The organism is Tunturibacter gelidoferens (assembly GCF_040358255.1).
Classification (GTDB): domain Bacteria; phylum Acidobacteriota; class Terriglobia; order Terriglobales; family Acidobacteriaceae; genus Edaphobacter; species Edaphobacter gelidiferens.
The window spans coordinates 1-115343 of record NZ_CP132938.1 but is presented as its reverse complement, the minus strand read 5'-3'; the positions used below and the strand labels follow the sequence as shown (position 1 = coordinate 115343).

General features: G+C 56.7%; 80 protein-coding genes and 1 riboswitch (1 of these 81 running past the window's edge). Of the genes, 44 read left to right on the top strand and 36 right to left on the bottom strand.

From position 1 onward, the window contains the following. From RBB81_RS00960 to RBB81_RS00900, 13 genes are all read left to right on the top strand, one after another. A protein-coding gene (locus RBB81_RS00960) for an HlyD family secretion protein (RefSeq protein WP_179585825.1) crosses the window boundary here: on the top strand, positions 1–613 show its 3' portion. 542 nt of this gene lie to the left of the window's left edge; only the last 613 of its 1155 coding nucleotides appear in the window; its start codon lies beyond the left edge, outside the window; it ends in the stop codon at positions 611–613. Between the two features lie 8 nt (positions 614–621). Further along, positions 622–2235, top strand: a complete 1614-nt coding sequence (locus RBB81_RS00955) for an MFS transporter (RefSeq protein WP_353072386.1) — start codon at positions 622–624, stop codon at positions 2233–2235. Between the two features lie 83 nt (positions 2236–2318). Then, positions 2319–3686 (top strand): TolC family protein, encoded by a 1368-nt coding sequence (locus RBB81_RS00950; protein WP_353072385.1) that lies wholly within the window; start codon positions 2319–2321, stop codon positions 3684–3686. 420 nt (positions 3687–4106) lie between these two features. Next, positions 4107–4781 (top strand): RNA polymerase sigma factor, encoded by a 675-nt coding sequence (locus RBB81_RS00945; protein WP_353072384.1) that lies wholly within the window; start codon positions 4107–4109, stop codon positions 4779–4781. 676 nt (positions 4782–5457) lie between these two features. Next, positions 5458–6711, top strand: a complete 1254-nt coding sequence (locus RBB81_RS00940; RefSeq protein ID WP_353072383.1) for an RNA polymerase sigma factor — start codon at positions 5458–5460, stop codon at positions 6709–6711. Between the two features lie 124 nt (positions 6712–6835). Next, the gene (locus RBB81_RS00935; protein WP_179585817.1) at positions 6836–7222 is read left to right on the top strand and encodes a YciI family protein; all 387 of its coding nucleotides are present in this window, start codon (positions 6836–6838) and stop codon (positions 7220–7222) included. Positions 7223–7413: 191 nt separating this feature from the next. Continuing rightward, entirely contained in the window at positions 7414–7854 is a 441-nt protein-coding gene (locus RBB81_RS00930) for a YciI family protein (protein ID WP_179585815.1), read from the top strand. A 175-nt stretch (positions 7855–8029) separates the two neighbouring features. Next, complete coding sequence (locus tag RBB81_RS00925) at positions 8030–8530, top strand: hypothetical protein (RefSeq protein ID WP_353072382.1); 501 nt, start codon at positions 8030–8032, stop codon at positions 8528–8530. Beyond that, positions 8527–8757: a hypothetical protein gene (locus tag RBB81_RS00920; protein ID WP_353072381.1), complete on the top strand. Its 231-nt coding sequence runs from the start codon at positions 8527–8529 to the stop codon at positions 8755–8757. Before RBB81_RS00925 ends, RBB81_RS00920 begins: the two co-directional genes overlap by 4 nt. Before the next feature lie 206 nt (positions 8758–8963). After that, entirely contained in the window at positions 8964–9128 is a 165-nt protein-coding gene (locus RBB81_RS00915; RefSeq protein WP_353072380.1) for a YciI family protein, read from the top strand. Next, positions 9125–9367 (top strand): YciI family protein, encoded by a 243-nt coding sequence (locus RBB81_RS00910; protein WP_353072379.1) that lies wholly within the window; start codon positions 9125–9127, stop codon positions 9365–9367. Before RBB81_RS00915 ends, RBB81_RS00910 begins: the two co-directional genes overlap by 4 nt. 1161 nt (positions 9368–10528) lie before the next feature. Then, a complete protein-coding gene (locus tag RBB81_RS00905) occupies positions 10529–12076 on the top strand; it encodes an arylsulfatase (protein WP_353072378.1) in 1548 nt (515 codons plus the stop codon). Positions 12077–12183: 107 nt separating this feature from the next. Then, positions 12184–14775, top strand: a complete 2592-nt coding sequence (locus tag RBB81_RS00900) for a fused MFS/spermidine synthase (protein ID WP_423248045.1) — start codon at positions 12184–12186, stop codon at positions 14773–14775. Between the two features lie 197 nt (positions 14776–14972). Here the strand turns inward: RBB81_RS00900 and RBB81_RS00895 are convergent, their stop codons facing one another. Both RBB81_RS00895 and RBB81_RS00890 read right to left on the bottom strand, forming a co-directional pair. Then, the gene (locus tag RBB81_RS00895) at positions 14973–16808 is read right to left on the bottom strand and encodes a chitobiase/beta-hexosaminidase C-terminal domain-containing protein (protein WP_353072376.1); all 1836 of its coding nucleotides are present in this window, start codon (positions 16806–16808) and stop codon (positions 14973–14975) included. Between the two features lie 20 nt (positions 16809–16828). Next, positions 16829–18106, bottom strand: a complete 1278-nt coding sequence (locus tag RBB81_RS00890; protein ID WP_353072375.1) for an NHL repeat-containing protein — start codon at positions 18104–18106, stop codon at positions 16829–16831. Positions 18107–18450: 344 nt separating this feature from the next. Between RBB81_RS00890 and RBB81_RS00885 the strand changes: the two genes are divergently transcribed. Further along, on the top strand, positions 18451–18642 hold the full coding sequence (locus tag RBB81_RS00885; RefSeq protein ID WP_353072374.1) for a hypothetical protein: 192 nt from the start codon (positions 18451–18453) through the stop codon (positions 18640–18642). 31 nt (positions 18643–18673) lie between these two features. Here RBB81_RS00885 and RBB81_RS00880 read toward each other — a convergent pair whose 3' ends face one another. Continuing rightward, a complete protein-coding gene (locus RBB81_RS00880) occupies positions 18674–20821 on the bottom strand; it encodes an SBBP repeat-containing protein (RefSeq protein WP_353072373.1) in 2148 nt (715 codons plus the stop codon). A 176-nt stretch (positions 20822–20997) separates the two neighbouring features. After that, positions 20998–21990 (bottom strand): TolB family protein, encoded by a 993-nt coding sequence (locus RBB81_RS00875; RefSeq protein ID WP_353072372.1) that lies wholly within the window; start codon positions 21988–21990, stop codon positions 20998–21000. A 280-nt stretch (positions 21991–22270) separates the two neighbouring features. Here RBB81_RS00875 and RBB81_RS00870 point away from each other — a divergent pair, with 280 nt between their 5' ends. Both RBB81_RS00870 and RBB81_RS00865 read left to right on the top strand, forming a co-directional pair. Beyond that, positions 22271–22906 carry a DUF305 domain-containing protein gene (locus RBB81_RS00870; RefSeq protein WP_348641667.1) on the top strand — a complete coding sequence of 212 codons (636 nt, stop codon included), beginning with the start codon at positions 22271–22273 and terminating at the stop codon, positions 22904–22906. After that, positions 22903–24912 (top strand): LVIVD repeat-containing protein, encoded by a 2010-nt coding sequence (locus tag RBB81_RS00865; RefSeq protein WP_353072371.1) that lies wholly within the window; start codon positions 22903–22905, stop codon positions 24910–24912. The genes RBB81_RS00870 and RBB81_RS00865 overlap by 4 nt, the downstream gene beginning before the upstream one ends. Before the next feature lie 297 nt (positions 24913–25209). On the opposite strand, the gene RBB81_RS00860 is transcribed toward RBB81_RS00865, so the two are convergent. From RBB81_RS00860 to RBB81_RS00820, 9 genes are all read right to left on the bottom strand, one after another. Continuing rightward, on the bottom strand, positions 25210–26088 hold the full coding sequence (locus RBB81_RS00860) for a cupin domain-containing protein (protein ID WP_353072370.1): 879 nt from the start codon (positions 26086–26088) through the stop codon (positions 25210–25212). Between the two features lie 27 nt (positions 26089–26115). Continuing rightward, positions 26116–27414 carry a C4-dicarboxylate transporter DctA gene (gene dctA, locus RBB81_RS00855; protein WP_353072369.1) on the bottom strand — a complete coding sequence of 433 codons (1299 nt, stop codon included), beginning with the start codon at positions 27412–27414 and terminating at the stop codon, positions 26116–26118. Between the two features lie 72 nt (positions 27415–27486). Continuing rightward, positions 27487–28677: a dihydrolipoamide acetyltransferase family protein gene (locus tag RBB81_RS00850; protein ID WP_353072368.1), complete on the bottom strand. Its 1191-nt coding sequence runs from the start codon at positions 28675–28677 to the stop codon at positions 27487–27489. A gap of 37 nt (positions 28678–28714) precedes the next feature. Further along, complete coding sequence (locus RBB81_RS00845) at positions 28715–30055, bottom strand: M24 family metallopeptidase (RefSeq protein WP_353072367.1); 1341 nt, start codon at positions 30053–30055, stop codon at positions 28715–28717. Positions 30056–30078: 23 nt separating this feature from the next. Further along, the gene (locus RBB81_RS00840) at positions 30079–31077 is read right to left on the bottom strand and encodes an alpha-ketoacid dehydrogenase subunit beta (RefSeq protein ID WP_353072366.1); all 999 of its coding nucleotides are present in this window, start codon (positions 31075–31077) and stop codon (positions 30079–30081) included. Beyond that, the gene (locus RBB81_RS00835; protein ID WP_353072365.1) at positions 31070–32062 is read right to left on the bottom strand and encodes a thiamine pyrophosphate-dependent dehydrogenase E1 component subunit alpha; all 993 of its coding nucleotides are present in this window, start codon (positions 32060–32062) and stop codon (positions 31070–31072) included. The genes RBB81_RS00840 and RBB81_RS00835 overlap by 8 nt, the downstream gene beginning before the upstream one ends. Then, on the bottom strand, positions 32059–32952 hold the full coding sequence (locus tag RBB81_RS00830) for an NAD(P)-dependent oxidoreductase (RefSeq protein WP_353072364.1): 894 nt from the start codon (positions 32950–32952) through the stop codon (positions 32059–32061). The genes RBB81_RS00835 and RBB81_RS00830 overlap by 4 nt, the downstream gene beginning before the upstream one ends. Positions 32953–32970: 18 nt before the next feature. Continuing rightward, positions 32971–33657: a FadR/GntR family transcriptional regulator gene (locus tag RBB81_RS00825; RefSeq protein WP_423248044.1), complete on the bottom strand. Its 687-nt coding sequence runs from the start codon at positions 33655–33657 to the stop codon at positions 32971–32973. Positions 33658–33913: 256 nt separating this feature from the next. After that, positions 33914–35281, bottom strand: a complete 1368-nt coding sequence (locus tag RBB81_RS00820) for an NAD-dependent succinate-semialdehyde dehydrogenase (RefSeq protein ID WP_353072362.1) — start codon at positions 35279–35281, stop codon at positions 33914–33916. A 179-nt stretch (positions 35282–35460) separates the two neighbouring features. Here RBB81_RS00820 and RBB81_RS00815 point away from each other — a divergent pair, with 179 nt between their 5' ends. The 3 genes from RBB81_RS00815 (at position 35461) to RBB81_RS00805 (ending at position 43604) form a co-directional block, all read left to right on the top strand. Next, complete coding sequence (locus RBB81_RS00815; RefSeq protein WP_353072361.1) at positions 35461–38934, top strand: TonB-dependent receptor; 3474 nt, start codon at positions 35461–35463, stop codon at positions 38932–38934. A 73-nt stretch (positions 38935–39007) separates the two neighbouring features. Further along, a complete protein-coding gene (locus RBB81_RS00810; RefSeq protein WP_353072360.1) occupies positions 39008–40273 on the top strand; it encodes an alpha/beta hydrolase family protein in 1266 nt (421 codons plus the stop codon). Positions 40274–40790: 517 nt separating this feature from the next. Next, positions 40791–43604, top strand: a complete 2814-nt coding sequence (locus tag RBB81_RS00805; protein ID WP_183791819.1) for a TonB-dependent receptor — start codon at positions 40791–40793, stop codon at positions 43602–43604. Between the two features lie 260 nt (positions 43605–43864). On the opposite strand, the gene RBB81_RS00800 is transcribed toward RBB81_RS00805, so the two are convergent. The 8 genes from RBB81_RS00800 to RBB81_RS00765 form a co-directional block, all read right to left on the bottom strand. Beyond that, positions 43865–47020 carry an efflux RND transporter permease subunit gene (locus RBB81_RS00800; RefSeq protein ID WP_246374115.1) on the bottom strand — a complete coding sequence of 1052 codons (3156 nt, stop codon included), beginning with the start codon at positions 47018–47020 and terminating at the stop codon, positions 43865–43867. Positions 47021–47022: 2 nt separating this feature from the next. Then, positions 47023–48285, bottom strand: a complete 1263-nt coding sequence (locus RBB81_RS00795) for an efflux RND transporter periplasmic adaptor subunit (RefSeq protein WP_246373830.1) — start codon at positions 48283–48285, stop codon at positions 47023–47025. 68 nt (positions 48286–48353) lie between these two features. After that, positions 48354–49823, bottom strand: a complete 1470-nt coding sequence (locus RBB81_RS00790; RefSeq protein WP_183791821.1) for a TolC family protein — start codon at positions 49821–49823, stop codon at positions 48354–48356. Between the two features lie 37 nt (positions 49824–49860). After that, positions 49861–50907: a YncE family protein gene (locus RBB81_RS00785; RefSeq protein ID WP_221272946.1), complete on the bottom strand. Its 1047-nt coding sequence runs from the start codon at positions 50905–50907 to the stop codon at positions 49861–49863. Between the two features lie 67 nt (positions 50908–50974). After that, positions 50975–52438, bottom strand: coding sequence for a sensor histidine kinase (locus RBB81_RS00780; RefSeq protein ID WP_183791823.1), 1464 nt, complete (start codon positions 52436–52438; stop codon positions 50975–50977). Then, positions 52435–53145: a response regulator transcription factor gene (locus RBB81_RS00775; RefSeq protein WP_353072359.1), complete on the bottom strand. Its 711-nt coding sequence runs from the start codon at positions 53143–53145 to the stop codon at positions 52435–52437. Before RBB81_RS00775 ends, RBB81_RS00780 begins: the two co-directional genes overlap by 4 nt. Before the next feature lie 123 nt (positions 53146–53268). Further along, positions 53269–54519 (bottom strand): MFS transporter, encoded by a 1251-nt coding sequence (locus RBB81_RS00770; RefSeq protein WP_179585765.1) that lies wholly within the window; start codon positions 54517–54519, stop codon positions 53269–53271. A 157-nt stretch (positions 54520–54676) separates the two neighbouring features. Beyond that, the gene (locus RBB81_RS00765; protein WP_179585763.1) at positions 54677–58081 is read right to left on the bottom strand and encodes a TonB-dependent receptor; all 3405 of its coding nucleotides are present in this window, start codon (positions 58079–58081) and stop codon (positions 54677–54679) included. Positions 58082–58363: 282 nt separating this feature from the next. Between RBB81_RS00765 and RBB81_RS00760 the strand changes: the two genes are divergently transcribed. Beyond that, on the top strand, positions 58364–60358 hold the full coding sequence (locus RBB81_RS00760; protein WP_353072358.1) for a winged helix-turn-helix domain-containing protein: 1995 nt from the start codon (positions 58364–58366) through the stop codon (positions 60356–60358). Positions 60359–60496: 138 nt separating this feature from the next. Here the strand turns inward: RBB81_RS00760 and RBB81_RS00755 are convergent, their stop codons facing one another. Continuing rightward, positions 60497–61795 (bottom strand): hypothetical protein, encoded by a 1299-nt coding sequence (locus RBB81_RS00755; protein WP_183791832.1) that lies wholly within the window; start codon positions 61793–61795, stop codon positions 60497–60499. A gap of 193 nt (positions 61796–61988) precedes the next feature. On the opposite strand from RBB81_RS00755, the gene RBB81_RS00750 reads away from it, so the two are divergent. Continuing rightward, positions 61989–62456, top strand: coding sequence for a hypothetical protein (locus tag RBB81_RS00750; RefSeq protein WP_179585757.1), 468 nt, complete (start codon positions 61989–61991; stop codon positions 62454–62456). A gap of 39 nt (positions 62457–62495) precedes the next feature. Here the strand turns inward: RBB81_RS00750 and RBB81_RS00745 are convergent, their stop codons facing one another. Further along, positions 62496–62930, bottom strand: a complete 435-nt coding sequence (locus tag RBB81_RS00745; RefSeq protein WP_179585755.1) for a hypothetical protein — start codon at positions 62928–62930, stop codon at positions 62496–62498. A gap of 633 nt (positions 62931–63563) precedes the next feature. Between RBB81_RS00745 and RBB81_RS00740 the strand changes: the two genes are divergently transcribed. Next, positions 63564–66128 (top strand): TonB-dependent receptor, encoded by a 2565-nt coding sequence (locus RBB81_RS00740; protein ID WP_353072357.1) that lies wholly within the window; start codon positions 63564–63566, stop codon positions 66126–66128. 63 nt (positions 66129–66191) lie between these two features. Here the strand turns inward: RBB81_RS00740 and RBB81_RS00735 are convergent, their stop codons facing one another. Next, complete coding sequence (locus RBB81_RS00735) at positions 66192–68831, bottom strand: ABC transporter permease (protein WP_353072356.1); 2640 nt, start codon at positions 68829–68831, stop codon at positions 66192–66194. Between the two features lie 9 nt (positions 68832–68840). After that, positions 68841–69167 carry a PadR family transcriptional regulator gene (locus RBB81_RS00730; RefSeq protein ID WP_353072355.1) on the bottom strand — a complete coding sequence of 109 codons (327 nt, stop codon included), beginning with the start codon at positions 69165–69167 and terminating at the stop codon, positions 68841–68843. A gap of 500 nt (positions 69168–69667) precedes the next feature. On the opposite strand from RBB81_RS00730, the gene RBB81_RS00725 reads away from it, so the two are divergent. From RBB81_RS00725 to RBB81_RS00695, 7 genes are all read left to right on the top strand, one after another. After that, positions 69668–70114: a hypothetical protein gene (locus tag RBB81_RS00725; RefSeq protein WP_353072354.1), complete on the top strand. Its 447-nt coding sequence runs from the start codon at positions 69668–69670 to the stop codon at positions 70112–70114. 104 nt (positions 70115–70218) lie between these two features. Continuing rightward, positions 70219–71697, top strand: coding sequence for a PLP-dependent aminotransferase family protein (locus RBB81_RS00720; RefSeq protein ID WP_353072353.1), 1479 nt, complete (start codon positions 70219–70221; stop codon positions 71695–71697). A 568-nt stretch (positions 71698–72265) separates the two neighbouring features. Beyond that, entirely contained in the window at positions 72266–73180 is a 915-nt protein-coding gene (locus tag RBB81_RS00715; RefSeq protein WP_183791845.1) for a sugar phosphate isomerase/epimerase family protein, read from the top strand. A gap of 308 nt (positions 73181–73488) precedes the next feature. Next, positions 73489–74160, top strand: coding sequence for a TetR/AcrR family transcriptional regulator (locus RBB81_RS00710; protein WP_179585741.1), 672 nt, complete (start codon positions 73489–73491; stop codon positions 74158–74160). Between the two features lie 132 nt (positions 74161–74292). After that, positions 74293–77463, top strand: coding sequence for an efflux RND transporter permease subunit (locus tag RBB81_RS00705; RefSeq protein ID WP_353072352.1), 3171 nt, complete (start codon positions 74293–74295; stop codon positions 77461–77463). A gap of 187 nt (positions 77464–77650) precedes the next feature. Next, on the top strand, positions 77651–78826 hold the full coding sequence (locus RBB81_RS00700) for an efflux RND transporter periplasmic adaptor subunit (RefSeq protein ID WP_257025726.1): 1176 nt from the start codon (positions 77651–77653) through the stop codon (positions 78824–78826). Continuing rightward, the gene (locus tag RBB81_RS00695; RefSeq protein ID WP_353072351.1) at positions 78823–80262 is read left to right on the top strand and encodes an efflux transporter outer membrane subunit; all 1440 of its coding nucleotides are present in this window, start codon (positions 78823–78825) and stop codon (positions 80260–80262) included. Before RBB81_RS00700 ends, RBB81_RS00695 begins: the two co-directional genes overlap by 4 nt. 137 nt (positions 80263–80399) lie before the next feature. Here the strand turns inward: RBB81_RS00695 and RBB81_RS00690 are convergent, their stop codons facing one another. Together RBB81_RS00690 and RBB81_RS00685 are read right to left on the bottom strand one after the other, a co-directional pair. Continuing rightward, on the bottom strand, positions 80400–81434 hold the full coding sequence (locus tag RBB81_RS00690) for a glycosyl hydrolase family 18 protein (RefSeq protein ID WP_179585733.1): 1035 nt from the start codon (positions 81432–81434) through the stop codon (positions 80400–80402). Positions 81435–81479: 45 nt separating this feature from the next. Continuing rightward, positions 81480–83828: a GH92 family glycosyl hydrolase gene (locus RBB81_RS00685; RefSeq protein WP_353072350.1), complete on the bottom strand. Its 2349-nt coding sequence runs from the start codon at positions 83826–83828 to the stop codon at positions 81480–81482. A gap of 291 nt (positions 83829–84119) precedes the next feature. Between RBB81_RS00685 and RBB81_RS00680 the strand changes: the two genes are divergently transcribed. After that, entirely contained in the window at positions 84120–85529 is a 1410-nt protein-coding gene (locus tag RBB81_RS00680) for a glycoside hydrolase family 125 protein (protein WP_353072349.1), read from the top strand. 71 nt (positions 85530–85600) lie between these two features. Here the strand turns inward: RBB81_RS00680 and argE are convergent, their stop codons facing one another. The 5 genes from argE to hutH are packed head-to-tail and all read right to left on the bottom strand — an operon-like array spanning position 85601 to position 92523. Next, complete coding sequence (gene argE / locus RBB81_RS00675; protein ID WP_353072348.1) at positions 85601–86740, bottom strand: acetylornithine deacetylase; 1140 nt, start codon at positions 86738–86740, stop codon at positions 85601–85603. Then, entirely contained in the window at positions 86737–88143 is a 1407-nt protein-coding gene (locus RBB81_RS00670; RefSeq protein WP_353072347.1) for a formimidoylglutamate deiminase, read from the bottom strand. Before RBB81_RS00670 ends, argE begins: the two co-directional genes overlap by 4 nt. Further along, entirely contained in the window at positions 88140–89363 is a 1224-nt protein-coding gene (gene hutI / locus RBB81_RS00665) for an imidazolonepropionase (RefSeq protein ID WP_353072346.1), read from the bottom strand. The genes RBB81_RS00670 and hutI overlap by 4 nt, the downstream gene beginning before the upstream one ends. Next, complete coding sequence (gene hutU / locus RBB81_RS00660; protein WP_353072345.1) at positions 89360–91039, bottom strand: urocanate hydratase; 1680 nt, start codon at positions 91037–91039, stop codon at positions 89360–89362. The genes hutI and hutU overlap by 4 nt, the downstream gene beginning before the upstream one ends. Further along, positions 91036–92523 carry a histidine ammonia-lyase gene (gene hutH / locus RBB81_RS00655; protein ID WP_423248043.1) on the bottom strand — a complete coding sequence of 496 codons (1488 nt, stop codon included), beginning with the start codon at positions 92521–92523 and terminating at the stop codon, positions 91036–91038. The genes hutU and hutH overlap by 4 nt, the downstream gene beginning before the upstream one ends. A 231-nt stretch (positions 92524–92754) precedes the next feature. Between hutH and RBB81_RS00650 the strand changes: the two genes are divergently transcribed. Continuing rightward, positions 92755–93240 (top strand): Lrp/AsnC family transcriptional regulator, encoded by a 486-nt coding sequence (locus RBB81_RS00650; protein WP_353072343.1) that lies wholly within the window; start codon positions 92755–92757, stop codon positions 93238–93240. A gap of 37 nt (positions 93241–93277) precedes the next feature. Here the strand turns inward: RBB81_RS00650 and RBB81_RS00645 are convergent, their stop codons facing one another. Continuing rightward, a complete protein-coding gene (locus RBB81_RS00645) occupies positions 93278–94708 on the bottom strand; it encodes a M20/M25/M40 family metallo-hydrolase (protein ID WP_353072342.1) in 1431 nt (476 codons plus the stop codon). 260 nt (positions 94709–94968) lie between these two features. On the opposite strand from RBB81_RS00645, the gene RBB81_RS00640 reads away from it, so the two are divergent. The 3 genes from RBB81_RS00640 to RBB81_RS00630 all read left to right on the top strand — a co-directional run bounded on the left by RBB81_RS00640 (position 94969) and on the right by RBB81_RS00630 (position 100155). Next, on the top strand, positions 94969–96357 hold the full coding sequence (locus RBB81_RS00640; RefSeq protein ID WP_353072341.1) for a multicopper oxidase family protein: 1389 nt from the start codon (positions 94969–94971) through the stop codon (positions 96355–96357). A gap of 27 nt (positions 96358–96384) precedes the next feature. Continuing rightward, entirely contained in the window at positions 96385–98841 is a 2457-nt protein-coding gene (locus tag RBB81_RS00635; RefSeq protein WP_353072340.1) for a c-type cytochrome, read from the top strand. A 66-nt stretch (positions 98842–98907) separates the two neighbouring features. Further along, complete coding sequence (locus RBB81_RS00630; RefSeq protein ID WP_353073879.1) at positions 98908–100155, top strand: MFS transporter; 1248 nt, start codon at positions 98908–98910, stop codon at positions 100153–100155. Between the two features lie 200 nt (positions 100156–100355). Here the strand turns inward: RBB81_RS00630 and RBB81_RS00625 are convergent, their stop codons facing one another. Beyond that, positions 100356–101321: a sugar phosphate isomerase/epimerase family protein gene (locus RBB81_RS00625; RefSeq protein WP_353072339.1), complete on the bottom strand. Its 966-nt coding sequence runs from the start codon at positions 101319–101321 to the stop codon at positions 100356–100358. A 241-nt stretch (positions 101322–101562) separates the two neighbouring features. Continuing rightward, positions 101563–102921, bottom strand: a complete 1359-nt coding sequence (locus RBB81_RS00620) for a sugar porter family MFS transporter (protein WP_353072338.1) — start codon at positions 102919–102921, stop codon at positions 101563–101565. A 675-nt stretch (positions 102922–103596) separates the two neighbouring features. Between RBB81_RS00620 and RBB81_RS00615 the strand changes: the two genes are divergently transcribed. The 4 genes from RBB81_RS00615 (at position 103597) to RBB81_RS00600 (ending at position 109974) form a co-directional block, all read left to right on the top strand. After that, entirely contained in the window at positions 103597–103800 is a 204-nt protein-coding gene (locus tag RBB81_RS00615) for a cold-shock protein (protein WP_020712649.1), read from the top strand. A 227-nt stretch (positions 103801–104027) separates the two neighbouring features. Next, complete coding sequence (locus tag RBB81_RS00610) at positions 104028–104696, top strand: hypothetical protein (protein ID WP_353072337.1); 669 nt, start codon at positions 104028–104030, stop codon at positions 104694–104696. A 90-nt stretch (positions 104697–104786) separates the two neighbouring features. Beyond that, positions 104787–105368 carry a KdsC family phosphatase gene (locus RBB81_RS00605; RefSeq protein ID WP_353072336.1) on the top strand — a complete coding sequence of 194 codons (582 nt, stop codon included), beginning with the start codon at positions 104787–104789 and terminating at the stop codon, positions 105366–105368. A gap of 49 nt (positions 105369–105417) precedes the next feature. Next, positions 105418–109974, top strand: a complete 4557-nt coding sequence (locus tag RBB81_RS00600) for a DEAD/DEAH box helicase (RefSeq protein WP_353072335.1) — start codon at positions 105418–105420, stop codon at positions 109972–109974. A 404-nt stretch (positions 109975–110378) separates the two neighbouring features. Here the strand turns inward: RBB81_RS00600 and RBB81_RS00595 are convergent, their stop codons facing one another. Beyond that, complete coding sequence (locus tag RBB81_RS00595) at positions 110379–110546, bottom strand: hypothetical protein (RefSeq protein ID WP_179585700.1); 168 nt, start codon at positions 110544–110546, stop codon at positions 110379–110381. A gap of 101 nt (positions 110547–110647) precedes the next feature. Between RBB81_RS00595 and ndk the strand changes: the two genes are divergently transcribed. The 6 genes from ndk to RBB81_RS00565 form a co-directional block, all read left to right on the top strand. Then, positions 110648–111064 (top strand): nucleoside-diphosphate kinase, encoded by a 417-nt coding sequence (gene ndk / locus RBB81_RS00590; RefSeq protein ID WP_179585698.1) that lies wholly within the window; start codon positions 110648–110650, stop codon positions 111062–111064. A 96-nt stretch (positions 111065–111160) separates the two neighbouring features. After that, entirely contained in the window at positions 111161–111766 is a 606-nt protein-coding gene (locus RBB81_RS00585; RefSeq protein WP_353072334.1) for an HAD family hydrolase, read from the top strand. 291 nt (positions 111767–112057) lie between these two features. Then, entirely contained in the window at positions 112058–113161 is a 1104-nt protein-coding gene (locus RBB81_RS00580) for an aldose epimerase family protein (protein ID WP_353072333.1), read from the top strand. Between the two features lie 54 nt (positions 113162–113215). Then, entirely contained in the window at positions 113216–113920 is a 705-nt protein-coding gene (locus RBB81_RS00575) for a CoA transferase subunit A (protein WP_353072332.1), read from the top strand. Beyond that, positions 113917–114576: a 3-oxoacid CoA-transferase subunit B gene (locus tag RBB81_RS00570; RefSeq protein ID WP_353072331.1), complete on the top strand. Its 660-nt coding sequence runs from the start codon at positions 113917–113919 to the stop codon at positions 114574–114576. Before RBB81_RS00575 ends, RBB81_RS00570 begins: the two co-directional genes overlap by 4 nt. 79 nt (positions 114577–114655) lie before the next feature. Beyond that, a riboswitch (cobalamin riboswitch) is annotated at positions 114656–114849 on the top strand. Between the two features lie 280 nt (positions 114850–115129). Next, a partial coding sequence (locus RBB81_RS00565) for a hypothetical protein (protein ID WP_353072330.1) occupies positions 115130–115343 on the top strand: 214 nt, incomplete at its 3' end.

Sequence of the window (115343 nt, the reverse complement as noted above, 5' to 3'; positions counted from 1 at the left end):
CTTGCAAAGCCGCCGCGCCGATCTTGCGCGTGCTAGGGCCGCAGTAGCAAGCAGCCGAGCTGCGGTCGCTGGGGCTCTCCAGCAGAGAGCCGCTCTTAACGCAAAAGATGCATCCCTGCAGGCTCAGATCGCAGCCAAGACCGCGGGCGTAACGATTGCGCAAGTTAGTCTTGCTTACACAAAGATCGTTGCGCCCGCCGACGGTCGAGTTGGTCGACTACGGGTTCATCCGGGGCAGCTTGTGGGAGCGGGCGTTCAGGTCGTTGATTTCGTTCAAGACGGCGCATGGGTCGAGGCCAACTTCCTCGAGACGCAGCTTGCGCACGTTCGTGTTGGCGATACCGCGGACATCAAGATAGACGCCTATCCTTCCCAAATTCTTTACGGCCATGTGAGCGAGATAGCACCCGCGAGTGGGTCCGCTGCAGCACTCTTGCCGCCCGATAACGCTACCGGAAATTTCACCAAGGTCGTTCAGCGTGTGCCAGTCAAGATCCTTTTCGACGGCAACCCCTCCGGTGACATCCTCCGTCCAGGACTGTCTGCGGAGATCACTGTGCATACCGATCGGCAGGAAACAACAGATGCAACTCGTCCGGCAATGGTCCGCTAATGGGAAACATGAAGACAGGTCCACAAATCGAATCTGTCCAACGCATCAGACCTGTTCTTGGGATTGTGGGCGTGCTGTTGGGTGCCTCGCTGGCTACGTTCTTCGGGAGACTTTTGAGCGTCGGGGCGCCCGATCTGCGCGGAGCGCTGGGGATCGACGTGGACTCAGCTTCATGGATCGGCACCACTTACAACATGGGCATGATGTTCATCGGCCCCTTCTCTGTCTACCTCGGCGGCCTACTTGGACCGAGGCGCGTTCTGCTGGTCTCCGCGACGATATTTACCTTGCTGTGTATCGCGATGCCGTTTGCCGGACATCTTCCCGTTCTCTTGTTTTTGCTGGCGGCGGCGGGGATGACAGCCGGGACGTTCTATCCCCTCACATTGTCGTTCATTCTGCGTAATCTTCCCCAGAGTTACCTGCTCTTTGGAATTGCTGCCTATGCGGCGGACATCGTTGTTACGACTCATATGGCGCATTCCTACGAGGGATGGCTGATGGACGCTCTCTCGTGGCAATGGATCTTCTGGACGACTGCGCTGCTCGCACCCATCATGATCTCCTTGGTTGTCTTAGGCATTCCACCGCAACCGATCCCTAAGCCCAAGCCAGGACAGCCTTCGCCAAGCTGGCGAGGCTTCCTCTACTTCAGCCTAGGGGCGGCGTTGCTTTACGGGGCGATGGACCAGGGACAGCGGCTCGACTGGTGGCGTTCCGGCACCTTCGTCGCGATGGTCGTGTCTGGTTCCTTTCTTATTTTGGCAACGGCAGTCCGACACTTCAGCAAGCCGAATCCCCTGATCAACTTCCCCTTCCTGCGGCGGAGAAACACCATTCTGCTCGGCATGGTCATCATGATCTTCCGCTTTGTTCTCTTGTCCGCGGTTGTGCTAGTCCCCAGTTATCTCACGGCAATCCGCGGATATAGGCCGGAACAGGTCGGCCCTGTGCTTCTCTGGCTGGCAATTCCTCAATGCCTCGCCGGCCTTCTCGCGATCTACCTGCTTGGGCGCATTGACTCGCGTCTTATTCTGGCTGCGGGATTTGCCACGGTGGCCGTTGCTGCCCTGATGGATTCGCATATTACTTCCGTCTGGTCAGGGAACAGCTTCGAACTGAGCCAGATCGTGCTGGCAATGGGAGAAGGCTTCGCCTTCAACGGGATGGTCGGCACCATCGTACTCGACCTCATGAACTCTGGGTCCATGGATAAGGGTCCTGACGTGCTCAGCTTCAGCGGCTTCTTTCAGACGATACGACTCTTCGGCGGAGAACTCGGCGCCTCATACATCCAGTTTTTCCTGCACAGCAGACAGGTGTTTCATACGGATCTGCTGTCAGCGGACATTCAGGGAGGTTCGACCCCCGTTGTCGAACGCACCCATATGTTGACTGCTGGAATGCACGCGCAGTCGGTGACCCAGGATATCGCTACGGGTCGGGCCGCCGTACTGTTTATGGGAAGTATTCGCCAGCAGGCCTTCACCTTGTCGATCATGGACGCTTTCACCCTCATTGCGTATGTCGCAACGACCTGCCTCTTGATCATCGCGTGTCTACGAGGCCTGAAGGTCGGCTTCCGCCAAATCATCGCCACTTCGGCCCAATCTGCTTCATAGGAAGTCTGCTTCAAAGGAAAAGTTGAATGGTGAGAGAAAATACTTCTTTGCGTAGAGCAGCATATCGCATAGGTAGACTACTGGTGGCGTCCGTGGTGCCGGTTGCGCTCGTCTCGCCGATATTGCTCCTCGCTCAGCAGTCTAACGCTGCTGCCGCTTCGGAGCATTTGTCCAATGCTGCCAGCGTGGACCTTACGCTCTCTAGTGCGGTTGAGATGGCGCTCGCGCACAACCGCCACATTATGTTGGCCCATCTGGCCGTGACCGATAGCATGTCCCAGAAGAGACTTGCCGAGTCGCGTTTCTATCCGATCATCAAGAACCAGTCTGCGGTATTACACATTACCGAACTTGAGGGAGTAAGAATTCCTGCGGGAGCCCTCGGGGAAACCTCTTCGGGCTTCTCGCCGGCAGAGACTCTCAATATCGGTCAGGGAGCCCTCACCAGCTATACGAGTGGGACGGAACTGGCCCAACCCATAACGCAGATCTTCAAGATCCGGGCGGGCGTGAAGGCTGCCGATGCCGAGCTGAACTCGGCGCATATTCAATCGGATGACGCGGAGAACGGCGTCGCTTTTCTTGTCCACAAACTCTACTACGGCATCCTTGTTGAGGAGTTACGTGGTGCGGCCGCAAAGGACGCCGTCGACGCCGCAACAATGGTTGAGCAGGAGGCAAAGCACGGTGTCAATGAAGGGAAGCTCCTTGCGGACGCCGAGCTGGTGAGCCGCACAGATTTGCTCGATAAGCAGCAAGCTGCCCTGGCCTCGCACCTTAACCTCGATGACCTGACCTTGCAACTCGACGACGCGCTCGGTTTGCCGCTTGGAACTCATCTTATCCTCGACCCAAACTCATTCGGAGCTTCCTCAATTCTTCCCACGCGTGCTGATGCAATTGCACTTCTGCTCAACAAGAGTCCTGCGGTATTGTCGGCCAGACAGACGGTAGAAAAGGCGAAGGCTGATGTCGCCGCGGCGCGAGACGAATACATCCCCGAACTAACCGGAGTAGCCCGTTACAGCTATCAGAGTGGCCTGCCTTTTTTGGCTCATAACTTTGGAACCTTCGGAGCTATCTTCACTTACACCTTGTTCGACGGCGGGGGACGCGAAGCCAAACTCCAGGACGCACGTATCAAGCTGACGATGGCACAGACGCAATTGAAGCAGACCGAGGCAGACGTCAGCATTGAGTTGTCGTCTGCTTACGACAAAACAGAACAGCTTGATCAACTGGTACGAGTGACAACTCAAGCTCTCGAGGCTCGCGAGGAAAGCTTCCGTATTCAGAGCGAGCGAGCGAAGGTTGACGCTCAACTCGCCTCTGGAGTGGCTGCAGCCAATGCAGCGTTGACCTCCGCGCATATGAATTTGCTGAACTCTCAGTTGAACTTGTCTCTCGCCCGGAACAACATTCGACGTCTCCTCGGAGAGCGGCCAGAATGAGAGATACCTCATTCCGGAGCCAGCCCGAACCGTACAAGAGCGGAAGATATTCAAGACTTCGTGCTCGGCGCGTCTTCGGCTCTTCGTTCGAAGTGAATCAAAGAGAGAGTGCGTCTCTGGATGCTTCAATCAAAATTCTGATGCTTCAGGCCGATGTTCGGAATCTACTCACGTCTGGCTCACCGTTACTCACTTCCGTCAAAGGGACTGCTTGAATAACTTGAAACCTGGCAGGGCTGAGAAATAAGTTACTGAACACTACGCCTGATCGATTCTCTTTGATAAGGCAGAACGAACAATCTTATGCTGAGAGCTGAACACTCTTCAGCTCTCAGCACGAAGCATTCTTCGTATCCGCTTTAGGCCGCAAAATACCCGTAAAGCAAAGCTAATTTCGCGACTTGCCTGATTGATAACTAAATGGAAGTGCCGGAGAGTAAATTGTTTTTCGATAGCAATCGAATGAGCGCTGGTGCCTCCCCTGAGCGGGGTCAAAATCAAAGATGCTTATTTCATTATGAAAGCGATGAAAGTCTTGTCGCTGCTGCAAAGCAAGGGTTCCACATCGCGTTCGAGGTAATTTCTAACCGTCACTCGAGACGCGTCTTTAACACAGTTTATCGAATCACGAAGAATCGAGAAGACGCAGAAGATGCGTGTCAAGATGCTGCTCTCAAGGCGTTCCTTCATCTCAAAACGTTTGACGAGAGGTCGCTATTCTCTACATGGTTGACGCGAATAGCAATAAATTCTGCGCTCATGATCCTGCGGCAGAAACGTCGACGCAACGAAACCTCAATAGATGCACATCTCGACGGAAATGCGTGGGGATCTCTCGATATACCGGATCCAGGAAAAGACGTTGAGCTGTGCTACCTCGAGCGCGATCGGGAAGTACGTTTGAGAACGGCGGTCAATCGTCTCAGTCCGGTACTCCGCGATGTGCTCGAGATCCGCTTGTCCTCCGACGGGTCAATCAAGGAAATTGCACAGGAAGCGGGAATTTCTGTAGCCGCGGCAAAATCGCGCCTAATTCGCGGAAGACAAGCACTTGGAAGATATATCAACGAACGAGATGCTAAACCAGTCTTTTGAGATGACCTTGCTGCCACCCGCAATCGCTCGCTCGTCCTCATTGGGAGCGCCGGTGACCGTTTGCGCCATCTTTGCCTTCATTCTCGCAGGACCCATTTACGACCTCACGCCCCGGCACCGCATTCATCCTGCGTATACCCTGAACGTTTTATTGTTCATCATCGCGGGGCCTCCGGCCCGCATCGCTTTCGCCTCGACACCTGCCCGGCACCACTCTGTGCAATGGATGATCAGCCGGTACTAACGTATCTTGTGCGTCAGAATCATTGAGGAATATATGCGTGATAAGAGGAAGACCCCACCGCAAGACTTGCATCTCTGGCATGTCCATAAAGTGAAATTGTTGAACAGGCCTGAACCCTTCCTCTACATGGTGTGGTTCACTGAACCGAAATTCTCCGTTCAGCTGCTAATTCGTATGGAAGTCTCAATTGACGCAAAAATCGCCGGATCACTTGTCGAGAACGCCACACCGTAGGGTTGGCTATGAACAACTTGATAAACACAAGCGGAGATACCAGTACTAATCGGTCCTGGATGAGCGGCTTGGCGATTTTGCGTCAACCGGGGAGCGGGTGCTGTTGCTCCGGATCTCAGAGTCACGAGTTGGGCACCTTACATCGATCCGCCGTTTGCCAAATTGATTCGGAGTAGCTGGTTTGCTAAGGTCGTCATCATGTCCGAGCATTCCACCGAGCAGATACGCGAATTGCTCGACTCCCTTTATCGTGCGGATTCGAGACGAATCCTGGCAACTCTGATCCGCTTGCTCGGTGATTTTGATCTTGCCGAGGAGGCGATGCACGAGGCCTTTGCGGCTGCGCTGAGCCTGTGGCCAAGCAGTGGAGTACCCGAGAACCCGCGACCATGGTTGATTTCGACGGCCCGATTCAAAGCCATTGATACTCTGCGTCGACGGGCAAGATTTGATGCGTCTCAAGACGAGCTCGTGCGATATCTCGAAGCGCAATGGAGTTCGGCCGAAAGGTCCAAGGAAGAGGACAGCCTTGAGGATGATCGGCTGCGCCTGATTTTTACCTGCTGTCATCCCTCTCTACCGCCGGAAGCGCACGTCGCGCTCACCTTGCGTGAGGTGTGCGGGCTGACAACCGAAGAGATCGCAAAGGCCTTCCTCATCACTCCGCGTACGCTGGCGCAGCGCATTGTGCGCGCAAAGGCAAAGATTCGAGACATCCCGATTCGGTATGAAGTGCCAACTCCGCAGGAATTGCCGGAGCGACTGGGCGCGGTGCTTCAGGTCATCTATCTCGTCTTTAATGAGGGCTACTCCGCTGCGGCGGGAGCAGAGGTAACGCGCGCCGAGCTAACCGGCGAGGCGATTCGACTGGGCCGGTTGCTGACCGAACTCCGGCCAGAGCCGGAAGTCATGGGGTTGCTTTCCCTGATGTTGTTGCAGGAATCCCGTCGCGCCGCGAGAACCTCTCCTGCTGGAGATCTGATTTTGCTGGAGAATCAAGATCGTTCACTCTGGAATCGGGAGCAGATCGCGGAGGGAGTGGCATTGCTGGAGAAGGCCCTGAAGTCCCGTGGCTTCGGCTCCTACACACTGCAGGCCGCGATTGCGGCCGTTCATGCGGAGGCGGAATCGGTCGCTCTGACCGACTGGCGGCAGATTGTTGCGCTTTACGACCGATTGGTACGGATTCAGCCTTCGCCAGTTGTCCATCTCAATCGTGCCGTGGCAATTGCCATGCGCGATGGTCCGGAGGCCGGTCTGACGCATATCGACGCGGTGTTGGAACATGGCGAATTGGCAAATTACTATCTGGCGCATTCAGCCCGCGCGGATATGTACCGCAGGCTGGGCAGGACTGCTGAGGCCCGGTCCTCTTATGAGAAAGCTCTGGCGCTGACCCAACAGGAACCGGAGCGGCAATTCCTGCAAGAGCGGATTCGGCAGCTGAAATAAAAAAACGCAGAAGAAGCAAAATTTCTTGGACGCTTTGTCGAATTCCAGTCTGGCCGTTCGACTATGTAGTGAAGACGGGGCAACCAGTCCGCCCGAAGATTAAACCAGTATAAAAGGAGAAATCATGCCGCAATATTTGCTTGCGAATTACCTTCCCGACAACTTCGACCCGTCCACCATGACCGAAGCGACGGTACGCGCTATCAATGATCTCAACGACGAGTTGGAAGCTGCTGGTGCCAGGCTCATGGCTTGCGGGCTCAGCCCAGCCAGCCATGCGAAGTCGCTACGGGGGCAGCCCAACGGCGAGGTGCTCATCACCGACGGCCCGTATCTGGAAGCCAAGGAGCACATCGGTGGTTTTTGGATACTGGAAGCCGCTGACATGGACGAGGCGCTGGCGTGGGCCCGCAAGGCTACCATCGACCCTCGGTCGCGGGGCGAGGTGCGCGAGATACCATACAGCAGCCTGCCGGGTGGCACACCTCACCCATCGCGGGTCAAGCCGTAAGCACCCCCACCGGCGAAACCGGCTGCTACGGAGCATGATCATGAGCACCGATCACAACCCCGACAACTATGACCCGTCCACAGAGGGCGAAGCGATCCAGCTGCGCTCTCTGAGTTCACCGGTTAGCCACAAATAGCTAAACCCGAAATCAAGCCACCCCAACCATCGCTCAACCCAAAGGAGATTCAGCAATGCGATTCATGGTCATCGCCAAAGCAACCCCAGAGACAGAAAAAGAAGGCGCCCTCCCCGATCCACAGCTCTTGCTCGAGATGGGCAAGTACAACGAAGAGCTCATGAAGGCTGGCGTCCTGCTCGCCCTCGATGGCCTTCATCCCAGCTCCAAGGGCGCACGTGTCAAATTCTCCGGCAAGTCTCGTACCGTCATCGACGGCCCCTTCACCGAGGCCAAGGAGCTCATCGCCGGCTTCTCGATTCTGCAGGTCAAGTCCCTCGAAGAGGCCATCGAGTTGGTCAAGCGTGCCCCCAACTGCAACCCGGGCAGCGACTCCGAAGTCGAAATCCGCCAGATCTTTGAGATGGAAGATTTTGCACCCATCTTGACCGAAGAGCAGATCCAGCACAAAGTAGAGCGCCGAGCTGAGCTGCCAAATCAGACCGCCAACAAATAGCCGCTCTTGCATCCACGGATTGAAGCTGGTGTGGTCGGTAGCAGTGTCCGCTACCGATCCACATCAGGTCTTCCATCGCGCCATTGAAGCCGTATGGCACATCGAGGCTGCGCCGATATCGTTGCTCGCAATAAGCCGGCGGTCACGGATAGCCCATTCTCAAGAGGGAAAACAAATGCGGAAAAAGAAGGTTCACGCAATCGCAATCAAAAGCTTCGCACTGCTTGTTGTGCTCGGTACGGCCTACCAGGCGACGGCACAGGATGCCACGACGCCGTATCCGAAGATGGCCCCGATCGACCAATACCTCATGACGGATCGGGGTGCGGAAATAGCCTTGGCGCGAAGTGCAGCACCGGAGTCCATTTCACGCGATGCAGAGGTGCTAATTCTTGGACCTCATGGGTTCGAAACAGCGGTCAAAGGCAAAAACGGCTTCGTGTGTATCGTGGGGCGTTCGTGGACGTCCGCCGCTGATCCTGACTTTTGGAATCCGAAGGTACGGGTCCCCATGTGTCTGAATGCACCAGCCGCACGTTCTTACCTTCTGCACCTCACCAAAGAGACCGAGTGGGGACTGGCGGGGCGTACGCAAGCTCAGATGAATGAGTCCATCACCGCCGCCATCGCCAAAAAAGAACTGCGCCGATGGAATCCGGAGCTATGTGCTACATGATGTCGAAGCCGGGATACGCCGGCGACAGCAACCCCCACTGGCCGCCCCACATCATGTTTTTCTATTCGGACACCGACTCCGCACTCTGGGGATCGAATCTGCCGGGTTCTCCCGTCGTTGGTGTGAGCGACCCCGTGGAGCACCTGACTTCGTTCGTAATTCCTGTGCAACGGTGGTCAGACGGAGCGGAATATCGCGAAGGCTCCGTCGCCGAGCATCATCATTAGCACATGCACGCCCACCAGAGCTTTTGCTGACCAAGTCCTTCAACGGCGTGGCGCCCTGCTGCGTCCCAGGCGCGTTCCATGGATTGGTCGTCCTCTGACGAGGCTAAAAAAATGGAGTAGCTGTCGATTTTCGGTCTCCGAACGACTATCTGATAACAGAACGACGAGCTACGGCTCCATGAGTCACAGCAAACAGGGAGGAATTAATGAAATACATCTGTTTCGGATACCTCGAACCCGGCAAGTTCGAAAACATGTCTGAGAGCGAGCGCAACACCGTGTTTGACGAGTGTTTTAGCTACAACGACGAACTACGGAAGAACGGACATTTGGTCGCTGAGGAACCTCTTCAGCCCCCAACACGGCGGTGACCGTGTCTTGGAAGAACGGAAAGGTTGCAGTGACAGACGGTCCGTACGCGGAAACGAAGGAGCAATTAGGCGGAATTCAGGTGCTTGAAGCACGAGATCTTAATCGCGCCATTCAGCTCATCTCCCAATGTCCGGGAGTGAAGTTGAATTGTGGAACAATCGAGATACGTCCAGTGGCGGATATTAACGACATAGTTAGGGAGAGCGAGCGGCGACGGCGAAAGGAAACCTCGCGATGAGGGGGGCCACGAGGGAAAGAATGATCAGGATCATGGCCGAGGCTGGATTGGCGGCAATCATGTTTTCCGCTTGCTTGGACAAGCTGACGCTAGTGCTGCTTCAGACCAGAGCAAGAAGGATGACGAAATGGAAGTCAAAAAAGGCTACGCGCCGGTTGACGGTCTCAGAATTTATTACGAGACTCGTGGAACCGCGAGTCCGACACATCCACCTCTTGTGCTGCTTCACGTCGGCGGAGACACGATAGAGACCTCGTTCGCCATGTGTTGCCGGAATTCGCGCGTGACCCGCAAGTGATCGCGTTTGAGCAGCAAGGATACTGGCACCACACCGCGGACATTGGCACACCGGTCGTTCAACTTCGAAGCGCACGAATTCGGTGTACATCTGCACGCCGGCGTGATTTTCAGGGGTTACTGTAGAACATCTGGTCGGTCCGCGGGATATCACACGGACCGTAGACCAAAGAGCAATCCGCGTCTTCGCTGCGATCGGTGGGAAACAGATCGTTGCTGATGCGTTTCTACGTTGTAAGCCTCGCCGGCAAACATATTGCTCGACGCGTTTTGTGTCTTCCGAAGCGGCTGATCGCGGATTTTTGGCTGCACTATCCACGAACAGCGCCGTTCGCCGTGACGTAAACTGTCAAAGCCGGTTGAGTTAGGGAGGGTACGGTGGCCGACCGAAGGCTCCCGATGGCTCACTAGCATCCTGATCCAACGCGACACGCTTGGCGACACGTCGAACTTGCTGCTTGCCCCTCCGGGAAACTGACCCACGCCGCGAATATTTTCAAGCTAACCATCGAGCAAGGGAAGGGCATTCTTGACTTGACGGCCACTATGATGGAAAATTAGCCGCGTTCATTGCTTTTCCGTCCAGATCTTTTTCTTGGTCATTTTGAGTCTTTCTCTTTCCCGGCCCCGCTGGTTAGCAATTCACGGCTTCTCCCGATCGGCGAGATCTAGTAGATCCGGTTCGAGGGTAGCTGCTGCTCTAGACAGGATCCAGTCTTGACAACCAGACTGCATCCTCGGTGTTTCTCGCACGACCCTGTTGTGGATGTTAGGACGAGAAAAGGAGCCGCCATGCTTTCGATACTGCTGAGGTCTTTGCCCCGAAGGGTAAACCGATCCATTTGTCACGTAGCCTTGGGCTACTTGGCACTTGCCGGTCTTGCCCAATTATTCGTGTGCCCAGCTAGCGCCCAAGCCGCCAAGCCGAATATTTTGGTAATCTTTGGCGACGACATCGGACAGGCAAACATCAGCCGTTACACACACGGCGTAGTCGGCTACATGACGCCAAACATCGATCGTGTCGGCGAAGAAGGGATGACTTTCACCGACTACTATGCAGAGAATAGCTGCACCGCAGGTCGTTCATCTTTTATTACCGGACAGTCGCCGATGCGAGTCGGCCTCACCAAGGTGGGTGCTCCAGGGGCTCCGGTGGGACTGCAGAAGCGGGACATCACCATTGCAGAGGCTCTCAAGCCGCTGGGCTACGAAACTGGACAGTTCGGCAAGAATCATCTTGGCGATAGGGATGAGTATTTGCCCACCAATCATGGATTTGACGAGTTCTTCGGTAATCTCTATCACTTGAACGCCGAGCAAGAGCCGGAGATGCCTTATTGGCCGAAAGACGATCCCATCTTTCTGAAGGCGTACAACCCCCGTGGCGTAATTCACTCCTATGCCGACGGAAAGATTGAAGACACGGGTCCGCTGAACATCAAACGAATGGAGACGATCGACGACGAGACGTCCAATGCAGCGATGGGATTCATCGACAAGCAGGTAAAAGCGAGCAAACCCTTCTTTGTCTGGATGAACTTTACGAGGATGCACGTCTTTACGCACATCCGTCCTGAGTTCCATGGAAAGAGCGGTATGCCCGGCAATGACTACGCCGATGGCATGTGGGAGCACGATCAAGATGTTGGAAAGCTGCTCAAGCAACTGGACGATTTGAAGATTGCCGATAACACGATCGTGATCTACACCACCGATAACGGTCCTAACATGTTCAGTTGGCCGGATGCAGCGATGACTCCCTTCCGCAGCGAGAAAGACTCGAACTGGGAAGGTGCATTCCGTGTACCAGCGATGATTCGCTGGCCAGGCCATATCAAGGCGAATACATGGTCGAATGAAATTGTCTCGGGTCTGGACTGGTTCCCGACATTGCTGGCAGCAGCCGGCGATCCGAACATCAAGGAGCAATTGTTAAAGGGGACAGGGCCCGGCGGTATGGCGCACAAGGTCCATCTGGACGGCTACAACATTCTTCCTTATCTCGAGGGCAAAGAGGCGCACTCACCCCGTCAAGACTTTTTCTATTTTGATGACGATGGACAACTGGTAGCCATGCGCCATGAAAACTGGAAGTTTGTCTTCTGCGAGCAGCGTGCGCCCGGCAACCTCGTGATCTGGGCAAATCCGTTCACGTGCCTGCGACTTCCGAAGATTTACAACCTTCGCATGGATCCCTATGAGAGAGCAGACATCACATCTGACCAGTACTACGACTGGACGGTACACAACGTTTATCTGGCCGTCCAGGGCCAGATTCGTGGCATAGAGTTTATGGAGACTTTCAAAGAGTATCCGCCAAGTCAGGCACCCGCGAGCTTCAGCGTCGATCCCGACCAGGTTTTGAAGATGCTGGAACACCAAAAGGCAGCAATGGCCGGAGGGAAATGAGGTTCACAAAACCCGCGGATACAGCGTACTGAAGGTTTGCATAACTGCTGTTGGAGACCGGGTTTATGCTCATAACGAGTTCGGCCTCTCAAGCTAAGAGGACTGACATGCCACGTGCAGAATCGGCTTTTCCTTCAGTTCTCAATAGAAGAGACAAAGGTGGCAAGCGGAGACGAAAGGAGCCAGTGAAGGAAGAGGCAAGCGCCGGATTCTTGGACCGCCTTCGTACTCTATTATTTGGATTCGTTCTCTTCTTGTCGGGCTCTGCGGCGATCATCTTTCAGGTTCTCTGGATCAGGCAGCTTTCTTTAGTGGTTGGGATTGAAGTCTATTCCATCACGATCGCCATTAGCGCGTTCTTCGCGGGACTTGCTGCCGGAGGCGCGATCTTTGGCCATCTCGTCGACCGATGGAGTAGGCCGCTCCTCCTTTATGCTCTGCTGGAGATTGGCATTGCTCTCGCAAGCGTAGTCGCGACTATAGCGCTCGCCCACTCGGCAGAACCGTTCATCACAATTCAAACTCACGCTGGCCTTCTCGCCTGGGTACTTCCCTTTCTGCTTGTGGGAGCGCCCGCCTTCCTGATGGGCGGAACGCTGCCTGTGGCTATTCGATCGCAGACCCTGGGGCGCCGACAAATCGCGCAAGCCGGAGGTTGGGTCTATGCCGCCAATACGGCCGGAGGCATCGCCGGCGCTTTGTCGAGTTCTTTCGTTTTCCTGCCGTGGCTCGGAGTTCGCGGTACGGCATTAGCCGCAGGCGCTTTGAATCTCGGTGCGGCAAGTCTAGTGTTGATACTGGTCCGGCGCGCCTCGATGAGTTCTCCAGAGGCAGCCAAAGAAAAGGTAAGAACCGCAAGTCCCCCATCCAAATCGCGCGTGGCGCTTGCTCTCTATGCAATCGCCGGAGGTATCGCGCTTGGCTATGAAGTCGTGTGGTCGCAGACCATGCCTCAGTTTATGAGCACCAGAGTGTTTGCATTTTCGTTGGTGCTGGCGACCTATCTCGCGGGCCTCGTGGTTGGTAGCGCCCTTTACGCCCGTTTTAGCCACAAAATCCGCGACACGTGGGGAGTATTTGGTTTCCTCATCTCTGCAGCCGGACTGGTGGCGCAGTTTGAAATAACTCTTTTGAACCTGTGGCAGTTGCGAGTGCAGATTGAAGCGGGCGATCTGGTCTACGCAGTAGCCGGAAGTGAATTTGCACGCATGTGCACACATTTTCTGGTTGCCTCAATTGGCATCGTCTTCGTCCCGACGGTATTGCTGGGAGCTGCGTTTCCAGCTGTTTTGCGATTGACAGCTGGCGTCGAGCACGCGGGTCGTGATGCTGGCACGGTTCTTGCGGTCAATACCGCTGGAGGTATCGCAGGCACCCTGTTGACGGGCTTTTTGCTTGTGCCCACGCTTGGGCTGGTGCGTACGCTCAGTGTGCTCGCGATTTTGGCTGCGACAGTAGGTGCGTTGGCGGTGCTGCTCGGCTTAAGCGTGAGCGGGAAGCTGCGATTGGCCGTCTACGTCGTCGCATTGATTGCCGTCGCGGGAGCGATCTTCACGCCGCCCGATCGTCTTGCTAGGCTGCTCCTCACGACGCGTGGCGGAGGGAACCTGATCTTCTATCAGGAAAGCGGAGGTGGTACGGTTGCTGTCGCAGATCAGCGCTCGGGCGACAATGTGTTTCGTCGGCTTTATATTCAGGGTGTTTCCAACTCCGGCGATGCCATGCCATCTCTGCGCTACATGCGCCTGCAGGCGATGCTGCCGTTGATAATTCACCACGGCGAAACACAATCCGCATTAGTGATCGGTTTCGGCACAGGCATCACCGCTGGAGCAGTCCTGCATTATCCCGGGCTGCAGCGAAGAGTATGTGTCGAGTTGCTTCCTGCGGTGGTGCGAGCAGGAGACCTCTTCCCGGAAAATTACAAGGCTGGGTCAGATCCGCGCATGCAGCTTCGCATCGGTGACGGCCGGCAGGAGCTGTTACGTACGGCAGAGCGCTATGACCTGATCACATTGGAACCGCCGCCACCTTCAGCGGAAGGAGTCGTTAACCTCTACTCGACGGACTTCTACAAGCTTGCGGGCAGGCGGCTCGAGTTTAATGGCCTCTTTGCGCAGTGGTTGCCGCTCACCACGCAGAATGATAAAGACACTCAATCATTGGTCCGCAGTTTTTTGGATGTCTTTCCCTACGCAACCCTCTGGACCACTGAGATGCACGAGATGCTTCTAGTCGGTTCATATTCGCCGATCGAGCTGGACACAACACAGATCGCCAGGCGCTTTGCGCAGAGCAGCGTAAGCACAACTCTACAGACGGTCGGCATCTCTTCGCCGGCTGCTTTGATGGCAACTTGGGTCACAGGAAGAGAAGGGCTTGAACGCTATGCGTCAAACGTCAGGCCGGTGACGGATGATGATCCCCGGATTGAATATGCGTCATGGGTGCGCCCAAAGGAAATCACCAGCACTTTGCCGAAGTTGCTTGCTCTCCGCACAGAGCCGCCCTTGATTGGGGGAGATGATGTTCTGCGAGCGGAAGTCGCCCGGCAACGCGATAGCCTCTGGGATTTCTATGCGGGCGGTATTGCCGCCTACGATGGAGATAGAGAGCAATGGACTCAGGCGATGCAGCGCGTTATGGCTTCCGATGACAAAAATCCCTACTATCTCTGGCTCTTGGGAAGCGCAAGATAAGACGGGGACCCCACTATCGAATCACATCAGAACCGAGCAGGCTGAATAGCCGTGGTGGAGGCTGAGTCGCCGGCACATTCCCGATCAGGAGTCTGCGCGAAGTTAAAACTCAGAGGATCAGCAAAACCTAATATCTCCTCTCCGCCCGTGTTGACATCGCCCGTATGACCTTCCACCAAGCGGAGAGATGCTAGCTCCTACTTCGTTAGGGTATAAATCTGCGCCGCTATCGCGCTTTTAGCCTCATCCGGGACGCTTGCGATTGCCTTGATTATTTCGCTGCGCGACACAGTAATCGGGCCGGTGTAGGGAATCGAAGTGACTTCAGGATTGTTTCCTGCGTAGGTGTAATAAATCTTCGCCAGTGGTGACGCATCAGTGATCGTCACCGTGATCGTGCCCTTGAAGTCTTGTCCATTTGGACTGATTACCGGTGTCGGTGACGTGTAGGTATATTTTGCGGAGCCCACTGCGCTATTGCTATATCCGGTTTCAGTGGCGATCGCGCGTAGAAACTGAGTTGACGTCACAGTGATGGACCCCGTATAGAGCGTCGATGCCGTTGTTGGTAAGGTGCCGTCGGTGGTGTAGTAAAAGGTGACGCCTGGAGTCGTATCAGTGAGAGTGACGGTAAACGGGGATGGTCCATAGGTTCCTGGTACAGGGTTGAACACTGGAATTGCCGGCACTAGATGGTAGGTGTAAGTGGTCACTGGAGAAGATTTGAATCCTGGCTCGATCGCTATCGCCTTCACAGTCTCCGTCTTCGAGACTGTTATCGGAGCAGTGTAGACAGTCGAGTTGACCGTGGGTCCGGTTCCATCGGTTGTGTAATAGATGGGTGCGGTATCCGTCATGGTCAATGTCAGCGCGCTGTTGTAAGTCCCCGGTGCCGGGGTGATAACAGGGGCCGGCAGGGTAGGCTCTACGTTGCCGTTGAGTATCACGGTCTGGGTGGAGGGAATTGCGTTATCCATGAAGGTGAGCGAACCAGGTATCGAACCCGTCCTGACCGGTACAAAGCTAACGAGTTCGGTACAGGAGGTCCCAGGGGCGAGTGCTGCCGGCACTGCACTGGAAGTGGTCAGCTCCGGGCAGGTTGAACCACTGTCCAACGCAAACTGATTCGAGATACTGGGATTGGTTCCCTGTAGAGGTAGCGAGAAGATCAGGTTCTCATTGCCATCGTTGACGATGGTCGCGGTCTGTGGGCTGTCACTGCTCGTCTGGCCAGGAGTGGTCGGGAGAAAGTTAAATCTCGGAGCATCGGCGAAATCCAGTTTGTATAACTGACCTATAGATGGGGGGTGAAAAATAGCAAAGTCAGCAACATATACGTTTCCGCTCCAATCCACGGCAACTCCCCACGGCGTAATAATGCCGCTGCTTGAGTCGGCGAGAGTAAGGATGTTTGCATCGGCGGGAACGCTCCCGTTGGCAGCTACCATCTCATAAACCGCATCTGCACTTTCATCCGCGACATAGGCGTTACCTACACCGTCTACCTTTACGTCAAACGGCGCTTTGAAGCCGCCCAGCGAAAGGATGATTGGATTTGGAGGGATCTGGCCGTTCACCGCCACAATTTCTTTCACCTGATGATCCGGCGGGTCCGCGACGTAGACGTTGCCGTTTCCATCTACTGCCAGACCCATACCAGAAAATCCGGTCGCTAGTGTCACAGGTGTTGGAATCGCCGGGACAGGCGGAATGGTTCCGTTGACCGCCACAATCTCCTGCACGGCTCCCCCACTCATAAAGTAGATGTTTCCAGCTCCGTCCACCGCGACTGCCGCGTCGTTCGGGCCGTTAGTCAGGAAGACCACGTTCGGGTTAGCGGGAATGCTTCCATTGACCGCAACAATCTTGGCGATGATGCCTATTGCAGCGACATAAAGGTTACCACTTCCATCTATTGCGAGGCTCGTAACACTGCCGAAGAAATCGAGTGTACGCATCGCCGGATTATTCGATATCTGGCCATGATCCGCTAGGATTTCATAGAGTGTGGTGTCGCTATCGACAAAGTACACATTCCCGTTTCCATCCAACGCTACGCTGGTGGGATACGGGCTTTGTGAGCGTTTATGTTGCCCACCGTAGTCTTGGTCCCGGGTCTCCAGGTTACCTGTGGTCCGTCTCCTATTCCTGTGATATTGGCTGTAGCAATTACCGTCCCGGAGTTATTGGAGAGTGTGACCGCGCCATATCGTGTGCCCGAGTAGGTTGGCTTGAAGGTGACGACGACCGTGCACGAGTCTCCAGCGTTATAGGTGTGGCTGGTCCCAAGGATGGTACAGGTTCCAGTTCCTGCATCAGTAAAGTCGAGCCCTGTAGCACCCTGAGTGAAAACACCAGGCGCCATAATGGAGCCGGGGCTGCTGAAGTTGAATGTCAGGGTCGCCGTAGCGGTCGTCCCAAGGGCGATGGAGCCGAAGATACCGGGCTTTAGGCTAATCTCCTGGATGGTCTCTGTGCCCGAGTCGGCAACATAGATGTTTCCGAATTTGTCTACCGCGACCCCCTTGGGCGAGGAGAACCCGCTTCCGATCGTCAGGACCTGAGATGAATCATTCGCAGCGATCTCTTTCACGGCGCGGTTGTTGGTGTCCGCGACAAAGACGTTTCCGCTGGCGTCGACCGCCACACTTTGCGGATGACTGAAGCCGCCGCCCAGTGATGCTAAGGTGGTGTTCACTTCAACTTCTTTCACCGCACTGTTACCCGTGTCAGCGATGTAGACATTCGCGCTCGCGTCGACGGCGACACCATAGGCGCCCTTGAAGCCGCTACCGATTGCCACCATCGTCGGACTCGTTGGGATCGTGCCATTGACGGCAAGGATCTCCGTCACGGTATTTTGGCTGGAATCGATGACATAGACGTTCCCGCTGCCGTCCATAGCGATGCCATGAGGTGCGGAAAATCCACTGCCGAGCGTCCTGATAGTTGGATCCAATGGGATGGTGCCATTGACCGCCACGATCTCCTTTACGGTGTGGTCCCCTAAATCAGCGACGAAGACGTTTCCGCTTTTGTCCACCGCTACGCCTCTTGCGTCGCTCAGGCCGCTGCCTAGTTTCACGATCTTTGGATTGGCCGGTATGCTGCCATTCACCGCTACGAGCTCCTCTATTGAGCTCTGGTAATCAGCGGCGATGTAGACGTTTCCGCTCGCGTCGACCGCGACTCCTTGTACAACATTCAAGCCGGTCTCCAGCGTAGTGACGACCCCAGCGTAGTTTGCGGTTTGTGCTGAGCTGGCTGCCGCACCTGCGCACAGAGCGGCAAACAGCGAGATTGACGCGGATGTGAGAGTTGTCCTTAGCATGTGACTCCTCAATCGACACACTAGAGAAGGGAAGGAGATCAATCTAGAAATTCATCGTAACCATGACGTCGTACTAGGCCCGGTTCAGAACTCGCAACCCGCTTCCTGTTTGGTCACCATCGGAGCGGTTGGCTTAGAGTTGGAGTACCGGGAGCAACTACGACGTTCCGTTTCGGACGTACAAGAATACTTCTGGCGACGTCGCCATGAAGCTAAACCATAGCTTTCTGCAAGTCAATTGTTGTCACACAGGTTAGGACGTTCAAGTTCAACGGCCGGGATGAGGTCTTCGCCGCGGACGTCATTTTGACGAAAGAGGGCGAGACGCATCCGAAAAAGGAAGTATGTTGCAGCATTTTTTTTGGCGCGGTGTTTCTTTGTTTTTGCTGGGGGTTTTGGCAAAAATGGGTGCAAAAACGTGGTGTTTTGGTGGTGAGTTTGTGGTGTTTTGCGTGGTAAACGTGGTGTCTAAGCAGCCAGTTTTCCGGGCTCGAAAAATGCGCCACGGATTTCGGGTTTATTTTGAGTTTTTCTGATTTGGGCTTCTTTCGCTAGAAGTCCAGGCGGCTAAGGAGCGTTCTCAATCACGGGAGTCTCATCCAACCTGACTACGAAGGCGTCTTCATTCGAAGCGCTCTTCCCGCCGGTGAACCGGGTGCCTGCCGTGTAAATGGTCGGATAGGTAATGATCCCGCCCAACCGTTCCGCAGGCTTCACGACAGCCACGCCACTGATTTGCGCCCCGAGGAAGACCGTATAGAGTGGGCCATTTCCGTCTTTATCGAGTTTCACCAGAAAGCCTGCAGTGGGGTTCGGCGTAATTGGGGGAGCACCGGGGAACGTGGTTGAGGATGTGTTGCCCGCGACCCAGGTGTCTCCGTCTGCATCCGTTGCAATCGCCTGTCCATCAGAGCTGCCATCCGACCCCGAAAGATATCTGAGGTAGGTCAGCTTTCCCTGGGGCGAGGCCTTCGCGACGAACGCAAAGTCTGCAGCCGACTCCTGACACGGCGAGCAGAAGGTTCCCGCTACGTAGGCGTTTCCGGCAGGGTCTACGGACACTCCAGTGCCGATGGTTGTCTCCAGGCTGAGGGATGTTGAGTATATGAGCGAGTCGCCCGCGGGGCTCAGCTTGGTAAGAAATGCCGAAGGCGACCCTCCAAACATCGTTGACTGGTAACCGGCATAGGGAAAATCATGCGAAACCGATTCGCCAGTCACGTAGGCCGAAAGCGAGTTGTCGACTGCGATGGCGGATATGGAATCGACGTCCGATCCGCCCAGGTAAGTGGAGTACATGAGCGAGGCGCCGTTGGGCGAGAGCTTCGCGACAAATCCGCTGACGGCGCCTCCGGGATAGTATTCATAGCCGTTCACAACTGGAAAATCCGACGATGTTGTGAATCCAGCCACGTAGGCTGATTGAGAGGCATCAATGGCAATCGCTCCACCGTTCTCGCCGTTCGAGCCGCCGAGGTAGGTCGAGTACACGAGGCGGTTGCCTGACGGCGATAGCTTGGTAACAAAAACGGTAGCGTCGCCTTTTTTTGCAAATTGCAAGGGCTGACTGAGAGGAAAGTCATCCGAGTGGGTTTGGCCGCCGATGTAAACACCACTGGCATCGACTGCGATTCCGTTGCCTGCGTCGTTGTCGCCACCGCCCAGATAGGTCGAAAAGAGGATGTTGCCGTGTGTGCCCAGTTTCGTTACAAATGCGTCTGAGTCGCCGGACCTGCTGCCCTGGATGATGCCTCCGACGACGTTGAAGTTACCGGAATAAGTCTGTCCAGTAACGTAGGTGTCACCTAGGCCATCGACGGCCACTGCACTCGCGGTATCGGTATCGGACCCACCGAGGAACGTGACAAACGAGATCGTCGGGTCGATCACAAGTGGTTTCTTCGGATCATATTTTTCGACTGTGAATCCGGCGGTATCTCCCTTCAAAATCCGAAATCCCCCCTTGACGGGTACCTTTTTCCCATCCACCTCCTGATAGATTTTGGGCTGGGCATGACGAAGCTGAATCTTGTTCGGCGTAGCGAGCATCAGGTCGCCATTAGCCTTGTCCACCTCCAGGCTTGCTGCTCCTTCGAACTGGAGTTGAATCTGCCTCGGATCGGCGCCGGGGGCCAGAACAAAATCGTATTCTAGTTCGCTCTCGTCGCCGTGGAAGATGAGATCGACGCCTTTATAAACACTCGGGACTTTGACCTGTTCGTAGTGAGGGATATCAGTGTGCCAACCCGCCGGCATCTTTCCGATGAAGTAGTTACTGACGCCGCCAGTTGGCTTCGTCCCCATCGGCTTCCAGCCGTCGCTGCCCGTGAGATGCAGTTTCACCAGAGTGCTTTGTGCGCTCTGTTGCTTCGTCTGGACCTTGCTGAGTTGAGACGCATTGGGAAAGAGCGGTTTCGAAGACTTTACGGCAGTTTGCTCACCAAACTCGAGTGTGGCGCCATCGGAAGTTATTCCGAGCCTGAATCCGGCACCGCGGCCTATCCACTGGTAGTTCGAAGATGCCTGACCACGATTGGGCTCGAATACGAGGGCGGTTTGCGCGGAGGAGAGCTGGACCTCGACCCCTTGTGGAGTCTGAGTCTTTTGAATCTTTGGGCGGATATTCGGTTGGGTCTGACTTTGAACAGCAGGTGCGACAACCAAAAGTGCCGCAGTTAAAGTGAGTGGGAGAAGCGAGATGTGGGCCACGGCCATTGAGATCTCCTGTGTGAAGAATAGGGGCCCCACTGAGACAGTCGTTTCACCGCCTCTCACTTCTTTCGCTGTGTTTTCCGATTCTGCTCGCTTCCGCATCCCCGTCAATTCGGGACCCAGAGTTACCGATACATTCCGAGGAGCCGATCTATTCACCCCCAGTGCGATCCTCTGTGTTATTTCAAAACCTCATAGGTGACGTAGGCGAAGCGCATTGAGTCGGGTGCCCAGGAGTTTACGTTCATCGTTCCCTGGCCGCCGGTAGCCTGGATGAGTTTCTTTTGAGTGGCCGCTACTTTGTCGTGGTCGATTGCTACCAGCTTTAGTTCGATGGAGGCGTTGCGGGGGTTGTGGTTGGGCGTGCCGGCGGGGTAGCCGATGTATACCAACTTTTTGCCGTCGGGCGAGATGTGGGGGAACCAGTCTTCCAGTGCATCGTTGACTACCATCTCGGCCTTTTCGTCGTTGTTGCCCGCGCCGTCGGCAGGGAAGCGCCAGACGGCCTCTTTGCCGGAGCGGTCGGAGTTGATGTAGATCCACTTGCCGTCTGGAGAGTAGTCGGGACCGTCGTCGTGGTGGGGGTTGGAGGTGAATTGTTTCTCGGGTCCACCGGCGGCGGGCATGCCGTAGATGTCGAATTGGCCGCTGCCGTTGCGCTGGGCGACAAAGGCGAGCGTGCCGCTGTCGGGCGACCAGCCGTGAAAGTAGCTGGGAGAGTCGGGCGTCATCAGCTTTGCGTTGTTGCCATCGGCGTCGGCGAGGAAGACCTGCGATCCTTTGTTCGGTGGGACGGTGGCTGAGAAGGCAATCTTTGTGCCGTCGGGCGAGATGGCCTTGTCGTTATTGCACTGATAGTCGGCGGGGATCGCGAGCTTTGCCGGCTCGGCGGTGCCGTCCTGCTTGAGCACGAGCTTGTAGATGGCCCCGCCGGAGTTAGCGATGAGGTACTTCCCGTCGGGAGACCAGTTTGGTGCCTCCCATATGGAATCGGCCGTGTAGACCAGATGCGAGGTGCCGGTGTGCAGGTCGTAGAGGAATAGACGGCTGCGCAGATGCTGCTCTTCCGGGTGCGACGGAGGCTGCTGTGCCTGGAGAGACGGTGCCAGCAGAGAGGCTGCGATGAGGGCGAGATTACAGAAGAATCGCGTTTGGATCGAGAGAACCTTCATGGGTGTGACACTCCTCTTTTGATGGAAGTCGCGGGGGATTCGCTGGTGACGGCGATCTTAGGTGCGCGTACTCGATTCCTCCGGAGCCGAGTACGCAGTTTCCCTCTCAGCGCTCTGGCGCATGGCTTTCCCACTTGCGACTCGCAGCCGCCATGATACCGTGGGAGAACGAAAGTTGCCCGGTGCGATGGGAAGATTGAGACTCGATTCTATTGGTTGGAGCCGCAACCCGCGGACCAGGGCGACGACGACTGCAGCACCCTGTCGATGGCTATTGACTGTGTTGCTCTTGAGCGTGTCGGCCACCGCGGTTTATGGTCAACAGACCCAGCCAAGTTCGTCGCCGGTGGTGGTGCAGCCGGGCGCTCCGGGAACTCCAAGCAGACAGCTGTCGTCTTCTACAACGGCGCAGGCGCCACAGCGGTCGCAGGCTGATGTGGAGTTTATGCAGGGCATGATCATGCATCACGGGCAGGCGGTGGAGATGACGGCGCTGATTCCATCGCACACGGAGAATAAGGAGATTCGCTCTTTGGGGGCGCGGATCGGCCTTTCGCAGGCGGATGAGATGAAGTTCATGAAGCGCTGGCTAGTGGCGCGCGGAGAGCCTGTGGCGATGACTATGCCGGGGATGCCGGATATGGAAAAGAGTGGCGCTCCCATGCAGGCGATGCCGGGGATGCTGACGCCGAAGCAGATGGAGGCGCTGCGGCAGGCCAAGGGCGCGGAGTTCGACCGGCTATTTTTGACGGGGATGATTCAGCACCACAATGGGGCGCTGGTGATGGTCAAGCAGCTGTTCGATACGCCAGGGGCGGGGCAGGATGCGGAGCTGTTCGACTTCGCGACGGATGCTGACAATACGCAAAGGGCCGAGATCGGAATAATGCAGGACATGTTGAAGGAGAAAAGATGAACCGTACGCAGTCACTCGCTTTCCGTTTGGCCGGTGTGGCCTTTGGCGCGGCTTTGGTGTGTTCGAGCTTTAGAGTTTTGTGGGCGCAGGCTCCAGCCGCTCCGGCAGCGCAGGCTGCTCCAGAGGAAGAGGAAAATCCGTTTATGCCGCAACCGGCTGTGCCGCTGCCGCCGGGCATGACGGGGTCGATGACGAACGATCCGCGCGTGGGGCTGAAGCCGGGACTATATGACGCGGGCGAGACTGCGATGGGGATGGAGCATCTTGCGTTTGTGAAGAAGCCCAACGCATTTCAACTGTCGTCTACTAATCCAGACGATCCCGCGGTTCAGAAGAGTCTAGATCTGATAGGCGTGAGCAACAGGGCGAAGATGCCGAAGCCGATGCAGCTTGTGATCGCGCAGCTGGCCTTCGCAAACTCCGACTTTGCGTTTCAGGGAACACACTTGTTCCAAGGCAACTTCTACGGGGTGAACTTCTACGACATCTCGAACCCGACGAAGGTGTCACTGATCACGTCGCTGGTGTGTCCGGGAGGGCAGGGCGATGTTTCGGTGTATGGAAATCTGCTATTCATGTCGGTGGAGATGCCGAATGGACGGCTGGACTGCGGAGTACAGGGATTTCCGCCGCTGCCACCGCCGGAGCCGGGGCATGAAAAGGATCATCGGATCCCGACGGCGAGCCCGGATCGCTTTCGCGGTGTGAGGGTCTTTGACATTTCGGACATCAAGAATCCGAAGCAGGTGGCGGCGGTGCAGACCTGCCGCGGATCGCACACGCATACGCTGGTGGTGGATCCGAACGATAAGGACAACGTCTACATCTATGTTTCGGGGACGTCGTTTGTAAGGCAGAGTGAGGAGCTTGCGGGTTGCTCGAGGGAGGAGAAGCCGGACAAGGATCCGAACACTTCGCTGTTTCGGATCGACGTGATCAAGGTGCCGCTTGCCGCGCCGCAGCAGGCTAAGGTGGTTTCGAGTCCGCGAGTCTTTATCGATCCGCGCACGGGCGCTCTGAATGGCCTGAACAATGGTGGAAGCCACGATCAGAAAGCTGAGAAGCCTGCGGACACCAACCAGTGCCATGACATCACGGTGTATTCGGCTTTGGGACTCGCGGCTGGGGCTTGTTCGGGGAATGGCATTCTGCTCGACATCAAAGACCCTGTGCATCCGAAGCGTGTGGACGCGGTGAACGATCCGAACTACTCTTATTGGCACTCGGCGTCTTTCTCGAACGATGGAACCAAGGTCGTGTTTACCGATGAGTGGGGCGGCGGTTTGCAGCCGCGTTGCCGTCCGACGGATCCGAACAAGTGGGGAGCGGATGCGATCTTCAATCTTAAGGACGACAAGCTGTCGTTCGCGAGCTACTACAAGATGCCGGCTGCACAGACGGAGACGGAAAACTGCGTGGCTCACAACGGCTCACTGATACCGGTTCCCGGTCGCGATATCGAAGTACAAGCCTGGTATCAGGGCGGTATTTCGGTGATGGACTTTACGGACGCTGCGCATCCGTACGAGATCGCTTACTTTGATCGCGGACCCGTCGATGCCAACACACTGATCCTGGGAGGAGACTGGTCTGCATATTGGTACAACGGCTACATCTATGGGTCGGAGATCGCGCGCGGACTTGATGTGTTCAAGCTGGTGCCGAGCAAATTTCTGACGCAGAATGAGATCGATGCTGCCAGCCTCGTGAAGGTCAGCGAGCTGAACGTACAGAACCAGCAGAAGGTCTCGTGGCCGTCTCAGTTGACGGTGGCGCGAGCGTATCTCGATCAGCTGGGACGTTCGCAGGCGCTGTCGTCAGCGCGGATTGCTGATTTGAACAAGGCGATTGTGCGGACGCAGAGGTCGCACCTTGGCAAGAAGGATCTGGCAAAGCTGCATGGAATGGCAGCGTCCGTCGAAACGAGCGCCTCGGACGCAAAGAACCCAGAGGATGCCAGACGGCTGCATGCGCTGGCTCAGATACTGGAGAGTCCAATCGCCTGAGCTCAGCGGCTTGACGTTCCTCAAGTGATGGGTCTGGTCTCGCTGACCCGGCCCATCACTGTTTCTTATTGTGGATCACGGTTGTTTTTTTGCGAAACGGGCGGATTTTGTTCACGAGTGGTCTTCTCTCACGAGAAAACAATAATCCGTCACAGATGGATGCGGAGCGTTGATTTATCGACCTCTTTTTCCCATCGTGCTATCACCAACGTTGCCACTCCATTGCCAATCATCTTCACGGCTGCACGGACAACGGCGCTGTGCACCGGAAGAAGATTGGTACTCGATCCGCACCTGTCAGTCCGGATATCTTTCACGCATGATGCGCCACTCAGAATCGAACCGGAAGGCCTGACGCGCTGGAGGTTGAGGCGTCTGCGTCTCAATGAACCGGAGTGGTTCCGATCCTCGCGTGTAGATTGCGTGCTTCGCACCGACTCCGGTCCAACATAACGTTCCGGGCTCTACGATGTACTTCTTGCCTTCAAATTCACAATCGGCCATGCCCGAAACAAAGTAGTACGACTCCTCGAAGGGATGTGTGTGGTGTGAACCACCGCCGCCTTCCGCAAATTCCACGACGAACATTGTCATGTGGGCCGATCCAAAGTTGCGATCGACCATCATCTTCTGGCTGATCAGGCGCGCACCGTCTCCGGTGTATCCGTCCATCTGCAGGTTGCCGGGCGGCGGCAGTTGGGCATCTTCAAAGTGCCCCACAAAACGGGTGCGAGCGTCCCCTTTATCGAAGCGCTCGATCTTCTCGGGCCAATCGAAGTCGCCAACGAAAAAGGTATCCTGCCCTACGGCCTTGGCCAGAGGCTGTGGAGCAATCATCTCCATCCAGCGTGCGCCGTTGCCGCTGCTTGATCTCATCGCATGTGCTGACCCTACGAGGACCAGGGCGTAATCACCGGGTCCCATGCGGTAGCTCCGGCCATCCATCATCATGTCCATCTCACCTTCCAGCATATAAAAGCTTTTTTCGTAGGCGAGCACGCACTGCTCGAGATAGCCGCCGGGTTCGAGTTGGACGATTTGATGTGCCATGTGAACGGCCGCCGCAGAGGTCGAATGGTCGATGAACGGGACTCGCGAGTAGCCCTTGGCATGTCGGCCATAACCTTCGGGAATGGAGAAGTTGTTTTCTTCGAGCTTGATGACTGCGTGAGCCATGGCCCCTCCTAAAAAGCGAATTTTGCACTACATGCGGCTGCCCAACGTGGCAGCGTCGACTTCGTTTTCCCAGCGCGCGATGACCAGAGTTGCCACGCCGCTGCCGATCATGTTGACCACTGCGCGGAACATCGCCATGAAGCGGTCGATGCCGAGGATGAGCGCCATGCCAGCCACTGGAATCGTCGGCACCACGGACAAGGTGGCGACCAGGGCGATGAAGGATGCTCCCTGCACACCGCTGGCGCCCTTTGAGGTGAGGATGGCAACGGCAAAGATGGTGAGCTGCTGCATGAGCGTGAGGTGGGTTCCAGTAGCCTGTGCGACAAATAGAGCGGCGAGGGTCATGTAGAGCGCGGTGCCGTCCGTGTTGAAGATGTAACCGGTCGGCACCACGAGCCCCACGAGCGCCTTGGAGCAGCCTACCGCCTCGAGCTTCTCCATCAGCGTAGGCATGGCAGCTTCGGAGGAGACGACCGAGAGCACCAGGAGAATCTCTTCTTTGATATAGATCAGGAACCTGAAGATGTTAAAGCCCGCGACCAGCGCAATGCCGCCGAGCACAACGACGACAAAGAAGATGGAGGTGAGATAGAACGTCGCGATCAGTTTGAGCAGCGGCCCCAGCGAGGCGATGCCGTACTTGCCTACGGTGAAGGCCATCGCACCAAAGGCGCCGATCGGAGCGAGGCGCACGAGCATGTTGACGACGGCGAAGACCGCCTGCGTCACCGTGTTGAGCAGCGCCAGCAGGGGGGTCGCGCGCTTCCCCAGCGAGGACAGGGCAAAGCCGAAGAGCAGGGCGACCAGCAGCACCTGCAGTATGTCTCCTTTGGCGAAGGCGTCGACCACTGTGGTTGGGATGATATGCATCAGGAAATCGGTGACGCCCATGGCTTTGGTCTGGCCCACATAGCTGGAGACGGCCTTGGCGTCGAGAGAGGCTGGATCGACGCGGAAGTCGCCCCCTGGATGCACCACATTGCCCACTACAAGCCCTATCAAGAGCGCGATTGTCGAGACGACCTCGAAGTAGAGCAGCGCCTTGCCGCCAACGCGGCCGACCTTCCTCAAGTCCTGCATGCCGGCTATGCCCGAGACGACGGTGCAGAAGATGATCGGCGTGATGATCATCGTGATCAGGCGGATGAAGCCGTCCCCAAGCGGCTTCATGGCGATGGCGTGAGCAGGACTGAAGTAGCCCAAGCAAATCGCCAACGCAACAGCAACGAGAACCTGGAACCAGAAAGTAAAATAAAAAGGGGTTTTACCCTTCGATTCAGTCCCTGTACTTACAGGGAGCTGCTCTACACTGACGCTTTCCATTTTTTATGCCTCATCCTGCGGTCGTCCGTGAAAGTCCATGCCTAGGTCGCGCGCCTCTCAATGTCAGAGGCACTACTTCAGCCAAAGGCCGGGTTCACGGATCGACTCAGCAAGGTCATGCAGGAAAGTCGCAGCCTTTGCCCCGTCCAATACGCGATGATCACAAGAGATCGTCAGGCTGAAGATTGGTCGCACAACCATGACTCCATCAATTGCAACTACTCTGTCGACGATTTGACCCACAGCCAATATTGCGGCCTGGGGGGGAGTGATGATTGCGCAAAAAGAATCGATGTGAAACATCCCCAGATTGCTGACAGTGCAGGTTGCCCCTGCAAAGTCGGTGGGGCGGAGACGACCCGCTCTCGCTCTGTCCGTCAGTTCGCGACGTTGCTTGGCGATCTCAGCCAGCGTCGCAGTGTTTGCGTTGTGGACAACGGGTGCCACGACACCGTCCTGCACAGCCATCGCGATGGAGACGTTCACGTCGGAGTTGAGACGGATTCCGTTCTCGATCCAGCTGGCATTAACGCGCGGATGCCGGGCCAGGGCGCGAGCCACGAGCGCGACAAGGATGTCGGTATGCGTGAGCTTCACTCCAGAGGACTGCTCGACTTCAGGCCCAAGAGCGGCACGCAGCGAATTCAACGCGGTTGCATCCACCTCTCGTTGCAGGAAAAAGTGCGGGACTGTGGTCCAACTCTGCAATGTTCGTTCCGCCATGAGACGGCCGATGGAAGAGAGTGTTTCGTGCTGAACCGCGGCAGTGTGAGATTCCTCATGACCACCGTCTATAAGAGCTTGAATGTCGGAGGCCAGAATCTCTCCCCCATCGCCTGAGCCCTTCACGGAAGTGAGATCGATGCCGTTCTCTTTCGCGAGCCTGCGCGCCTTCGGAGAGACTCTTGCTGAGGAGCCAGAAGTCACCTCCTGAGTAGAAGTTTCGTCGGAGCCGTGGGCTGCTTCGGCAACTGGAGCAGCGACCGCCGGTGTGTTAGGTATTGCCTCCGCCGGCACCTCTTCTCCAGGCTTTAGGATCCACGCTATAGTCTGGCCCACTGGAATGTCGGTTCCGACTTCGCCGGTGATTCCGCCAAGAACGCCGTCGGCAGTGGCTTCGACTTCCATCACTGCCTTATCTGTTTCGATTTCGAGCAGAAGGTCCCCTTTAGAAACCTTGTCGCCTTCTTTTTTGAGCCAGGAGACGAGCTTTCCTGTCTCCTGCGCCATCTCGAGTGCGGGCATTACGACGCTGATAGCCATAAGTTATTGGGATACGCGTGACCCTAAGGCCACAGCGTTAGCTCCCGATCCTCTCTTTTTGTGCGCTGGATGCAACCAGGTTGCGAACATCCGCACTGGGTTCTACTTCGGTCTCTCGTACCGTGGGAAGCGGACCGCCGACGGTGTAGTAGTGAGCGCCAGCGACCAGAAGCTTCTCAGCAGGGAAGCGCGTGATCACCTCATGACCGGTCTCGGTGACTACGATCTCTTCCTCGATGCGTGCTGCGCTCCAGCCATCTTTCGAGGGCCAGAACGTCTCGAGAGCAAAGACCATTCCAGGTTTGATCTCCTGCGGATGATCTAAAGAGACAAGTCTGCTGATGACCGGTTTTTCCCAGATCGCGAGTCCGATACCGTGTCCGTACTGAAGCGCGAAGGCCGCCTCTTCATTGGGGAAGCCGAAGTCTTGCGCTTTGGGCCACACCGAAGCGACATCGCCCGTCGAACGGCCGGGACGGATCAGATCAATCGCGGCGTCCAGATAGTCGCGGCATCTCTTATAGGCGTCGACCATTGCGTGGGACGAATAACCGATCGAGAACGTGCGGTAGTAACACGTGCGGTAGCCCATGTAAGAGTGGAGGATGTCGTAGTAGACAGGATCGCCGGGGCGCATGATTCTGTCGGAGAAGACGTGCGGATGAGGATTGCATCGTTCGCCGGAGATCGCGTTGACCGCCTCGACGTACTCTGAGCCGAGGTCGTAGAGCACTTTGCTTACCAGGCCCACAGCTTCGTTCTCCCGCATGCCCGGTTTCATCGCCATGTAAAGCTCGTGGTAGGCCGCATCGACCATGGAGGCAGAGGTATTGAGAAGCGCAATCTCGTCCTTGGTTTTGATCACGCGGGCCTCGGACATCAATTGCTGACCGTCGATGACGGTAATGCCCTCGCGCTGCAAGGCAAACAAAACTGGCAGTTCGATGATGTCTATACCTACTGGCTCTTTATGGAGGCCCCGCATCTCCAATTCGAGGCGGATCTTCTTCGCGACGTCTTCCGCGCGACCGTGCTCAGGAGACATCGTTCCACGCAGCATAGAGATACCCGGCCGCGAGCGTTCTCCGAGCCATGGACAATGGAGTTGATGATGCCGCGCTGCGGAGCCGAAGTCCCACAGGATGGGCTCATCGTTCTGCGGCAGAAGGACGAACCGGTTCGCTTTATCCTGAGCCCATGTGCCGATGTGAGTCGATGTAAGATAACGCACATTGTTCATGTCGAAGCAGAGCAGCGCGCCCATCTCAGACTTCGCAAGCAGGTTCTTCGCGCGCTGGAGTCTTTCTACACGAAGACGATCAAAATCGATTCGCTGCTCCCAATCAACTCCCATGGTTCCGTAAGTCGGCTGTGCCATTGTTGCTTCTCCCGTTCGTGGTCCTACGATTTGCTGCAAAGCTTCTTCGCTGCGTCAAAGAGCATCTTCTCGGTCGGTACGGTCAGGTCCTCAAGCGGGGGCGAGAAGGGGATGGGAACGTGCATTGCTCCCATGCGAAGCACCGGGCCGTCGAGATCATAAAAAGCACCTTCCGAGATCACTGATGCCAACTCCGAGGTCACACCGTAGCGGCCGTACCCTTCATCAATCACAATCGCCCGGGATGTTTTCTTCGCAGAATCGATGAGCGTCTTTTCATCCAGCGGCCAGAGAGTTCGCGGGTCGACAACCTCTGCGCTGATGCCGATCTCCGCGAGCATATCTGCCGCTCCCAGTGCTACCTGCACCATGCTGCTGGTCGCTACCAGTGTGATGTCTTTGCCGACGCGCTTTATATCCGCAACTCCGAGAGGGATGGTGTATTCGCCGGTCGGCACGAGGCCTTTCAGCTTGTGGTGCATCATCTTGTCTTCGAAGAAGATGATGGGGTTCTCATCGCGAATCGCGGTCTTTAAAAGGCCTTTCGCGTCAGCTGGAGTAGATGGAATCACAACCTTCAGTCCGGGCACGTGGCATAGCCATGCGTGGAGAGACTGTGAATGTTGAGCGGCAGAGCGCCGGCTGGCTCCGAGTGTTGTGCGCAGAACCATCGGCACCTTCCACTTGCCCCCCGACATGTAGTGGATCTTCGCAGCCTGATTGACCATCTGGTCCATCGTCAGGGTAAGAAAGTCCCCGAACATGATGTCGACGACGGGACGAATCCCAGTCATGGCAGCGCCGACGGCTATGCCGGTAAACCCGGCCTCCGAGATGGGTGTGTCGAAGACACGATTCGTGCCGAACTCTTCGACCAGTCCAGACAATACTTTGAAAGGGGTTCCAGCTTCGGCCACGTCTTCGCCAAGGATGCAGACTCGCGAGTCATGACGCATCTCTTCGGCGAGAGCTTCCCTTACAGCTTGGGCAAAGGTCAGTTCACGGTCAGTAGTCTCAGGCATAGACGTGCATCTCCACTTCTTCTAACGCGGGGTATGGAGCGGCGATCGCAAACTCCACAGCGGCTTTCATCTCTTCTCGAACTTCACTCTCAAGCGCGTCAAGCGTAGCTTTATCGGTGAGCCCTTCTTGGAGGAGCCGTTCGCCATGAAGCAGGATGGGATCCCGGCGCGTCTTCCATTCCTGTTCTTCCTGCTTGGTGCGGTAGTAGTCGCGATTGATGTCGCCCACGTGATGGCCGGTGTAGCGATACGTATTGCAGAGAAGAAAAGCCGGCCCGTCGCCGGCTCTCGCAGCGTCAATGAGCTGCTTCGCCTTACTGTAGACGGCCTGCACGTCCTGGCCATCCACACTCTCGGCCTTCACGCCGAATGCGGTGGCGCGAGCGCAGATGTCTCCCGCTGTGGTCTCACTGTAGTGCGTGTACTCGTTGTAGAGATTGTTTTCGCAGACGTAGATCACAGGAAGCTTCCAGAGCTGGGCGATGTTTAGTACCTCGTAGAGCAGGCCCTGCCCCAGCGCTCCTTCGCCAAAAAAACAAACGGCAACCAGGCCGTTGTTCAGGTACTTTGCGGAGAAGGCAGCACCTGTAGCGATGCCCATGCTGCCACCGACGATCGCATTTGCGCCCAGGTTGCCGGTGGCGGGATCGGCGATGTGCATCGAGCCGCCTTTGCCATGGCAGTATCCCGCTTCCTTTCCTAGAAGTTCCGCAAACATGAGATTTGGCGTAGCGCCTTTGGCTAAGCAGTGACCGTGCCCACGATGTGTGCTGGTGACGTAGTCTTCTTTTTTGAGAGCTTCGCAGATTCCGACAGCAATGGCCTCTTCGCCGCTGTACAAGTGAGCGAGTCCAGGCATCAACGCGCGGGTGTAGAGCTCGTTCACCTGCTCTTCGAACATGCGGATGCGGACCATCTGGCGGTAGGCGTGGAGCGCCAGTTCTTTGCTGAACGTGTTTATGGCTTCTGCGGTTTGGGGTGTCATCTTCCAACTCCTGTGTCGATGCCAGATAGTTTCGCGAGAACATCGAAGATTACGGCGAAGTCCAGCTTGGCCCAGTTCATGGCCCGTGCAGCAGTTAGAAATTCATTGGTAACCGCAGTGGTAGGGAGCGGCACATTCAGCTGCCGTCCAAGATCCAGCGCAAGCAACATATCCTTCTGCATCATGTTCACGTCGAACCAGGCCTCCTCCGGCTGTTGAAGAACGAAGGGCCCGCGGTACTTGATCATGGGAGAGGCGATGGCGCTGTGAGTGAGCACGTCCACGGCAACTTCGCGCTTGATGCCGCTCTTCTCGGCCAGCAGCACGCCTTCGGAGAAGGCCAGCATCTGCACGGCAAGGCTCAGATTCGAAGCAATCTTCATGGACAGCGCCAGTCCATTGCCGCCGACGAGCGTCACCTTGGGACCTATATCCAACAGAATCGGCTTGACCTTCTCGAAGGTCTCAACTCTTCCGCCTACCATCACGGAGAGATTGCCTTGCTGAAGAGTAATAACGCTTCCGGAGACAGGAGCATCCAGCATGTCTGCACCAAGAGCCCGGACCTTTTCCGCGATCTCGCGACTTAGATCCGGCCCAACGGTGCTGATGTCGACCAGGATCTTTCCTGCGCTGAGGCCAGCGAGGAAGCCGTTCGGGCCTTCTGCGATACCTTTCAATGCGAGGCCGTTCGTCACCATAGAGAGAACGACATCGGCTGCTTCGGCTACCTCGCGCGGAGACTCTGCGAACTTCATTCCCTTCGCGATAAGTCGTTCCGCTTTGGACCGTGTCCGGTTGTACCCGGTCACTGTGTGGCCCTTCGCCAAGAGCCTGTCCACCATCTCACTGCCCATTACTCCGAGGCCAATAAAGCCGAGGTTCGCCATTCGATTCTGCCTTTCGTTTTAAGAGGAATGCCCCTTAGGTGATTTGGTTTTCATAACTGCAGAAACCTTCGAATCCTGGTGCACCTGTTGCAGGTGAGCACGCATCGCTTTGCGTGCACCGCTGGCACTCCTCTTTTCGATCGCTTCGAGGATCAGCTTGTGATGCACCTGACCCCGCTCCGGGCCGCCAGTAACAGAGAAGATTCCCAGCCGCTGCTCACGCAGGACACCCACGAGAGAATCGAGCAAGGATAGGATGAGTGGATTTCCAGCGGCCTCCGCCAGCGCTAAATGGAAGTCGAGATCGGCTTCAATATAGGCATCAGGATTTTTCATGCTGCGGTCCATCACGGCCACAGCCTCTCGCATCATGACCAGGTGTTGTTCTTCGATACGCGTCGCGGCGAGTGCCGTGAACTCGGGTTCTAGAATCTCACGCATCTCCGCAACATAGTCAGAGTCTTCGAGGTCGCCGCTCTTGAGAAAGGAGTTCAGGGAATGGCGTATAGCCTGGGACTTGCCAGTGCTGACAAACGTGCCGCGGCCTGAGTACGCTTCGACCAGCCCCTTTTCGCTCAGGGTCTTCACTGCTTCGCGCACAGCCGTGCGGCTGACACCAAACTCCTGAGCTAACTCCCGTTCTGCCGGCAGCTGGTCCCCCGGTTTCAGCTTTCCTTCCTGGATCGACTGCTCGATCTGCTGCACGATCTGCTCATAAAGTCTCGCGGTTCGAACTACTTTGTACATAGGCATCCCCTTCCTCTGACCACCGCTAAGGGTGGTCGTGGTCGAAACACTATACAGGACGCCATGGGTTGAAATTGCCATTCTGGCAGATGATTTCCGTTCTAGGTATTTAGTTATACCAACAGACCAATTGTTCTATTGGGTTAGAAAACACTTAAGGTGTTTTGGTTATACCAAAATGCCACTTCGAAGGATATTTTGCTGTTGGTGTCGTCTATTTCTCAATCCATACAGTTTTGACATTCGTGAACTCGCGAATGCCGAAGGGGCCCAGTTCGCGTCCGAATCCAGACTGCTTGACCCCGCCAAACGGAACCCGCGGGTCGGAGGCGACCATCTTGTTGACGAAGACCATTCCCGCCTCCAACTCCTGGATCAGATGGTCTCGTTCCGCCTCGTCCTGGGTCCACACACTTGCACCCAGACCGAAGCGCGTGTCGTTGGCGATGCGGATTGCCTCCTCTGCATCCTTCACGCGGAAGATAGTCGCGACCGGGCCGAAGAACTCTTCGCTATATGCGGGAGAATTTCGTGGGATGTCAGTCAGGACTGTTGGCGGATAAAAACTGCCCTTTCCTGGAATCGGCTTGCCTCCGGTCAGCAGCCTTGCGCCCGCATCGACTGACTTCTGCACATCGCGGTGCAGATCCTCGACAGCACTGGTAGACGCAAGTGGGCCAAGTTCCGTCGTCCGATCTAATGGATCCCCAACCTTCAGTGCTTCCATACGCGCCACAAACTCCTTCTCAAACCTGTCGGCGATGGAATCCTCCACGATAAATCTCTTAGCTGCGATGCAGGACTGGCCGTTATTTGCAACCCGTGCCTTGACCGCTGTTGCGACGGCTTCGGAAAAGTTGGCCGACTTCATCACGATGTAAGGATCGCTCCCGCCCAGCTCCAGCACGACTTTTTTGATGCTTTTGGCTGCAGAGATGCCAACCTGAACTCCCGCGCCTTCACTTCCTGTAAGCGTTGCCGCTGCGATGCGCGGGTCGGCCAGAATGCCCTCTACCTTTGAAGCGCCAACCAATAGAGTTTGAAAGACACCCTCAGCGAAGCCCGCGCGAAGAAAGACATCTTCCACGGCCAGCGCGCTCTGCGGAACATTGGAGGCGTGCTTAAGCAGTCCGACGTTACCGGCCATCAGCGCCGGAGCGACAAAGCGGATCACCTGCCAGAAAGGATAGTTCCACGGCATGATCGCGAGAACTGGCCCCAGCGGTTGATAACGAATGTAGCTGCGGTTTGCGCTGGTCTCGACCGCCTCGTCCGCCAGAAAACGCTCGGCGTGTTCCGCGTAGTAGCGGCAGGCCCAGGCACTTTTGACGGCCTCATCGATTGCAGCCTGGATGGGTTTTCCCATCTCCAGACTCATCAGGCGGCCAAACTGGTCCTTCTCATCTTCGAGAATCTCTGCCGCTTTAATCATCCGTTCCGCGCGATAGGCGAAGCTGGTTTCACGATGAAGGACAAACGCTGCGGCAGCCTTATCGAGCTTCGTCGCCAACTCCTTGTCGGTCAGCGGATCAAAGGTTTTCATTACTTCGCCGGTGGCCGGATTGATGCTTGCAATGCCCATCTCGAAAGACCTTTCTCATGGCGCCTTGGGGTGAGGCGCCTGTGGTCTGACAGTTATACCGCAAGTCCGGATAAGTTTGTCAAGCAACTTCCGAAAAGAATTTATTTTCCAAATTCCTTGACCGGTGTTGTGGTGCGGTGGTAAAGCTGTCGTACCAAAATTTAGGGGGCGAACACGCAATGAACTTTCACAGAGCAGCCAGCCTTGTAACCAGATCGATGCAAGGGGCCGCTGTCGCCCTCGCGGTCCCGGTGTTGTTCCTGTCTCTCTCCGTTTCCGCAGGTGCCCAGACAAACACTGGCCGCATCCTCGGCGACGTCAGTGATTCCTCGGGAGCGCTGGTCAGCGGGGCAAAGGTTACAATTACGGATGTGCAGCGGGGAACCACGCGCTCTCTGGTCACCTCTCAGGCTGGTGAGTATGTGGCGCCGGATCTGCTTCCCGGAATCTACTCGGTGCGTGTCGAAGCTCCGACCTTCAAAGCCACAGAGCGCACCAATGTTCAGATCGAAGTTGCTTCCGACGCCCAGGTAGATTTCGTTCTACAAACAGGAGCGGCCTCGGAGACAGTCACGGTCACGATGCAGGTGCCGCTGATCAACACGACTTCTTCAAGTCTCGGGGGCACCTTGGGAAACAAGGAGATCAATGATCTCCCGCTCAATGGTCGCAACTACGAAAATCTTCTCCAGCTTCGTCCCGGCATCGTGCGTTATCCCGGCGGCGGCTTCTCTACTACCAGCACCAACGGCCTGCGCGCTGAAGATAACGCCTACATCATCGACGGACTGTTCAACAGCGAGCCGTTCTCCGGCCAAAGCATCATCAATGGAGCTGGTATCGCGGGAGACTCCGCAACCATCCTCCCCGTCGATGCGATTCAGGAGTTCAACCTCATCGAGAATCCGCCGGCGGAGTACGGCTGGAAGCCCGGCGCCATGGTCAACGTCGCGCTCAAATCCGGCACCAACACACTTCACGGTACAGCCTATGCCTTCGGCCGAAACACTCCGATGGATGCGCGCAACTACTTCAATCCCATTGCAGGAGGGCCGAAGAATCCCCGCAGCCTGGAGCAGTTCGGCGGGACCGCGGGAGGCCCGATCGTCAAGGACAAATTGTTCTACTTCGGCGGATATGAGCGGCAGACCTATCAGGTGGCAAGTATCAGCCAGTTGAACACTCCGGTCACGGTCTCACTTAATGGCGACCCGAAGAACAGTGTTGTCGACGCCATCGCAGGGGTCCAAGCGGCTGGCATCGTCCCCAGCACCCCCAGTCTCACCATCGGAGGATGCACCGTGGGGCCGCCCATCGTCTGCAACGGTACTGGCTTTCCCACCAACAACGGCACCAACGCGGCCGGCCCTACGTTCATCAACTACGGCCTACCCAACGACGTCACCACCGACAACGCCGTAGCCAAAGTGGACTATCAGATCAATCAACGTCACTCGATCAACGGTCTGTATTTCTTCGGCAACAACAACGGAACCGTCTCCGACGCCAACCAGCTCCAGACCAAGTGGCTGACCCAGATCCATACTCGCGCCCAGGTCGTTGGAGCGAGTTGGACCTGGATCCTCAACCCACGCTGGCTTAACGAAGCCCGCTTTGGCTACAACACCGTCTATCAGCCCACCTTCGTCAACGACCGCGACAAACCAGCCTCTTCCTACGGCCTCAACACCGGCGTCACCAATCCGCTGTATTTCGGTCTGCCGCGCGTCAACATCTCCGACTTCTTCCCCGCGCTGAACGAGCTGGGCGGATTCAACTGGCCGAAGATTCAGGGGCCCGACCGGAGGTTCCAGTTCATCGATCACGTCTCCTACACCGTCGGCAAACACGCCTACAAATTTGGCGGCGAGATACACCGCGATAGCTTCACCGGCGGAGCATATGCCGGTAGCCGCGGCCGCATCAAGTTCGGCTTCGGCACCGACGCATTCCCCGGCGCAACGCCGCTTGAAGACTTCTTCGCCGGTGTGCCCGCATCCGGCAGTCTGCTTAGCGGAGACCCCACCCGGCAGATTCACAACTGGGGATTCGCCGGCTTCGGCCAGGACGACTGGCGGCTCACCAAGAACCTTACGTTCAACCTCGGCCTTCGCTACGAACTCAACACCGTCGTCAAGGAGGCAAACAATTTGCTCGGCAACTTCGATCCCAGCGTAGGGCTGGTTCAGGTGGGCAAGGGCATCAGCGGCCCCTACAACGGCGAGCATTACAACTTCGCCCCACGCGTGGGATTCGCCTGGGACATCGGCGGAAACGGCAGAACCGTGCTGCGCGGCGGTGCTGGGCTCATCTACGAAACCGTCAACTGGGAGTCCTTCCTTGCTTTGAACAACTCCCTCGGCATCAGCACGATCCCCACCGGCGCGATGGGTGTAGGTCCCAACGGCGGCCAGGGAACCGGTTCGATCGCCGTCGGCACCGTCAACTTCACGGGCTCCGCCCTCAACTGGAACGCCGGTTACAACAGCGGCCCGTCTACTGTCTTCCCAACCGGCGTGATCAACTGCGGCGCCAACCCCTGCAGCATTCTCGGCATGGTGCAAAACTTCCGCACGCCGCAGGTCTATAGCTGGAACATTAACGTCCAGCACTCCTTCCGGCCCGACCTTGTGCTTGAGGCCGCCTACGTTGGCAACCATGGGCAAAAGCTCGTCGGTATTCACGACATCAACCAGAACGTTCCCTCGGCGGACTTCAATCACGATGAACAGTCCGGCCGCCCCTTCAACGCTCTCTATCCCTATCTCAGCTTCATCTATCAGATGGGCAACATCTATCGATCCAACTATGACGGTCTGCAGATGACCATGACTGCTCGCAACTATCACCACTTCACCGCCGTTGCCGGCTACACCTACTCTCACTCGCTCGACAACGTGGGCGCAAACTGGGACTTCGGCGCCGGTTCAGGCATCCCGCAGGACAGCACCCATCCTCAGCGCGAGTACGCCAGCAGCGACTTTGACATCCGCCACCGCTTCACCCTCACCACCACCTACGCCATCCCCGGCCGAAAATCGTTCCTTCAAGCCCTCGAAGGCTGGCAGGTGAACTCCATCATCAGCCTCTATGGAGCTCAGCCCTGGGGTCCCATCGATACCGGCAACGACTTCAGTCAAACCGGAGAAGGGGTCGACCGCTGGGACTTCTTCGGCAACCCCCGCGACTTCAAGTCAGGGGGCGCGGTCGGTACCCCTTACCTTGCGGGCGCCGATGCTGTCAACGATCCAGTCTGCATGGCCCACGCCCGTTCGATCACCACTCTGGGTATCGGCGGTTGCTACAGATCGGGAAACTCCGTCATGACTCCAGCTGCGCTTGGAACCTTCGGCACGATGGGACGCAATACATTCCGCGACACCGGCTACAAAAACTGGGACTTCTCCGTCGATAAGAACTGGCACTTCCACGACCGCTACGCAGCGCAGTTCCGCGCGGAGTTGTTCAACTTCACCAACCATCCCAACTTCGCCAATCCCTTCGGCGGCCAGAACGGTTGGGGTCACAACGATCCCTCCGTCCCAGGCCAGTTCGGCTGCGGCTGCGCGACCCCGGACGTAGCTGCCTCAAACCCTGTCATTGGCTCAGGGGGCAGTCGCGCCGTGCAACTCGGCCTCAAGCTTTCCTTCTAGCGTTCGCCGTCGGCTCAAGGCGAACGTCGAAATTCAACTGCTTTGAAAACTGTGGAAGAGAGGAATTTCTATCGTGGCAACCAGGCACTCGGCGACCAGGCACTCGGCAACCAGGAACTCGGCAACCAGGAACTTCAAGACCATCTCATCATTACTCGCCATCTGCGCCGGGCTCTCTTCAGCCGGCCTCATGGCTCAGGGAGCGCCGGAGCGTACCTTGGACGAGATCAAGGTTGAGGCCGTCCATCGTGCAGAAGTCGGCGGATATCCTCTCATCGGCCTCGATCCCAACGACGTCCGCGAGGCCTTCAAGTCCATCCACACCCGCGACAAGGATGAGTGGGCCGAAGGCTTCATGGGCGTCGCCGACCGCTACATGGCCGAAGGCAAAAGCCTCGAAAAGACCGATCCAGCCAAGGCCAACGCCGATTACATACGCGCCTGGCATCTCTACTTCTTTGGCCGATGGCCTACCGACTCGTCCCCCAAGAAAAAACTCTCTTATGCCAAAGGCATCGAAGCGTTTCTTGCTCATGCTCGCATGATGGATCCACCCGTCGAAGTCGTTCACATTCCCTTCGAAGGCAAGGAGATCATCGGCTACCTGCGGCTGCCCAAAGGCGCCACCGGCCGCATCCCCATGGTCATCGCCGTCAACGGACTCGATAGCCGCAAGGAAGATCTCACCGAGAGCTTCTCCGCCATTTTGCCCTACGGTATTGGCTACATTGCAGTCGACGGCCCTGGCACCGGCCAATCTCCCGTCAAAGCCAGTCCAACTGCAGACCGCGCCCTCTCAAAGGTCCTCGACTACCTCGCCACCCGGCCCGAGGTCGACTCCCATCGCATCGCCATGCATGGCGTCAGTTGGGGAGCTTATTGGGGCACCAAGATGGCAATCCTCGAGAAAGATCGCCTCAAGTGCGTCAGCGTCCAATCCCCGCCCACCGACCTCTTCTTCCAGAGAGACTTTATCGTGAACTCTCTGGTAGGCAACCGCGAGTATCTCTTCGATCAGATGCCCGCCCTGATGTCCATCTTCGATAATGTAACTACATTGGATCAGGTGGTCGACGAGTTCTCCAAGATGTCTCTGGTCAACCAGCATCTGCTGGGCAAGCCAACCGCGCCCATGCTGATTCTCGCGGGCACCAAAGACACCCAGGTGCCGATCGCCGATGTCTATAAGCTCCTCGACAGCGGCGATGTCCCGAAGGAAGCCTGGATCAATCCTCAGGGAGGCCACCTCGGCCGCCAGGTAGGAGTCTGGCCTGATCCCCGCATCTTCAAACAGGTCATCCTTCCATGGCTCGATCGAAATCTCAAAGCCAACCCATAACGGGCTACCGAACGACAATGCAGAGAATAGGTGACCCCTCTATCTTCAAAATCTGATCTCCCTTATGGAACGATTGGCCGTAATAACGATCCCGCTCTAGAATCTATTGCGGGATCGTTAGCGGTTTACGTCTAAGTGAGTATTAACGTCCTGCGGCGTCGGGCCTCACCCGCAGAATCATCTAAGAACAAGTCCGGCGTCGATGCTTAAGTCAAGGACACGCCTTGATCTCAGCCTGGCTCGGAAGCTTTGGGACACCGTAGTTCTGTCCTCAAAATGGCTGAATCATCAAAGCTTAAGCCAACCTTAAGATCGCTTTACGCGCTTGTTACGCTGCGTTCACGCCTCCGCAAAAGCCTCCCCCTAGTTTGACTGGAAGCCCTAAAGTGCAATGTGCCTTCTACAGCAGTGCGTCAAACCGAAGCACATCCTCGGGCGCGATCTTCCAGTCATTTTAGAAACGGAGTTGGCGATGTCTCTTGGAAATCATGCGAAGCAATTCGCAGTATCTGTATTCATGTTCTTATTCATCTGCGTGTTATCGGCAGGAGCGCAGACCGGAATAGGACTCCTATCTGGTTCGGTGGTCGATAGCCAGGGAGGCGCGCTGCAAGGGGCGAAGGTAGAGGTAAATCCGGGAGCGGCCTCGACGCTTTCGGACGCGCAGGGGCAGTTCACATTGAACGGGCTAACCGCGGGCGACCACGACGTAACGGTCTCGTATGCTGGATTTGCTCCCTTTACCAAAAAGGTGACGGTGGTTTCCGGGCAGGTGGTGCGGCTGGCTGCTTCGCTGACCGTGGCCTCGAACAAGCAGGATGTGCAGGTGTATGCGGGCCGCGAAGGCGGAGAGATCGAGTCGATCAACCGCACCTTCAATGCGGACAACATCATCAACGTGCTGCCTGCGGACGTGATCAAGAGCCTGCCAAATGCGAACGTAGCGGATGCGCTTGGGCGGCTGGCGAGCGTAACGCTGGAGCGGGACGAGGGCGAGGGCAAGTATGTGCAGGTACGGGGTACAGAGCCGCGGCTGACCAATGTGACGATCGATGGGGTGAACATCGCCTCGGCGGAGACCGTGCGCCAGATCAAGCTGGATATTATTCCCGCGGATCTGGTGGAGTCGGTCCAGATCAACAAGACATTAGAGGCGAGCATGCCTGGGGACGGTATTGGCGGTTCGGTTGACCTGCGCACGAAGAGTGCGGGCGACCGGCCGACCGTGGCGCTCGAGTCGACCGGAGGGTACACTCCGATCATCGGAGGCCGCACGGCATACCAGTTCGATGGCACGCTGGGGAAGCGGTTTCTGGAGGGAAACAAACTCGGGCTGCTGTTCGGCGGATCGTATGACTGGAACGGACGCGGGATCAACGACGTGGAACCGGCACCCGTGCTTCTGGGCGGATACGATCAGCGGGACTACCAGTACTACCGCAGCCGGACGGGATACGCAGGTACGGTGGACTATCGGTTCAATGAGACTTCGAGCATCTATTTGAAGGGGTTGTACTCGCTGTTCCACAACTTCGGCAATCGCTGGGACTACAACGTGGCGACCACATATACGGCGGATGGACAGCCTGACGGTACGGGCACGACTACGTTCGGCGCAGAGATTCGGCGACCGGTGCAGGACCTGGGAAGTCTGCAGCTTGGGGGACGGCACGTGATCCGGCGGTCACTCCTTGCGTGGGATGTGGAGAGCTCAGTGGGACGGACGCGCGACAGGGGGTATTCGGACGCGACCTTCGCTCCGGGAGCGGATTCGGTGTTAAACGGAGGCATCCAGTTCTCGCTCGATAACTCCAATCCTCTGACGCCCAAGCTGGTGGCGCCGAGCGACGTAAACATCTTCGATCCGACTCAGTATTACTACGCGGGCCAGAGGGTGGACCACTACTACAACCCTGAGGTCGATCTGGGCTTCGGCGCGGACCTGGCAACTAACTACACGTTCTTCGGCCATGCGTCGAGCTTCGAGTTTGGAGGGCGGTTCCGGAACGTGCACAAGTTTGCCAATGAGGATGTTACGTACACAGTTCCAGTGGCGGCCGCCAACGACCCTTCTCTCCAGATGACGAACTTCCTCAACGGGTTCAAGGACCCAAACTACTACGGGGGGACGTATCAATTCGGGCCCGCGGTGGACTACCAGAAGGTGCAGGCCTACAACGCGACGTCGCCTCAGATGCCCGATCCCAACAATCCGAGCATTCAGACCAACAACTTCAACCTGATCGAGAAGGTTTCGGCCGGGTACCTGATGGATACGGTAACTTTGAACAAGTTCCGGATCATCGTGGGATTGCGGTTTGAAAACACAAGCGACACCGACAAGGGCAACGTTACGCCGGATTCGCCCCCCGTGGCCCGGAGTGGATCGTATCTCGATGTGCTGCCGAGTGGGTCGGTCCGTTACTCGCTTACACCGTTGAGCGGGATTCGATTGGTGTATGGACGCGGCGTGTCGAGGCCGAACTTCTCAGACCTGGTCTCGTTTGCGTCTATCTCTCCAGGCGGGGTGCGCACGACTTCGAGTGTCGGCAATCCCGCGCTGAAGCCGGAGCACGCGGATAACGTGGACCTGTTGTATGAGCGGAGCCTGAATCCGATCGGACTGTTGCAGGCGGGTGTTTATTACAAGCATCTGTCGGACCCGATCATTCCGTTGCAAACTACGCTGGCCGATGGAACGATTCAGACCCAGCCGCAGAACGCGGGCAGCGCGTACGTGTACGGATTCGAGATCTCCTTTCAACAGCACTTCACGTATCTTCCGGGGCTGCTGAACGGGACGGGACTATCGGCGAACTACGGTTACTCCGCCTCGCAGGTCACCTTCCCGGGATTGCTTTACCCTAATGGCTCGCCCACGGGAATTTCGAGGACGGATAAGCCGGATCTGCTCCGGCAGTCCCCGAACACCTGGAACATCAGCCCGACGTATGACAAGCGGAATCTGTCTGTCCGGCTGGGCCTGAGCTATAATGCAGCAAACATCTTCTCCTATCAATACAGCGACAGCAATGCCGGCCCGATCGTGTTTACGCAGAAGAAGCCAAACGACACGAACACTGGATACCTCGCGTCGGGTGGCGGCATCAAAGGGCCGAATGGGGACACGTATCTGTACGGCCATCTGCAGGTCGATCTGCAGGGAAGCTACAGGCTGCCAAAGGGGTTCACGGCGGTGGCGTATGCGTTGAACCTGAACAACGAGGTGTTCGGTTTCTACAACGGGAGCACGGTGAATCCGATCCAGCGTGAGTTCTACAAACAAACCTTCGGAGGCGGTCTCCGATGGTCGCCTTCGCGCGAAAGATAAACGGAAAAGGGTGCCAGGAAGCATTGTTCATGCCTCCGGCACCCATTCACCGCCAAGCAACTCGTAGCCTTTAGCAGTGCAAGAGATGCAGAGTGGCATTACAGAGTTCACTGCACTCGTTGGTCCAGATACCTCCACCTGAATTCTTCCATTCGAATCTTTGCGAAGACCCTCATAGTCAGAATCGAATCGACCACGCGGCCTTCAAAGGCCTGAACCTCGGTTTGAGAACATCAGCCTGCAGGCTGAACTCATCATGTCTAAACCGTCGCGTGTGGCTCTTCCATCCCTGTCCGTTCGCTTCTAGCGGTCAGATGGTAATACATCGCCGGCGTAACGATTAGACTCAAAACCACCGAGATCAACAGGCCGCCAATCACGGCGATCGCCAGCGGCTGCAGCATCTGCGACCCGGCCCCCAACGCAAAAGCCAACGGCAGCATGCCACACATCGCAGCCGTCGCCGTCATCACAATCGGCCTCAGTCGCCTTTGGGCTGCATGCATCATTGCATCAAGCGCGTCTGCACCCTCGGCCCGCGCGCGTTCATCCGCATCGAGTAGCAGGATGCCGTTTTTGGCGACGATTCCAATCACCATAATCAAGCCCATGAAACTTGCGACGTTGAAGTCGGTTCGCGTTATCAGGAGCGCCAGAACGACACCGGCCATGGAAAGAATGGAGCTGGTAAGGATCGCGATCGGCGCGGAAAAGTTTCGAAACTCGGCGAGCAGGACGCCGAAGACGAGTGCAAGTGCAAGGATGAGAACCTGGACAAGCTCGCGAAAAGATTTCTGTTGCTCCTCATACGTGCCGCCGTACTGCACCCGAACGCTCGCCGGAAGATTGAGCTTGGCGACCGCGTCCTTCACCTTCACCATGGCGCCGCCAAGGTTGGAACCTTCCAGTCGACCGCTTACGAGCACAACCTGCTCGAGGTTTTCGCGGCGAATCTCATTCTGCGGAGGAAGTTCTTTGATCTCGGCAAGCGCACCCAGCGTCGCGGTGTGTCCTGTCGAGGAGTTGAAGACCGTGTTCTCGATCGCGCTCAAAGAGGAGCGATGTTCGTCTGACATGCGCACACGAACCGTGTAGGGCCGACCAGCAACAATCACAGGATCGGTTGAGGGGAGTCCGTCAAGCAACGAGGTCGCGTCTTCCGCTACCTCCTGAACGGTGAAGCCGAGGCGGCTCGCTAGACCAGGATCGACCTGGAATGTAGTCGCCGGACCACTCAGTGTATTGTCCACGCCGTTCTGAGTGTCGACAACTCCCGGGATAGCTGAGATGGCCGCCTGCACCTTCGGCCCAAGATCGTGCAGAAGTGTGGTGTCGTTCGAAAAGAGTTTGATCTGAATCGGTTCGGGCGAGTTCGAGAGATCGTTGATCATATCCTCAAGGACCTGCACAAACTCGACGTCAAGTTCCGGCTCCTGCTCCTTAATCTTCTGACGTACGTCCGAAATAATCTCATCGATGGGACGTGATCGCTTTGTCTTCAGGCGAACCGAGATATCGCCGGTATTCGCCTCTGTGACGGCCGCGAGACCAAGCTGAAGACCGGTGCGGCGTGTTGTAATCGAAACCTCGGGCGTATCGCGGAGAATCTTTTCGACACGATCGAGCGCTTTGTTCGTCGTTGCAAGAGAGCTGCCCGCTGGCATGATGTAGTCGAGGATAAAGCTCCCTTCGTCCATCGCTGGCAACAGATTCGATCCCAGTGCGCTGTAGGCAAAGTAGCCCAATACGATGAGAACTCCGGATATGGCTGCTAACGCCCAGGTTCGGCGAATCGTCCAGCCGAGCACGCGGTTGTGAAAGTCGAGAACGCGCCGCATGAAGGGGCCATTCTCTTGATGGTCCGCCATCGAGCTATCTGCAGACGGCTTAGAAGATGCATCTTCATGTTGACGCAGAAGCGAAAGTGAGAGCGCAGGCGTAAAGGTCAAAGCCAACAGGAGCGATGTGAGAAGCGCCGCAGTCATGGTCACGGCCAACGCCCGGAAGAAACTACCAGTCACCCCTGTAACCGCGATCAAAGGAAGAAAGACGACCACGGGTGTAACGGTAGACCCGATGAGAGGAACCGTGATCTCGTGCAGCGCAGTGCGTACTGCATCGACACGGGACTGCCCACGATCCCGATGCACGACTATATTTTCCACGACCACGATAGCGTCGTCGATGACAAGGCCGATAGCGGCGGCAAGACCGCCAAGCGTCATTAGGTTAAAGCTCTGTCCGATGATCCAGAGAAAAAGAATTGTAACTGCGACGGTGACAGGTATCACCAGGCCCGCGATCAGCGAAGAGGTCCAGTCGTGCAGAAAAAGAAACAGGATGACGCACGCAAGCAAAAGCCCGATAAGAATGGCGTCGCGAACACTGGCAATGCTCTCACGAACGAGTTCCGATTGGTCATAGAACGGCGTGAGATGAACCCCTGGGGGTAGAGTCTTTGTGAGCTGAGCGATCTCAATGGCGACCGCAGCAGCCACAGCCACCGTGTTGCTGGAAGGCTGCCGCGTTATGTTGAGCAACACGGACGGCGTGCCATTGGCGTCGACGGTAGTGTAGACGGGAAGAGTCGCAGGCCCGAGGGTTGCTACATCCGAGATACGAATCGGGACACCGGCGGCGGTGGTCTTGACGACGAGACGCCCGAGCGATTCGACATCATGCGCCTGAGCGCCCACCAGTCCAAGAATCAGCTGGTGATCGGCCTCGTACAGTCCAGGAGAATCAATGATATTCGAGGTCTGCACCGCGTTCACGAGATCGAGAACGGTGACGCCCGCCGTCTGCAAACGGGCAGGATCCGGGACGATGTGAAACTCAGGAACCTTACCGCCTTGAACCACGACCGTGCTTACGCCCATGACACGGTTCAAGGGAGGCTTGAGATCATAGGTGGCGATCTGCCATAAAGCAGTGGGCGAGGCAGTGTTAGGACCACGGTCATCTGCCGTGAGCGCATACCCAAGAATAGGAAAAGTCGCGAAGGTCAGACGATTCGTGGTGATCTTTGCCGTGCTGGGCAGGCTCGACTGGATCTTTGCCAGGGCAGAGTCGGTAAGCTGCAAGGTCCGGAACATGTCCACATTCCAGTCGAAGAAAAGACTCACCTCTGCAGACCCGCGACTGGTGGTGCTACGGACCGTCATCAACCCGGGGACGCTGTTGACGGCATCTTCAATGGGCTTTGTGATCGTGACCTGCATCTGCTCGACCGGCATCACACCGTTATCGACGCCAATAACGACACGCGGAAAGTTCGTATCCGGAAAGACAGAGATGGGCACTTGGAATGCCGCGTAGATGCCGGCAATCGTGAGGACGATGAGGAAGAAGAAGATCGGCTTGGCCGCACGCGACAGCCAGAAGTCTCGTTCGTCAACAGCAGGAGGGTTCCGCAAACTCACTCTTTGCCTCCCGTTTCGGCGTCGCTCTTGCCCGCGGAATCTTTCTCCTCCGCCGGTCCCACTTTGACCTTCGTACCTTCGTCGAGCCCGTAGCCGCCAGTTGTAATGACCATATCGCTGGGCTTCAGACCGCTAACGATCTGCGCCGATTCATCAGTCTGGATGCCGACAGTGACGTTCCGCTTAGCAGCCGCGCCGTCCGCGCCTATCACCATGACGATCTTGCCTGCGCCTTCTGGAGAGCGCTGAACCGCCTCCGTGGGAATCAGGAGAGCGTTCTCTACGGTTCTTCCCTTAAGAGTGGCATGCACCGACGTACCGGCCTTCAGTGTGCCCTTCGGATTCGGTACTCGAAGCCAAACTTCAACCGTCGTGCTGCCAGGATCGAGCGCTGGACTGATGAGCGAGACCTTCGCGTCTAACGGCTCTTCTATTCCGGGCACGGCAATCGTGGCGGGAGAACCCACGACAAGCCGCTGGGCCTGCATCTGAGCAATGTGCAACTTCGCGATCATGAAAGAGGTGTCCATCACGGTTACGACGGGAGTTCCAGCAGCGGCAGTCTCCCCTGCGAAGAGGGGGCGATCGGTAACGAAGCCGGAGATCGGTGTCTTGATTTCGGTGTAGCTAAGTTGTGCTGCCGCACCCAGGTACTTTCCTTTCGCGGAGGTGAGCTGCCCCTTCGCCGATTCCAATGAAGCGCTGGTGCCAACCTTGCCAAGCGCCTCGTATTTCTGTTTCGCGATATCGTACGCTGCCTGCGCCTGCAGAGCAGTTGTTCGCGCAGTATCATAGTCACGGCCTGGTATCGCTCCCTGAGACAGCAACTGCTTGCGGGCATCGAGAATACTGTTGTCGAGATCGAGAGTAGCTTTGGCTTGTTCCAGGTCAAGCCGAGCGCGGGTCTGCTCTTCGGGTACTGCAGACTGGGTTGCCGCCGCATAAGCCCCTTGCGCTGCGTCGAAGGCACCTTTGTTATCCATCGCGGCCGCGGCGAGATCTTCGTTCTCAAGTGTGGCTAAGAGTTGTCCGGCTTTGACGTGGGAGCCACGTTGAACGTAAAACTTACGCACCGGCGCAGTCACTTTAGGTAAGATTGCAGCCTGCGCAACAGGGGCGAGAGTCGCATCTGCGTCAATCTCCTCAGTGATCGGGCCAGTTGCGGGGTGGGCGGCTTGAACGGTGACGACCGGCTTCTCGGCCGTATCATCCGCCTTCTTGCAGCCGCTCTGAACCAGCAGGGAAGCGGACAGGAACATTAAAGATGCAGCCACTCCTGGTGCCCCAGCTCGTTTTGTCGTCTTAGTTACCATTTTGTCGGCCACGGTTAAATCGTCCCCGTAAGTAGTTGAAGGTTTGCCAGCGCAACCTGATAGCGAATGTTGCCGTCCTGATACGCAAGCTCTGCGCTAGTAAAGGAGTTTTGTGCGTCGACAACCTCCAGAACGGTCGCCTCGCCTGCGGAGTAGCGCATCCTGGTCAGGCGAAGGCTTTCTCGTGCTGTCTGTACGCTCAACTCAAGCGAAGCAAGCTGATCGTGAGCGAGAGAAGCCTCTCCGTAGAACTCCTCAAGTTGTGCAATCAGTGTGCGCTGCGTCGATGTCAGCGCCACCTTGGCAGCGTCGCGAAATATGTGCGCTTGTTTGATCTTGTGCTGCGTTGCAAGCCAGTCCCAAACAGGAATGTCGAGTGTCGCCGAAGCGGAGTAGCCAAGGTTGCGAACACCGTCGGGGCCGTTCGCAGCGAACTGCGCGGCATCGATACCATACGAGTAGTTAAGCACCAGATCAGGCAGGTAGGCAGCGCGTGCGGCGGTGATGTCGAGATCTTTCGATCGCAGCGTTGCCAGGGCGCTCTTCAGTTCGGGATTATTCGCGGCTGCCTGGGTCTCCACCACGGTTCGCTCCGGAAGCAGAGTTGCTACAGGAAGCGTGACACTGTACGGCGAGCGCGGATCAGGAAACAACAGGACGCCAAGATCAAGACGGGCCTTCTGCGCCTGCAGCTGAGCATCGCCAAGATCTCGCTGCCGTTGTTGCAGCGTCAACTGTGCCTTGATCACATCCGCGTGTGCTACTTCTCTAGCTGCTTCCCGTTGCTGCGTCTGTTTGACGAAGTCAGCAGCCTCGTTAGTGGCACGCTGTTGAATAACAGTCCGTTCTTGCGCTGCTGTCGAGTTATAAAACAGACCGACTACCGTCGAAGTTAGACCCCTGCGGCTGATCTCCAACTCCGCGCTCGCGATAGCAGCCGCGGCTCCCGCGCGAGCCACAGCGTTGTACTGCGCAAGCCCCAGCGTCTCGGTAGCAACGCCCTGGCTGGTGTACTCGTGCACGGTGTTGTTGGCGATGAACTTGGGCGCAGCCTGTGATCCGATCGAGCCAGCCCCGTTATGCGCACCATTCGGTTGCGTGTAGAGATATTGATTGTGATAGACCACAGAAGGAAGCAAAGCTGCCCGAGCGATCGAGCGGTCAAGCTGTGCGCTCTTGCTCGCTGCCACTGCCGCGGCAAATGCTGGCTCGTTCGTTCGTGCCAGCGATAGGGCCAGGTCAAGCGTAATCGCGGGGCCGGGCTGGCTCCCATTTTGCACGAGCACCTGTGCCGCTGCTCCACCGTTCGCCTGCGTGGCTCCGGGGTTGATGGGGGACGCAGTACTCTGCGTCGGCTCTGTAAGCTCCTGGACAGCTATCCCGGAAGTACTCGACTGCCACGCGCTAGCCGGGGATGGCGCGACAGCAACCGCCACCGCCCAGCCAAACGCGAAGATCGTATTGAGTTGAAAGATTTGTTTCATGGTTTGCTTCACACCCACCGATTGCGAGGAATCCCGGCTAGTCCTGGCCGATCACCAGCACGGTAAAGCTATCGGGCAGGATAGACGGGCGCGGGTGAGGAGTCGCGGCGGTTGCAGGCGGTGCAGCGCCGAACTTGGCCGTTACCGTGTAGATCTTTCCGGTCGATGAGTCGAACGCCATCGTTCGTGCACCCTTCATCGTCGAAAGCGTCTGTATCACTGGATACGTTGCCTGGCTTGCATCGACAACGCTCAGCGTCCCGTCGCCATTGGAAGAGAACACCAGCTTCTTGCTCGCGTCATATCCAGCGGCATCAGGTCCATCGCCAATGGTCGGCGCACCCAGCGACTTGCCGGTGTGCGAATCGGTGACTACCATCTTCTTGCCGTCGCAGACAGAAAAGAGACGTCCGCCATCCTTATCGAAGGCCAGTCCCGACGGCGAGTCGCATCCGGCCAGCGGCCACGTGGCAGTAATCTTTTGAGCTTTGGCGTCGAGTCGCACAATGCTGTTCTTATCTTCGATGTTTACGAAGACAGTTCCCGCGTCGTCGCTTTGGGGGAACTCCGGTTTGCCGGGCAGCGCGACGGTGCCTATCACTTTACGATTGGCTGCATCGATCACCGTGGCGTTCTTGCTTGATCCATTGAACGCCCACAGCGTATTGGTGGAGCCCTCATAGGCCATGCCATCGGGATTCGTTCCGGCCGGAATCTTCGTCAGCGTAGAAAAATTGGAAGTATCGAAGACCACAACGTTGTTTGCTCCGCCATCTGAAGCAAAACCAGTCTTGCCATCGGGAGCGATGACGACGCCGTGGCATCGAGTCAATCCCTCAACGGCTCCGATGACCTTTCCAGTATTGGTGTCGACGACGTCGACGCGCGTCAGGTGGGCGATGTAAAGGCGATGGGATGTCGGGTCGACCGTCAGGTAGTCCCAGCCCCCCGTGCCTCCGATAGCCCATCGCTGTTCAATCTGGAATGGCTTTTGCGCCGTGGCAGACGATGTCGTAAGGAAGGGAACTAGCGTCGATGCGGCAAAGATGAGGGAAGAGACTACTCGTCTGCTTTGATTCGGCATGTCAAGAACACTCCAGAATTGAAGAAATTTGTTTCTACAAATATCGCAGAGCTGGCTTAATGTACGCTTAAGACGTCACAGCTCCTTTTTCAAAATTCCTTGTAGTCCTATGATCTGTTCTTTGGGTTGTTGACGGCACCAGTGGCAGGGTAACGATGGCGCTCGTGCCATGCCCGGGATTACTCTTCAGGCGAATAGCTCCGTGGTATCGCAAAACGATTGCCTTTGAGATCGCCAGCCCCAGACCCGTGCCGCCAGTTCGCCGGCTACGGGACGGATCGCCTCGGTAGAACCGATCGAAGACGTGCGGAAGTACATCTTCTGGAATCCCTTCCCCATCGTCCTCAACAATCAATTGGGCCAACTCTCCCTGACTACTAACGATCGCGCGGACCTCGGTGCCGGCTCCGCTGTGTTGAATCGCATTGTGAATCAGGTTGGAGCAAAGCAGGCGAAGCTGGTCGGGATCGCAAAAAACGAGAGTCGAAGTATCTGCGTTGACCGCCAGGCTGATGCGGTGGAAGCTGGCCAGCGTCCGAAAATGCTCAGCCACGTCGCGGAGAACGTCGCCTAGTTCGACAATACGATACGACTCCGGCTGTTCCCCGCCCTCTTCAAGTCGCGCCAGGGTCAGCATCTTAGCTACAAGTTCCTCCATGCGTTCAGAGTCAACTGTCACTCGCTCGAGTCCCTCTTCATATTCCTTCGCGGATCTCGTGCGCATGGTCAAAAGCTGCAGAGAAGACTTCACCACCGCCACCGAAGTCTTCAGCTCGTGGGCAGCATCGCTCACGAACTGTCTTTGTTGCGCGAAAGACTGCTCAAGTCTTAGGAGCGCGGATTCAATGGCTGAGACCAGCGGCTCTAGCTCTCGCACATAGCGGGCCTGACTGGAGGGACCCAGGTTCCACGAAGTTACCGAGATCTTGCCCGCTTGTTCGACCAGCTCATATAAAGGTTGAAGCCCGCCGCGTAACAGACGCAGCAACACGACTCCGGTTATTACCAGAAGTAGAAGGCCCGAGAGTGCATAGAAAGCGATGGCATTCCGAACTCTTTCCCAGACCGGGTGAGTGCGAGAACCGTAAAGAATGATGACATGTCGAGCAACGCCACCTTTGGCATCCCCCGGATCGACCACACGCAAACCGGGCCTGCGGAGGACCCTGTAGCGAATCCCTCCAACCGTCAGATTTCGAAACTCCCTCGTGTCGGTGCTGGCCAACTCCTGCTCCCCGCCTGGCCACCCTTGCGACCCGATCACGCGGCCACGATCATCACGCACGATATAAATGTCCCGCTTCGGAGCGAGACCCTCGGTTCCATAAAGCATCAAGTTGTCTTCCGGGTCTTCTGCGTCCTGGACCGCACCCAGTACGGAATCTGCTCGACCACGCAGCACTACATCCAAGGCTCGGAAGTGTGAAATCGCCTCATAGACACTGGCGATCCCAATCAAGGCCAGCAGAGAGCAGAGTTCCACCAACAGCACAGCTGTGATCAGGCGTCGTGTCAGCGAGTAGGTCTTCATGCCGATTCATCCTCGGCTTCCTTGAAGGTTGTGTACTCCATCACAAGCCTGTAACCCCGATTGCGCAAATTCTCGATCGTTGGCGGATTCGTCCCCTCCCCGAGCTTGCGTCTCAGGTTCGAAACATGTGCCTCGATCACATTGGAGTGATGCACCCAGTTAAAGTCGTACATGTGCTCCAGCAACTCCCGCTTGGAGACAATAGCGCGAGGGCGATGCATCAGGTACTCGAGAATACGGTACTCCATGGGAGAAAGCACAATCGGCATGCCTGCACGGAAGACACTCTGGTCTCCGGTATGGAGTTCCAGATCACCCAGGCGAAGCGCAGGACTAGCCATACCTTTGCCCCGTCGAATAAGCGCCTTTGCCCTGGCAATCACCTCTCCGAGATCGAAAGGCTTGCTCAGGTAGTCATCCGCGCCGCTGTTGAGGAGTTGAATAATCGAAGACCGCTCGCTCCGTGCCGTCAGGATCAGGACCGCAGTGCTGTCCCTTCGTTCGCGGAGCCGGCGAAGCACCGTCAAGCCATCTAACTTCGGCAGCATAAGATCGAGAATAATCAAGTCGTAGCACAGATTTTCAGCGAGATCCAGACCCGTTTGCCCATCCTCAGCATGATCTACCGCGAAGCCAGGTCCGTCGCGCAGCGCATGCGCCACGTTTTCGGCAAGGCGAATCTCGTCTTCAACTAGCAGTACACGCATGAGTAGATCTCAACACACAAAGCTTAAGCCAGCCTTAAACTGCCCATCCGCCGAAATGATTTGCCGGCGTACAGACTAACGCGAATATCAAGATTCTGAACCGTGAGACTTCTCGCAGGCCGATCAACCGGCTTTGGCTCGAAAGCTTCTTCCACGTCTCTCCGGACCAAATCCAAAGATGAAGAGCAGCATCACAATCACCACTACTTCAAAGATCGTAAGTGCTAAAGGATATCCCAGGTGATCGCGCAACAGAAACTCGATGGAGACTGCTGGCGATGCTATCAGCACACCCAGTTGGTAGACGAATCCAGGGAACAGGCTGCGCACCGAATCTGGAGAAAGTTCGTTCAGGTGTGCCGGGATGACTCCAAAGGCTCCCTGCACCCCGGTTTGCATCAGATAGGATCCGACGACAAGCATCAGAATCGTTCCGCCGAAGGCCCATGCCGGAATCGCTGCGAGGCTCAAAACCAGAGCCATCATAATCGCATATCGCCTTCCTACTCTTTCGGAGATGTATCCAAAGAAGACGGCGCCAGTGATGGCTCCGATGTTATAGATGATCGGAATCCCATACAACGGTTTCATGCCCAGCACCAAAGAGCTTCCGACGGCCGGAATACTCTTGAGAAAGTCGGGGTAAAGATCTTGTGTCCCGTGCGACAGACAGGACATCACGACCATCACCAACAAAAGGTACGAGAAACTCCCCATGTGTTGAAAAAGAGTCTTGAAGATCGTCTTTACTGAGCCCATCCGGTGAAGCTTCCATGCTTCAGACTCCGGCGAAAGTAAAGTCAGGACGACAATTACCGCCGCCATCAACGTTCCTACGAGGAACATCGAATGCCATCCCAGGCGCGGCATGATCGTCAACATACCCACGGCTGCCAGAAGATATCCGAACGGGTAGCCTCCCTGCATCATCCCGGAGAGAAGGCCCCGCAACTTTCTTGGGGCGTTCTCCATCGCGAACGAAGCCCCAATACCCCAATAGCCCCCCATGCCAATTCCATATAGAGCCCGCATCACGACAAAGAATGTGTAGTTCGGAGAGAAGCCGCTTAAAACCGTGATGAGCGAAAAGTAGATGACACACAGCATCAGCGGCTTTCTGCGTCCAAACCGGTCAGCCAGTGCTCCAAAGATCAAGGCGCCAACGGGGCGCATCGCCAGGGTGATCGAGATCGTAAAGACAATTGCTCTCTTCTCTACTTGAAAGTGACTCGCGAGAGTGTCGAAAAGGAAGACAATGACAAAGAAATCGAACGCGTCAAGTACCCAGCCGAGCAGACCGGAAGCCACTGCGAACTGCCAGCCGGGCGTGTTCTGTTCAGTTTGCGAAACAGTCAATTCATCTTCAATATGCATGCAAGGCCCTCGCTGGCATCGATGGTGCAGGCATCGCCAGTACCCCAGCAGACTTCTGAGCTAAAACTGCGTTGCCACTCTTAACAGAGGTTGGGGAGAAGAAGCATTGAACAGCAAGCGCGATGTCGGCTTCGAGTGCCTCCATCGCGCTTAGGTTCTAGAAGACAAACTTCGCTCCAAGTTGGATCTGTCGAGATGACGAGGAGGTTTGGTTGAGTGCCGTGGGGAGGGAAGTCCCATCGAAATCATAGGCAGAATTATTTTGACCGAAGCTGTTCAGGAACCCAGGAGAGAGGTAGTTGGTGTGGTTGAGAATATTGAAGAACTCCGCCCGGAACTGCACATTGAAGGTGTCCGATATTCGCGGCACTTTTGTGTTTTTGAAGAGAGAAAAATCTACAGTCGTGAGATGTGGACCATAGAAACTGTTACGTCCGGAGTTTCCGACAACGTTCGAGCAGAACTGGCGCCCCGCAGGAGCTGCAGGTCCTGAGTAGTTGAGAAAAGAGTTAGGCGCGCATCCCAGAGGGTTCGCCGCAGTTGCAACTCCAAGAGACAACGGCGCCGTCGGTGGCGTGAAGCAATTGGTATTGATGTAGTTCAATCCCTTACCGCCTGTGGGTTTGCAACCAGGAAGTACATCTGCAAAGTCCATGGAGTAGTCACCGTTGAACCCCGTGCCGAGAGGATCATTTCCTCCTCCCACCGTCACCGTAAAAGGAGCGCCCGTCTCTGCGGTGACGATGCTCCCAACCTCCCATCCGTGGGCCGCGAAGTTTGCAAACGAAGAAGAGAAGTTCGGTGCCGGAATCTCCCAGATGAAGTTACCGGTCAGGACCTGTCTGATATCGAAGTCACAAGCCCCAATCCTGGCCTGCTTGTTGAACAGAAGCGGAACAGCGATCGAATTCAAATAGGTGTCGCCCGTGACTGGAGCTGAACTAAGATCGCGGCACTTGCTCCAGGTGTATGAGAGTTGCCCTTGAATGCCGTGATCCGCCGTCTTCTTCAGTTGGGATTGCAGTCCCTCATAACTGGCCGCCCCATCGAACAACACAGGACGAATGCCGGCCCCGCCGCCCCAATTGGGATCGACTCGTGTCCCAGTCTGTGTGTTCGCACATGTGCTTCCTGCGCTGAGCGAAGATGGGTCACATGGAAAGACGAGACCGACTCCACTCACCACGGTCCCTTGCACGAGATTGATATCGTCAGCTGCTGCCGACAGGTGGAGGGAACGAGAGCCTACATAGCCGAGGGTCATCATGAAACCCTGTCCCAGGTCCTGCTGGATATTTACATTCCAGTTGTAAACGGCTGCGCGCTTCGGATGGATGTCGATGTAACGATTCCGAATCTTCTGACGGTTGAAGTTAACATTGCCGTCGATGACGCCCGTTCCCAGAGTCGCATTAGGATCCGTGCCAATAATTTGGAACGGAGCAGTCGCCGCTGTATTCAATCCAAACTCATAAGGCAGGGGCAGCACGTCAAACATTCCGAACGCTCCGCGCACCGCCGTCTTCCCGGCGCTAAAAGGATCCCAGGAGAATCCAACTCGCGGCTCGAAGTCTTTGGTCGTGGGATTGGAGGAGATTGGACTGTTCACACCGACCGGACCACATGCTGTACTGCTGGCTCCGCAGTTGACCAGTGTTGTGATCTCCTGGAAGCCCGCGGCTGCAACGGTATAACCATTGACCGTATAACCCGGAACCGTATTCGAATCGGTTGGTTTGGTCGTCGCTTCGTACCGTAGTCCCAGGTTCAGAGTGAAGTTCTTAGTCACGGTCCAGTCGTCCTGAACATAGCCAGCGAAGAGACTCTCACGCAGCCCCACCTCGGTGGACCCTCCCGGAGCAAGCGCGTTTAGCTGATCGGCTTGATTGCTCAAAAACTTCCCGAGGCTGGAGTAAGTGTTCATTCTTCCGTTTGGACTGAGTTGCTCGAGAACGTTGTATCGCATCCGCTCAAAGGCGAAGCCGAGCTTGATCGAGTGGGTGCCCTTCGTCAGGAAGGCGTCATCATAGATCTGACCTGAGGTCCACGCATGGTTGAACTTATTAAATCCATTGAGCCCATAAGCCGTCGTAAGGCCGGCGACCGGCAGCTGCGGTGGCGCTTTGGAACCCGGCGCAATCGCAAGGGCCGCATCAGTTGCTACAGCGTTGCCAGAGATAGGTGTGTTGATCTTGCCGATGATTCGGCTAACACCGCCTCGCAAAGTGTTTGCGAACGAAGGACTAAAGACGTGGGTCTCTTCCGCCGTATAGAGCTGTCTGCGAGAGAAGACGCCGTGGACTGCATTATTAAGTGGATCGGCCTGGGTCTGCGGCCCGGAATCGAAGAAGTAGGTCGCGTCAAGATTGTCCCGATTCGAGATCTTTTGATCAAAGCGGGTGATGACGTAGTTTTCTGACGCGTGGGTAGGTGTGGACACGTTGAGGGATTGAATTCCGTTTATGTCAGGCGCGCTCGTGGGGGCCACCGGCCACAAAGCAAGATAGGGAACGATCGCAGGCACCGCGAGGGCTCTCGAGGCGGCGTCCGGAACGTGGATAGTACCGGAGTTCGACTGACTCTGCCGAATACCTTCGTAGTCCACGAAGATGAAAGAGTGGTCCTTGTAGATCGGCGCTCCCGCGGAACCACCAAACTGAAGCCGGCGGAACGAGGGGATCTGTGGACCGTCAAAGTAGTTGCGGGCATCGAAGATGCTGTCGCGATCGAAGAAGTAAGCAGTCCCATGAACTGCGTTCGTACCCGACTTGGTGATCGCGTTGATAACTGCGCCGGAAGTCCGTCCATACTCCGCCGTGTAGTTGGCGGTCAGCACAGAGAATTCACCGATTGCGTCAACTCCCAGATTGACCCCCGTTGCGCCGCCGGGTGCTGCATTTGAGTAGTCATTGGTGACCATACCGTTCACCCGGTAGGTATTTTCGTTTGCACGATGACCACCGTCACTCAATTGGTTGCCAAAGCCACGATTTCCCTTGTTGGCGCTAAAGCCGGTAGTCGCCTGGTTGGGAATACTCACAACTCCTGGTTCAAGTGTCGCCAGCGAGGTCCAGTCTCGACCGTTCAACGGCAACTCTCGAACTGTCCTTGAATCTACCGTTGCGTTCAGACCAGACGACGAGGATTGAATAGAAGGCGGAATCGTAGTCACGATCACAGTTTGAGAGACTTTGCCGGGCAGCAGCTTCCCATCATAGGTCTGTTGCGCACCCACAGTGAGAGTCAGACCCTCTTGCAGCACTGTGCTAAACCCGGTCGCCTCTACCTTGACGGTATAGCTCCCCGGAAGAAGATTTGGAATGACGTAAAACCCCGCGTCGTTGGTCTTGGCGGATCGGCTTGAACCGTTCGAAATATTTTGAGCGGTGACCAGCGCTCCCGGTACTATTGCGCCCGAGTTGTCAGAGATCTCCCCCGAAAGTGTCGCACCCGATACCTGCCCCGCTGCCGGTTTCGAAAGACCGACACCGACGATAAGTGCACTCAAGGTGCACACCAACAAACGCGACCCAAACTTTCTGTAGTCGATTCCAAACGTCATAGCGCCTCCAACTGCCTCATTAAGAAAGTGAATTTTCCGTGCTCATGGCACAGTTCAGGACTCTGCAAGTGCGTGAATATTGAACCTTAGTCGTGAAACAGGCAATAGATCACGTATCAGTTGGCAAACATTTGGAGATAACGCTACTACTCCTTTGAATTGAGTGAGTTTCGCCGGCGTATAACAGGTCGCAGCCCGCGCCTTTGTAATTGACATGACACAGAAGAGGGGCTTATAGTTCGACGCTGTCGTCAAGTATTCACAAACGCGGGCTTATATCTCATGATCTCGGAGCAAGTCGAAACACATTTCCGCATCGTCCGATTCGGCCTATTTGAGGTCGATCTCGAAGCGTGTGAGCTTCGAAAGAAGGGTGTGCGCATTAAGCTCCAGGATCAGCCGCTACATATTTTAAGAGTGCTCATTGAACGTCCAGGCGAGATCGTAAGCCGGGAAGAATTACGGCATCGACTCTGGCAGCCGGACACCTTTGTTGACTTCGACCACAGTCTGAATACCGCCATGATGCGACTCAGGGAGGTTCTCGGTGATTCATCTGAGAATCCCAGATTTATCGAGACCGTCCCGCGCAAGGGCTACAGATTTGTCGCCCCGGTTCACCAGATCAGACCCGAAACACCAGCAGACTTCGCAGGAACTCAGGAAGTGAATCAGGCTACTCTTCCGCCTGCGACGGAATCGAAAGACCTCGATCAGAGCACGGGTGACGTGGCCGCTGCTCCTACAACTTGGACCAAAAAAAGTTATCAGATCTCGCTGTTTCCTGCGTTGGCGATCGTTGTAATTCTGGTTCTATTGACCGCGATCGTGTCGTCAATTTTCTTCAGACTCCGACCCGACAGCATATTTGCGTACGCCCCATCGAAGCCCATCACGTCTCTGGTCGTACTGCCAATGGAAAATCTCTCAGGCGACAAGAGCCAGGAGTACTTCGCCGATGGCATGACCGACGAACTCATCGCAAGCCTCGCGAGAATTAGTTCAATTCGAGTGCTCTCTCGCACCACGGCCATGGAGTACAAAGACTCGCATGAGTCACTCGGGAAAATCGCCCGTGACCTTGGAGTGGACGCAGTCGTCGAAGGTACGGTCCTTCGCTCCGGGGATCGTGTAAGGATCACCGCAGAGCTGATCCAAGTCTCCACCGACAGGCATCTCTGGGCCGATACCTACGAGAGTCCGCTCGATGACGTCCTCACCTTGCAAAACCGGGTAGCCTCCGCAATTGTTGAACAGATCCGCATCCAGCTGACGTCCCAGGATAAAACCCGCCTGGCCAGCAGGCGTCTCGTCAAGCCCGACGCGTACGAAGACTTCCTAAAAGGGTTGTTCTACTGGAACAAGCGTTCCAGGGAAGACCTCCTCAAAGCCATCGACTACTTTCAATTGGCTATTGTGAAAGACCCGCAATACGCCTTGGCATATGCTGGTCTGGCAGACTGCTACGGCATTCTCGGAGCAGCTATCGTAGGCACTGTTCCCACGATTGAAGTCGCCCCGAAGGCCGAAGCCGCTGCCATGAAGGCGGTCGAACTGGATGACTCTCTCGCCGAGACGCAGACCGCCTTGGCGACGGTCCAGTTCAACTACAAGTGGGACTGGAAAGCCGCCGAAAGAGGGTTCCGAAGGGCCATCGAGCTGAACCCCAACTACGCGACCGCCCATCAGCGATACTCCCTCTACTTGACCGCAATGGGACGTCGAAGCGAAAGCCTGCTGGAGATGGAGCGCGCTCGGTCACTTGACCCGCTCTCCGTCAGTATGAACTTCAGTCTCGGATGGCGGCTCTACATGGCTCGCGAGTACGACCGCGCCATCGTGCAGCTGAACGATGCAATCGAAATGGATCCAACCTTCGTACTTCCTCATATCGTGCTTGGACAAGCCTACGAGCAGAAGGAAGACTACGCGAAGGCGATCGCCGAGCTGGAGAAGACGGCAATCATGTCGCACCAGAGCCCCCCTGTCATCGCAGCTCTCGGACACGTCTACGCCGTTGCAGGGAGAATCAATGAAGCCCATAAGATTCTCGAAGAGCTTCAGTCGGAGTCGCAAACTGGCTACGTCTCTCCTTTTTATGTTGCCCTTGTCTACGCGGGCTTGAAAGACGAGAGCCGCACCATGGAGTGGCTCGAGAAAGCCTACGCCGATCGCTCCAACAGTATGGTCTTCGCTAACGTAGATCCTCGACTCGACAACCTGCGAAGCGACCCGAAGTTTCAACACCTTCTCGAACGAATGAAGTTTGCCCTTTAGGCATCTTGTCAGCGAAACATCTTTAGTGAGACGTCATCTCGACCGAAGCCGTGCGGTCTTATCGCACGGCGCAGTGGAGAGGCCCCGCATTTCGCTTTTGCAGTTGCTTTCTTACAAGCTCGCTTGAACTTCTGGACCCTACAGCTTCGGAGAGGGAAGTACGGTGGAGTTACGCGGCGTTGTCTGAAGCACTAGCCGAGTATCGCGAGCGAAAGTGACGTCCCGTCCACGCTTGATCCACCGTTCGTAGATTGAGATCGCCGCTCCGTAGTAACCGAGTCCGGCAGCGAGGTTTCGCTGCTGCGCGGCCGTTCCGATAATAAAGCCGATAAAACCGAGACTGTTGGAAGCAACTGCATCCTTCCCGAATCCGCCACCCTTATCTTCATCGAGTGGCCGCGCAGCAAGCACCAGCAGGGTGAATGGGACCAGAAGTTTATCCTGCGGCTTTGGCTTCACCTGGCCTTCTGAATCGAGCGCAAGCTTGTCCGGAGCTGCAGAGTCGGCTCCCGTAAGAGATGCCTGAACATTCTGCGTCGTGCCGCTCGGTAGGATCAGTTGCCGAAAGGCGAAGTGCAGCGTTCCGCCACGACCGAAGTTGCGGGCCGGCTTGGCTTCTGTAACCGCCCCGACGATTGTGGCGCCTTCGGGCACTGCAATGGTGTGGTCCGGGTTATAAATAGGCTCCGCCACCGTCGCCCTTATCTCCTGGCCAGACTTTGAGGTAGCAGAGCTCAGCGAGTCGCCGAGGTAAGCCTGGATGATCCACGTCTTGCTATCAACCTGCGACGACGCAGGTGTGATCGCGACTGGCTGCGCCGTTGCATCAGTCTCTACAGCTTGTGGCGAAAGAGAGAGCGGCTCCGAGGTTTCAACCGTCCACGCCGTTTTCTTTTCAATGCGCTGAGGGTGATAGGGAAGCTGCGTATAGAGAAACTGCGTGAGGCGGTCTCCTTTATCCGGGCCGGTAATAATGGCGAGCTTATCTTTTAGGATTTGGACACCATTGTCCCATTGCTGGTGGACGAAGCCTCCTTTGCGAGGCGGCGGTGCGACCAGACGATAGATCGGAGCGCCATCGGTAGCGACACCGGTCACCAGTGGGACCGTTGCGCCATCGGCCAAAGTCACACTCGTAAAGCGAACGACAGGGATACGAAAGGGAGTGAAATCCCCACGAAGGCGGGCGGTAACGCGACGCGAGTGGTTGGCGCGCAGACCTACAACAGTGCCGGAGACAATGGTCTTGGCTGGAAGAACTTCTGTCTCGTCAACATAGATCGGGTAGATGAGCTCCGCTCTTATCGGTTGGCCAACCCGCATCGGAAGATGATCTTCGATCTGGACCGGAAAGGGTGTACCTGCAGGAAGGGTAACGCTTTGAGCTGTGCAGACGCTGGCAAGAAATGCCAGGGAGCACAAGGGGAGTTTTCGCAAAACCATACTCCATGATGAACCCCGAAACTTAACTCAACATTAAGACACGCGAAACCTAATTGAAATCAGAGATCTAGATACAAGGCCCGCACAGGAATCTACGTATTGGACGTAACGCTTCAGCCTTCACGCCCACTTAAGTCTTTGCTGGCAAACTATCGAAGTTCTTAGAGAACTGCAGGGAGCAAAAACCATGAAAAGAAACATGTCAGCTTTGACGACCGCGCTGCTGATAAGCAGCTCCTCCTTGATCGTGCTTGGACAAGAGAAGACGTTGAACCGTTCTCAGCTCCCACCCGCCGTTGAGAAGACTGTACAGACACAGTCCCAGGGAGCCACCATCAAAAGATTTATTACTGAGCGGGAGAATGGCAAGACGGTCTATGAGGCCGAGATGATCGTGAAAGGTCATACAAAAGATATTCAAATTGCCAAGGATGGAACCCTGAACGAGATTGAAGAAGAAGTCTCAATGGATTCTCTTCCTCTGGAAGTTCAAACAGCATTGCGAACAAAGGCAGCAGGGGCAGTGATCACCAAGGTGGAATCATTGACCAGGCAGGGCTCTGTGGTCGCCTACGAGGCATCAACCCTCAAAGGAAGTCAAAGAGGTGAAATTCAAGTCGGACCGACAGGAAAGCAACTCGCCCATCCTGAATAAAGCTCAAGCGGGTGGCCTCTAAGTGACGACAAACACGCTCTACTTTAAAAGAAGAGCCACCGCTTGCGAAAGGGAGATGTCCAAAGGCAGCGGCTGGAAGTCGCGATGGATTGAGTGCTGACGCCGGCCTATCGTTTTAAAGAGAGCGATACGTCCGTCGATCTTAACGTCGAGCAGGGTAGTCTTCCACACACCTGGCCCGACAAGATCGCGTGTGGTCGTGAAGTTCGTTCCCCGATGAATGGTGCCCAGCACACCGTATCCATACGAAACGTCATCGAACAGATAGCCGCTGAGCTGATGGAGTCGTCGTGATCGACCATCAACGATCAGCGTTCCACTCATGCCATGGAGGGCTCGTTCCTCAAAAGTCTGCGGAATGTAATTCGGGTTGGGTTTGTAATTGATGCGAAGCCAGGACCCCTCGTGCCCGCCATCCTCGAACACGAAAGCTCGAGGCAAAAGATCGACCATCTCCCTCGCATGTTTTTCGTCGTTCTGTTGCTCTTGCTTGCTGTTTCGAAGAGAACTCGGATCCGCTGCGATCGACTTGATCCGGGCGACTTCCTCTGCGCGACGGCCCGCGGAGAGCGGTTGGCCATCCTCTGCAATGAGATACCTGAGTCTTCCCTCCCAGATATCCGCTACTCGCTCAGTCCACTCATGCCCTTTCGTACGATCGGACGTCTCGATCGAAGTATAGAGAAACGGCGGTCTTTGCGTAGCCGCCTCTCGCTCTGCGCTGACAACCGACCTCACAACATTCGCAAGGTTGTCGCTACTCTGCGCGTGCGAGCTCACGTCGTTGAATTCACTCAATCCAACAACTAGAACGAAGAAGAGAAGAGCCCGGCTGATTCTGTACCTTCGGCCTCGGGCATCTGCCATGGGTAGAGCTTACAAAGTGGGGATTAAGTGGAGCTTAAGAGTGGCTCGATTTTGTCGCTGTTGAAATTGTCTCGCACAAGCTAGAGGCACCATTCAAATTCATGAATGAGGCCTTCCGCATGCCACGGTGACACGCTCAGGATCTCGTGCGCTGATCCACGCGAACCGATCTCATCTCCCGTTCAGCATTTCTTAAGCTTCACTCGTTAACATAAGCGCATGTCACCGCGTCACTTGTTAGCTCTTCTGTTGCTCGCTCTGTCCTGCTCTTCTTTCGCGCAGACTGTGCTGTCTGTCCGCGGCTCCATCCTCGATCCCACGGGCGCAGCCATCCCTGGCGCCACCGTTCGACTCGAAACCACTGCCGGCGTTCTCGCCTCCCAATCCGAATCCGACGCTAAGGGAAACTTCACCCTCAACAACCTCTCCCCTGGCAACTATTCGCTGATTGTCCCTACCTACTCAGGCTTCGCCGCCTACACCGCCCCGCTCCACCTCACCACCAGCATCGCCAACGTAAAGATCACCCTCTTCACCCAGTCCATCAATCAGGAGGTCAACGTCGATGACACCAACCAGTCCCTCTCCACCGACTCCTCCGCCAACAAAGACACCGTCACAGTCTCCGGCGACGACCTCCGCAAAATCCCCGTCTTCGATCAGGACATCGTCGCCACCCTCACTCCCTTCCTCGACTCCTCCGCAGGTTCCTCTGGCGGCACCACCATCATCGTCGACGGCGTCGAGATGAAGTCCGTCGGCGTCTCTGCCTCCGCCATCCAGGAGGTCCGCATCAACAACGATCCCTACTCCGCAGAGTTCACCCGCCCCGGTCGCGGTCGTATCGAGATCACCACCAAGCCCGGCTCCCCTATCTTCCACGGCGAGGCCAACTTCATCTTTCGCGACGCCATCTTCAACGCCAAAAATTACTTCTCGCCTGTTCGCCCACCGGAGACCCGCCGCATCTACGAAGGTCACATCGGCGGTCCCGTCGGACGTGACGGACACACCAGCTTCATCGCCTCCGCATCCTACCGCCAGCAGGACACCGCCTCCGTCGTCAACGCGATCGGCCCCAATGGCGTCATCAGCGAGAACGTCCTCACCCCCAACCGCAACTCGCAGTACTCCATGCGCGTCACTCACGACTTCTCTCCCAACCATCGCCTCTCCGTCGGCTACAACTACGAGGGCTCCACCAGCACGAACGCAGGAGTCGGCGGCATCACCCTCCCTGAAGCAGGCTACAACCTCAACTCCCGCGAGGACGACGCCATCTTCAACGACCGCCTCATCCTTACCCCCAATCTCATCAACCAACTCCTCGTCACCTTCGAGAAGGATGAGGACGTCACCAAATCCGTCACCGACGCCCAATCAATCCAGGTCAGCGGCTCCTTCATCGGCGGCGGCGCTCAGGCCGACATCGCACGCACCGAAAACACCATCCACGTCAACGAAATCCTCACCTGGAGCCACGGAAAGCACTACCTGCGCATCGGCGTTCAACTGCCACAGTTCAGTCGCCGTGCCGTCGACGACCACACCAATCGTCTCGGCACCGTCAAATTTGCCTCTCTCACTAACTACGCCGCAAACACGCCCTACGTCTTCACCGCGCAGCAAGGCAGCGGACGCGCCCTCTACTGGATCAATGAGTTGGGCTCCTTCGTCCAGGACCAGATCAAGCTCACCCCTCATCTCCAGGCTTCTCTCGGTCTGCGTTACGACTGGCAGACCTTCCTGCCCGACAACAATAACTTCTCCCCGCGCATCTCGCTCGCCTACGCCCCAGGCAAAGGCAAGACCATCTTCCGCACCGGCACCGGCTTCTTCTACGACCGCACCGGCGGCGACTTTCCCGCCACTGTCAAGCTCCACAACGGCGTCGTCCTCCACTCCATCCAGATCCAGAATCCTACCTTCCCTATCCCACCAAGCTTCGACTTCAACAACATCCCCACCAATCTCGCCCGTTTCGACGCCCACGTCCGCACACCCTACGCCATGCAATACAGCGTCGGCGTCGAACGCCAGATCCACAAGACCATCACCGTTACCGCAGCCTATCGCGGTCAGGTCGGAGTAAAGTCCTTCCGCTCCCGCGACGCCAACGCCCCCATCCTGCCACCCGACCCGATTCTCTCCGCCAACTACCCGCGCCCCAATCTCAACTATGGCCAGATTCAACAGATCGAATCCGGCGGTCGCAATCTACTCAACGCCCTAGACCTCTCCTTCCGCGGCCAGGCCGGACGCTGGTTCTCCGGTCAGGCCCAGTACACCTTCTCCCGCTTCGCCAACAACACCGGCGGCATCAACGCCTTCCCCCAGAATCAATACAACCCCAACAACGAGTGGGGTCGCGCCGATCAGGACCGCCGCCAGCGCTTCAATCTCATCGGCACCATCAACCCCGATCACTGGCTTTCGCTCGGCGTCATCGCCACCCTCTACACCGGCACGCCCTACACCGAGACCACCGGCAATGATGACTTTCACACCGGCCTCGGCAACGCCCGCCCCGCCGGCGTCGGACGCAACACCCTCGAGGCCGGCGGCGTCGCCTCGCTAGACCTCCTCTATGATCACGACCTCCGTCTCACCAGGGAGACAGGCGACAAAGCCAAGTTCCTCTCCGCCGGAGTCTCCGCCTTCAACGTCCTCAACCACACCAACTTCACCAGCTACATCGGCTCTCTCAACTCGTCTCTCTTCGAGCATCCCACCGCCGCCCTCGCAGGTCGTCAGCTGCAGTTCTCCATCGGCTACCGCTTCTAGCGCTTAACTCAAGACCGAGCCACGACGAAGGAAGATCGATCTCCGCTCGAGCAACTGCCCAGTTCACTCCTCACGCAGCAGTCTCATCGGATCCACCGACAGCGCACGTTGTGCTGGAATCCACGTCGCCACCAGTCCCAGCATCGCCATCGCCAGCACAACCCCAGCCAACACCAGAGGATCGCGCGGAGTCGCCTGATACACGATGAAGGCCAACACCCGGCTCGCCAGAACTCCGAAGATCAGTCCCACTGCCGACCCGCACGCCAGCAACTTGACTGCGCGTCCCAGCGCCGCCCGCAGTACCTGCATCCGCCGAGCGCCGAGCGCAACGCGAATTCCGAACTCCCGCAGCCGTTTGCTCACCGAGTAAGCCGCCATCCCAAAGATCCCCGTGATCGACAGCAGCGCACCCATCATGCCCAGCACACCCAGCGACAACGTTGCGACCCGCGACGGAAACATCACCACCGACAACATGCTGTTCCACGTATTGGTGTCGACCGGCAAACCCGCATCCAGCTCGCGCACTTTACTCCTGATGGCCCCGGCAAGCTCCTGAGTATCGCGCCGCGAACGCACCGCAATATAACCCGCACTCGACGGCGTTCGCAGGGAAGGAAGAAACATCGCCGGCTCTTGCTCTTCCGTAACGCTCAAGTACTTCCCGTCTTCCACAACCCCCACAATCTGAACCCGCGTTCCATCCTGCAGCTTGTAATACCTCCCAACCGCGCTCGTTACCGATCCAAACATCTTGCCCGCAAACTCTCTGTTCACCACCACAACGGCAGGGGCATTCATGTCGTCGTTCCATCGGAAGCTCCTCCCCGCCAACAAACTCGTTCCGGCTGCCTCGAAGTATCCGGGAGAGATGTCGTACCGGTAGGGCATCGCTGCAACATTCGATTGACTCAGCTCCGTAGTTGCATCTTTGAAGACATTAGCCCTGGTACCAGCGCCATAGATCAGTGGTGCGTAGTTATTGACCAATCCAGCGCGCTCGACGCCAGGGATCGTCTCGATCGCATCGATCATTCGTCTCTGCATAGCAGTCGCTCTGTCAACGCTATAGCCAGCCATCGCCAGGTTCGCACCGACCAGCATCGTGTTTCGATCAAAGCCTAAGTTGCTGTGCAACGTACGCACCAGTCCACGCAGCGCCACCATCGAAGAGGTGACGAGCACCGCGCAGATCGCAATCTGAACGACAAGTAACATGTCGCGAACAGTCACCTTCCGCCCAAGACGAACGTTCGATCCCGCCTTGACGATCTCATACGGATTCGCTCGAAGCACCTGCCGCACGGGAACGATGGCGAACAGCAGTCCGCTCACTACAGCCAAAGCCACAGCCACCGCGTAGACCGTCGCGTCCGGCGTCACAGGCAGATGAATCGGCGCGTCCGAAAACGGCTGCCACGTGCTCAACCGTCGCAACAGAAACGCGCTGCCCAGCAGTCCAGCAGCGCCTCCAACCAAAGAGATAATCATCGCTTCGGTGAATAGCTGCTGCAGGATGCGTCTACGACTCGAGCCAAGTGCCAGCCGCAGTGCAACCTCGCGGGAGTGGTCCGCAGCATGAGCCGCAAACAGGCTGCCCAGGTTGGCGCATGCAGCCAGCAAAATCAATCCGGAGAGCAGCATCAATCCCGCAATGAACCCCTTCGCTGGACGGCGAAACGAAGTCAGTCCCGTACGCGACAACGTAGAACTCTTATGCACCGACTCTTTAGGATAGGTCTTCTGCAAATACGCACCCACGGAGTTCATATCTGCGACAGCCTGAGCGGGAGTCACACCCGGCTTCAGATGCCCCAGGACCTCGAAGATTCCTGCGTTGTTCGCACGCGCATTCAGGTCGAAGTCAGCGGCCAGCTGCGCCTGGTTAACGATCGGCACAAAGAAGTCCGGAGAGATAAACAGCAGCGTGCCCTGAAATCCCTGCGGTGCTACACCGATGATGGTGAAAGGATGTTGGTTCAGCCGAACGACACGGCCGATCACACCACGATCATCCTGAAAACGGCTGTGCCAATACGAATAGCTGAGCACAACATAGGGCGCGCTATCCGGGCCGTGTTCATCAGAGCCATGAAAGACGCGGCCAAGATAAGGTTGAATCCTCAACACGTCGAAGTAGTTCCCACTCGTGGCAAAGCCAGTAGATACGGAGAGGTCCTTGCCCGTCTGCACCGCCACAAAGGCGAAATTAAACGCTGCCAGCCCCTCGAAGCTGTGATTGCGATCTCGCAGATCGACGTAGTTGGGATACGACTGCCATCCTGCACCGTCCCCGTACTCGCTTCCATACAGACTCTCGGCTTGTGGAACATTCAGCGGGCGCAGAATAAGTCCATTCAATATCCCGAAGACCACTGCGTTCGCGCCGATGGCAAACGCCAGGGTCAGCACCGCTGTAAGCGCGAACCCCGGAGAGCGGCGCAACTGCCGAGCCGAGTAGCGAACATCGGACCATATGCTCTCGAGGCCGAGCGCCACGTCAGCCGAGGCAACACGCTCTCTTGTCGCGGTGGGGTTGCCGAACCGGACCAGAGCGTCGCGTCGCGCCTCAACGGCGGTCATGCCTGCAGCGAGGTTGTCGTCTATCCGCAGGTCAAGGTGCGACTGAAGCTCGGCGTCGATCTCACGGTCTACGCGCGAGCGGGAGAAAAGATTCGTGATACGCCGAACCAGCGACATGGAATCACCTCATGCGTACTGCAACATCGCGCGGATGCCCTTCACCAGTTGCTCAAAGCTCTCTTCCGCATCCTGCAATTCTTTCCGCCCTGCAGCCGTCAGCTTGTAGTACTTCGCTCTGCGGTTGGTCTCGGTCAGAGTCCACTCGGAGCTGATCCATTTACTCTGCTCCATGCGGTGAAGAGCCGGATAAAGCGAACCCTCCTCAACGCGAAGCAACTCCTCGGAGGCTCTCTGGATATGCAGCACAATCCCATACCCATGCAACTCCCCTCTCTGAGAGAGTGTCTTGAGAACCAGCAGATCAAGGCTTCCCTGAAAATCGTTTCTCGCCATCCCCTACCCCTGTACTTCTCAGTATCGAGGAAGTTATACCTAGAAGTCGATGGATGTCAACTCAGATAGTCCCTCGGACGGCTCACTCACAAAGGTCTCAGCCTTCCCTTGAAAATAATTCAAAAAATCTTCGCCAAAGTTGGCGTATGAGTTATGTCCAATTCGCTACAATTAAATAAGAGATTGAAACCAAGGGCTGCCTCCGGCGAAAGCTGCGGCAGCCCTTCGCATTTAACCCATCCACAACGCACCACCAACACACCACGAAACGACCAGCAAAACACCATGGCACGCAGTCATCATCGCAAGCTCCAAAAGGAGGAACCCGCAATAACAATCCGCTAACTCAAACAAAACAAGTATTTTAGCCGTAACTCGCATGGATGCAATATTTTAGCGACACACCCTGCCGCTAAACCATTGCATCCATTTCACTTATCCCCAAAATACCCCCCTCCGGGGGAGGGGAGTACCAGCCGCACCACAAAGGAGCCAAAAAAATGGAAACCGCCATCTGCCGTCACATCAAGACCAACGGACGCCGCTGCAAATCACCCTGTCTTGGTCTCTCCGCCTTCTGCTACTTCCACTCCCGCCTCCTCCGCCGCCACAGAACTCTCGTCGAAACCGCGCCCGCCCTGCCCGCAAACGAGCCAGACATCCCCGTCTCCGCAACCGGAACTCCCCAGTATCTGCCCGAAGCCCTCCCCATCGAACTCGACCTACCGCCGCTCGAAGATGTCGAATCCATTCAGGTCTCCATCTCGGTGCTCGTGGCAGCCCTCGCCCGCAACCGCATTGATTCCAAACGAGCAGCGGTCCTCCTCTACGGTCTCCAACTCGCCTCCACCAACGCCCGCTCCGTCACCATCGAGCCCGCCGCCAGTTCCATCGTCCGCGCTCTCGTCCGCACCAAATCAGGTATGGACCTCGCAATCGACCGATAGATCCGTCCAATCGATAAAGCCAATGATTGGAGATATGGTTCGCGAGGCCAACATCCCCGGGAACAAGCGTTAAGCCCGGAACGTAAAACATATAGTCTGATGCCATGGAAGTAGCCCTCAATCTCGATCCCGTCTCGCCGATAGCCCTCTATCGCCAGATCTACGACGGCCTGCGTGGCGGGATCGTCGGAGGAAGGTTCGAAGCAGGGACCAAACTACCTGCCTCGCGCGCTCTCGCCTCATCTCTTGGCGTCTCGCGAATCACCGTCACCGAATGTTACGAGCGATTGGTCTCGGAGGGATATCTTGAAACCCGGCGTGGGTCGGGAACCTTTGTCTGTTCGTCTCTGCCGGAGACGGACATGTACGCGTCCGGGGTGACAGTCGAAATCGATCCGCAGGTCGAGAGTTATCCCCCAGTACGACTCTCCCGCTACGGCGGGATCATCGACGCCCCAATCCGGCCGCCCAATCCACCCGAGATGCTTCGCCTGGACTCTCACGGACCGGATGTAACCGCATTTCCTCGAAAGCTTTGGACTAGGCTGTGGGTTCGACGCATGCAGGAGGACCCTCCAAAACTCCTGCAATATACCCAGGAGTTCAACGGCAGTACCGAATTGCGAACAGCCGTCGCCCACTATCTGCGCATGTCCCGCGCCGTCGTCTGCGATCCAAATCAGATCATCATCACCAGCGGATCTCAGCAGGCACTTTACCTCGCCGCAAGAATCTTTCTGGATCAATCCGACTGCGTTGCGATGGAGGCCCCGGGTTATCGATTTGCAGGACGAATCTTCGACTCCCAGGGAGCCAACATCTTGCCGATTCCAGTCGACCGGAACGGTATGCAAGTCTCGCAGCTCAAAAAGCACCGCGACAAAGCTGTCAAGCTCGTCTACGTGACGCCTTCGCACCAGTATCCCCGGGGCGTCTCGCTTTCGATCGCACGTCGTATGGACTTATTGGCATGGGCAAGACAAGCAGGCGCACTCATTCTGGAGGACGACTACGATAGCGAGTATCGATACAACGAAAGGCCTCTCCCCTCCATACAGGGAATGGTGCCCGACGCTCCGGTCCTCTATGTCGGAACCTTTTCCAAACTCTTATTCCCCACATTAAGACTGGGCTATCTCGTCGTTCCCCGTGCTTTTCAGGACGTATTCACCGGCGGCAAACTGCTCTGTGATTTGCAGAGTTCTTCGATTGATCAACGCATCCTCACAGACTTTCTTACCGAGGGACATCTTGAACCCTATGTCAGAAAGATGCGGATCATCTACCGCAACCGGCGTGCCCTCCTGGTCGAATCGTTGCAAAAACACTTCGGACGCAGAGTCACGGTCTACGGAGACCATGCGGGCATGCACTTCCTGGCTGATTTCCAGATTGACCTCTCTGAAGAAGAGGCCTTCGGGCGCGCGCTTGCCGCCGGGGTTCGGTTAGAGCGCGTCTATTGGCCGGCATGTTCTGCGGTAGAGCGTGCCGGTCACGTGCAATTCGTCTTTGCATTTGCGGCTCTGAGCGAGAATCAATTGATTCTCGCAGCGGAACGCGTGGCTGGCGCGTTTCTCTCGTAACAGAACCTCGGCGCGATCCAGAGCTGTGCCGCGATTCGCCAGCGCTTTTGGCTATAGGAATATTTCGCCACGTGGCACTGGTAATCTCTCTCGCGCCTCCATAACGTCGTTGATAGACCCAGGCAGGCTCCTGACAGTTCCGGCCTCTGCAGGGCGCAGTCTCTACTTGGAGGAAGTTACTCATCACCAGTGACGATGTTCTGTTCCACAGTAACAAGAGAATCTAGGCCGGGAGATCCGCGGCTGCCGCTCTTCTCCCGTCTTTCTGTAATCTTCTTTCGCGGTCGAGACCCTCGGGGTGGGACGAGGGGTCGGTCGCTGATCTTTTGGTACCTATTCGGAAAAGAGGGATCAATCTCGGGGGCGATCATTCACCCTCCGGAGTGAGTACCTCTCCGATGTAATCGATTCGCCCGCCGTCACCCTCGCGAGTATTACCAGGAAAGTCACCTATTGATGTACTGTGGTCGTTGCTGATCGTAGCGCCACCGCAGCCGAGCCAATCTCCGGGCGGAAACGATCTAACGATTAGACCTAACCACAGTTCCTCCAGGTGAAAAGGATCCCAATGACCCATTACACGCGTCGAAACTTCCTCCAGACTGCCACCGCCGCGGCTGCCTACAGCGCCTCCCTTCTCAAGTGTGATCGATTATTGGCATCCCCCTTTGGCCTGCCTATCGGCCTCCAGCTCTACTCCGTCCGCGAGATGCTCGCGAAAGACTACGAGGGAACGCTCAGACAGCTCGCCTCGCTCGGTTATCAGGAGGTTGAGGCGGCTGGCTACTTTGACCACTCACCCGAACAAGTCAAGAGTGCGATGTCGGCGGCCGGTCTCAGATGCGTTAGCGCCCACTATCCCTACTCAAGTCTCAGTAAAGACTTCGATAAGATTGTTGCCTTCAACAAAGAGATTGGCGTGCAGTACATTATCTGCGCCTTCCCTGGCATCAAAGATCCATCACGGCTGAAAGATATGTCTTATCCCGCAATGATTCGTTCCTTCACCCTGGAGGACTATCGGTGGAACGCGGATCAGTTCAACAAGTTTGGCGAAAAGCTGAAGGCCGCCGGCATGAAATTCGGTTATCACAACCATACGATGGAGTTTGGTAAACAAGATGGTGTTGTCCCACTCGATGAAATGATTCGCCTGACCGATCCTGAACTCGTGACCTTCGAGCTGGACTGCGGATGGGTCATCGTTGGAGGTGCCAACCCGGTGGACTATCTCCAGCGCTATCCTTCTCGAATCTCCATGCTTCACGTCAAAGACTTCAAGCACACCGACAAGCCAGCATCTGTCATGGAGCCGCCTCCCGCCGCTGAATTAGGCAAGGGAACCCTGGATTATCGTCCAGTTTTTGAGGCAGCGAAAAGGGCAACCATCAAGCATTATTTTGTTGAGCAGGAGGCGTATGACATCCCGCCGCTGGATGCACTTAAGATCGACGCCGACTACATGAAAAAGCTGACCGTTTAAAATGGTTTAGCGTCGTCATATCGGATAACCAACTCCTCTTGCAAGTCCCCGAAGCCCAGATTCTTCGGGCGCTGCGGGCAGGTCGTGATGCGTAAATGGTTCTAAAATCGCCTGTTACTCAAAAATTAGCAGAACAATCTCTAAAGACAAAGTCGATCATTCGATAAATCGACTCTTAATAACTATACTGAACGTACAGTTTCAGAATCATTGCAGACTCTGACTCTAACGTTCAATTTGCGATCACGGAATATTTGATTCACTTCTGCACTTGTGTGACCTGCTTATTTTCTGTTGAGAATAGACGAATGCGAAAACAGCAAACCCTGGAATATGCGGAGGAGCCAAGAAGGCGCGGGCGGCACCGCAGTCTCGAGGCAAAGGCGGCCATTCTGAAGGCGACCCTTCAGCTGTTGGAGCGCGAGTCACTCCGCAAAGTGACATCAGACGCGATCGCAAAGCGGGCTGGTGTTAGTAAGGCCACGATCTACAAGTGGTGGCGTAACAAAAGCATGGTGGCCCTCGACGCTTATCTGGCCGGAATGACAGAACGAGTTGCAACGCCGAATACAGGTTCGGCAGAGGAAGATTTTACAGAGCAATTGAAGTCATTGACCGCTTTTTACACCTCTACGTTGGGGCGGCTTTTCTGTCAGTTTATTGCGGAAGGTCAGAGTGACCCGGGATTTCTGGCATCATTTCGAGAACGCTTCCTCTACGCCCGGAGAGATGCTGCGCGTGTCATGTGGCGGCGCGGCGTGGACCGTGGGGAGATTCGCAGCGCTGTTGACGGGGAGATTGTTCTAGACCTGATTTATGGGCCCACTATTTTTCGATTGCTCGCCGGCCACGGCTCCTTAAATGACTCAGAGTCCGAGGCCATGGTGGAAGCTGTATTCGGAGGTTTAAGGCGACTTGATTATCAGCGCCCCCCGAAGAAGGCCGGCTCTCTTGTAAAACGCCGTAATGGGCAACTTTGAGTCTTGTTCTGCCGCCGCGGCATCTTATTTCTAAACGCTTGGTTTTACATGATTCAAACGAGGCTGTTTCTACACTGACATCTCTTATGGAGCCTCCGGCGAAATAAGAAAGTATCGTCCCAAGGAGCTTTGATGTGGATCGTTCGTCTCGCGCTTAGGAGACCTTACACCTTTGTTGTTCTGTCGCTGCTCTTGTTTATCATCGGGCCCGTAGTCATGCTGCGGACGCCGGTCGATATCTTTCCGAACATTGATATCCCGGTCGTGTCCGTCGTATGGAATTATGCGGGACTGTCGCCTGAGCAACTGAGCGATCGAATTGTGCTGCCATTCGAGCGAAACCTTACTACCGTGGTAAACGACATCGATCACACTGAATCGCAGACGTTGAACGGTGTTTCTGTAGTAAAAATTTTTTTCCAACCATCGGTAAACATCTCTCAGGCGGTGGCACAGGTCACCGCAGTCTCGCAGACGGCGCTTCGCCAGTATCCGCAGGGTACGACGCCTCCGTTGGTAATCCAATACAGTGCGTCAAGTGTTCCCGTTTTGCAGCTTGGCTTGTCAGGACCTGGTCTTAGCGAACAGCAGCTCTATGATTTCGGCGCTAACTTCATCCGCACGCAGCTGGCCACCGTTCAGGGTGCTTCGACGCCATTTCCCTATGGAGGCAAGCAACGCCAGATACAGGTGGACGTCGACACGCAAAAACTGCAAGCCTATGGGCTTTCCGCTTCCGATATCGTCAACACCGTATCTACCCAGAATATTATTCTGCCGGCCGGCGACATGAAGATGGGGCACGTCGACTATCAGGTGGAAACCAACAGCGCACCAAGTTCGATTGCAGCGTTGAATAATCTGCCCATAAAGACGGTAAACGGCGCGACTATCTACATCCGTGACATAGGAAATGTCCGTGACGGATTTCCTCCGCAGACGAACATCGTTCGTGTAGATGGGCAGCGCGCTTCGTTGATGACAATTCAAAAGACGGGCAACGCTTCGACCTTGCAAATTATCTCGGACGTGCGAGCCCAAATCCCCCTCATCGCAGCCCAGTTGCCTCCAGCGCTGAAAATGCAGCCCATTGCCGATCAATCGGTCTTCGTTCGAGGAGCAATTAGCGGGGTGGTTCGCGAAGCGATCATCGCTGCATGTCTTACAGCCGCGATGATCTTGCTGTTTCTCGGCAGTTGGCGTTCCACCATTATTATCGCGGTCTCCATCCCCTTGTCGGTCATCTGTTCTCTGTTGATGTTGGCCGCGCTCGGCGAAACGATCAATATCATGACGCTCGGCGGGTTAGCGTTGGCGGTCGGTATTCTTGTAGACGACGCAACCGTCGAGATCGAAAATATCAATCGAAATCTTGAGGAGGGCAAGGAAGTCGAACAGGCAATTCTCGACGGTGCCGCTCAGATTGCAGTCCCAGCTTTTGTCTCGACAATTTCAATCTGCATCGTCTTCGTCCCCATGTTTTTACTCGGAGGGGTCGCGCGATACCTCTTCGTCCCTCTGGCCGAGGCGGTTGTCTTTGCAATGCTCGCGTCGTACTTCCTGTCGCGAACTATTGTCCCGACGATGGCAAAGTACCTTTTGAAGCCGCATCAAGAGGGACAATCAACGCATGTCAGCCGCAATCCGTTGGTTCGCTTCCAACTCACCTTTGAGAAGTACTTCGAAAAACTGCGCAATTGGTACCACGGTCTGTTGAGCTTCTGCCTGGAATATCGAGTCATATTCCTTCTGTCGATCGGAGCTTTCTGGGTGGCCTCTCTGGTGCTTCTGTATCCATGGCTGGGACAGGACTTTTTCCCCTCGGTGGATGGAGGACAGTTCAAGTTACATGTTCGTGCACACACCGGAACGCGAATCGAAGACACAGCGAGACTGTGCGACCAGATCGAAGATGTAATCCGCAAGGAGATCCCTGCCAAAGAGTTGGCCTCTGTTATCGACAACATCGGTATCCCGTACTCCGGCCTGAATCTCTCTTACTCAAACTCCGCTCCCGTCGGTACCGCAGACGCAGACATTCTTGTCTCGCTCGACGAGAAGCATCACCCAACAGCCGAGTACACACATGAACTGCGCGACAAGCTTACCCAGCAGTTTCCAGGTACTGAGTTCTACTATCTGCCGACGGACATGGTCAGCCAAATTCTAAACTTCGGTCTGCCGGCACAAGTTGACATTCAGGTTGTTGGACAGCAAGTCGCGCAAAATCGCGTAGTGGCCGAACAGATGATGCAGCAGATCAGTCACATCCCTGGGACAACGGACCTGCGAATTCAACAGCCGTTCAATCTTCCAATATGGACGATCGACGTCGACCGCACTCGCGCGCAACAGGTGGGTTACAGCCAGCGTGACGTGGCAGTCAGTGTGCTCACCAGCCTTAGCGGCAGCTTCCAGACTAATCCGACGTTCTATCTCAATCCGCAAAATCACGTCAGTTACAACATCGCAGTGCAGACCCCGCAGTACAACGTTCAAAGTCTTCAGCAGCTTGAAAACTTTCCGATTGCGACAAATGGATCGACGCAGCAACCTCAAATTCTTGGAAATCTAGCCTCGATTCGAAGAGGGGCCGAACAAGGAACGGTAAGCCACTACAACGCCCGTCCCGTAATCGATATCTATGGTTCGGTTGAAGGGACAGATCTCGCAAGCGTTTCGACCAGAATTGAACAGATGGTCAAAGACAGCAAAAGCAAGCTACCTCGTGGTACCGAGATCTATGTCCGTGGGCAGATTCAGACGATGCACACCTCTTTCACGGGGTTGGTCTATGGACTCTTGTTTTCGATCGTGCTGGTCTACGCGCTGATCGTGGTGAACTTCCAGAGCTGGCTCGACCCATTCATCATCATTGCTGCGTTACCCGGAGCTCTAGCCGGAATCGTGTGGCTACTGTTTCTAACCGGCACGCACATCAGCGTCCCTGCATTGACTGGCGCCATCATGTGCGTGGGTGTGGCGACGGCGAACTCGATTCTCGTAGTCAGCTTCGCGAAGGAGCAGATGGACCTGGGCATGAGCGCTCTGGACGCCGCCCTCTCAGCCGGTTTCACGCGGTTCCGCCCAGTCATTATGACGGCCCTTGCAATGATCATCGGTATGGTTCCAATGGCCCTCGGACTGGGCGACGGTGGCGAACAGAACGCGCCGCTAGGCCGCGCAGTCATTGGTGGACTCTTACTAGCCACCTTTGGAACGCTAACCTTCGTTCCGGTCTTCTTTTCGTTTATGCATCGAAATGATCCCCCTCCCGTACCACAAGAAGCGGAGGAAGAGTAATGAGTATTTTAGGATCATTTAACCTATGGAACGTCGCGCCCGCAGCGCATTTGGAGAGATGGCAATGAACCCCGAAGAGCAGAGGACATCAGAAGTAAATCGAGACCGAGGCGTAGGTGAAGAACAACCGGCCCGGCGCGACTCTCAGCAGACAAGCCACGAGCCGCCGAAGGTTTCGCGCGGATCCTTGCTATCCATTGTCGTGATTGCGCTGGTGGTAGCGGTGGTCGTGGCAGTCTTTGGCATCATCACGCGCAAACATGCAAGCGCCGAATTGACGAAGTACACCGACAATACTTCTGCCCCTCCCGTGACGTTGGAGCAACCGGTGATGCAGCAAAATGCCCGCGAGATCGTGCTTCCAGGCAACATTCAGGCCTTTACACTGGCGCCGATCTACGCGCGAACAACCGGCTATGTAAAGGCCTGGTATCACGACATTGGAACGCCTGTGCGCAAAGGCGAGTTACTTGCCGTGATTGAAACTCCTGAGCTCGATCAAGAACTCGCCTCCGCGAAGGCAGATCTCGCTACAGCAAAGAGCAACGCTGGCATCGCGAAGGTAACGGCGGATCGTTACAACGACTTGATCGGTCGCAACGCAGTCTCTCAGCAGGACACAGACAACGCCGTCCAGGCATTGGAGGCGAGGAACACGCAGGTAGCTTCCTCAGAAGCAAACGTGCAGCGATTGGAGGAGCTCGTATCTTTCGAACGTATCGTGGCGCCCTTCGATGGTGTGATCACCGCTCGCAACATCGATACAGGGCAGCTCATCTCAGCTACCGGCAGCACCACGACGGCGGGAGCTGGGACAGTTTCGGGAAATAAAGAGATCTTCGACATATCCGCCGTCCGCACCCTCCGTGTGTTTATCAATGTCCCGCAGATTTATTCGCCTGACGCAAAGAATGGAACGATCGCGAAGTTGACTCTCCCGCAATACCCTGGTCGCACCTTTCAAGGCAAGCTGGTGCGTTCGTCCGACGCCGTTGATCCTGCAACGCGAACCCTTTTGGCTGAGGTGGATGTGGACAATCGCTCGGGTGAGCTCCTTCCGGGCAGCTACACAGAGGTGCATCTAAGTGTGTCGAGCGACGCACCCGCTCTTATAGTCCCGGTAAGTGCGATGATTCTGGAACCGGACGGATTGCGTGTTGCGACCGTGGATGCAAATCATCACGTTCACATGGCGCGCGTAACGCCAGGTCGTGACTACGGAACGACTGTCGAAATTTTAGCTGGCCTCAAGCCCGGCGAATCCATCATCGGCAACCCGCCCGATTCGCTCATCGACGGAGAAGAAGTTCGAGTCGTCAATAACAGCAACAATCAGAGTCAGGCGGCGGAGGGGAAGCGATGAAAGTCCGCAGCTTATCGCTTGCAGGAGCGCTGCTTGGCGCCTTGGCGCTGGGCGGATGCAAAGTTGGACCGAACTATAAGGTTCCGGCTATGCCGGCTCCTCCCGCGTATACCGACGACGGCCACAACGGTGACTGGTCTACAGCGAAGCCAGCCGACGGCGCAGATCGAGGAATGTGGTGGACCGTCTATCAGGATAATGAACTCAACAGTCTTGAGCAGCGTTGTGCGACCGCGAACCAAAACATTGCCGCCGCTCTCCAGGCTTACGATCAGGCACATGATCTTGTTCGCGAAAATCGTTCCTCGCTCTACCCCACTGTATCGCTAGGCGCCGGCGCATCCCGAAATCGCATCTCAAACAACGCTCCTTTGAGACCGGTGAACACGGCCGCGACCTACTGGGACTTTCTCATTCCGCTGAGCATCTCGTGGGAGCCGGATCTATGGGGCGGTATTCGCAGACAGATTGAGTCGAGCGCAGCCAATGCACAGGCCACATCTGCGGATCTCGCTAACACTCAGCTCAGCCTCCAGGGACTACTCGCTGTCACTTTCTTTCAGATCCGAGGACTTGACCTTCAGCTACAACTTCTAAGATCGACGATTGACGCCTATACCGAGGCACTTCAGCTTACGGAAGACCGCCTGAAGGGTGGACTAAGTTCGGATAGTGATGTCCAGCAGGCGAAGGCGCAGTTGGAAGAGACTCGGGCTCAGCTCATCGATATTGGAGTGCAGCGCGAACAGTTCGAACACGCAATCGCTGTTCTGATAGGGGAACCCGCAACAGGTTTTCACATCGCCGAGCGTCCGATCATTGGAGATCCGCCCGCTATCCCCACCGGCGTTCCATCGGAGCTGCTGGAGCGGCGGCCGGACATTGCAGCCGCAGAACGTCGGGTCGCCTCGGCGAATGCTCTGATCGGCGTTGCGAAGTCCGCTTATTATCCCACCATCTTTCTTGGTGCAGGCGGCGGCGTGCAGAGCTCCACAATCAGCAAGCTCTTTAACTCAGACAGCACGCAATGGAACGCTGGCCCCTCCGCCAACGAGATTCTATTCGACGCTGGTCGCAGAAGAGCTCAAATGGACCTTGCAATTGCGCAACGCGAGCAGGCCACCGCTCTCTATCGCGAGCAGGTGCTATCTGCCTTTCGGGATGTAGAAGACCAGCTCTCCGCGCTACGAGTGTTGGAACAAGAGGCATCGGTCCAGGCCAGAGCCGTAGACGCAGCAAAAAAGAGCACGGAACTCTCCACGCTTCGCTACAAGCGTGGTCTCGCTCCCTACCTGGAAGTGCTGACGAATCAGACGATCGAATTGACAGATGAAAGAGCTGCTGCCTCTCTAGTCTCCCGGAGAATTGTCGCAAGCACTCAGTTGCAGATGGCGCTTGGAGGCGGTTGGAACTCCGCTCAGCTTCCCGTTAACTAGAACAGGAGCTGAGAAGCAAATTAAAGCCCTCGATCTTCTTCCGGCGCATAAAGCCCTCTGCGCCCGAAAAGCCGAGAGTATTGCTGGCGTGCTATAGCGCTGTCGAAACACTTACAGCAACCGAACCCTAAGTTCAACTATTGCCGCTCCGGCAGAACGCTCCAAATAGCGTTGTCTTCCTGACCGAGAACCCAGGCACAAATTCCCTGCAGATGTCGTTCCTTGGCTAGGTTGTAGCGGTCAGCAAATCCACGTTTCTCGGTGTAGAAGATCCACTCCCGCATCTGATCGCGATAAAAGAAAAAATAAGCACTATGGTCCTGTGGGTCCCACTCCTCGTGACCGTCGTAAGTATCACGAAGGGTCTGGGAATCAATAGCGCTAATGTAATCCGCCGTGATGTTTGGCTTCTGTTCTTTTTCGTTCAGGCCTGGATCGCCGGCGTACCAGTGATATCCGTAGAGCGCAATACCGAGCGATAGCTTCTCCCTGGGCACGACCTTCAGTGCATAATCCAGATTCTCATTCATCCACACCCATCCCCCGACGGGCCCAGGTGTAGTCCATCGCGTGTGCTGGTCGTAGGTCATCAGGCAGATCAGATCTACCGACTCACTAAGCGCCTTCAGATCGAAGACACCACGCCAGTCCGCGAAGATCCACTTGCTGAAGGCGCTGTGGCCCGGGTGTCCCGGCGCATTAGGAACAACCGCGATCTGCAATTGTAGATGTTCTCGGTGCATGGCATCGGCGATGCGCTTCACCGTAGTCGAGAGAGCATCTCGATCGGTCCACGAGATATTCTCGAAGTCGAGCTGAAAGCCATCGTATCCATTCTGCTTGCACTCAGAGATCAGCGAAGCAATCAACGCCGTCTGCGCCTGATCGCTGGTAAGCAATGAATGAACGCCGGCCTTATCAAAGATAGCGATGATAGGAAACAGTGAGATGTGCCGCTGCTTTACGACGCGCATCACGCTCGGATCCGGCTCACCGTACACCATTCCGTTCGAATCCACACCATACCAGGTCGGAACGATGATATCGATCTTGGTCTGGTGCTCCATAAAGTCGCGAACCGAATCCGGATGATCGGTCATATAGAACAGTGTCTTCGTCTGCGCGAAGACCGTTGGCACAACTAATAGAAGGCAGAGCAGAAGCTTCGTCATGAAGACCTTTCACATGAGCTGGAACAAGATCATAAGTTTGGGCGTTTAGGCGCTCTCAAGAGTCAACGAAGGCGGCACATCCGCGGGTTGAGACCCAAACTCAAAGTTCGGTTTGTCCCCCATCTCGAAGACGATGCGGGCACCATTCACAATATCCCGATGATTGAACCAGGACTTCGTGTACGGCTTTCCATTGAAGCTGATCGACTGAATATACTGATCGCCCGCCGAGTGACGGTGCGCAATAATCTCAAGCTGCTTGCCGTTGCCGAGTTGCACGCTGACCTGATCGAACAGGGGTGTGCCAAAGATGTAGTTGCCGCTGACCGGATCAACAGAATAAAAACCCAACGAACTCAGGATGTACCACGACGACATCTGGCCCACGTCTTCGTTACCCTGCAAGCCATCCGGAAGCGCGGCATACATTTTCTCCATCAGCATGCGCACGCGCGCTTGTGTCTTGTGCGGTTGGCCGGCGTAGGCATAAAGATAGGCGATGTGATGCGACGGTTCGTTGCCATGCGCGTATTGACCCACCAGCCCGGCGATATCTGGCGGAGCGTCGGCAGGCAGAGTCGAAGGTTGATCGAACAACTCATCGAGCTTTTCGAGAAACTGCTTCTGTCCGCCAAGAATCTCAATCAATCCCGCGGCATCGTGCTGAATCCCAAACGTAGTCTGCCAGGAGTTCGACTCGGTAAAGTCGCGCCACTTTTTGGAGGTGCCCATCTCAATTGGATCAAACGGCGCAGCCCACTCACCGTTGGCCAGCTTGGGCCGCGCGAAGTTCATCGAGCGGTCGTAGTAGTTGCGATAGTTGCGCGAACGCTCAACCAGCATCGTTGCATCGTCCGAGTGACCAAGCTTCTTCGCGACGTGTGCAATCGACCAGTCGTCATAGCAATATTCGAAGGTCTTGCTGACAGATTCTTCCTCGAGGTCGCAAGGGATATAACCCTTTGATCGGTAATACCCAAGTCCGCGATAATCATCCACCATCGCGCGTTTCATCATCACTTTGTAGGCGCGTTCGTAGTCCACACCCGCAATGCCCTTGTTGCATGCCTCCGCGATCACAGCAGCAGAGTGATAGCCGGTCATCGTCCCGGTCTCGCAGCCCTGCAGCGGCCACACCGGCATTCCCGCAGGACTCTCCTCGGCCATTCGGATCAGCGCATTCGCAAAGTCAGGCACGCGATCCGCCGACATCAGCGTGTAAAGAGGATGAGCCGCGCGATAGGTATCCCACAATGAAAATGCAGTGTAGTTTCGCTGCCCATCACGAAGCTGGTGAATCTGCTTATCCATCCCGCGGTAGCGGCCATCGACATCGTCGAAGAGCGAAGGTCCAACGCAGGCGTGGTACAGCGCAGCATAAAAAATCCGCCGATGGGTCTCATTCTCAGTCTTGATCTTGATCCGCGAGAGCTGCTGATTCCACCTCTCCCGCGCGCTGCGACGGACCTTTTCAAAGTCCCATCCCGGAAGCTCAACCTTCAGGTTGTTCGCCGCAGACTCCGCACTGACGCCCGATATCCCGGTCTTCACCAGAATCACCGGATCCTTCGCCGTGTCAAAGAACAGAACGCACTTCAAGGACTTGCCTGTCAGCGGCTGCGTCCCGGCCGGAACCTCAGCTCCCTCTTGATAGAAGACAACCCGAGTCGGCTGCTGAGAGAACTTCATCGTGAAGTAGATCTGCCGTCCGTCGCCCCAGGCCTTGGTGGTGCGCCCACCCGCCAGCGTGTCAGGCGCGGTACGTTGGAGCGAAGCCGTGACCACGGCCGACTGCCCGTTGTATGCGTAGCTATGCTCAAGATCGACGATGATATGGCCCGACTTCGGAGCACCCTCGCCAGCAGGGAAGGTGTATCGATGCAGTCCGGTACGCTCTGTGGCCGTCAGTTCGGCGCGAACTCCATAGTCCTTCAGAAGAACAGAATAGTAACCCGGTTCGGCATGTTCGTCCGCGTGGTCAAATCGCGAGCGATAGCCTGCATCTGGATTACTGCGTGGACCGGGAACAATCTTCGACTCGCCGGTCCCGGGCATTACAAGAAAGTCGAGCAGATCGCCACAGCCCGTGCCGCTCAGGTGAGTATGGCTGAAGCCCATGATCGACGTGTCGGAGATGTGATAGCCCGAGCACCAGTCCCATTGATCATTGAAGGTATCGGGACTGAGTTGGACCGCACCGAAAGGCACCGTTGCTCCAGGGAACGTATGCCCGTGGCCGCCAGTTCCAATCCTGATATCAACCAGCGATGCCGCATCGAAGGTAGTATCAGTCTTCGAAGATCCGTGGATCACTTTGCCGAACGCGCTCGTCTCAGTCGCGCCCACCGCACAGACAGCCGAGACGCCGCCGAGGAATGTTCTTCTGGAAATCACTGATGCTCCCTAGATACTGAGTCTGAACACTGAATCTCAAAGAGGAAAGTCACTCAGACAGGTTTCCTGCCCTTCGTAACACTTACTCTATTGACGTAGACTAAACTGAACAGTGAGATATTTCGATCAAAATATTGACTAATCTTCGATCAAAAAGTCATTTCTGTGAAATATTCTCTATAAGGGCCGAGTTTTTCGCCAGAATAAGAGGTACGTTCAAAAACCTCACATCCGAAACCGTTTGATCACCAGATGACACAAGGCAGAATCAGCCGCCGAGAGGCGCTCCGAATGGTAGCAGGAACCGCAACAGCTGCCGTGCTGCAACCTTCGACCGTGTTCGCAGGCGCTATGCCTTCGTCATTTACCTCCAAACGCCCCGCGATCCAGGACAGGAAATTTCACAGCGCAGCCGTTGAGGCCTATCTTACGGACGTGAGCACCAGGATCGGTGATCCCGAACTGGCGTGGCTGTTTGAGAACTGTTATCCGAACACGCTCGACACGACCGTCGAGTTCGGTACCTTCGAAGGCAAGCCGGATACGGCAGTCATCACAGGGGATATCCCAGCGATGTGGCTGCGCGACTCCTCAGCGCAGGTGTGGCCGTATCTCCCGCTCGCTGCCAAAGACATACAGCTGCGTCGAATGCTCGAAGGCATCATCCGCAGACAGGCCAGATGCATCCTCATCGACCCCTACGCGAATGCCTTCATGGCCAACCTCGACGCGCCTCCGCTCGAGTGGAGCAGAACCGATGCGACCGAGATGAAGCGCGGAGTCGGCGAGCGAAAGTGGGAGCTCGACTCCCTCTGTTATCCGATCCGTCTCTCCTACGGGTACTGGCGCGCGACCGGCGACACCTCTCCCTTCGACAAAACCTGGCACGCCGCGATGAAGCTGGTCGTCGAGACCATGCGCGTTCAGCAGCGCAGGCAAGGCCCCGGCCCCTATCACTTTCAACGCACCTCAAAGACCCCCACCGAAACCTTGCCCGGTGACGGATACGGTGCTCCGGTACTGCCCGTCGGCCTCATCGCATCCGGCTTTCGGCCATCGGATGACGCCTGCACCTTTCCGTTCCTCGTGCCCTCCAATCTCTTCGCCGTCACAGCGCTCGGTTATCTCGCGCAGATGGCCAACGAGATCCTGCACGACTCAACTCTCGCCAATCAGGCAGACTCACTGTCAGGCGAGGTAAAGAAAGCGCTCCAACAACATGCTGTGGCGCAGGCCGCAGAGGGCACCATCTGGGCCTACGAGGTAGACGGCTACGGCAGCCAACTGCTCATGGACGACGCCAACGTCCCGAGTCTGCTCTCGCTTCCGTACATCCACAGCTCACCCGACGCCGCCCTCTACGCCCGCACCCGCAGCTTCGTCTGGAGCGAACGCAATCCCTGGTTCTTCCAAGGCACTGCAGGCAAGGGAATCGGCGGACCCCACGAAGGTAAAGACATGATCTGGCCCATGGCCATCACCATCTACGCCCTCACAAGCCAATCAGAGAAAGAGATCGACCACGCCCTCGCCATGCTGAAGCAAGCCAGCGCCGGATCAGGCTTCATGCATGAAAGCTTCAATCGCAACGACGCCACAAAGTTCACGAGAAGCTGGTTCGCATGGGCCAACTCGCTATTTGGCGAACTCGTCGCCAACATAGCCACGACCCATCCTGCGTTAGTCCAGACAGCCCACTAACTCGCCACGCGCCTGGCTCGGAAACATCCGACGAATCGATCAAAATAGAACGAATGCACCCCAATCGAATGCTAGCTGCAAAGCTCCTCAATGGCCCTGCGCAAAATTGCAACGCACTCATCGAGTTCCCCACTCGGCACACATTCGCGTGGACTATGCGCCGTCAGCATAGACCCTGGCCCAATCACCACCGCCTCAGCGCCCATTCGCGCGAGCCACGGCGCTTCCGTACCAAAAGAGATAGTCTGGATCTTCGAGTCTGTCTCTTTCAACACCGCCTGAATCACGGCGCTATCGATTCGAGTCTCAAAGCCGCCTTCCATCCTTAGAGCCTCAATCTGCACCTCGAAGCCTTCCAAGCTTTCCTCCGAACTGAGGCGACGAACGACCTCACGCAGCCGCTCAAGAACAACCTCCGGCCGCTGAGTAGAAATAGGTCTCCACTCCAGCAAAAAAGAGCACTCAGCCGGAACAACATTCTTGGCTGTCCCCCCGCGGATCTCCCCAACGTTCAACGTCGTCCACGGCGGAGAAAAAGCATCATTGCGCTCCACCATCAACTCCAGCGCCAGAGCCTCGATCTCTCGCAGCAACCGCGCCGCAGCAAAGATGGCCGACCGTCCAGCCTCAGGAAAAGCACTGTGTGCAGCTCGCCCGATTACCTTGATCGAAGCAAGACAGTAGCCCTTCCCGGCACGCGCAGGAGTAAGCGAAGTAGGTTCCCCAACGATTGCGTACCGTGCACGAATCGCATCAGCCTCGAGAAGAAAGCGAGCCCCCCGGCAACCAACCTCTTCGTCCGCCGTAAACACCAGACAAAACCGCTTGCTCATCTCGCGAGCACTCACCGATGAAGCTGCGGCGAGCATACAAGCAAGAAAGCCCTTCACATCGCACGCGCCGCAACCGTGAAGCATCCCATCCCGCTCACGCAGCTCCGTCGCCTCCCGCCACTCAGCACCAAAGGGAACTGTATCGGTGTGACAGACGATAGCAAGTTCCGCCTCGATCCGCCCATCTCCCATAGGCTGTGGCGAGACAACAAGATTCACCTTCTCCACGCCCGCCGCATCGTCGTAGCAAAACAGCCGATGATGCCACCCAAGCGGTTCAATAAATCTCTGAATCCACTCCACCACCGGGCGATTGCTCATGCTGGACACACTCGGAATCGCCACCAACTCCTGCAGCAGCGTCTGCGGACGAGTCATAGCTCAGTCCCCAGCCGCGTCTGCACGCTGCGAAAGGCCTCCACGATCTCACCCTGCATCGCATGTTGCCCATCGTCGATGATGACCCGACCATCGACGACCACATCCCGGATCGCTCTCGGAGACATACTGAAGACAATATTCGTCAGCAATTCGTCCGGCAGGCTTCCCGCAATCGAAGCCTCGGAGAGATCTACCGTGAAGAAATCAGCAGCCTTTCCAACCTCCAGCGAGCCAGCCTCGACGTGCAGCGACCGCGCCCCAGCGCGCGTCGCGAAGTCGAACAGAAGAACCGGCAACGCCTCACCTTGTCTGCCGTCAAGGACCGCGCGCTGCAGATGCCGCAGACGCAAGTTCGATTCCAGTTCCCGCGCATTTTCAAGCGCATCTGTCTGAGTGTGGCTATCAGTTCCAAAGGCAATCGACACGCCCGCATCAATCAAAGCATCCGCATCAAGAATCCCGTCGCCGAGATTTCGCTCAGTCGTAGGACAAGCCCCCACCGTAATCTTCCCGCGTCCCATCCGCTCAATCTCGCCACTCTGCAGATGAATCGCATGAATAGCAGTAAAGTCATGCGTCATCAATCCGAGCCCATCCAGGAACTCAAAAGGAGTCGTTCCATACTCCGCGACACAAGCCCCAATCTCTGCAGGTTGTTCGGCAACATGCATGTGCAGCGGCATGGCATGCGTCTGCGCCCAGGCTGAAATAGCTTCAAGATAATGACGTGGAACAGCTCGGACACTATGGGGCGCAAGGCCAAAACTCACGGTCGGACGCATCGCTGCAATCTCATTCCGCAACCTCTCCGAATCGTGCAGGAATCTCTCCACGTCAGGCTCGATAAAGCGGATCTGGCCAGAATCAGGGGAAAGCTCAAAACCCGCACGAACATAGGCACAGCGAAGCAACGCGATTCTTATGCCAACACTTTCTGCAGCGCGAATCACCTGCTTAGCCAAAAGGTTCGGATCAGCATAAGCCTCGCCCGCCGGCGTGCGGTGGAGATAGTGAAACTCCCCAACGGTAGTAATGCCCGCAAGTGTCATCTCAAGAAACGCCATGCGAGCAACGTCGTAGATCTCCTCCGGTGTCAGCGCAAGCGCACAGCGATACATGATGTTGCGCCACGACCAGAAATCAGGCCCACTCCTGCGTCTCGACTCCGCCTTACCTCGGAGCGCACGTTGGAAAGAGTGCGAATGAATATCAATCATTCCCGGTAACAGGGCTCGACCCGGCAAGCGGCGAACACCGGAGAGACTCGCGCCTCCACCATCTTTCTCCGCCTTCACCGGCCCAATGGAGAAGATCGTTCCGGCGTCGGTTACAACAACTTCATAACCACTGCGAAAGCGTCCATCAACATAAACGAGATCCGGCTGGTAAGACACGCTCATACAGCCTGCTTTCGTCCGGCGACCCAGACTTCACGCACCATATTTTGCCCAAGCGTATACGGCAGATCCCGCCAGTCTGAACTCTCAAGCACAAGAAAATCTGCGTGCATTCCAACCTCCAGCCGTCCAACGTTCGACAGGCCAAGCGCCGCCGCAGCATTCGCAGTGGACGCGGTCAAAGCCTCGGGCGCGGTCAGTCCATTCAACCGCACCGCCAGAGCCATCGCCGCTGCCGTGGAGAACAGCGGACTGGACCCTGGATTCAGGTCGGTCCCGATAGCCACCGCAGCTCCGGCATCGATCAGCGCACGACCCGGCGCAGCGGGAAGGCCCAAGTGTAGGCTCACCCCCGGCAGGAGCGTTGCGATCGTCTTCGACCTCGCAACCAACTCACACTGTGCCAGCGAACAGACCTCAAGATGATCGACACTCAGGGCTTCCATCTCTACTCCCAACTCTAGGCCACCGACCTGCTGAAACTGTTCCGTATGCAGCTTGATGCTCAAACCAGCTGCCTGTGCGCAAGCGAGCACAATCCTCGCATCCACCGCGCTCCAGGCATGACGTTCAACAAAGATGTCCACTGCGGAAGCAAGACCACGTCCTGCAACCTCCGGTATCAGCTCGCTGCAAACCATCTCGCGATAAGCTTGTCGTTCAGTAAACCCTTCCGGGCAAATGTGTATCAGCAACGTAGGTACCAGGCGACTCAGCGTCCGCTTCTGTAGTAAGCGGATAGCCTCAAGCATTCGCAACTCCGCTTCGAGCGTGTACCCATAACCAGATTTCACCTCGATAGTCGTAGCGCCAGAACGTTGGAGAGCTTGAATGCGAGGCAACGCAAGCTCGGCCATCTCCTCGCTGCTTTTCTCAGCAGTCTCACGAATCGTATGCCAGATCCCGCCACCCGCCGCGAGAATCTCTTCGTAGGTTGCACCGGCACTTCGCGCCTCAAAGTCGATGAGACGATCACCTCCCCACACCGCATGCGTATGAGGATCGATAAGTCCAGGAACGACTGCGCGACCACCCAGATCAACTACCGACTCGGCATTTCCGCTCCACTCATACTCAGGTCCAATCCAGGAAATTACACCCGCATCGATAGCAACTCGCGCCCGTTCAACAATCTGTAGTTGCCCCATCGCCGCCCCACGCCTCGATCCTTGCCCAAGCGGAGTAGCCAACTGGGAGATCCCCGTCAAAAGCAACTCGCTCATTTTGCCCCGGCAGAATCTGTTGTTGGAGCACTCGGCATATCGAGACCACGCTCAGCCGCGACCCTATGAGCCTTCTCATAACCCGCATCGGCATGACGAATCACGCCCATCGCTGGATCGTTGGTGAGACAGAGTCGCAGTCGCTGATCGGCCTCCTCGCTGCCGTCTGCCACAGCGACCAACCCGGCATGCTGACTGTATCCCATGCCGACACCACCCCCATGATGAAAGCTCATCCACCCCGCTCCGCTTGCGATTCCCGTTGCAAAGTTTAGCAGCGCCCAATCGGAGACAGCGTCCGAACCATCGAGCATAGCCTCAGTCTCACGATACGGACTCGCGACCGATCCAGCATCCAGATGATCACGACCAATCACAATCGGAGCCTTCAGGCGCCCGTCCCGCACCATTTGATTGAAGAGCAGACCCGCCTTGTCACGTTCCCGATAGCCTAACCAGCAAATGCGCGCAGGCAATCCCTGATACGCGACGTGGTCTCCCGCCCAGGGGAGCCACTGATTCAACCGCGCGTCGTCAGGAAAGAGTTTCAGCAGCGCCGCATCGGTGGCCGCAATATCCGCCGGATCGCCCGACAATGCAACCCACCGAAACGGCCCCCGTCCTTCGCAAAAAGAATCACGAATAAACGCAGGCACGAACCCCGGATATTCGAACGCATCGTTCACGCCGGCAATCTTCGCCTGCGCCCGCAGATTATTGCCGTAATCAAAACAGATCGCACCCCGGCGCTGCAGCTCCAGAATCGCCTGCACATGCTGAGCGATATCGGCGCGCACACGCTCCAGATAACGTTCCGGTTCCCGTCTACGCTGTGCCGCCAGGTCTTCATCTTCTTTCGCGACCGGCCAGTAGCCGTAGAGCGGATCATGAGCGCTAGTTTGATCTGTAACAATGTCAGGCACAAAACCAAACCGCACAACCCTTGGCAAAATATTCGCTGCATTCCCAAGCAAGCCAATCGAGACCGCGCGGCCCTCTTTGCTCGCCGCCGTCGCCCGCGCAATCGCATCTTCCAGCGACGTAGCCACCTCATCCAGATACCGCGTAGCGATCCGACGCTGAATCCGGCTCTCGTCTACCTCGATACAAATGCTCACGCCTCCTGCCAGCTTCACCGCGAGCGGCTGCGCTCCCCCCATGCCCCCCAGCCCGGCAGTCAGCGTGATCGTCCCCTTCAGAGAACCATTAAAATATCTCTGCGCTGCTCCAAGAAAAGTCTCGTAGGTCCCCTGAAGTATCCCTTGCGTACCGATGTAGATCCACGACCCAGCCGTCATCTGCCCATACATCATCAAGCCCGCGCGATCCAGCTTGTCGAACTCGTCCCAGTTAGCCCAATGCGGCACCAGATTCGAATTCGCAATCAACACGCGCGGAGCCATCGGGTGCGTCTCCAGCACTGCGACAGCCTTCCCCGACTGCACCAGCATCGTCTCATGGTTCTTCAGACGATCGAGCGTGTGAACCAGCGTGTGGTAGGCCTCCCAGTTGCGCGCCGCCTTCCCGCGCCCTCCATAGACGATCAACTCCTCCGGCTTCTCAGCTACCTCGGGATCGAGGTTGTTCATCAGCATGCGTTTGGCTGCTTCCTGGATCCAGCCCTGCGCAGTGCGTGTGTTTCCGCGCGGTGCACGAATGGGAGTGTAAGCGCTCATGCGTGAACAACCTCTCGCGTGTCCAACGTCGACGCCCAATCGGTCTTCGCGAGGAATCCATCCGCCGTAGCCATAATCCCCGACAAAACCAGATCCCCCTCCCACCCAGGACACGCAAGCCGAAACGCCCCGCGAGCTGCGTCCAGCATTGGAGACACAGAACGATCACCGCGAAGGTCGAGCGCCCGCGTTGCCGTGAGCCATTCGATCGCCAGCACCATCCGGCAGTGCGTTACAGACTGCATCAGCTTCAGCGCAGCGGTCATTCCCATGCTCACAAAGTCTTCCTGATTACCGCTGGTCGGGATAGAGCAAGCAGAGGCCGGCGTAGCCAGAACCCGCATCTCCGCAACCAGCGCCGCAGAGGTCACCTGCGCCATCATCAGTCCCGACTCGATCCCCGGCCGCGTAGCCAGAAACGCAGGAAGCCCCTCGTTCAGGCTAGGGTTCATCAGCCGCTCCGTTCGGCGCTCAGAGATGCCCGCCAACTGGCAGAGAGCAATCGCAAGCTCATCCAGTACCAGCGCCAGTGGCGCTCCATGAAAATTTCCGCCCGAGATAAAGTCATCCTCAAAGAGCAGAGGATTATCCGTCGCGCTGTTCAATTCAATCGCGAAGACCCGCTCCGCCTGACGCAGCGAGTCCCACACCGCCCCGTGAACCTGCGGAACGCATCGCAGACAATAAGCATCCTGAACGCTCGTGCTCGAGCGGTGCCGCGTTGATCCCTCAAGCAGGTCGCGAAGCGAAGCCGCGCTATGAACCTGCCCCGGATGAGGACGCGCCGCATGAAGCCGCTCATCATATGCCGCGGCCGTGCCTCGCAGAGCCTGCAGCGTCAGCGCCGCCGCAATCTGTGCCGACTGAAACAATTCGTCGAGGTCATGCAGCTGCAGACATCCGATCGCCAGCATCGCCTGCGTTCCATTCAGCAGCGAGATCCCCTCCTTCGCCTGAAGCTTCAACGGCTCCAGTCCCACTCGTTGCAGGCACTCCGCCGCCGGTCGCCGCTCCCCGGCAAAAAATGCCTCGCCCTCACCAATCAGCACCAGCGCCATATGCGCAAGAGGAGCCAGGTCTCCGCTCGCGCCAACGCTTCCACGCATCGGCACAACCGGAGTGATGCCATAGTTCAGCAGGTCGCACAAACGCTCCGCAACCACCGGCCGAATCCCGGACAGACCCATCGCAAGAATATTTGCCCTGATCAGCATCATCGCCCGAACAACATCCTCCGGCAGCGGCTCTCCCACTCCGCAACAATGCGAGCGCACCAGGTTCAACTGCATCTGCTCAATCCCATCGGCTTCAAGCCGAACATTCGCCAGCAGTCCCACGCCCGTGTTCAACGCATAGACCGCAGTCGGGCTCTGAAGCGCTTCCTCCACCTTACCGCGTGACATCTTCATGCCATCCAGCGCCGTCCCCGCGATCAAAGCGGATTCCCGGACCCGCGCAACTCGAACAACCTCATCAACTGTCAACGATCTTCCAGTAAGTTCAACCATACCAAGCAGCATAGAGGAGCGAGGTTGGCTAAGCCATGCAAAGTCACCGGAAAACTGCCCGATAATCAGAGTAAACATTGGTAGAAGCGATCAGGAAAAGTCGAATCAATCGAACACGGCATGATCAGCGCACGATACACTCGTAGCAAGTCTTTAGACAAACTGCAAATTCTGGCTCTGAATTTCGAAAACGGAGAGGCGATATCCATGGCTCATGATCTCGATCCCATCGACCACAACATCGTCCGTATGCTTGCCGAAGACGCCCGAACTTCTTACGCAGAGCTTGGCCGCAAGGTAGGTCTCTCGCCCTCCGCCGTAGCCGAACGAATCCATCAGCTCGAGAGCGCGAAGGTCATCCTCGGATACCGTGCTCTGCTCGACGAAAAAGCCTTCGGCTACTCCGTCATGGCCTTCATCCGCCTCACCTGCGACAACACCCACTACCGTCCCTTCCTCAAGTTCCTCCCCACCATCGACGCCGTTCAGGAGTGCCATCACATCACCGGCGGAGAAGCCTTTCTCATCAAAGTTCGGCTCTCCTCCATCGATCAGCTGGAGCCCCTCATCGAACGTCTGCTCCCCTACGGAATGCCCACAACCAGCATGGTCCTATCGACTCCCGTCTATCGCCAACAGGAGGCGTGGCTCCTCAGGCACGCCGGCTTACCCTCGCGCACCAGAAAGAAATAAAGAAAGCCTCTCAAAAGAAGAACTCGTTCCCACCAGCCTATTGCGAGGTGAGCGCCTTCAGGAACAGATACTCAAACTCAACTCCGTTATAAAAATCGACGGAACGAATCCGTTCATCGCGGCCATGAGCACGGTCATCATCCCGATCCACGCCCATGCCCGAAAACCCATAACTCGGAATCCCCGCATCCATCGTATAAATACTGTCCGACGCTCCGGTCTCCATCTCGGCGATCACCGGTATCCCCGGCCACATCAACTTCACGGTCGCCTCAAGCAGCTTGAACACCACCGGCTCCAGCGGCGGCGGAGCCATCGACTTACGATCCGACCCATTCTCCAGCACCTCGCCAGCGTTGGTGACATACTGCACCTTCAGCGTCGGATCGGCAAAGATGCGAATCAGTTCCTGGCGAATCTCCTCCTGCGAATGTCCCGGAAAGATGCGGCAGTTGACGTTCGCGACCGCACTCCCCGGCAGCGCATTCGGCGCATGACCGGCAGACATCATCGTCGCAACGCAGGTCGTATGCAGTAGCGAGTTGTAGATCATATCCTTCGACAATCGCTGCGCAGCCGCCGCATCCGGCACAGGCCCAGACACAGCGGTAAGATCCTCCGCCAGCTGTCCCTTTTCCGTCTTCGCACTGCTGGCAAAATAGACGCGCGTCACTTCATTCGTCTCCAAGGGAAACGTCGTCTTCTCCAATCGCCCCAACGCATCGGCAACATGGTAGATCGCGTTGTCAGGCCGGGGCAGGGAACTGTGTCCTCCCGGATTCGTCGCGGTCACGCGGTAGTCGGCATAGAGCTTCTCCGTCGCCTCCACTCCCATGCTCACAGCTCTGCCTTTCTCCAACTCAGGTCCGCCCGAATCCGGATTCAGCGCAAACGCGCTATCGATCAGATCGCGATGATTCTTCAACAGCCAATCCACACCGTTCGACTTTCCACCCTCTTCGTCCGCAGTCAGCGCAAGAATAATGTCGCGGTTCGGAACAAATCCCTCACGGTGCATTCGGATAAAGCTCTCGACCACCGCAGCGTCGCTGTCCTTCATATCCTGCGTTCCGCGGCCGTAAAAGTAGCCATCCTTCTCGACAAATTGAAACGGATCAGTCGTCCAATCCGAGCGTTTCGCCTCGACGACATCAATATGAGCGATGATCAGAACCGGCTTCAGCGTCGAGCCAGGTCGTCCGCGATACCGCGCCACCATGTTGCCCTTCCTATCATTCGGTCCCAGTACCACCACGTCCGCCTCCGCAAACCCGGCATCGAGCAGCCGCTTCCGCATCGCATCGGCCGCTAAGGTCGTGCTACCAATTGAGTCGGTCGTATTCGTCTCGATCAACTGTTGAAAGATGTCCCGGGCAAGCGTCTTATCGACATTCGGCAACTGGTTCGATTGAGCATAAAGCACAGGCGTCAAAGCAACGGAAATCAAACAAGCGGCAATCGATCTCAAGGCGCGATCCTCATACATCAAAGTAGAAAGGTGATCCTATATTCGCACACCAGCAGATTCCCCCTGGAGAAATAAGAAACTGTCCAAAGACCCCAGAGATAAGTGATAAAAGATGCGTCATCTCGACCGGAGGCGTGCTGTCTCATCGCACGGCGGAGTGGAGAGACCCCCGCATTTCGCTTTTGCTGTTGCTTGTTTCCCCAGGCGCTCATTACTCTAAGACGTCCCTGAATAAGATCTCGAGCACGAAACGAGCCTTGATGAACCGGAGAAGTTTCTTAGCCGCAACAGGAGCAACGCTGGCACATGCTGCGGGGCCACGGATCACCTGGGGACTGGCAGCATCGGAACACTCGCCCGATTTGCGTCTGCGAATCGAGCCTTGCACTCTGGACATCGGCCACGGCGTTCAGATCAACACCGTCGCGTACAACAGTCAGATCCCGGGTCCCTTGCTCCGTTTGAAAAAGGGGAAGCCAGTGACGATCGATGTCACCAACGCTTCCAAAAATCCAGACCTCGTCCATTGGCACGGCCTCACCACAGATCCCTTGAATGACGGTGCGGTGGAAGAAGGTTCTCCCTTGATCGCACCAGGGGCGACCTTACGATATCAACTGACACCCAACCCCTCCGGCACCCGCTGGTATCACACCCATGCCATGGCCATGGGCGATCTCTCCCTCGCCGCCTACACCGGCCAGTTCGGTTTTCTTCTCGTCGACGGCGCACCTGACCCAGGCCGTCACGACAAGGAAGTCAACCTCGCAATCCGCCATTGGGGTCCTCACTTCGTCCCGATGGTCGAAACCATGCGCGCCGAATCGCAGAACATGCCACAGACCACCGGCTCCGACGTGGGCTACGATCACGCCACCATCAATGCGCACATGCTCGGCGCAGGTGAACCCATTCGCGTCAAACAAGGAGAGCGCGTTCTCTTCCGCCTTTTGAACGCAAGCGCGACAGAAAATGTGCTTCTCGCTCTCCCCGGCCATACCTTCAAGGTCATCGCCATGGACGGCAACCCTGTCCCCAATCCATACTCCGTCGAAGTGCTCTCCCTCGCGGTCGCAGAACGCGTCGATGCCATCGTCGAGATGAACTCTCCAGGCGTCTGGATTCTCGGTTCGACCCTGAAGGAGAGCCGCGACATAGGCCTGGGAGTCGTCGTCGAGTACGCCGGCAAATCCGGCGAACCCATCTGGCGCGATCCCGCTCCCGCCGAATGGGACTACACCCGCTTCGCCGCCAAAGATCCAGTCCCAGAGCCGGAGGAGACCTTCACCCTGACCTTCCGCGATGCCGGTGCGCTCAACAACTCGAAGTTCGATACCTGGACCATCAACGGCGATGCATGGCCCAACGTCAAACCACTCAAGGTCAAGCATGGCAAACGCTATCGCATGCTCTTCCGTAACGCGAGCGGCGACCAGCACCCGATCCACCTGCACCGGCACAGCTTTGAAGTCACCAGAGTCGAAGATCAGCACCTCAGCGGACTCATCAAGGACACCGTCAACGTCATGCCGCTTCAAACCGTTGCCGTAGACTTCGTCGCAGACAATCCAGGCGACTCGCTCCTGCACTGCCATCAGCAACTCCACATGGACTACGGCTTCATGCAAATCATCAAATACACGGACTAGCCCATGGGCCCAGTGAAAAACGTGAAGATGCAAATACAAAGGTCCGTCACTGGCAAACTGGCCCCCGCTCTACTTGCGGGCGGCTTAGCATTTAGCCTTGGAAACAACGGACACCTTCTCACCGTAGCCGACGCACAGGCAAAGCACACCCCACCTCGCACGGACTGGCCAGTCTACGGCGGTCAAAGCGCAGACGATCACTACTCCGCCCTCCATCAGATCGACCGCACCAACGTCCACAAACTCAAAGTCGCATGGAGCTTCGACACCAAGGAGCCCGGCGGCCTCCAGACCAATCCGCTGATCGTCGGCCGCGTTCTCTTCGGCTTCACCCCAACGCAAAAAGTCATCGCGCTCGACGCAGCCACCGGAAAAAATCTCTGGACCTTCAGCACCGGAACCCCCGGCCTGCAACCCACACGTGGTCTCAGCTACTGGACCGACGGAACCCAAAGCATTCTCTTCGCCGGTCTTCTGAGCAACCTCTACGCGATCGATCCCGCAACCGGCAAACTCATCTCCTCCTTCGGTGACGGCGGCAAGATCGACCTCCGCAAAGATCTCAACGAAAAAGACGTCACTCAATCCTTCGCCGCCCTCACCACCCCCGGCCTCGTCTATAAAGACATGATCATCGTCGGCTTCCGCGCACCGGAGACCCAACCCGCACTTCACGGCGACATCCGCGCCTACGACGTTCACACCGGCAAGCTCCGTTGGATCTTCCATACCATCCCCCTTCCCGGCGAACCCGGCTACGAGACCTGGCCCAAAGACGCCTGGAAGATCACCGGCTCAGCCAACAACTGGGCTGGCATGGCCCTCGACGAAAAGCGCGCCATCGTCTACGTTCCCACTGGCTCCGCAGTCAACGACTTCTACGGCTCCGACCGCATCGGCGACGACCTCTACGCCAACACGCTCCTCGCTCTCGACGCCAACACCGGCCAACGCCTCTGGCACTTCCAGGGCGTTCATCACGACATATGGGACCGCGACTTCCCCTCACCTCCCTCCCTCGTCACCGTTCGCTCTCACGGCAAACAGGTAGACGCCGTAGCCCAGACCACGAAGCAAGGCTACCTATTCCTCTTCGACCGCACCAACGGCAACCCGCTCTTCCCCATCGCAGAGCACGCCTTTCCCGCCTCCACCGCTCCCGGCGAAAAAGCCTCACCCACTCAGCCAGTCCCATCGCTCCCCGCTCCCTACGCCCGCCAACTCCTCACCGCCGACATGCTCACCACCCGCACCCCCGAAGCGCACGCCTGGGCGACCGAGCAGTTCAAATCCTTCATCAGCAACGGCATCTTCGTCCCCTTCGCCGTCGACAAGCAAACCGTCGTCTTCCCCGGCTTCGACGGCGGCGCCGAGTGGGGCGGCTCAGCCGTCGACATCAAAACCGGCGTCATCTACATCAACGCCAACGACATCGTCTGGACCGGCGGCCTCACCGAAAACAAACAAGGCGGCAGCCTCGGCGCCAAGGTCTATCAAAGCCAATGCTCCGTCTGCCACGGAGGCGACCGCAAAGGCAATCCTCCCGCCTTCCCCTCGCTCATCGACGAACAAAAGCGCCTCTCCGACGCCCAGGTCACCGAGATCATCCACAACGGCAAAGGCCGCATGCCCTCCTTCCCCAACGTCGAAGCCGCGCGCCTCATCGCTGTCCTCGAATATCTCAAAACCGGCGACACCGGCGGCAGCGCCACATCCTTCACACCCAAATCCGCCAACCGCTCTGAAATAGCCGGCGCCAAAATCTACGACAAAAACTGCGCCATCTGTCACGGCGACGATCTCCTAGGCGCCCCCTCCAACTACCCCGGCCTCATCGGCGTCCGCCTCCGCCTCACCGACCAGCAGATCCTCGCCAACATCCACACCGGAAAAGGCCGCATGCCCGCCTTCCACAAGCTCACTGACGCCGACACCTCGGCCCTCCTCCGCTTCCTCGGCGACAGCGCCTCCCCCATGTTCGAAGCCGCCGTCACCTCCAACAACTCCTCCAAGAAGGAAATCGAATCCGCCCTGGCCCCACCCGGCGGACTCGCCAAATACCGCTTCACCGGTTACCGAAAGTTCCTCGATCCCGATGGCTACCCCGCCGTCCAGCCGCCCTGGGGCACCCTCAACGCCATCGACCTCAACACCGGCAAATATCTCTGGAAGATCCCCCTCGGCAACTATCCCGAACTCGCCGCCAAAGGCCTCAAAGACACCGGCAGCGAAAACTACGGCGGCCCCATCGTCACCGCCAGCGGCATCGTCTTCATCGCCGCCACCAACTTCGACCACACCATCCGCGCCTTCGACAGCCGCACCGGCACCCTCCTCTGGCAAGGCGACCTACCCTACGCCGGCAACGCCACCCCCGCCACCTACATGGTCGACGGTCGCCAGTACGTCGTCATCGCCACCAGCAATGCACGCAACCCCAAAGGCCCTCAAGGCGCAGCCTACGTAGCCTTCGCGTTACCCTAATCCAAGTAGCGGAACAAGCAGCGCAAAACAAGCAGCGAAACAAGAAGGGAACACCCCAACGTGAACATGCAGATCCGTCTACGACTCGGCGCAATGATGTTCCTCGAGTACTTCATCTGGGGAGCGTGGTACGTCACCGTCGGCACCTGGCTCGCCTCGTCCCTCCACTTCACCGGCCAGCAAATCGGCCTCGCCGCCGGCACCACCGCCGTCGGAGCCATGATCGCCCCCTTCTTCGTCGGCCTCATCGCCGACAAGCTCTTTGCCACCCAGCGCGTCCTCGCCGGCCTCCACCTCCTTGGCGGCATCCTCCTCTTCCTCGCCTCGCAACAGATCGTCTTCAGCGCCATCTACCCGCTGCTCCTCCTCTACTGCCTCTGCTTCATGCCCACCCTCGCCCTCACCAACTCCCTCGCCTTCCGCCAAATGTCCGACCCCAAGCTCGAGTTCGGCCCCATCCGCGTCCTCGGCACCGCCGGTTGGATCACCGCCGGCCTCCTCGTTGGCACCCTCCGCCTCGAAGCCACCGCCCGCCCCCTGCAACTAGCCGCCGCCCTCTCCATCCTGATGGCCCTCTACTGCCTCACCCTCCCCGACACACCGCCACTCGCGCGCGAAGGCCGCTTCACCCTCTCCAGCATCTTCCCCCGAGAAGCCATCGCTCTCCTCCGCGAGCGTTCCATGGCCGTCTTCGCCATCGCATCCTTCCTCATCTGCATCCCGCTGCAGTTCTACTACGCCTTCACCAATCTCTTCCTCAACGAAGCAGGCGTCCACAACGCCGCAGGCAAGATGACCGGCGGCCAGATGTCCGAGCTCTTCTGCATGCTACTCATCCCCTGGTTCTTCCGACGCCTCGGAGTCAAGTACATGCTCGTCGCGGGAATGTCAGCTTGGGTGCTCCGCTATCTCCTCTTCGCCTACGGCAACGCAGACAGCAAAGTTTGGATGTTCTGGCTCGGCATCCTTCTCCACGGCATCTGCTACGACTTCTTCTTCGTCACCGGCCAGATCTACATCGACCGCAAGGCCTCTCACGCGCTACGAGCAGCAGCGCAGGGCCTCATCACCTTCATCACCTACGGTGCCGGCATGTTCGTCGGCTCCTGGCTCTCCGGAGCAGTCGTAGAGCGATACACCACCACCTCCGCGACCGGGGCAACGGTTCACTCGTGGCAGTCCATCTGGATCGTAGCCGCCTCTGCCTCAGCAGCGGTCCTCGTGCTCTTCCTAGTTACCTTCACCGACAAGGAGAACTCACCAGTCACAGCCGCTGAAAGCGCAGGCGCAACCCCTATCGAAGCGCCTCTCTGATTCGAAAGATATGTCCTGCCGGACGGGCCTCCTCCGCGGAGGGCGGTCACTTCGTGACGTGTATACCGCTTCGCTCGACGCTCCCGTTGGTCGCGAGTTTGGATCTCGTGCCGACCAACGGGAGGACCACGCGAAGCTCTAAAAAGGCGTGCGAACGCCCGCTCCACGCGTAGTGGGCCCGTCCGGCAGGACACGCGCCTCTAAGCCCACCAGGCCTCCACAGGAGGCTCCTTCAGCAGCACCCGCGAAAGCATCCCAATCGCCGAAGCCAGCCCCTCCTGCGTAGAAGCCAGAGCATCCTCATGCTCGATACTCATCACATAGTCATACCCAACAAGGCGCAACGCAGAGGCAATCCGCTTCCACTCCAACTCACCATGCCCCCACCCAACCGAGCGAAACAGCCAAGACCTCTTCGCCATCTCGCGATAACTCTTCGTATCCAGCACGCCATTCACATCGCGCATTGCCGCATTGATCGCCACATCCTTCGCATGAAAGTGAAAGATCGCATCCCCCAGCGCAGCAATCGCCGCAGGAATATCGATCCCCTGCCACCACAGATGGCTCGGGTCTAAATTAATCCCAACCGAATCACCAACAGCCGCCCGCAGACGCAGCACAGTCTCCGGGTTATACACACAAAACCCCGGATGAGCCTCCAGCGCCACCTTCACCCCAGCATCCTTCGCAAACTGAGCCGCACCCTTCCAGTAGGGAATCAGCCGCTCCTCCCACTGCCACGCCAGAGCATCGGAAAACTCCGGAGGCCACGCCGCCGTAATCCAATTTGGCGTCACATCCTGCGCCGAACCACCCGGACACCCGGAAAACGTAACCACCACAGGCACATGAATCTGCTCCGCCAGCCTCACCGTCTTCCGCAGCAGTTCATCGTCTCGTCCTGCAACTTCTTTCTTCGGATGCACCGGGTTTCCATGGCACGACAACGCACTGATCGTCAGCCCCGCGTCCTCCAACTTCGACCGATACGCCCGCGCCGCCTCTTTACTTGCAAGCAAAGCATCCAGATCAAGATGGCTGCTCCCCGGCCACCCACCAGTCCCAATCTCCAGCGCTTCAATCTGCGGATACTTCTTCAACTCCACCAGCAGATCATCCAACGACAACCCATTAAATATCGGTGTAAACAACCCTAACCGCATCGATAACTCTCCTTAACCCAAGAAGTCACAACCCATGCCGATTCCCAATGAAGCGTAATCGCATCGAAAACTCTCCTCAACCCCAATGAAGCGTCATCTCGACCGAAGTCGCGCGGCCTCATCGCGCGACGTAGTGGAGAGACCCCCGAATTTCGCCTTTGTTGTTGCCGTTGCCTCTCTGGTTGTCATCCCCGAAGGGGATCTGCTTTTGCTTTGCATCCACAAAGCAACCAAAAGAAAATCAAGCCGCAGGCTTCACCTTCTCATGCAAATGTTTCTGCATCGACTCCAGCGTAAACCCCTTCGTCTCCGGATACACAAACAGCACCACCAAAAACTGCACCACCATCATCACCGCAAAGAAGAAAAACGGAATCGACTTCGAATAACGAGCCAGCACCGGAAAAATGCTCGCAATCAAAGCATTTGTAATCCAGTGCGCCGACGAACCAAGACTCTGCCCCTTCGACCGAACACTCGTTGGAAACACCTCGCTGATATAAACCCAGATCACCGCCCCCTGCGAGAACGCGAAGGAGACAATATAAGCAATCAACACCGCCAGCAGAAACTGCTGATGCGACTGAGTCTGAAAGATCATCGCAGCAGCCAGAAGGCAAATCCCGCAGCCCACCGCTCCCACCAGCAGCAGCTTCTTACGTCCCACCTTGTCGATCAGCGAGACTCCAGCCAGCGTCGCCACCAGGTTCATCGCCCCAATCGCCACCGCCTGCAGGTCACTCGACACCCGGCTGAATCCCGCACTGGCAAAGATATCGTTCAGGTAGTACAGAATCGCGTTGATCCCCGTCAGTTGATTGAACATCCCAATCGAGATCGCCAGAAAGATAGGCAGACGATTCTGCGCGGAAAACAATTTTGTCGCCGACTCCAGCCTCTCCTGCCGAATCGACTCGATAATCTCCTGCACCTCTGCCTCAGAGTCAGGCGAACCCATCCGCTGCAGCGTCAGCGTAGCCTCCGCAATCCGGTTCTGCGTAATCAGCCATCGCGAACTCTGCGGAACACTCAGCAGCATGATCAGAAACAGAGCCGCCGGAACAAACGCCACTCCAATCTGCACCCTCCACTCGATCGCTCCCAACCCAAAGTGCGCCACAATCGCATTCGAGAGATACGCCAGCAGAATTCCAACCACCACGTTGATCTGAAACAGCCCCACCATCCGCCCGCGCCACTTCGCCGGCGAAAGCTCCGCGATATAAACCGGCCCCAGCACCGACGAGCCGCCAATCCCCAGACCGCCCAGAAACCGGAAGAACAAAAATATGGTCCAACTACCAGCCAGCGCACACCCAAGCGCCGAGATCACATACAGCACCGCCATCCATCGCAGCGCCTTGCGGCTGCCCAGCTTCTGGCCAAGAGCGCCGCTACCCATCGCCCCAATCACCGTACCCCACAGCGCAATCGAAACCGTAAAGCCAAGATTCGCCGGCGAGAGCTGATATTTATCCGTCAGCGCGTGGGTGATCCCGGCGATCACAGCCGTGTCGAAGCCGAACAGCAGGCCGCCAAGCGCACCAGTGATAGCACTCCTGGCCAGAAGAAATACAGAACTCGATTTTGTCGTCGTCATAAGGGCAATGCCTATCCTAGCCTTTGAAACCCGAAAACAGCCAAGTCTCGACCAGCCAATTTTTACGACCCGAAAATAACCAAACAAATCTTCGCCAAAGTTGGCGTATGAGTTATGTCCAATCCGCTACAATTAAATTACAGATCGAAACCAAGGGCTGCCTGCAGCGAGAGCTGTGGCAGCCCTTGGAATTTAACGTGTCCACAACGAACCACAAACTCACCACGAAAGGCGGCAAAAACACCACAACATGCACCGCCCCCGCAGCTCGTAGGAACAGCGAAAACAGAGAAAACTCACCGCAATGCGGGGCTAACTACAACAAAACAAGTATTTTGTGTGTAACTTCCATAGATGCAATAATTTAGCGACATATCCTGCCGCTAAACGATTGCATCCATTCAACTTACCCCCAAAGTACCCCAGGGTGGGGGGTGCCCCGCGCGCGACGACGGCAAAAAAATTGAAAACCGCCAGCAAACGCGCATCCAAACCGCATCCGAAGTCGCTGCCAGCGCCAGGGAAAAGGTCATGAAAGACCACAGGTTGACCCTCGGAGACCAACTTCAGCCTCCTTTCCGAAGAAACCTGTAACCTTATTGATTGAAATTCGCTCACATCCTGCTACCCTTATAACTAATGGCGAAATATCGCCTTATGAAAGTAGGACGCATCATGGCAAACGGTACAGTGAAATGGTTCAACGACGCAAAAGGTTTTGGCTTCATCACCCCGGAAGACGGTGGAGAGGATCTCTTCGCGCATTACTCTGCAATTAACTCCAGCGGCTTCAAGTCCCTCCAGGAAGGCCAGCGCGTAACGTTTGACATCACCACTGGCCCCAAGGGCAAGCAGGCTGCAAACATCCAGCCCGCCTAACCCACCCCCATCTCCGCGGAAAGCTGCAGAGCCAGGCTGAGCAGTTCCGTGCCCAACAAAAAGTACACAAGGGTTGCAATGGACGTTTGGCGTCCATTGCAACCCTTCGCAATTTCCCCTCCACGCTGCCACATCACAGAGTCACGACTATACAACTATCGAGTGATTCAGTACCTCATTGGTAACTGCTAAGTTACCTGCACTGCGATCCAGCAGGAGGTCTCCCCATGACTCGAATGCAGCAAATCTCCCTCCTCCTTGCCCTTACCTCCCCAACCGTTACCCTCGCCGCGACCGTTCCCCAGACCATCCTTCCCGATAACGTAATCACCTGTCAGCCCAACGCAAACTGCATCAGCAAAAAGCTTTACGGTCGCAACTACAAAGTCATCAACTCCCCGCGCTTCACCGTCATGGTCTCCATCTCGCAAGAGGGGCCCTACACCCGTGCCGACGTCAGCATCGCCAACAACACCATCATGTCCCAGAATGTGACCCCGGAAGACTTTCGCGTTGAGGTTATCACCCCAAAGCCCAAGGTACTGCTCTACGTCTCTCCTAATGACGTCAAGGATCTTCCTTCGGCCCCCACCCCGCAATCTCCGACACCCCCAACTCCTCAGCTCGGCTCCTCTTTGCTTCCCCGACAAGTTGTCACATCATCGACCGGTCCGGGCGACTCACAAGACCCCAACCCCGAGCAATTCGACGCAGAAGCAAAAAATAGAGCCGCCGACCAAGCTGCTAGCGAACATCCACTCGAGGCAACGTCCCTATCTCCTAACGAAGTTACTAGCGGCCGCGTCTACTTCGAGCGTGTCAAGCACGAGCAACTTGTAAATATCGTCCTGCCAATCGCTGGTCTGGTATTCGAATTTCCCTACAACATGAAATAGCAGGAGGCTGACCATCCCGCTGAATCCAGGAACAACTGCGAGGATCTCCGTGTCTGACTTGATCGTGGGCCGTCAAGCTATGATCAAGCCATGACCGCCGACGCCCGAGCGAAAAATATCAAGGTTCTTATCTTCGACGTAGATGGAGTTTTAACAGACGGACAGATCTTCGTCATCCCAAACTCAGAAGGCCATGGGATCGAAGCAAAAGGCTTTGCTGCCCACGACGGACTCGGAATCTCCCTTGGCCGTCTCGGCGGCCTCCGCATCGGAATCATAACCAAACGTCAATCTCAGACTGTAGCCATTCGCGCCCATGACCTTAAGCTGGAGTTTGTCTACCAGGGCCAGTCCCACAAGATGAACGCGATCAACGAAATCCTTGAGAAGACCGGCTGCACGCTCGAGCAGCTTGCCTACGTTGGTGACGACATTATTGACCTTCCGGTCATGCGCCGGTGCGGCCTCGCCATCGCCACCGCCAATGCTCGTCAGCAGGTAAAATCCGTAGCTCACTTCGTTACCCCGAATCCGGGCGGGTTTGGAGCCGGTCGGGACGCCATTGACTTCATCCTCTCGGCTCAGGGAACTCTTGAAAAAGTGATTGAGCAGTACCTCGATGAATCGAGCATTGCAGCTGCTGCCTCCGATGTCGGCACCGGCAATATGTAGATAACAAAGGGCGAATAAAGAACGAATAAAACCGCGCTACAATCAGCGAATGTCTTTGGAAGTCCCCCAATCGCTCTCTTGGGCACATCCCATTACGGCCGAGTGGTTTCTCTCCAAATTCGGCAGCCCCACCGAGCCTCAAACCCATGGTTGGCCTGGCATTCTCGGCGGCAATGCCACCCTCATCTCAGCTCCAACCGGCTCAGGAAAGACCTTCGCGGCGTTCTTAATCTGCATCGATCAGCTTCTGCGACAATCGATCTCCGGCCAACTGACCCTCTGCACGCAGGTTATTTACGTTAGCCCCCTCAAAGCTCTCTCCAACGACATTCAGAAAAATCTCGACGGTCCACTCGCCGAGATCCAACAGCTCGCAATGCAGCGCGGTTATCTTTGTCCGGAAATCCGCACCGGCGTCCGGACAGGCGACACGCTTCCAAGAGAACGCGCTGCCATGCTCCGCAATCCGCCTCACATCCTTGTCACTACCCCCGAATCGCTCTACATCCTCCTCACCGCCGGCAAGAGCAGGGAAAATCTTCGCCGCGTTCAAACAGTCATAGTCGACGAGATCCACGCGGTAGCCGACGACAAACGCGGCGCCCACCTGTCTCTATCACTCGAACGCCTCGATGCTTTGGTTACGGGGGAAAACCGCCTCAGCCCCGGCCAATTCCTCACTGGCCTCGCCGCGCCCCCCCAAAGAATCGGTCTTTCCGCCACGCAGAATCCCATAGAACTCGTCGCCAGCTTTCTCACTGGCATCCACGACGACCGCAAACCCGCCACCATCGTACAAGTAGGCCAGCGCCGCGAACTCGACATCGCGATCGAGGTCCCCAGCGACGAACTCGGCTCCGTAACCAACAATGGCATGTGGGAAGAGATCTTCGACAAACTTGCCGCCCATGCTCAAAATCACCGCTCAACCCTGGTCTTCGTCAATACCCGCCGCCTCGTCGAAAAGATCGCCTTTGAGCTTGCCACTCGTCTTGGCCCTGAGCACGTCGCCGCACACCACGGCTCGCTCTCCCGCACCCTCCGGCTCGATGCCGAGCAGCGCCTTAAGAACGGCGAAATCAAAATTCTGATAGCCACTGCATCTCTGGAACTCGGCATCGACATCGGCGACATCGACCTGGTCTGCCAGATCAGTACTACACGATCAATCGCCGTTGCCATGCAGCGTGTAGGTCGCGCCGGCCACTGGCGCGGAGCCATCCCGAAGGGCCGCCTCTTCGCCACCACGCGCGACGATCTCCTCGAACAAGCAGCTCTCGTCAGAAAGATGCGCTCTGGCGAACTGGATCAGTTACAAATTCCTCCGCAGCCCGCCGACGTCCTCATGCAGCAGATCGTCGCAGCTTGCGGAGCGGAGCCCTGGGAGGAAGACGCCCTTTACAACACACTCCGCCGCGCCTATCCGTACCGCAACCTCACACGGCAAGCCTTCGACGAGCTCCTCATCCTCCTGACCGAGGGCATCGAATCCACCCGCGGCCGCTACGGCGCATACCTTCTTCGCGACGGCGTTCAACATCATCTCCACCCTCGCCGCGGCGCCCGCATGATCGCCATCTCCAACGGCGGCGCTATCCCCGACACGGCTCTCTACAGCGTCATCCTTCAGCCGGAAGGTGTGCAGATCGCGACCCTGGATGAGCACTTCGCCGTCGACTCCAGCCCCGGCGATGTAGTTCTACTAGGCACCTCAAGCTGGCGCATTCAGCGCGTCGAGGCCACCGGTCGCGTCCTCGTCGAAGACGCACACGGCGCACCTCCCAGCCTGCCTTTCTGGGAAGGCGAAGCCCCGCAGCGGACCGCAATCCTCTCGGACGGCGTAGGCGAACTTCGCGAACAAATCTCCTCCCTCACCTCCAACCTAACCCCAGGATACCTCTCTCCCGCACAACCCGAGATCGCTGCCGCATCCGCCTGGCTGATGCAGGAGTGCGGCGTCTGCGCCAGCGGAGCCCAGCAACTCATCGCCTATATCGTCACCGGCCGCGCCGCACTTGGAGCTGTTCCCTCCAAAACCACCATCATCGCCGAACGTTTCTTCGATGACGGCGGCGGCATGCAACTCATCCTGCACGCCCCATTCGGCGGCCGAATCAACAAAGCCTGGGGGCTCGCCCTGCGCAAACGCTTCTGCCGAGGCTTCAACTTCGAGCTGCAAGCCGCCGCCACAGACAACGGCATCAATATCTCCCTTGCCGAGCAACACAGCTTCCCCCTCGGCGATGTCTTCCACTTCCTCACCGAACACACTGCGAAGGAGCTTCTGGAGCAAGCCTCCATCGCGTCCCCCATCTTCAAAAATCGCTGGCGTTGGGCCGCCGGGCGTAGCCTCCAGCTTCTCCGCTTCTCAAAAGGAAAACGCATCGCCCCCCAGATCCAGCGCACCCGTTCAGAAGATCTGATGGCATCGGTCTTCCCACAGGCCGCCGCCTGCTTCGAGACCATTGTTGGCGATATCCAGATTCCCAACCACCCGCTTGTTAACGAGGTCATGCAGGACGTCCTTCAGGAAGCGATGGACCTTGAGGGTCTCATCGAGGTTCTTCGCGGAATAAAGGGCGGCACCATCCGTTGTCTCGCTGTTGACACGCCCACCCCCTCTCAGTTCGCCCACGAACTTCTCAACGCTAATCCCTACGCTTACCTCGACGAAGCCGGTCTCGAAGAGCGCCGAGCCCGCGCCACCTCACTCGGCCGAAACCTTCCAGACCAGCCCGGCAAGCTGGACCCCGCCGCCATCGCCGCCATCCGCAAAGAGATATGGCCCGACCTCCGCGACGAAAACGAGCTCCACGACCTCCTCCACTCCCTCATCGCCCTCCCGCTCACGGTCATCGACCGCGAAGAATCTCGTCACTGGCCCGTCTTCTACGAACGCCTAACACAAAGAGGCCGCGCCGAAACCCTTGACCTAAGCGGAACGCCTTGTTGGGTCGCCACCGAACGCCTCCCCTACATCGCTGTCCTCAATCCGCTCCGAGACGAATCTCGACTTACCCAGGATGGGTCATTTCGACCACTTTCTGATGCGTCATCTCGACTTACCCAGGATGCGTCATCTCGACCGGAGCAGCAGGCGGTTTCATCGTCTGCTGCGGAGTGGAGAGACCCTCGCATTTCGTTTGAGGCGGAACAAATCTCCGCCTCGGAGCCAAATGCGACCAACCCAGTTACAAAAAAAGAGTCCATCCAGAAATTAGTTCGAGGATGGTTACAAATTCTCGGCCCGACTACAGCCAACGCCTTCGCAAGCACACTCAGCCTCGACCCTGCCGCCATCTTCCAGGCCTTCCTCACAATGGAGATGCAAGGCCTGCTGATGCGTGGTGCTTTCGAATACCCCGCTAGAACAGAAGACCACGATATTGAGTGGTGCGAACGCCGCATTCTCCAACGTATCCACCGCCGAACCGTGGCAACTCTCCGCAAGCAGGTCGAACCAGTTACGCCCGCGGTCTACATGCGATGGCTCCTGACGTGGCAACATCTGGCCCCTCAAACGCAGCTCTCGGGCGAAGAGGGAGTCTTCGAAGCTCTTCGCCAGCTTGAGGGATTCGAAGCCCCCGCCGTCGAGTGGGAGCGCACCCTCCTTCCCTCTCGCGTTGCCAACTATGACCCCCGCTGGCTCGATGCCCTCTGTCTCTCTGGAGCAGTGGGCTGGGGCCGCATCTCGCCTCATCCAGCATGGTCTGCAGGAGACGGAACCTCCCCCCGGCGGGTCATTCCCACCAACGCCGCACCCATCACATTCTTCATTCGCGAGACCGCAGATTGGCTCCCTCACTCCCTTGCACAACAGTGCGTTCAAGAGGACAAGCTCGCCGCGGCCCTCAGCCCCGCAGCTCTGCAACTTCGAACCCTTCTCCAGCAACGTGGTGCCTGCTTCGCCAACGATATCCAGCGCATTGCTAACCTCACACGGCAGCAAACGCAGCAGGCTCTGTGGGAACTCGCCACCGCGGGCCTCGCGGCCGCGGACGGATTCGACCAGCTTCGTGCCTGCATGGATCCCCGCCGTAAGTCCATCACCACCGAAACCTCCGCCAGGCGCACTGCACGCAGCTCGGCTGGCAGATGGTCGTTGCTCACCGCAGAGCTTCACGCCGCGCCTACAGCAATCGAGCAGGCTCACCGCACCGAAGCCGCTCTGGAATCCTTCGCCCGCCACCTTCTAAATCGTTACGGCGTTCTATTTCGCGACCTGCTCCTCGGCGAATCCAACGCTCCCAGATGGCGAGATCTTCTCAACATCCTTCGCCGTCTCGAAGCCCGCGGCGAGGTCCGCGGCGGTCGCTTCCTGTCCGGCTTTGGTGGCGAGCAATACGCACTCCCTGAGGCTGTCGAATCCATCCGCGCCTCGCGCACTCGCGAGTGCAGCGCCATCATCGCAGTAGCCGCCGCCGACCCGATGAACCTCGCCGGCGTCGTCATCCCAGGGGATCGTGTTCCCGCTGTTCCCGGAAGACAAGTCTTTTATTCCAACGGTAGGTTGCACTCGGAAACCTGCGAGCAGAGGGTCGTCGACACCGTCCTGGGCGTTCCCCCCTATGCGCCGCCGGACTATCCCGTCTCTCCTTTGCTCTAAGTCAGCGACCCCAACTCAAAAAATATCTTCACTTTCACCGCCCGCCACTTGCCAGATGGCTCCTCGCGGCCCACTTCGCTTGTCAACCCCTTGATCCATGTAAAGCCAGCGTAATCAACCACATCCGCTTGGCGTATGAGTTATGGTCAATCCGATATACTGAGTAAATAGGGAAGACGGCCAGAGTCTCCAGAATCTTATGACGATTTAAAAGCCACGAAAGCGCGTAACCCCTTAGCCTGGACGAATTTAGCTGTAACCCCTTTCGAATGACGATTTTGCAAGGACGGGTTTTTTGTAAGTAGCTGATATAAAGTGGTTTGCGCGCAAATACCCCCCGGGGGGTACCCTCTGGACAAGATGAATTTGCCAATCACATAGAACCAGCCAGCCCACCTGCCTCTTCAAGTCTGACGGCGATAAAAAAGCCCGGCGGTGAAGAAAACAATCGCGACCATCAGAGCGAGGCGCGCATGAAGAATGTTATGCAGCCGCAGACTGAGGAGTGCGTCCGCAAGCCACGCGGCGAAGCCCAAAAACCATATCCAAGCTGTCTTTTGGAACATCCGCATGCATCCATGCTCCGGGGAGAAGTTGCAGCCAAGGTCGAACAGGCGCGGTTCGCTGGCCTTGTTCTACACTAAGTAATAGAGACTCACCTAGGAGAAATACGTTGTCACAGCGCACTTTCAGCATCATCAAGCCGGACGCCGTTCGTAAGGGCTACTCCGCAGCTATCCTGGCCGAGATTGAAAAGGCAGGGTTTAAGATTGTTTCGATCAAACGGCTTTCGATTTCGAAGGAGCAGGCAGAAGGCTTCTACCATGTCCACGCGGCGCGGCCGTTCTTCGGTGAACTGACGGAGTTCATGTCGAGCGGGCCCATCTTCCCGATGGTACTTGAGAAGGACAACGCGATCGCCGATCTGCGCAAGCTGATGGGCGCGACTAACCCTGCCCAGGCCGAGGAAGGGACTATCCGTAAGAAGTTCGCCTCGTCAATTGGAGAGAATGCGATCCACGGCTCGGATGCCGAAGACACTGCGGCCTTTGAGATTGGGTACTTTTTTGCCGGTCACGAACTGAAATAGTTAATTCGATTTAGACAAGCCGGCGGCGGGTGAGACCACAAGTTCTGGTCGCACCCGCCGCCGCTGATCTTTGCACGCACGGATAAGGAGTGATTGATGGGGGTTGAATTGCCGAAGTTGACGCTGCCGAAAGGGACTTTCAAGGCCTACCTGTTTGATTGTGATGGGACCATTGTCAATTCGATGCCGCTGCACTATGTGGCGTGGAAGAGGGTTCTGGCGGAATGGAACTGCGAGTTTGGAGAGCAGACGTTCTATGCGTGGGGTGGAATGCCTGTAGCAGAGATTATCGCCACCCTCAATGTACGCGACGGTTTGGCGATGCCAGTGGAGGAAGTGGCAAAGCGCAAGGAAGCACTATACTTCGAGATTCTTCCCGAGCTGAAGGCGGTGCCAGAGGTGCTGGAGCATATCGAGTTTAGCCACGGGCACATCCCGTTTGCTGTGGTATCTGGCAGTACCCGAGACTCTGTAACGGCTTCACTGGAGGTGCTGGGACTTCTGGACAAATTCGAAACGCTGGTCTGTGCGGGAGACTATGAGCAAAGCAAACCCGATCCAGAGCCGTTTCTGCTCGCGGCAAAGCGGTTGGGAGTGAAACCCGAGGACTGCCTTGTCTTCGAGGATACGGAGATGGGAATTCAGGCGGCGATGGCCGCTGGTATGGCTTCGGTGAAGGTGTTGCAGCCATGGGAGCGGTAGAAGTCTCTTGTGGTCGCCCGGCTATTGATTAGGTTCTTTCATAGATTTTTTGCGGAAGCTGCAACTTGATCGATGATCTCGACCCAAGCGTTTCGTCACCACCCGGTGAGCGTATGCGATCGGTCCGGATCGGCCGATGCTTTCCCTTCCGGTAGTGGATTCGATTGCCCATCTTGTCGCTGTTTCGCAGGGCTTCACGTATAGTGGCGAAGGTCGCTGGAGCGAGCAATATCTCGCTGCAAACAGACCGCATAAAGGATGCTAGGCTCGAAAGTGGCGAGGAGAGTGACGATGAGATGGCTAAAGCTTATGCTGCTTAGCATGACAACTGCGATGGCTGCACACGGCTCAGTGACGAAGACCCCCTTTGGGACGACATCCGATGGCACGGCAGTGGATCTTTACACGCTGAAGAGCGAAGGCATCGAGGCAAGCATTATGACCTTGGGAGCTCGCGTGGTTTCGATCAAGACGCCAGATCGCGACGGCAAAATCGCCGATGTGGTCCTGGGCTACAGCGCGTTGGATGGCTATCTTGCGGATAAGTCGACATACTTCGGCGCGATCGTGGGGCGATATGGGAATCGCATTGCGTTCGGAAAGTTTTCGCTCGATGGCCATCAGTACCAGATCCCAACGAATAACGGCGCCAACTCGCTGCATGGTGGCACGGTAGGTTTCGATCGCCTGGTGTGGACTGGGCGGCCTATTGCAGATGGTGTGGAGATGACGTTGGTGAGCAAGGACGGCGACCAGGGATATCCAGGAACGTTGACTGTCCACGTCCGATACACGGTTCATCACGGCGCATTGCGCATCGACTATAGCTCCTCGACCGACAAAGACACGGTGCTTAATCTGACCAATCACTCGTACTTCAACCTTTCAGGCGATCCGAAGAAGACCATTCTTGACGAGCAGATTATGATTCCGGCAGACCAGTACACGCCTGTGAATGCGAGTCAAATCCCTACGGGAGAGCTGGCTTCGGTGGAGGGCACACCGTTTGATTTTCGTAAGTCTACGGTTATTGGTGCACGGATCAACGACGACAATGAACAGCTGAAAATCGGCGGTGGCTATGATCACAACTGGGTGCTGCGCGGCAAGAATGGTGAGGTGAAGACAGCGGCTCGAGTCTACGATCCTTCGAGTGGGCGTGTTCTGACCGTGACGACAACCGAGCCGGGAGTTCAGTTTTATACCGGCAATTCACTCAATGGTGCCGCGTATGGCAGCGCGCAGCAGAGCAATGCGAAGAACACCGCTCTCTGTCTCGAAACGCAGCACTTTCCCGATTCACCGAATCATCCTTCCTTTCCGACCACAGAGTTGAAGACGGGCGAGATGCTTCACAGCACGACGACCTTTACTTTTTCGACGCAAACCAAATAACGATTCGCCCCAACGAGGCGTGTACTCTTCCGCCGCACGTGAGGTTTTTATCCGATGAATAAAGTCGTTCGGACTGCAGACGACGCTGTGGTCGATATTGCGCCAGGTTCTACGATAATGCTTGGCGGCTTTGGGCTTTGCGGGATCCCAGAGAACCTGATCGCCGCCTTAGTGAAGCGCAGGATTACCGGACTGCATACGATCAGCAACAACATGGGCGTTGACGGCTTTGGAATGGGGTTGATGTTGGAGGCCGGTATGATCGCCTCGCATATCGGCAGCTACGTAGGCGAAAACCGTCGGTTGGAGGCCCTGGTATTAAAGGGAGAGCTGGATCTAACCCTGATTCCGCAAGGGACGCTCGCGGAACGGATTCGCGCAGGTGGCGCAGGTATCCCGGCGTTCTATGTGCCGACAGGTCTAGGTACGGTTGTGGCCGAGGGCAAAGAAATACGCAAGATTGGCGACAGAACTTATGTACTTGAGCAGGCGCTTCATGCAGACGTTGCACTGATCAAAGCTTGGAAGGGAGACCGGTTGGGGAATCTGGTCTATCGGAAGACGGCGAGAAACTTCAATCCGGCGATGGCGACTGCGGCCAAGCTAACCATCGCCGAGGTCGAGGTGCTGGTCGAGCCGGGTGAGCTTGATCCGGACCACATCGTTACTCCAGGAATTTATGTAAATCGCATTGTTGTGGGCGCGGCATATCGAAAACCAATTGAGTCAAAGTTTATTCAATCCGGAGGTGCGTTGTGACAGGGAAGGAACGGATTGCACGGCGGATTGCACGAGAGTTTCGAGATGGGTTTTATGTAAATCTCGGCATTGGACTTCCAACGATGATCGCAGGATATGTGCGTGCGGGTATCGATGTAATGTTCCAGTCGGAAAATGGGATGCTTGGTGTCGGTGCGCCTCCTACCGATGAGTGCGCTGACCCTGACCTTATCAATGCAGGCAAGCAGCCCGTGACGGAACTTCCAGGGTGTTCATTTTTTTCGAGTGAGGAATCGTTCGCGATGATTCGCGGTGGACACATGGATATGAGCATCCTTGGGGCGATGCAGGTAGATGAGCATGGCAACCTTGCGAACTGGACGATCCCGGGAAAGATGGTCAAGGGCATGGGGGGCGCGATGGATCTGGTGGCGGGGGCGCGTCGTGTGATCGTTGCGATGGAGCATCAGACCAAGGATGGAGCTTCGAGGATTTTGAAAGAATGCACGCTGCCGCTGACTGGACAAAGTGTTGTGCATGATATAGTCACGGAGCTTTGCTGGATCCGCGTGACGGCTGAAGGACTCGTGTTGACTGAGGTCGCCGAGGGGATGGACGTCAATGAGCTGAAGGCGCGGACCGATGCGAAACTACTAGTTTCGCCAGATATGCGAGTGATGACCGTTAATGCGTGATGCACACGTTTGGTGTCGGATCTACCGGCTCATCGTTAGCGCTTACACGAGCCCGACATTTTAGCGAATTCATTGTGGTATAACGAAGGCTGTCTCGGGTGCCCACCAGGGCATAACAGGGAAGTCCGGTGAAGAGCCGGCGCGGTTCCGCCACTGTAAGTGAGGAAAGCTGCTTTAAAGTACCACTCGGCCGATGGCTGGGGAAGGTAAAGCGGCGCGCAGATCACCCTGCAACCTCCAAGCCAGGAGACCTACCCGAGAGTAACCGGCAGACTTCTGCGGAGAACATGAAGATGCATGATCGTTATTTTCATACCGTTGCTCATTTGGGTTTTCTGCCTCGAACCTGCCGCCGTGGCATCAGAAAGAGGTGCGAACCTTGACTGACATGCATCGGCAACGCGTAGTACGAGCGGATGGGCGCCCTGTGAATATTGTGCAGCGGCGCGCGCACCTTTCCTATTGCTTTTCAGGATGCTGTTGTGGGAGGACTGAGCGCGGCTATGCACAGGTCCCAGTCGAAACCTACAAAGAGGAATGGACTCGCCGGAAGATGCGCAATACAGTCCATCTGACGAAGGCCGGGTGCCTCGGACCCTGTGTTTTGTCTAACGTTGCGAGCCTCGTCTTTGACGGACGCTCGGTGTGGTTTCATTCCGTCAACAGTCCCTGGCAGGTGAAGCAGATATTCTCGTACATCGACGCAATGCTGGAAGCGGATCATTTTCTACAGCCACCCGAGGAGTTGCTTGAGTATGTCTTCAACT

Excerpts from the sequence above, each read along its gene's own strand:
- RBB81_RS00955 (WP_353072386.1), top strand. The coding sequence starts at position 622 with ATGAAGACAGGTCCACAAATCGAATCTGTCCAACGCATCAGACCTGTT.
- RBB81_RS00945 (WP_353072384.1), top strand. The coding sequence starts at position 4,107 with ATGGAAGTGCCGGAGAGTAAATTGTTTTTCGATAGCAATCGAATGAGC.
- RBB81_RS00940 (WP_353072383.1), top strand. The coding sequence starts at position 5,458 with ATGTCCGAGCATTCCACCGAGCAGATACGCGAATTGCTCGACTCCCTT.
- RBB81_RS00935 (WP_179585817.1), top strand. The coding sequence starts at position 6,836 with ATGCCGCAATATTTGCTTGCGAATTACCTTCCCGACAACTTCGACCCG.
- RBB81_RS00930 (WP_179585815.1), top strand. The coding sequence starts at position 7,414 with ATGCGATTCATGGTCATCGCCAAAGCAACCCCAGAGACAGAAAAAGAA.
- RBB81_RS00925 (WP_353072382.1), top strand. The coding sequence starts at position 8,030 with ATGCGGAAAAAGAAGGTTCACGCAATCGCAATCAAAAGCTTCGCACTG.
- RBB81_RS00920 (WP_353072381.1), top strand. The coding sequence starts at position 8,527 with ATGATGTCGAAGCCGGGATACGCCGGCGACAGCAACCCCCACTGGCCG.
- RBB81_RS00915 (WP_353072380.1), top strand. The coding sequence starts at position 8,964 with ATGAAATACATCTGTTTCGGATACCTCGAACCCGGCAAGTTCGAAAAC.
- RBB81_RS00900 (WP_423248045.1), top strand. The coding sequence starts at position 12,184 with ATGCCACGTGCAGAATCGGCTTTTCCTTCAGTTCTCAATAGAAGAGAC.
- RBB81_RS00890 (WP_353072375.1), bottom strand. The coding sequence starts at position 18,106 with ATGCTAAGGACAACTCTCACATCCGCGTCAATCTCGCTGTTTGCCGCT.
- RBB81_RS00885 (WP_353072374.1), top strand. The coding sequence starts at position 18,451 with ATGTTGCAGCATTTTTTTTGGCGCGGTGTTTCTTTGTTTTTGCTGGGG.
- RBB81_RS00880 (WP_353072373.1), bottom strand. The coding sequence starts at position 20,821 with ATGGCCGTGGCCCACATCTCGCTTCTCCCACTCACTTTAACTGCGGCA.
- RBB81_RS00875 (WP_353072372.1), bottom strand. The coding sequence starts at position 21,990 with ATGAAGGTTCTCTCGATCCAAACGCGATTCTTCTGTAATCTCGCCCTC.
- RBB81_RS00865 (WP_353072371.1), top strand. The coding sequence starts at position 22,903 with ATGAACCGTACGCAGTCACTCGCTTTCCGTTTGGCCGGTGTGGCCTTT.
- RBB81_RS00860 (WP_353072370.1), bottom strand. The coding sequence starts at position 26,088 with ATGGCTCACGCAGTCATCAAGCTCGAAGAAAACAACTTCTCCATTCCC.
- dctA (WP_353072369.1), bottom strand. The coding sequence starts at position 27,414 with ATGGAAAGCGTCAGTGTAGAGCAGCTCCCTGTAAGTACAGGGACTGAA.
- RBB81_RS00850 (WP_353072368.1), bottom strand. The coding sequence starts at position 28,677 with ATGGCTATCAGCGTCGTAATGCCCGCACTCGAGATGGCGCAGGAGACA.
- RBB81_RS00845 (WP_353072367.1), bottom strand. The coding sequence starts at position 30,055 with ATGGCACAGCCGACTTACGGAACCATGGGAGTTGATTGGGAGCAGCGA.
- RBB81_RS00840 (WP_353072366.1), bottom strand. The coding sequence starts at position 31,077 with ATGCCTGAGACTACTGACCGTGAACTGACCTTTGCCCAAGCTGTAAGG.
- RBB81_RS00835 (WP_353072365.1), bottom strand. The coding sequence starts at position 32,062 with ATGACACCCCAAACCGCAGAAGCCATAAACACGTTCAGCAAAGAACTG.
- RBB81_RS00830 (WP_353072364.1), bottom strand. The coding sequence starts at position 32,952 with ATGGCGAACCTCGGCTTTATTGGCCTCGGAGTAATGGGCAGTGAGATG.
- RBB81_RS00820 (WP_353072362.1), bottom strand. The coding sequence starts at position 35,281 with ATGGGCATTGCAAGCATCAATCCGGCCACCGGCGAAGTAATGAAAACC.
- RBB81_RS00815 (WP_353072361.1), top strand. The coding sequence starts at position 35,461 with ATGAACTTTCACAGAGCAGCCAGCCTTGTAACCAGATCGATGCAAGGG.
- RBB81_RS00805 (WP_183791819.1), top strand. The coding sequence starts at position 40,791 with ATGTTCTTATTCATCTGCGTGTTATCGGCAGGAGCGCAGACCGGAATA.
- RBB81_RS00795 (WP_246373830.1), bottom strand. The coding sequence starts at position 48,285 with ATGTTCCTGTCCGCTTCCCTGCTGGTTCAGAGCGGCTGCAAGAAGGCG.
- RBB81_RS00790 (WP_183791821.1), bottom strand. The coding sequence starts at position 49,823 with ATGAAACAAATCTTTCAACTCAATACGATCTTCGCGTTTGGCTGGGCG.
- RBB81_RS00785 (WP_221272946.1), bottom strand. The coding sequence starts at position 50,907 with ATGCCGAATCAAAGCAGACGAGTAGTCTCTTCCCTCATCTTTGCCGCA.
- RBB81_RS00780 (WP_183791823.1), bottom strand. The coding sequence starts at position 52,438 with ATGAAGACCTACTCGCTGACACGACGCCTGATCACAGCTGTGCTGTTG.
- RBB81_RS00775 (WP_353072359.1), bottom strand. The coding sequence starts at position 53,145 with ATGCGTGTACTGCTAGTTGAAGACGAGATTCGCCTTGCCGAAAACGTG.
- RBB81_RS00770 (WP_179585765.1), bottom strand. The coding sequence starts at position 54,519 with ATGCATATTGAAGATGAATTGACTGTTTCGCAAACTGAACAGAACACG.
- RBB81_RS00765 (WP_179585763.1), bottom strand. The coding sequence starts at position 58,081 with ATGACGTTTGGAATCGACTACAGAAAGTTTGGGTCGCGTTTGTTGGTG.
- RBB81_RS00760 (WP_353072358.1), top strand. The coding sequence starts at position 58,364 with ATGATCTCGGAGCAAGTCGAAACACATTTCCGCATCGTCCGATTCGGC.
- RBB81_RS00750 (WP_179585757.1), top strand. The coding sequence starts at position 61,989 with ATGAAAAGAAACATGTCAGCTTTGACGACCGCGCTGCTGATAAGCAGC.
- RBB81_RS00745 (WP_179585755.1), bottom strand. The coding sequence starts at position 62,930 with ATGGTCGATCTTTTGCCTCGAGCTTTCGTGTTCGAGGATGGCGGGCAC.
- RBB81_RS00740 (WP_353072357.1), top strand. The coding sequence starts at position 63,564 with ATGTCACCGCGTCACTTGTTAGCTCTTCTGTTGCTCGCTCTGTCCTGC.
- RBB81_RS00735 (WP_353072356.1), bottom strand. The coding sequence starts at position 68,831 with ATGTCGCTGGTTCGGCGTATCACGAATCTTTTCTCCCGCTCGCGCGTA.
- RBB81_RS00730 (WP_353072355.1), bottom strand. The coding sequence starts at position 69,167 with ATGGCGAGAAACGATTTTCAGGGAAGCCTTGATCTGCTGGTTCTCAAG.
- RBB81_RS00725 (WP_353072354.1), top strand. The coding sequence starts at position 69,668 with ATGGAAACCGCCATCTGCCGTCACATCAAGACCAACGGACGCCGCTGC.
- RBB81_RS00720 (WP_353072353.1), top strand. The coding sequence starts at position 70,219 with ATGGAAGTAGCCCTCAATCTCGATCCCGTCTCGCCGATAGCCCTCTAT.
- RBB81_RS00715 (WP_183791845.1), top strand. The coding sequence starts at position 72,266 with ATGACCCATTACACGCGTCGAAACTTCCTCCAGACTGCCACCGCCGCG.
- RBB81_RS00710 (WP_179585741.1), top strand. The coding sequence starts at position 73,489 with ATGCGAAAACAGCAAACCCTGGAATATGCGGAGGAGCCAAGAAGGCGC.
- RBB81_RS00705 (WP_353072352.1), top strand. The coding sequence starts at position 74,293 with ATGTGGATCGTTCGTCTCGCGCTTAGGAGACCTTACACCTTTGTTGTT.
- RBB81_RS00695 (WP_353072351.1), top strand. The coding sequence starts at position 78,823 with ATGAAAGTCCGCAGCTTATCGCTTGCAGGAGCGCTGCTTGGCGCCTTG.
- RBB81_RS00690 (WP_179585733.1), bottom strand. The coding sequence starts at position 81,434 with ATGACGAAGCTTCTGCTCTGCCTTCTATTAGTTGTGCCAACGGTCTTC.
- RBB81_RS00680 (WP_353072349.1), top strand. The coding sequence starts at position 84,120 with ATGGTAGCAGGAACCGCAACAGCTGCCGTGCTGCAACCTTCGACCGTG.
- argE (WP_353072348.1), bottom strand. The coding sequence starts at position 86,740 with ATGACTCGTCCGCAGACGCTGCTGCAGGAGTTGGTGGCGATTCCGAGT.
- RBB81_RS00670 (WP_353072347.1), bottom strand. The coding sequence starts at position 88,143 with ATGAGCGTGTCTTACCAGCCGGATCTCGTTTATGTTGATGGACGCTTT.
- hutI (WP_353072346.1), bottom strand. The coding sequence starts at position 89,363 with ATGAGCGAGTTGCTTTTGACGGGGATCTCCCAGTTGGCTACTCCGCTT.
- hutU (WP_353072345.1), bottom strand. The coding sequence starts at position 91,039 with ATGAGCGCTTACACTCCCATTCGTGCACCGCGCGGAAACACACGCACT.
- RBB81_RS00650 (WP_353072343.1), top strand. The coding sequence starts at position 92,755 with ATGGCTCATGATCTCGATCCCATCGACCACAACATCGTCCGTATGCTT.
- RBB81_RS00640 (WP_353072341.1), top strand. The coding sequence starts at position 94,969 with ATGAACCGGAGAAGTTTCTTAGCCGCAACAGGAGCAACGCTGGCACAT.
- RBB81_RS00635 (WP_353072340.1), top strand. The coding sequence starts at position 96,385 with ATGCAAATACAAAGGTCCGTCACTGGCAAACTGGCCCCCGCTCTACTT.
- RBB81_RS00630 (WP_353073879.1), top strand. The coding sequence starts at position 98,908 with ATGCAGATCCGTCTACGACTCGGCGCAATGATGTTCCTCGAGTACTTC.
- RBB81_RS00625 (WP_353072339.1), bottom strand. The coding sequence starts at position 101,321 with ATGCGGTTAGGGTTGTTTACACCGATATTTAATGGGTTGTCGTTGGAT.
- RBB81_RS00620 (WP_353072338.1), bottom strand. The coding sequence starts at position 102,921 with ATGACGACGACAAAATCGAGTTCTGTATTTCTTCTGGCCAGGAGTGCT.
- RBB81_RS00615 (WP_020712649.1), top strand. The coding sequence starts at position 103,597 with ATGGCAAACGGTACAGTGAAATGGTTCAACGACGCAAAAGGTTTTGGC.
- RBB81_RS00610 (WP_353072337.1), top strand. The coding sequence starts at position 104,028 with ATGACTCGAATGCAGCAAATCTCCCTCCTCCTTGCCCTTACCTCCCCA.
- RBB81_RS00605 (WP_353072336.1), top strand. The coding sequence starts at position 104,787 with ATGACCGCCGACGCCCGAGCGAAAAATATCAAGGTTCTTATCTTCGAC.
- RBB81_RS00600 (WP_353072335.1), top strand. The coding sequence starts at position 105,418 with ATGTCTTTGGAAGTCCCCCAATCGCTCTCTTGGGCACATCCCATTACG.
- RBB81_RS00595 (WP_179585700.1), bottom strand. The coding sequence starts at position 110,546 with ATGCGGATGTTCCAAAAGACAGCTTGGATATGGTTTTTGGGCTTCGCC.
- RBB81_RS00585 (WP_353072334.1), top strand. The coding sequence starts at position 111,161 with ATGGGGGTTGAATTGCCGAAGTTGACGCTGCCGAAAGGGACTTTCAAG.
- RBB81_RS00580 (WP_353072333.1), top strand. The coding sequence starts at position 112,058 with ATGAGATGGCTAAAGCTTATGCTGCTTAGCATGACAACTGCGATGGCT.
- RBB81_RS00575 (WP_353072332.1), top strand. The coding sequence starts at position 113,216 with ATGAATAAAGTCGTTCGGACTGCAGACGACGCTGTGGTCGATATTGCG.